This window comes from Eubacterium ventriosum (genome assembly GCF_025150745.1).
In the GTDB taxonomy this organism is placed as follows: domain Bacteria; phylum Bacillota; class Clostridia; order Lachnospirales; family Lachnospiraceae; genus Eubacterium_G; species Eubacterium_G ventriosum.
Window position 1 is genome coordinate 1,199,558 of sequence record NZ_CP102282.1, and the last position, 115,343, is coordinate 1,314,900.

Below are 115,343 nucleotides of genomic sequence, written 5' to 3' on the forward strand. Positions count from 1 at the left end.
ACGGCAGGTGCCGTAAGAATAGGATATATTGGGGGCAAGTTGTTAGGGGAGCCGGTTAAGAAAGCCAAGATTTTATTGTATGGTTCTTTCCTTGCTACAGGTGAAGGCCACGGAACTAAGAAGGCTATAGTTGCAGGTTTGCTTGGCATGGAGCCGGATGATTACCGTATTTCCGACAGCTTCAATATAGCCAAGGAGAAAGATATGAAAATTGAGTTTGGTGAGGCAAAGCTTAATGAAGGTCATCCTAATTCAGTGTTGTTAAGATTAGAAGGAATCAATGGCAACAAAATAGAAGTTTTGGGGCAATCTATAGGTGGATCAAGAATAAATATTGCCCAAATTGATGGTATTGATACTAATTTTTCAGGAGAATGTCCTACCCTTATTGTTCATAATATGGATCAGCCGGGGCACGTGTCGGAGGTTACTTCCATGCTTGCCTACAAGTCGGTAAACATTGCGACTATGCAGCTATACAGGTCGGCAAAAGGTGGCAATGCGGTTATGGTAGTTGAATGCGACCAGCAGATTCCAAAGGAAGGAATCGAATGGTTGAAGCACGTTGAAGGAATACTAAAGGTAACTTATTTTGCAGGAATATAAATTAAGGACGGAGAGTTTATGTTTTATTATCATACATTAAAAGAGTTAGAAGATTTAGTTAATGAAAATAAATTAGAATTGTGGCAGGTTATTGAACAGTCTGATATGGAAGAAAACGGAAGGACTAAAGAGCAGTCCTACGAAAAAATGTTAAATATGTATTTGGCAATGAAAGAGGCTGACAAAAATTATAATGGAAATTTAAAGTCAGCCAGCAAAAGAGCCGGTGGAGATGGAGAAAAAATTCACAGATATAATGTAGCTAACAAAAATATTTGCGGAAAATTTATTGGAAATGTTATGGAAAAAGCAATTAAGATGGGCGAGTCAAATGCCTGTATGCGAAGAATTGTTGCGGCACCTACGGCCGGTGCCTGTGGAGTTTTGCCTGCGGTACTTATTAGTTATCAGGAAGAATATAATTTAAGTGATGATGAAATGGTTAAGGCAATGTACGTTGCTGCCGGAATTGGCAAAGTTATAGCAGAGAATGCTTTTATTGCGGGAGCTGCAGGAGGCTGTCAGGCTGAAATAGGTTCAGCAAGTGCAATGGCAGCCGGAGCTTTAGCTTTTCTCCAGAAAGGAACAGTTAAACAGATTGTAAATGCAGCAGCACTTTCACTTAAAAACATGTTAGGGCTTACTTGTGATCCGGTAAAGGGATTAGTAGAAGTTCCATGTATTAAGAGAAACTCATATGGTGCTGTTAATGCAGTAACATCTGCTCAACTGGCTATGGCGGGTATAGAAAGTGCAATTACACCTGATGATGTAATTGACAGTATGCGTCGTATTGGAAATAGCATGCCGGCATGTTTAAAAGAAACAGGAACAGGTGGACTTGCAGTAACAGAATCAGCCAATAAATATTTGGAAAAATAGTATCATAAATAATTAAACAAGTAATAATTATGTAAATTAATTGATAAATGTACATTGATTTTTATTATAAAATTATATACAAAATTTTTTGAAAAGTAGCATTATAAGGCGGTAAGTGGTATTATATTGGACATAACTGCCCAGGCAGAAATAGCTTAGAACTATTAAGGAGGGACAATGAGAGCTAGTGGAATTTTATTACCTGTTTCAAGTTTACCGGGAAAATATGGAATAGGATGTTTTTCAAAAGAAGCATATGATTTTGTGGATGTTTTGAAAAAAGCAAATCAAAAATACTGGCAGATATTGCCTATAGGGCCAACAAGCTACGGAGATTCACCATATCAGTCATTTTCTACTTTTGCGGGAAATCCTTATTTTATTAGTTTGGAAAAATTAATAGAAGAGGAATTACTTACAGAGGAAGAATGTAATTCTGTTGATTTTGGTGAGAATAATGAATATATTGATTATGAAAAATTATATAACGGCAGATTTAATCTTCTAAAAAAGGCTTACAAGAGAAGTAATCCAGAGGATGAAGGTTTTAAGAAGTTTGTAGAAGAGAACGGATTTTGGATTGAAGATTATGCCATGTTTATGGCTATAAAGGCAGAGCATAATGGGGAAAGCTTTGAATTGTGGGAAGATGAAATTAGAGTAAGAAAGCCAGAAGCAATGGAAAGATATAGGGAAAAGTTTAAGGATGAAATTCTTTTCTATAAATTTATTCAGTTTAAGTTTTATGAGCAATGGTTTAAATTAAAGGAATATGCAAATGATAAGGGAATAAAAATTATTGGAGATATTCCAATTTATGTTGCCTATGACAGTGCGGATGTATGGGCAAATCCTGAATTATTCCAAATGGATGAAGAGGTTAAGCCTATATCTGTTGCAGGTTGCCCACCGGATGCTTTTTCTGAAGATGGACAGCTTTGGGGAAATCCTGTTTACAAGTGGGATTATCATAAGCAGACAGGTTATACATGGTGGATTAAGAGAATTGAAAATAGCACAAAGCTTTATGATGTAATAAGAATAGATCATTTCAGAGGCTTTGATGAATATTATGCAATTCCTGCCGGTTCAAAGAATGCTGTAATCGGTAAATGGGAAAAAGGTCCGGGAATGGATTTGTTTGATGTCGTAAAAGAGAAGCTTGGAGAGATTAGCATTATTGCAGAGGATTTAGGTTATATAACAGATAGCGTACGACAGCTTGTAAAAGACAGCAATTTTCCGAATATGAAAGTATTAGAATTTGCTTTTGATGCAAGAGATTCTTATGAACCTTGCGAATACCTTCCTTTTACTTACTACAATAATTGTGTTGTATATACAGGAACACATGACAACGAAACTTTATTAGGTTGGTTGAAACATGTAAATGATTACACATTAGGATACATAAAAGATTACATAGGTAGAGACATACCTGTTGGTCAGGAAATGGTAGATGAAATAATAAGACTTGCTCATTCATCAGTGGCAGACTTATGTATCATTCCACTTCAGGACTACTTAGGACTTGGAAATGAAGCAAGAATAAACACACCATCAACCTTAGGTGATAACTGGAAATGGCGTGTTACGAAGGATAAGTTGACAGACAAAGTAGCAGATAAGATTAGAAAATATACAAATGTGTATAGAAGGTAAAAATGGAAGTACAGTATGAAGATTACATTAAAGAAAATTTTAATTTTTCCAATTTATTTATGTTACTATGTTATTACCGAATGGATTTTGGCGTTAGGAACAAAAGATCCTTGGGATAAAATGCGGAAATGGGCAGAAAAGTAAATGGTTAAAAACTAATGAAATGTATAAAAAAGCAAGAATACAAGTAGCATTTAGCTTATGGCAGAAGCGGAACCTAGTATTCTTGCTTTTATTATTGGAATTACATCCTTTATTTCTTATTAACTCTCCACTCCAACGGATCTTTTTCAGGTCTTGCAAATGCTTCTTCAGTTGATATTCCATCAGAAGTACCATTAGCCTCAGAACCGTCAGTAATCTGTGTGTCTTCGTTAACTGACAATGTATCAAGAGAAGTCTTTAGCAATATAGAAGCTTCATCTTTTGAAATGTTCATGGCTTTGGCAAGTTCGTCTAATTCAGGTACACGACCAAGTTTCTCACTTAAATTCTTAGTAACTTCGTCAAGTCTGTTAAGTTTGTCAGCAAGATGCTGCCCAATTCTGTCTGAGTTAATCTGAACATTAACAGTATTATTAATTGCATCTTCAATTCTACCTGAAATAAATGAATGAAAATCGCCAACAGATTCTGTGTAATCAGAAACTGCAAGCATTAAACCAACATTACCCTCTTGAATTAAGTCTCCAAAGTTAACGCCTTTTCCACGATGACTTTCAGCAATTTTTGCAACTAAAGAAAGATTAGCTTCAACAATCTTAGATGAAACGGAAGTATCACCGGCTAAAAGCTTGTCAATTAAATCAGCCTCTTCATCTTTTGAAAGATTAGGAAGGGCTTCCATTTCTTCCATATACATCTTAATAAAAGATAATTCTTCTTCTGATTCAACATGGTTAGAAACAGAAACAGTTTCAGAAATAGTTTTATCGGCCGAAGTTTCAGGAGCGTCATCAGCCAAAGGATTATTGGCTGGTGGAGTAAATCCCTCAACCTCAACTTTATTAAGGGCAAGATAGTCGTAAATAAACTGATACTGGCTATCATCATCAATTAAATCTTTAAAATATAATTTTACATCATCCATTGTTACATGGTTAGCATTGGCAGCAGCAAAGTCTACCAATGAAGTAAGAGCTTCATTAAATAATAATTTTTTATCCATTTTACACCTCGTCTATAATAAATAAATGATACATAAAAGCCTTGCAAAAATCAAGGATAATGGGTAACATTTAATATAGTAAAAATTATAGCAGAATAATTAGGGGATTAAAATGGAACAAATATTAAAAAAAATATATAAAAGTAGAATTTTCGGACTTATAAGCATACTGTTTTTTATTGCAGTGTGTATGGGAATAGGAGCTTTTGCAGCCTACGTTAAACACGTTTCCAATCCGACGGAGCAGGCGGTTACATATTTTAGAGCTTTTATGCAACAGGATTATGACACAATGTACAATCTTTTGGACAAGAAAGACGGCTACTATATTAGCAAGGACAGATACAAGGAAATAATGCAGAAAACAAAAGAATCAATGACAATAGATTCTTACAAGATTAACGATCCTAGAAAAGAAGACGGACAATATGTGGTAACAATTGAATGCACAGATGATGATACGGATAGCTCTCAGAATATGAATATTTATTTAAATAAGAAGATGCATCTGCCTAAGTTAAAGCCTGACTACAAGGTAGATATTGAAAAAATGCTAGTTAAAAATCTTACAATAAAGATTCCACAGGGAGACAAGCTTACAATTGCAGGAATTGAAATTACAGATAAAGACGCAAATATTACAACAGAAAATAATATTCAAATATATAATTTTAAGGCTATTTTAAATGGAAATTATAAAATAACATGTGAGAATGAATATTGTGCAAAAAATACACTTGCAAATGTTATAAAAAAAGATATGGAAGTGGATTTGACAAAGAGTTGGTACACAGCAAATGACCGGTACACTTCAAAAATAACAAACAGCGTTACGGATTTTATGAATAAATATTATAGTGCCGCAAGAAACAGAAGCAAAAGCGATAAAAAACTTATGGCATTTATAGATGACAAAAAGCTTCAAAAATCCGTATCAAAAACAGTAGAAGAAACAATGTCAGGTCTTTATTGGTCGGATAAGAAGAACATAGACAAGTACAAGGTATCTGATTTTAAAATTAAGGATTTGAATAGTACAATAAAATACCACAGTAAAAGTAAAGATTTTCAGGTAACATCTACATACAACTATGACTACACATGTACAACTGACATTGCAACATATACAAGTTATGTGTATAAATATTCAGGAAGTTGTAAGGCAACATTGAAGATTACGTACAGCATAGACAATGGAAATCTTAAGATTAAGAATGTTAAATTAAGTGAAAAACAAAAAAGAAAATAATTTGAAGGAAAAATCAAATAAAAATTTAAACAAAAAAATTAAAGACAAAATAAAAAATGATTCAAGGAAATAATGGAGGAAACTATGTCAAAAGAAATTTGGAGACCGGGAAATATGTTATATCCCCTTCCATCTGTTTTGGTTACTGTGGCAGATGATGAGGGAAATGATAATGTGTTGACAGTTGCGTGGACAGGAACGGTATGCTCAGACCCGGCAATGGTTTACGTTTCAGTAAGACCTTCAAGATACTCACATCATATGATAAAAGAAACAGGGGAATTTGTAATCAATCTGACAACAGAAGAATTGGCATATGCCACAGATTATTGTGGAGTAAAGTCAGGTAAGGATGAGGACAAGTTTAAGAATGCATCATTAACAAAAGAACCTGCAAAATATGTTAAGGCACCTTTGATTAAGGAAAGTCCTGTAAACATTGAATGCCAGGTAACAGATGTTGTTCCATGTGGCAGTCACGATATGTTTGTGGCGAAAGTACTTTGCGTACACGCGGACAAAAAATATATGGACGAAAATGGAACATTTAGTTTTGAAAAGGCAAAGCCGATTGTATATTCTCACGGCTGGTATTATGGTCTTGGTAAAAAAATAGGCAAGTTTGGATATTCTGTAATTAAGAAAAAAGCAGCAAAAAAGAGATACAGAAAAAACAAATAAATATTCAAAAATGTCTAAAGATTAGTTTGACAGATAAAGAGAAATTAATTTGCCAAGCAAGAATGAAAAATAATTTAATCAAAATAACTGTTTAAGGATGGCAATATATGGGAATAATATTTCATATTGATGTAAATTCAGCTTATTTAAGTTGGACAGCAGTAAAGTTGCTTAAAGAAGCAACAAAAGATGAAAAGAAAATCGACATACGAAATATTCCTGCCATCATAGGCGGTGACAGGGAAAAGCGACACGGAATAGTTTTGGCAAAATCCATCTCCGCAAAAAAGTTTGGAATAGTTACAGGTGAGCCTATAGCCAATGCGTTGCAAAAGTGCCCTAACATACTGATTGTTCCGCCGGAGCACGGTTATTACAATGAACAAAGCCATAAACTAATGAATTTGCTTAGAACATTTACACCTGACATTGAGCAGGTAAGCGTGGATGAGTGCTATATGGATTTTTCGGGAATACAAAACGAGTATCCATCGCCATTAGCATGTGCGTACAAAATAAAAGACACAGTAAAAGAGAAACTTGGCTTCACCGTAAACGTAGGAATATCCGATGTGAAAGTTTTGGCAAAAATGGCATCAGATTTTACTAAGCCTGACAAAGTTCATACATTATATAGAAGAGAAATAAAAGAAAAAATGTGGCAATTACCTGTTGAAGAACTCTATATGGCAGGTAAATCAAGTGTAAACACGTTACACAAACTTGGAATATACAATATTGGCCAACTGGCAACAAGCCCTGAATATATTTTGGAGGCGCATCTGAAAAAGCATGGAAAAATACTTTGGGAATACGCCAATGGAATAGATAAAAGCGTGGTAAATACCAAGCGTGAAGAACTAAAAGGAGTGGGCAACTCCATCACATTGCCATATGACCTTGATAATATGGAAGAAATAGAAAAAATCCTACTTCAACTGTCAGAAAAAGTAGCTGGTAGACTTCGAAAAGGAAAACAAATGGCAAAAACAGTAGCTGTAGAAGTGAAATATAACGACTTCATAAAAGCATCAAGGCAGACAACACTTGATAGATGCACAGACTCAGGCACAGAAATATACCAGCTCTCAAAAGAACTTTTTAGAGAACTTTGGGAAAAAGACGGAAACAAAAGCGTGCGCCTGCTTGGAATACGAACCGCCAACTTAGAAGAACAGGGAGCATTAGAACAAATGTCCATAATGGACATAATGGCGCAAACTACAAAAAAACAACAAAACGCCACAACCAACATATCCAGAGAAAAAATGAAAAAACTGGACAAGGCACTAGATGCCATCAAAAACAAATACGGCGAGGACAAAATAAAAAGAGCAAGCCTGTTAGCTGAGCAAACAGTAGACATGAAAAACAAAAAATACTATGAAGAATAACAAAAAACAAAAGCAAAAAATTTAAGTAAGATTATAAAATAAAAGATACAAACAGAAAAAACAAACAATTTGGCAATGGAAGATGGTAGCAATTTTGCCAACAAAAGGAGACTGAAATGAAAAAAAACATTGTATTAATAGGTATGCCGGGAGTAGGAAAAAGCACAATAGGAGTAATAATTGCAAAAATACTGGGATATCAGTTTATAGATGCTGACCTTGTAATTCAGGAGCAGTACGGCAAACTTTTGAAAGAAATCATAGCTGAGCGTGGAACAGAGGGTTTTGTTCAGGTAGAAAATGACGTGAACAAGTCATTGAATCCTGAGAAGGCAGTAATTTCCACAGGAGGAAGCGTTGTTTACTGCACAGAGGCAATGGAACATTTATCAGAAATAGCAACAATAGTTTATTTAAAATTAGACCTATACTCTTTAGAGAGAAGATTAGGAAATCTTAAGCAGCGTGGGGTGGTTTTAAAAGAAGGACAGACATTAAAGGACCTTTATGATGAAAGAGGTCCTTTATATGAAAAATATGCTGATATTGTTATTAGCGAAAATCATTGTTCTGTTGAAAAAACAGTTGATAAGGTTGTAACAAAATTACGTCAGAGGGGATTTTAGAACAAATTATATAATTTGCTAAAACAAAAAATACATACGGATATTAGCTAAAAGAATAGAACATTTATTTTTAGGGGGATAAAATAATGTTTATTAATAAAAAATCACATAAAAGCGCTTTCGTCTGCATAGCAGTATTTATGGTGACTATGATTATGATTTTGACTTTTTACCAATTGGCAGTTGAAATATATGCATATGGATTTATTGCAAAAAATAATGACTACCGGGTGAAAGAGAGTACAGCAAAGGTTCTAACATTAAAAGAAAATCATAAAGCCATTAACATAGAAAATATAAATGTTAATAGCAAAACAAAAGTTATTAACAAGAAAAATATAAATGTTAATAATTTCGTTTTGAAAAAACCGGTAAAGGGTGGAATTACCACATCAGGTTTTGGAGATACAATTTCAAGAACTGCAAGTCATAATGGACACGATTGGGCTGTTAATACAGGCACAAAGGTGAGAGCGGCAGCAGAGGGCGTGGTTGAATTGGCTTATTTTAGTGAAAGTTATGGTTATAATATTTTGATTAATCATAATAACGGGTTCAAAACCAGATATGCCCACCTTTCGGAAGTGAAAGTTTCAAAGGGAGAAAAAGTTGAACAAAGTCAGGTCATAGCACTTAGCGGTTCCACAGGGTTTAGCACTGGACCACATCTTCACTTTGAAGTTGTAAAGGATGGAAAAAGGGTTAATCCTATTGAGTATGTTAGTAACAGGTAACACATTTTGAAAATTATCATAATGTAATAATATAGTAAAGCACAATTTATAAAAATTGACCAAAAAAATCGCTGAAATTTATATATATTGTGCTTTTATTATGTTTACAAAGATAGATATTGTGCTATAATTGTGTAGATATACAAAGATAATTATTGGTGGGAGAGGGCTTAATTGTGACCAATCCCTGTTTGATATAAAATATACATATATACCGGGAGTAAAGAATGGAACGTTTTGTAATAAAAGGTGGAGTAGCACTTAATGGCGAAGTTGAAATAGGCGGAGCAAAGAATGCTGCATTAGGATTACTTGCTGCAGCAATAATGACAGATGAAGACGTGACAATAGAGAATTTGCCTGATGTTAGTGATATTAATCAGTTGATAGATGCTATTGCAAACATTGGAGCAACAGTTAATAGAATAGATAGACATACAGTAACAATTAACGGAAAAACAATTAGAACACATGTAGTAGAATATGAGCAAATGAGAAAGATTAGAGCTTCATATTATCTGCTTGGTGCTCTTTTGGGCAAGTTTAACAAGGCAGAGGTTGCTCTTCCGGGTGGATGCGCAATCGGTAGCAGACCTATTGACTTGCATCTTAAGGGATTTAGAGCTTTGGGAGCAGATGTTATTACTGATCATGGTATGGTTAATGCTCAGGCGGAACGTTTAGTTGGAAACCATATCTTTTTTGACACATCTTCTGTTGGAGCAACAATTAATGTTATGCTTGCAGCAGTTAGGGCAGAAGGAAAGACAGTAATTGAGAATGCGGCTAAGGAACCTCATGTAGTAGATATTGCCAATATGCTTAACAGTATGGGAGCTAATGTAAGAGGTGCCGGAACTGACAAGATTAGAATTGAAGGTGTTCGTGAACTTCACGGAACAGTATATTCAACTATTCCTGACCAGATTGAGGCAGGTACATTTATGTGTGCTGCAGCAGCTACAGGTGGGGAAGTTTTGATTAAGAATGTTATTCCTAAACATTTAGAGTGTATTTCAGCTAAGCTTATTGAAATGGGATGCACAGTTATAGAATATGATGACGCAGTACGCGTTAAGGCAGGAGATTTCATTAGAAGTGCAAAGATTAAGACTTTGCCTTATCCGGGATTTCCTACAGATATGCAACCACAGATGGCAGTTGTTCTTACAATGGCCAACGGTAGCAGTACAGTAACAGAAAGTATTTTTGAAAACAGATTTAAATATGTAGATGAATTGACACGTATGGGTGCAATAATGAAGGTAGAAGGCAATACAGCATTTATTACAGGTGTTGGAAGTCTTGCAGGGGCGCAGGTTGCAGCACCAGACCTTAGAGCAGGAGCAGCACTTGTTATTGCAGGCATGGCAGCTAACGGATTTACAGTAGTAGATGACATTGTTTATATCCAGAGAGGTTACGAAAGATTCGAAGAGAAGCTTTCAGGTCTTGGAGCAATTATTGCAAAAGTAGATTCTGAAAAAGAAGAGCGCAAGTTTAAATTAAAGGTTGGATGATTACTTGATTAAAAAAAATCAATAAAACTGATTAAAATTGTCACTATACAAACAAATTTGCGTATGTTAATATTAGACCATCCTAAAAATAAAAAGGCTTTGAAAAGGAATAGTAGTTGTTAAGTGGTTAACAGAGAGCTGTCGGCAGGTGTAAGACAGCAGAAGCGATGCAATGAACTCACCTTGGAGCTGCCGGCTGAATGGTTTGGATAGTAAGACGGACGAAGTAATCTTATTATTTCAAGAGTAGGCTTGGACGGATTCCACCGTTAAAGGGAGCGGATGTCAAAGGCATCCTTAGAGAGCATGTATAACATGAAGCAGAGTGGTACCGCGTAGGTAGAGAATACGTCCCTGCATTTCCTAATTGGAAGTGCAGGGTTTTTTCGTTCTGACTGGCGAGAAAGTTAGCAAGCGAACTATTTAGTATATTAAGAACCTACCAAATCTTGACATAAGGAAACTAAAAATATATTATTTAATTGATTGAAAAGGAGATTTTAAGATGAATTTTGGAAAGTATAAAAGACAGTATTTTATGCCACCTACACCAACATATGATTGGGTTAAGAAAGAATATATAGATAAAGCACCTATTTGGTGTAGTGTAGACTTAAGAGACGGAAACCAGGCACTTATAGAGCCAATGAGTTTAGATGAAAAATTAGAGTTTTTCCAGATGTTAGTTAAGATTGGCTTTAAAGAGATTGAAGTAGGTTTCCCTGCAGCATCAGAAACAGAATATAATTTTATGAGAGCCCTAATTGAACGTGACATGATTCCCGATGATGTTACTGTTCAGGTTTTAACACAGGCAAGAGAACATATTATTAAGAGAACTTTTGAAGCAGTAAAAGGTGCAAAGCACGCAGTTATTCACTTATATAACTCAACATCCGTGGCACAGCGTGAACAGGTATTTAAAAAGAGTAAAGATGAAATAAAGAAGATTGCTGTTGACGGAGCAGAATTATTACAGAAGCTTGCTAATGAAGTAGAAGGAAACTTTTCATTTGAATATAGCCCTGAAAGTTTTTCAGGCACAGAAATGGATTATGCATTGGAAGTTTGTAATGCAGTGCTTGACGTTTGGAAACCAACACAGGATAACAAGGTTATTATTAACTTACCTGCAACAGTTGAAAATGCCATGCCACATGTTTTTGCAACTCAGATTGAATATATGCATAAGAATTTAAAATATCGTGATGCGGTAACTATTTCAGTTCATCCTCACAATGACAGAGGTTGTGGTGTTGCAACTGCAGAATTAAGTGTTTTGGCAGGAGCAGACAGAATTGAAGGTACTTTATTTGGAAATGGTGAAAGAACAGGTAATGTTGATATAGTTACTTTGGCTATGAACATGATTTCACACGGTGTTGATCCACATCTTGATTTTAGCAACATGCCGGAAATCTGTGAAATGTATGAACGTGTTACAAGAATGAAAGTTGGACCACGTCAGCCATATGCAGGCGATTTGGTATTTACAGCATTTTCAGGTTCACATCAGGATGCTATTTCAAAGGGAATGGCTTGCAGAGCAGAAAGCAAAGACGAAACATGGACAGTTCCATATTTACCAATTGATCCTGTAGATGTAGGAAGAACATATGATTCTGACGTTATCAGAATTAATAGCCAGTCAGGAAAAGGTGGCGTAAGCTATATCTTAAAACAGAGCTATGGTTTATCCTTACCTGAAAAGATGAGAGAAGAAGTTGGATATTCAGTTAAAGATGTTTCAGATAAGGAACATAAGGAATTATCACCTGCTTGGGTTTATCAGATTTTTGAAGATAAATATATTAATGATAATAGCGTATTTAGTGTTCCTGAAACACATTATGTTCAGAGGAATGGAATTGTTGCAGAAGTAACAATTGCACAGAATGAAGGAACAAGAGTTGTTAAGAGTACAGGTAATGGTAGACTTGATGCGGTAAGTAATGCATTTAAACAGTATTTTGATATTAGTTATGAATTATCAGTATACGAAGAGCATTCATTATCAAGAGGTTCATCATCTAAGGCTGTTTCTTATGTGGGAATAAGCTGTAATGGTAAGATGTATTGGGGTGTTGGTATAGATGAAGATATAATAAAGTCATCTATTTATGCACTTACAGTTGCTGTTAACCAATTGGTTGCAGCATCAGGTGAAAAAAAGTTTCAGGATGAAAGATTAACTGAGATTTTGAATTATATTAATACTAATTATCTTACAGTAACATTAGATGAGTTAGAAGAACAGTTCCATCTTTCAAAGCCTTATTTGTCAAAATATATAAAGGAAAAATCCGGAAAAACTTTCGGTGAATTAGTTAAGAATGTTCGTATGAAGAAAGCAAGAACTTTATTAAAGGGTGGCAATATGACAGTTGAATCTATTGCTGAAAAGGTTGGATATCAAAATGTGGAACATTTTACAAGATTATTTAAAAAGAAATATGGAATGACACCTGTTCAATTCCGTAATGAAGAAAAATAATCGGTGTAATGTTATTGATGATATACCATCGTATATCGGTGTTTAAAGTGTATTGAGAGCGATGTATTATCGTATAAAAATATTTTAAAGAATATTTTGAATTTTAATGTAATTATATATTAAATGTGATAAAATGGTGTCAGGGTAATAAAACGGACACCATTTTTTCAATTTAAGGAGGATAAAAAGATGAAAACAATTAAAACTAAGGTAGTAGCTATTATGCTTGTTTTAGCATTAGCATTAACAGGGTGTGTCACACAGAAGTCAACAGTAGTTATTAACAGCGATGGAAGTGCTAAGATGACTACAAATATTAAAGTTGACAAACAGGCAGCTATTCAGGCCTACATTCAGATGATGAAGTCACAGGGACAGACTGTATCAGAAGCTGAAGTAACAGCTTTGATTACATTAATGCTACCAAAATTAAAAGATGAAGGTATAGATGTAAAAACTGTTACTGAGAATGGAAAAGATTATTATGTAATTGACTATTCACAGAATATTAAAAAGGGTGATTTACAGAAAGAATTTGGTGTAGAGGGATTTGATACATATGTTACTACAGATACATTCTATATGAACGGTGACATAATGAAATTATTAGATGCAGAAGATGTGGACATTTTTGCTGCATACAAGGAAATGGGAGTTGAACTTAAGGAAGAAGATATTCAGACAAGCATAACAGTACAGTTCCCTAATGCTATTGTAAGCACTAACGGAGCTAAGGATGCTTCAAATCCAAATGCAGCAACATTTAGCATTCCTTTAACAGGAAAGGTTAATATGTTTGCTACAACTAAGGCTGGTGTTACAGAAGCTTCAGTTAAGGCTACAATTAAGAAACTTAACACAGTAAAAGCTACAAAGATTAAATCTTTAAAGGCTAACAAAGTTAAGAAGAATGCTAAGAAAGCTACAGTTACATTAAAGTTCAAGAAAGTAAAAGGCATTAAGAAATATGAAGTTGAATATTCATTAAAGAAGAACTTTAAGAAGAGCACAGTAAAAACTGCAAAGAAGACTACATACACAATTAAGAACCTTAAGAAAGGTAAAAAGTACTATGTAAGAGTTAGAGCTACAAAGACTAACTATGCAGGAAATGCTATTTATAGTAAATGGGTTAAAAAGTCAGTTAAAACTAAGAAATAAACTGTTTTTATGAATTTTGTTTTATTACGTAAGGAACCACGCCGGAAGGTGTGGTTCTTTTACTATCAGAAAATATTATCTATTGACATATATATTGTTTAATGTTATAACTGTCAAGAAAAATAATATTTCTCTTATTAAGAGTTGGCGGAGATACAAGGATCTGTGATGCCACGGCAACCCCCGATTATGATGGAAGGTGCCCACCGGAGCAATGCAATATTGATCAATAAGAGGATTTGAATACCTTGATTTCAAGTCCGCTGTAAAACAGTGGACTTAATTTTTGCTTGTAGTTAACAATAATTTACTTATAGTACTTACGAATGCAATTGATTCGTAAGTTGCAGAAACAAAAGCTTATTTTCAGAGAGGAGAAAAAATGGAGAAGAGATTATTTACTTCAGAATCAGTAACAGAAGGACATCCGGATAAAATCTGTGATCAGATTTCAGATGCGATTTTAGATGAACTTATGAGACAGGATCCAATGAGCCGTGTAGCTTGTGAAACAGCTATTACAACAGGTCTTGTACTTGTAATGGGTGAAATTACAACAAAGGGATATGTTGATATTCAGAAAGTTGTAAGGGAAACAATTAGAGAGATTGGTTATGACAGAGCTAAATATGGTTTTGACTGCGATACATGCGGTGTTATTACAGCTCTTGATGAACAGTCAGCAGATATTGCTTTAGGTGTTGATAAGGCATTAGAAGCAAAAGAAAATAAAATGACAGATGAAGAAATCGATGCTATAGGTGCAGGCGATCAGGGTATGATGTTTGGTTATGCAACTAACGAAACAGAAGAATATATGCCTTACCCTATTTCATTGGCTCATAAGCTTGCAAGAAAGCTTACAGAAGTTAGAAAGAATGGTACATTAAAATATTTAAGACCAGATGGAAAGAGCCAGGTAACAGTAGAATATGATGAAAATGGCAAGCCTGCAAGACTTGATGCTGTTGTTCTTTCAACACAGCATGATCCTGAAGTATCACAGGAACAGATTCATGAAGATATTAAGAAGTATGTATTTGACACTGTATTGCCACAGGATATGATTGACGAAAATACTAAGTTCTTCGTTAACCCAACAGGACGTTTTGTAATCGGAGGACCTCACGGAGACAGCGGTCTTACAGGACGTAAGATTATTGTTGATACTTATGGTGGATATGCCCGTCACGGCGGTGGAGCTTTCTCAGGAAAAGACTGTACAAAGGTTGACCGTTCAGCAGCTTATGCAGCAAGATATGTTGCAAAGAATATAGTAGCAGCCGGTTTAGCTGACAAGTGTGAAATCCAGTTATCATACGCAATCGGTGTTGCACATCCAACATCAGTAATGGTAGACACATTTGGAACAGGAAAACTTAGCGATGAAAAATTAGTAGAAATCATTCGTGAAAACTTTGACCTTAGACCTGCAGGAATCATCAAAATGTTAGACCTTAGAAGACCAATCTACAAGCAGACAGCAGCTTATGGCCACTTTGGAAGAAACGACATCGATGTACCTTGGGAAAAGACAGACAAAGTAGAAATGTTAAAAAAATATATGTAGCTTACAGCGTAGAAAAGTCTTACTGCACCTGTGCTTGCACAAAGGTGCAGAAAAGACTTTGAGACGCGCCCCGAACATGAGCAAAAAAGCGAAGCGAAGCTGAGTGATATGCGAATGTACGGGAAGGATTGTGTGAGTGCGAAGCACGTAGCAATCCGGTAAGCTACAGAATATTATAGCGTGTAAAACAGCTTGGATTACCTTAATGTAAAGGCAGTCCAAGCTGTTTTTGCTTGGGAATATTATAAGATTTGAATTAATTTCTACACCACACCATTACACTTTCCTAATCAGCTTCAACAGATATGGTATTTCACTTTCGAAGTTCACAGCATAGTTAACTGCCTCAGGGTCATTGTAAGTGTTGTTTATACAGGCTTTTGTAAAGTCAGCGGCAATTTTTAAAGAATCCTGAATATTGTAATCATTCATTAACGCTCCGGTAAAGGTGCTGGCAAAAACGTCGCCGGTGCCGTGGGATTTCATTTGGACTTTTGGAGTGTAGTATTCAAAAAACTCTTTTGTTTCTGAATCGTATCCCATAAAGCCGAATTTGTGGTCAGCAGATTCAACCCCTGTAATAACAATTTTTTTAGAACCAAGTTTGGCAAGGCTTAGAAGCAAATCTTTAATACATTCATTAGAAGCATTTTCTCCCGGATATGGCATACCGGTCATAAAAGCAGCTTCTGAAATATTAGGAAGAATAACGTCTGCATACTTGCAAAGCTTTGCCATTTTTAAAGGAAAATCTTTATCGAAACCTGAATAGAGTTTGCCATTGTCTGCCATTGCAGGATCGACGATTATATATTTGCAGGTATTTCCAAAAGTTTTAAAATAATCTTTTACAAGAGTGATTTGTTTTTCACTTCCAAGATAGCCTGTGTAAATAGCATCAAAGGAGAAACCTTCTTTTTGCCAATGCTTCTTAATAGGTTCCATATCGTCAGTTAAATCACGAAATGTAAAATCGTTAAACATAGTATGTGTTGACAAAATGGACGTAGGTAATATGGATGTTTCAATGCCCATTGCCGAAATAATAGGCAGGGCAACGGTAAGTGAACATTTACCTATACATGAAATATCCTGTATGCTTAAAACACGTTTCATAGATAATCTCCGTTCGTTTACATTTTTGTTATAATCAAGTATAATTCCTTATGTGGTATCATACAATCGCTATTTTACCACAAAAATATAATACCAGAAAGATTAGGTTTATTTATGCTTACTTATGACTTTGGAAAAAGAGAAAAAACATCTTTATATGAATATTTGTACAAGTGTATAAAAGAAGATATTTTATCAGGAAAAATTAAAGCCAATGAAAAGCTTCCGTCAAAACGTGAAATGGCAAAAAATCACGACATTAGTGTAATAACAGTAGAAAATGCCTACGCTCAGCTTATAGTGGAAGGCTACATATACACTAAGGAGAAGAAGGGATATTTTGCCAGTGATATTGGAAGTCAATACATTGAGCAGAAGCCCAAAGTCAAATATGAGAAGAAAAAAGAAAAGAAGAAATGGCTTGTGGACTTTAATTCAAACCATATAATGTATGATAGTTTTCCTTTTGCAACATGGTCAAGAATAATGAGGCAGACACTTTTAGACAAAGAAAATTCTTTCCTGTCTGTTCCTGAAAAAAACGGTGTAATGGAATTAAGGGAGGCAATAGCCGATCATCTTCAGCATTTTAGGGGAATGAATGTTAATCCTGATAACATAATAGTAGGTGCAGGAACAGAGTATTTATACAGCATTATTGTGCAACTTCTTGGCAGAGATAAAGTTATAGCAGTGGAGGATCCGGGATATAAGAAGATAGGCAATGTATACGAAAGTAATGGCGTAAAGTGCCTCCACATTAAAATAGATCAAAGAGGCATACAACTTAATGAACTGGTGGAAAGCAAGGCAGATGCAGTGCATATTTCACCATCTCATCAATTTCCGACAGGAAGAGTTATGCCTATTTCAAGAAGAACTCATTTGCTTAAGTGGGCAATAAATAATAAGAAATACATTATAGAAGATGACTACGACAGTGAATTTAGGTTTTCGGGCAAACCAATTCCACCAATAGCAGGAATGGAGGGAAAACGTGTAATTTATATGAACACATTTTCAAAAACACTGGCACCGTCAATTAGAATTGCATATATGGTTTTGCCTGATGAATTAATGGACAAGTTTAATACGAAATTAGGTTTTTATTCCAATACTGTGTCAGGATTTGAGCAGTACACACTGGCTAATTTTATAAGCAAGGGTTACTACGAAAGACACATAAACCGAATGCGTAATTATTATAGAGATTATAGAAATAAAATAATAAGAACCATACAGAATCACCCTATTTACAGCAAGGTTTCAATAGAAGAGGAAAACTCAGGTCTGCATTTTATTTTGAATATTAATAAAAAAATAGACGACGAACAGTTTAAGAAGGAATTGCAGCAAAACAATATTAACATATCAGGTGTGTCAGACTATTGTTACAATAATTTGGATGAGTTTAAACACAAATTTATAATAAACTATTCGGCTGTGTCAGAGGAGAATTTAAAGAAAGCTTTGGATGTAATGAATGAGGCATTATCAGAGTAATGAAGCATTAAATAATAGATATGTTAATGTAGTAAATAAGGCATTATTAAAAGTGTGACATTGGAGAAGAAATATGAGTAAATATAATGGTAATAGAGAATTTAAAATCAATATTCCGGGAAGCGTAAAGCTTATAATAGATGTTTTGGAAAATAATGGATATGAGGCGTTTGCCGTAGGTGGTTGTGTAAGAGATACCATTTTGGACAGAGAGCCTCAGGACTGGGATATAACAACATCAGCTCTTCCGGAACAGGTAAAGGAACTTTTTAACAGAACTTTGGACACAGGAATACAACATGGAACAGTTACAGTAATGATTAAGCATGTGGGCTATGAGGTTACAACTTATAGAATAGATGGGGAATACAATGACAGCAGACATCCTGAATCAGTGGAGTTTACATCTAATCTTATAGAGGACCTTAAACGCAGAGATTTTACAATAAATGCCATGGCATACAATGAAAGAGAAGGTCTTGTGGATGCTTTTGATGGAATTAATGATATAAATAACAAGATTATAAGATGTGTGGGAGAGCCGGAGGAAAGATTTGGTGAAGATGCCCTTAGAATTTTGAGAGCAGTAAGATTTTCTGCCCAGTTAGGTTTTGACATAGATGAAAAAACAATGGAGGCAATTAAGAAACTTGCCCCAACACTTGAAAATATCAGTGCGGAAAGAATTAAAACAGAACTTGAAAAGCTTATAATCTCAAAGAATCCATGTAAGCTTATTACAGCATATAACGCAGGTATTACAAAAGTGATACTCCCTGAATTTGACGCTATGATGGAATGTGAACAGAATACACCATACCATATGTATAACGTAGGTGAGCACACAATAAAAGTAATGGAAAACGTGTCGGCAGACAAGCTTATGCGTTGGACTGCATTGTTCCACGATGTGGCAAAACCATTAGTGAAAACAACAGATGCTAATGGCAGAAATCATTTTAAGGGACACGCATTGGAGGGAAGCAGGTTGGCACCGCAGATAATGCGCAGATTAAAGATGGACAACAAAACCATAAAAACAGCTTCACGTCTTATAGAATGCCATGATGACAGACCTGCATCTAAGGGCTTTAATCCTGAGGCAATAAGACGAAGTGTCCATAAAATAGGCAAGGATATTTATCATAATTATCTTGAATTAGTATATGCTGATTTTATGGGCAAAAGCAAGTATGGAAAAGACGAAGGCTACGATGCCTATGTTTATGTATGCAAGCAGTATGAATATATAATGGAAAACAATATTTGTACAAGTACAAAGGAACTTGCCATAACAGGTAAGGATTTAATAGCCTTAGGTTGTCCTTTAGGAGAAAAAATCGGCAGAGCATTGGATGAATTGCTTGAAATAGTATTGAAAGAACCTGAAAAAAATACAAAAGATAAACTGTATGTGGAAGCAGAAAAGATAATAAAATCACTGTAGTTCTAAACTTGAGCACCTTTTCATATTTTAGAATACAAGCATGACTTGACTAAATAATTTATGGGAGGGTGTGTATGAATGAAAGGGCACTTACGGTTTTTGAACAATATGAATTAGATATTACGGAAACGTTTAAAATCAGAGGAAATTATGGATGTAACACACCTGACGGAAAATACATTTTGCAGGAATATGATAACAGCAACGATAAAATGGTATCAATGAAGTCTCTTTATAATCATTTGGAAAGCAGTGGCATAAAGACAGACTACGTAATTCCAAATAAGGAAGACCGGTATGTTTCAGTAAGTGAGGACGGTTACACCTATATTCTAAAGAAATGGTTTGAAAGTCAGGAGTGTAACATAAATGAGGAAAAGCATATAGTAATGGGGGCTGCAAATCTTGGAAGGTTTCATACTTTGTGCCAAAACAGCCAAAGATTTATGGAGGAGACTAAAGGTTTTCATCCCGGCAAAAATATGCTTGTGATTTATGAAAAGCACAATAAAGAAATAATAAACATAAGAAATTACATAAAAAAGAGAAAAAACAAAAACTATTTTGAACTGGCATTAAAAGAAATGTTGGTGGAATATTATAGTCAGGCAGATGAAGCCTTAAAGGCTTTAAGGCAAACAGGTTATGGGAAAATGTACAACAACGCACTAGAGCATAAGAATCTTAATCATGGCAGTTACAATCATCACAATATAGTTTTACTTAACGGAAAAATTGCAATGATTAATATGTCAAAAATAAACTATGCACCGGCTATTCAGGATGTTTATGATTATTTGAGAAAAGTAATGGAAAAAAACAACTGGAACATAGACCTTGGCAGAAAAGTTTTGGCTGAATATGAATCAAAAAAAATTATAAATCAGGAAGAGCACAATATTTTAAAAATAATGTTTTCTTACCCGGAAAAATTTTGGAAAATTATTAATTATTATTTTAATTCTAACAAGGCGTGGTACTCTGAAAAGAATGAGGAAAAATTGAAACAGCTTCAAAATCAGGAAGAAATACGAAAAAAATTCATAGAAAATATGTGAAAATTCTATATAAAAACATTTTTGGTAGTTTCCTTTCTTTTTACTTTGTATTATAATGGGTTAGAATTGAAAATAGTTCTTGGAGGTACGAAATGGATTACAAGGAGTTATATGAACTGTGGCTTACAAATCCTTATTTTGATGAGGACACAAGAAAAGAACTTGAAGCCATTAAAGATGATAATAAAGAGATTGAAGACAGATTTTATAAAGATTTAGAGTTTGGTACAGCCGGACTTCGTGGAGTTATCGGAGCAGGTACTAACAGAATGAACATTTATACAGTTAGAAGAGCAACACAGGGGCTTGCTAACTATATTATTAAAATGAATGGTCAGGATAAGGGGGTTGCTATCGCGTTTGACTCAAGACATATGTCTCCTGAATTTGCTGATGAAGCAGCTTTATGTCTTAATGCTAACGGAATTAAGGCATACGTGTTTGATTCACTTAGACCTACACCTGAACTTTCTTTCGCAGTTCGTGAATTAAAGTGTATCGCAGGTATTAACGTAACAGCAAGTCATAACCCTGCTGAATATAATGGATACAAAGTATACTGGGAAGATGGTGCTCAGATTACACCACCTCACGATGTTAACATTATGGATGCAGTTCTTGCAATTACAGATTATGCTGATGTAAAGACAATGGATAAGGACGAAGCTGTTAAGGCTGGTCTTTATGTTCAGATTGGAAAAGATGTTGATGACAAATATATTGCAGCGTTAAAGAAACAGGTTAAACACCAGGATGCAATTGATGCTGTACAGAAAGATATTAAGATTGTTTACACACCACTTCATGGTACAGGAAACATCCCTGTTAGAAGAGTGTTAAAAGAATTAGGTTTTGAGAATGTTTATGTTGTAAAGGAACAGGAACTTCCTGATGGGGATTTCCCAACAGTAAGTTATCCTAACCCTGAATCGGAAGAAGCTTTTGAACTTGCTGTGAAATTAGGCAATGAAATCGGAGCTGATATTCTTCTTGCAACAGACCCTGATGCAGACAGACTTGGAGTTTATGTAAGAGGAAAAGAACCTGGTACATATCATGTTTTAACAGGAAATATGTCAGGATGCCTTCTTGCTGAATATGAAATCAGCCAGATGAAGGAAGCCGGAACATTACCTGAAGACGGTGCGTTAATTAAGACTATCGTTACAACTAACCTTGCTAACGATATTGCAAAATATTACAATGTTAACCTTATTGAAGTTCTTACAGGATTTAAATATATTGGAGAACAGATTTTAGGATTCGAAACAACAGGTAAGGGTCATTATTGTTTCGGTTTTGAAGAAAGTTATGGTTGTCTTATTGGAACACATGCAAGAGATAAGGATGCTGTTGTTGCAACAATGGCTCTTTGTGAAGCTGTTGCATATTACAAGACTAAAGGTATGTCACTTTGGGATAAGATGACAGAAATGTATGAAAGATACGGATATTGGTTAGACGGAGTTCAGGCTATTACTCTTAAGGGTAAGGAAGGAATCGAAAAGATTCAGAATACAATTGAGAAGTTAAGACAGCAGGTTCCTACAGAAATCAATGGTTACAAAGTTCTTTCAGCAAGAGATTACAAGCTTAACACAATTAAGAATATGGAAACAGGTGAAGTTACAGAAACAGGACTTCCAAAGTCAAACGTTCTTTATTATGACTTAGAAGGTGGGGCTTGGGTTTGTGTACGTCCTTCAGGAACAGAACCAAAACTTAAATTCTACTACGGAGTTAAGGGTACAGACGCTAAGGATGCAGAAGTTAAAGAAAAAGAATTAGGTCAGTATATGATTAATCTTGTAAATTCAATGTTATAAAATAAAAGATAAAATAAGAATAAAATACAAACACCATAATATATTTAAATAAAGATATATTATGGTGTTTTTTATGCAAAAAAATAGATTATTGACAGGGGCACTTATATTATTTCTAATGATAATAGTTTCCTCCTGTGGAATAGAAAAAATAAGCAGAAAAAAGATAAAAGACATAGATTTTACCGTTGTGGCAGAAATTGAAATGCCTTTAGAGGTAAAGCAAATTGTGGAAAAAAGAAAGGAACAGCCTTTTAAGGTTACATATTCTGATAATCAATATACATATATTATCATTGGATATGGAAGACAAAATCATCAGGGCTACAGCATTAAGGTCAACAACCTGTATGAAACAAAAAACGGCATATATATAAAAACAGAATTTCAGGGACCAAAGGAGTATTCCAATTCTGAGAATGTAACATATCCATATATAGTAGTGAAAATCCAGCAGACGGACAAAAGCGTTATTTTCAGTGAATAACAACAGATAGTGGCGTATATAAGATTATTAAAAAAGTATGATTTTTATAGCATGATAATATAAGCAAATTAGGGTTAATTAAAAGGGGGAGTTTAAATGAGATTAGAAAAGAAAAACATTCATATGAACAAAATTGTAAAAAGTGAAACAGTTATTTTTTTTGTTAGCAGAGAGGAACGAATTATGGATGCTGACAATGAGATTGAGAACATAATCAATCAGAAAGAAATAGTTACAACAGATGGCGTTGTTACAAGAGAAAATCAGATTACGGTAAACGGAACAATTAACTACAATATTCTGTATTATCCAAAGAACTCGGAAATGGTTTGTGGCGAGGAAAAGGAAATAAATTTTGAAGAAAATATAAAGTTAATGGGAATAAATTCAGAAGACAATGCTAATGTAGCAATGGAAGTTTTGTCTTCATCAATAAAGCCTGTTGATGGGAAAAACTACATATACAAGATTCAGTTGAAAGCATACATTATAGTTGAAAAAATCGAGGATTTAGATATTGCAACTGCAATAGATACCGATTCTCAAGGAGAAAATTATGAAAATAATTTTGCGAAAGAGAATTCAGGAAAAAACAATGTTGAAGATATAATGACGAAGAAGAGAAATATTGACAGCCTTGCTATTATAGCAGACAAAACGGATACTTTCAGGGTAAGTGAGCAGATTGAGGTTCCACATGGCAAACCTCCAATTGGGACAATTGTGTGGAGCGATATTAGAATAAAAAATCAAAATATTAAGACAATGGAAGGCAGTATAATTATAAACGGCCAGCTTAGTGTTTTTATTATTTATATACCTGAAATGGAAAATATGCCTGAGCAGTGGCTGGAGCAGACTATTGATTTTAACGGTCAGCTTGAAATGAGCGAGGCAACGGAAGATGTGGTATCTTATATTGAATTGTGGCTTAATAATGTAAACGTACAGCCGGAAATTAATCAGGATAATGAAATGAGAAACCTGTCCGTAAGTGCTTTGCTTAAATTAAATGTAAAACTGTACAAGGAAACAAGTATTAAGGTTATTGAGGATGTTTATAAGCCGGGGGCTAACCTTGTGCCTATTATGGAGTCGAAAACTTACCAGAAACTTCTTGTAAAGAATGCTTCAAGAACAAAAGAAGTGGTAAAAATGAAAATCGACAAAACAAAAGGTCAGCTATTGCAAATCTGCAACAGTCAGGCGGAAATAAAAATCGAAAATATTCTTGTAAGAGATAATAGTTTGAAAGCAATTGGAAAAATTAAAACTTGTATAATTTATATTTCTTCTGATGACAGACATCCAATATGCTGCCAGTGCAGAGAATCTAATTTTGAACACGGAATAGATGCGGAAGGCATTGAAGGAAATGATGAATATTTTCTTAATTGGAAAGTGGAGCAGGTTAACGCAAATATGCTTAATGCTGATGAAGTGGAAATAAAGGCTGTAATAGCTTTGGAAGCCATTGTTTTCAAAAAGGTGGAGCAAAACTTTGTAACGGAAATCAATCAGGAGCCGGTTGATATGGAGGCTTTAAATAGTGCACCTGTTTTAAAAGGATACATTGTTCAAAAAGGAGATACTCTTTGGAAGCTGGCAAAGGAAAATTACACAACAATCGAAAAAATAATGACAGTTAATAATCTGGAAAATGAAACAATCAAAAAAGGCGACAGATTATTGATTATAAAATCTTGTCAGGCATAATGAAAAAAAGTATACTAGGGGGAGAGTATATATAGTAAACTATGTATAAAAAAATATATAGTCTGATTATAGATGATAAAAAGATAATGAATCCATCGGAGGAATACAATGGAGAAAATAGAATTAAAGGCGTACGGTAAGATTAATCTTGGTCTTGATGTAATAAGAAAAAGACCGGACGGTTATCATGACCTTGATATGATAATGCAGATGGTTGATGTGTACGATGACATAGTGATTACAAAAAATAAAACAGGAAAGATAGAAGTAAAGACAGATACGGCAGTTTTGTCTAATGGCAAGGATAATCTTGCATATATGGCGGCAAAAATGTTAATGGATGAGTTTAAAATTAAAGACGGTGTTAATATATATATTAACAAGCGTATTCCAATTGCCGGGGGAATGGCAGGGGGAAGCTCAGACTGCGCAACAACATTAATGGGAATTAACCAGCTTTTTGAACTTGGTCTTTCAAAAGAAGAATTAATGGAAAGAGGAGTAAAACTTGGAGCAGATGTTCCTTATTGTGTTTTAGGTGGAACAGCCATAGCAAGAGGCATTGGAGAGGCTTTAACACCACTTCCTGCACCAGCTGACTGTCACGTAATTATAGCAAAACCACCTGTTTCAGTTTCAACAGCATATGTTTATGGACATATAAAACCTTTGAAAATAACTAAAAGACCGGATATTGAAGCCATGGCACAGTCTATTAAAGATGGTGATTTGAAGAAAATGGCGTCTTTAATTTACAATGTTATGGAAGATGTAACAGTAGGAGAATATCCAATTATAAGTGAGATTAAACAGGTGATGCTTGATAATGGAGCACTTAACTCAATAATGAGTGGAAGTGGTCCTACAGTTTTTGGATTATTTGATGATAAGGAAAAGGCACAGCAGTGTGTTAAGACTTTGGAGGAGAAAGGTCTTACACAGCAGCTATACCTTACAAAATTCCATAACGAATAGAGCTTATGACAAGCAGGTTATTAATTTTGACATAGGTTATTGAAAAATTTCAAATATTTAAATTTGAAATTATATTTTGTTACGGTGTGATACTGGGTATCAGACAGTGAATCACGTAATTTTTTCTTGGAATTGTCAGGTAGGACGCCTGTTGAAACGTCAACAAAACATAGTGGAGGATATAGGACACACCACCAGTTGTGTCCTTTTCCATTGCCGATTTTAATGGTGTATGAAGTATAGGTTCCCTTAGGAAAAATCACGTCACCATATGTTTTTACGGGAAAATCGCTGAAACCGAAAGTTGAACTTACAGTGTAATCATATCCATTATCAGCTATGGCTTTTGTGGCAATTGATTTTATTGTTTTGTCATTATTAAGAATAAAGTTTTTTGCTTCATCAACGGTTTTAAAATCGCCGGTTTTTTCATATATGTAGTTAACAACGGATTCCTTGACACGCATTTTCAGAGCCTGGTCGCTTACAGAGTCACTGTTGGCAAGTATATGAAAACGAATGGCACTGTGAGACAGCACCGAAACAGTTGATTTGGTTTCAAGATTCAGAAAAATGTTCCAGGTTAAAATCCCGGTGGCAAATATGGCAATAACCATACAAAAAGATATTTGTTTTATATATTTCATGGTAATCTCCTTTTTTAAGCTTGTTTTCATAGAAGATTATTGACAATAAAGGCATAAGTTATACAAACATATTGAATTATTTTCAGATAAAAGGTAAAATAAAACGAATAAATAAGTAGGTGTAAAGGTATGAATGATAAAAATGCAGCAATTGGAGTATTTGATTCAGGTGTTGGTGGATTAACAGTGGCACGTGAGATAATAAGACAGCTTCCGGAAGAGAGCATTACATATTTTGGTGATACGGCTAGAGTTCCATACGGTAGCAAGTCTAAGGATACGATTATACGTTACTCCAGACAGATTATTAGATTTTTGAAAACAAAGAACGTAAAGGCAATTGTGGTTGCGTGTAACACGGCAAGTGCTTTTGCCCTTGATACAATAGAGAAAGAAATAGACATTCCAATCATCGGTGTTGTAAAACCGGGAGCAAAGTCGGCAGTTGAAAGTACAAAGAACAAACGTATTGGAATTATTGGTACAGAAGGGACAATAAAAAGTGAGTTGTATACACAGTATATCCACAGCATTGATCCTGAAATTACGGTGGTGGGCAAGGCATGTCCATTGTTTGTTCCGTTGGTGGAAGAAGGAATGCTTCACGATTCCGTAACTGACGAGGTGGCTTCAAGATATTTGGAAAGTATGAAAGAAGAGAATATTGACAGTCTTATTCTTGGCTGTACACATTATCCGCTTTTAAGAAGCACAGTTGGAAAGATTATGGGACCTGAAGTTAATCTTGTTAATCCTGCATATGAAACGGCAATAAGTCTTGATGGACTTTTAAGACAGAATGGCATAAGAGCAGACAAAGATGCAAAGCCGGAATATGAATTTTATGTCAGCGATGCAGAAGAGAAGTTTAAAGAATTTGCCAATTCAATAATGCCTCTTCACATTGAAAAGATTAATCAGATTAATATCGAAGAGTATTAAACAGAATGGAGAATAAATGAATAATAATGTATTGATTAAAATCTCCGGTCTTCAGATGGTAGACGACACAGGTGATAACGTAGAATCAATGTCTGCCGGAAAGTATTATTTAAAAAAGGACAAACATTATGTTCTTTATGAAGATATGGATGACGAAAATGATGAAATAACAAAGAATACAATAAAGTTTAATAGTGAAACAGTAGAAGTCACAAGAAAAGGTCTTGTAACGGGCAAGCTTGTTTTTAAAAAGGGCAAAAACAATCAGTCCCTGTACAGCACACCTTTTGGCGATTTGCTGATGGAAGTTTATACGAAAGATATACTTCTTGAGGAAAAGGAAGACAACATTGACTTAAAGATAGACTATGAACTTTATGCCAATAACAGCAAAGTTTCAGACAGCATAATAAATATAAATATCCGTGAAACGGTATAGGAGTTGAGGAGTTGCATTAAGATGCGACTCCTTATTATTTGGTGCTGTTGTTAAAATAAATAGAGAGTACATCAAACGATGTACTCTCTAGCTTTACGCAGATATTACTTTCTGCCAAATCTCTTCTTTTTCTTAGGTGGTTCATAAATCGGACCACGGATTCTCTTAAATGAAGTAATGTAAAGACCACTTACTGTAGCTTTAATGTCCTGCTTAGGAAGAATCTGTTCGTAAACCTTAGGGTCAGCAATAAGATTCATAACTCTAGGACCTGCCTTCACTTTAACAATAGGAACCTTTGATATTCTTGCATATTTTGGAGACTGTTCCAAAACAATACTTGGAAGACCGGCTTCCTTAAGTTTCAATTTCTTTTTATCAATTACAAAAGCATTGATTGTCTGAGCGTTAGCTTCCATAGTTTTCTGCTGTTCAGCCTGTTTCTTTTCAGCATTACGTCCAAAGAAATAAAGACCGATAAGAGCAGCAACAAGGACTACTAAAATCACAATCAAAACAATGCTCCAAGTAGCAAGTGCTAATACTGGTGTGTTTGTAATCATTGTGTACCTCCATATTAAATTATCATAATCTTGTGATATTTTATCATTTAATAAGTAATTTTACAATAGCTGTTAAAGCTGGTTACTTAATTTTTTTACCTGTTCATAGGCTTTTCCCGGTAAAAGCTTCTGTTCAGCACGGTCCATGTCTGTTGTGTAAATAGGTTTACCAAAGGAAACAATAACCTTACCTGATTTAATAAAAGGAAAATGATTTTCCAAAATATCGTTAGTTCCAGTAATGCCAACAGGAACTACAGGAGCTTTGGACTTAGTTGCTATTTTGAAACCGCCATCCTTAAATTCACCCATTTTCCCTGTTTTTGAACGTGTACCCTCAGGAAAAAGAAAAACGGAAATACCGGATTTAATCATATCAGCAGCTGAAAGTACAGCTTTAAGTCCGTTCCTTGGATCTTTTCTATCCAGAAAAATACAGTTAACAAAACGCATTATCCAACTTAAAAAAGGAACTTTTTCAAGTTCTTTTTTCGCAATATATCCTGTAGGACTGATCATTAAAGGATATGTTACTACAATATCAAAGAAACTGATGTGGTTGGCAACAAAAAGACATGCCTGATTAGGAATGTTCTCTTTTCCGTTAACTTCTAATTTGACACCACTTAAAAATGAAATACATTTTAGACCAAATTGTACAAATTTAAGCGAAGAACGGTTTCGAAGGTCCATATTAAAATGTTGAATGATCCATTCAACTAGCATAACCGGCAGCGAAACTATAAAAAATATTATAAGAAATACTGCAACTAACAAAAGTCTTATCATATAAATTTACCATCCTTAATATAATAATGTATGGGACAAGCACTACATATGTAGATATGATTTGAAAATACAAACATAAATATGTATATTTAAACTTTTTCCCACAGATATATATGTTATCATAAAACAAACAATAATTGAACTGATTGTTTGAAAAAGCATGGCATATAAGTATAAAGAATAATAGAGAGATAATCTGAGAAAATAATTTATGAATGTCAGAGGTATAATCTGTGAAAACATAATCTTGAATGAAAAGTTGGAATTGGTAAAAGTATACAGTTATTTTGCAAAATAATTGTAAAAAGTGTTAAAATAGCGGATAAAAATGTTTTTATTTATTGAATATACTATATGTTCGTGCTATACTCAGCATATGTAGCGAGTAGGATTCGCAAGTAAAGAGGAGGAATAATAATGAAGAGTTTAAAGAAAATAGCAGCAGTTGTAGCTACACTTGCTTTAACAGTAGGAATGACAGCTAACTGTTTTGCAGCAAGCTGGCAGAGTTACTTTGGTGTAAATGAAGCTTGGTTTGAAGGTGCAGAAGGAAAATTAAGTTCACAGTCAGCAACAGGTTGGACAGCAGATATGAAGACAATCGGTTGGGGAGGATGCTGGGGTGCTCAGGTTAAGCAGCCAGTTAAAGTTAAAAAAGGTGAAGAATACACAATCAAATACACATTATCATCATCTAAGTGTGATAAATGGGTATTCGTAAAGATTGCTGATAAGAAAGAAAACTTTGCTTATGGTAAGTGGGTTAAAATTAAAAAAGGTAAATCAGTATCAGTAAACGAAACATTCAAGGCTGCAGCAGATTCAGATACACTTACATTTGGTATCGGTGGTGAATTTGGTGATAGAAAGGGTATTGATAAAGATGCAACAAAGAGATATTCATATGCATCAGGTGGAGCTGCTTCATTAAACGATGGAGATCCTACATATTCAACAACAGTCAAGTGTACAGGATTCTCATTTGAAGCAAAGTCAGCAGCAAGCACAGGAACAAATAGCACAGACACAAACACAAATACAAATACAAATACAAATACAACAGGTTCTACAGGAACAACTAACAATAATACAACAAGCACAACAGTAGCAACTGGTGATTTCTCACCAATGGCATGTGGTGCAGCAGCAATCTTAGCAGGAGTTGCATTAGTAGTATTTGCAAGAAAAAGAGAAGCATAAAATATAAAAGCTTATTTAGAAAGCCGCATTCAGAAATGAATGCGGCTTTTGTTATATTAGGAAAAATTTAAACGATTTTATGAATCACTGAAAATAATTTTTTAAAAAAAATGAAAAATCGTTTTTGTGCCGATTTTATAAAGAAAAATCAAGAATTTATGAGTACAAAAAATGGGACTTAAAAACGATTTTAAAAGCACAACATACGGTATAATGGGCAAAAAACCAACAAAATATAGTTATTGTGAATAACTTAACAAAAACTCATTGTATAAAATAGTCAAAAAAATAGAAGGACTTAAGAAGGAAAATATTTTAAAATGTGAAAAGTATACAAGAAAAAGAAATGAAAAATCGTTTTTAATTGTTGATTTGTACATATTGTTGTGCTAGAATAAGTTTTAAGGAAATCACTATGTGAATTCTAATGTAGGTGAAATGATTTTATCAAAATAGTAAGGAGGAAAAATATGATGAAAAAATTTGGCCGTAAAGCATTAGCTTTATCATTAACAGCCGTTCTTGGAGCATCAATGGTGCTTACAGGATGTGGCGGCAAATCTAAGAACGAAGGAAAGAAAGGTGAAGACTCAACAACAAAGATTGGTCTTACAACTGGTTTGGCTTCAGACACAACAGCAGATATTTCTATTATGACTTGGTCAGGTGATAGCAAATATTACGAAGATATCGGAAGCATGGATTTGTCAACAGACAAGCTTACATCACAGAATGTGGCTCAGGTTTATGCAGTAGCAAAACAGTTTAAGAAATTATATCCTAATATAAAGATTAATCTTTGGGCAAAGACTGGTGACCCTGATCAGCCAGGAACACCAAAGTGGGAACAGGAAATGACATCATTTAAGGCTAAATATGGTAAGTACCCTGATATCTGGGCATCAACTAGCGTAACAAATGACATTAAGAAAGGTCTTGCAGCAGACTTATCAGTATTCTCTGATGATGAAACATATAAGGCATACAATGAAAACCTTATGAGTAACCTTAACTACTACGGTTTCCAGGGTGGATTACCATCATTCTCAATCCCTTGGGGTATTTGGGTAAACAAAGCTTTAGCAGAAAGCAAGAACATTAACGTTCCTGATCCTGACTGGACAATTGATGAATATACAAGATTCTTCACAAAGTCAGACAACACAAGCTTCTGGGGTGACAAGAGCACACCTGTTAATATCATTAATATGGGAACAACAACAATTAATAAGCAGATTAAAGAAAAAGGTACAGTTGATCTTGACAGCGATGAAGTTAAGTCATTGTTAAGCTACATTCCAAAATGGGCTGCTTCAACAATCGACGTTGCTGAAGGTGCAGGAACACTTTCAAAAGATATTAAGATTGAAAGCAAGACTTACTCATGGTATTACTTCTGTAACAACAGATGTTTAACAAACATTACAGATCCTTGGTACTTAACAGCAGGTGCTGATGAATCAGCTAAGGAAAGCGAATCATACATTGATTCAAAGGATTGGGATATTTATCCATTCCCATCAACAGATTACTGTGGAAATACAATCAAGGTAGTTATGGATCCAATTTGTATTCACAACTATGCAGCTGATGACGGAAACAAAGAATGGAACGATGATGAAAAAGCAAAACTTAAAGCTACATATACATTCGCTACATACTGGACAGCAAGTACAGAAGCTAAGCAGGCTATCTTCGATCAGAAGTGGACTGACAACGGTGCTGAAAAATCAGCAGCAGGAGATTCATTCCCTGTAGTAACTGGTGATACATACAAAAAGCAGATGGATATCTGGAACAACCTTCCAGCACATAAGACATACAAAGATAAAGAAGGCTGGAAAGAAATCTTAAAACTTTGGGAAAACAATGAATCATGGGATTACATTGACAAGTGCTGGACAAGTAAGATTACTGAAAAGGGTGAAACAACAGATGTTCTTTATGAATGGAACAATATGTGGAATGAAGAAGTTGCAGGTGCTTGGATGACTGATAAGGACTGGGGAGACAAAGTTAAAGCCAGATTATCAGATTGGAACACAACAATCAACAAACGTATCGAAACAGCTACAAAACAGTTACAGGATAAGTTAGTTGAAAACTACAACTTTGATAAGTCAAAATTCACATCTGACAACAAATAAGATTGAAAATGACTGATTAAATCAAATAATAATTGCGGAACTGCAAAAAGCAGTTCCGCTTTTATAACAAATAGAAAGGACAACAATGAAAAAGAAGATTATCGCAATTGTAATTGGAATACTATGTGTCATTGTTGCAGCTATAGGTCTTTTCCAGTTTGCATTCAAAACAAAAGCAACTTATGTAAAAGATGTAGATAGTGATAAGTTTAATAAAGCATATGATTTATTGGCAAATGCATATCTTGAGGATGGCGAAGAAGCTGACGTATATTATACAGACTTTATAAAAAAGAATACTGAAGCCGGAGAAGGGGAGCATAAGGCTACGTTAACTAACGGAGTGGATTCGGTTAAGTATTATGAAGAAAACAACAATGAAGACAACCAACTACCAGAGGATGTAAAAACATACTCTGATAAAATGATTGAATTAGAATATCAGAAATCAGCTAACTATAAAGTAAATGTAGAAAAAGCAGGATTATATACATTAAATGTAGATTATATTTCTGTTGGTGATTCGCTTTCAGATTATACTGTTAGCGCAAAAGTTAATGGAAAACATCAGTATTCAGAAACTAATACTATAGCATTACCAATTCATTGGACAGATGTTGACCAGGACAAATATATCGGAAGTGATGATCAGAAAGAATTTCCAAAAGACAGCTACGGAGATGAAATGGCTCCTAGCCAGTCAAGAATTCAGAAATGGGTTAATACAAATATTTACAATAATACTTACGTATCAAGCAAACCACTTACTTTCTATTTAAAAGAGGGTGAAAACACAATTTCGCTTGAAAATGTATCTTCAGGAGGATTGGCTTTAGGCAAGCTGACAGTAAAGGCAGCGACGGATGATACAATTTCATATGAAGAATATGCTGCACAGCATAGTGATGCAGAATTAGTAACAGACAAGGAAGAAGCATTACAGATTGATGCTGTTTATTATTCAGAAAAGAATTCTACAGATGCAATATATGGCACAAAGGTCACAACAGCACTTACAAGATTCAACATAGATACAGAAAAACTAAATACTTTGCACTGGAGTGCAGCAGGTAATGAAGTTACATATACATTCAAAGTAAAGAAGTCAGGAAATTACAACTTAGCTTTCCACTATAATAATGGAAAGAAAGAATTCGATACTTTTGAAACAATTAAGATTGACGGTCAGGTTCCATTTAAGGAAATGTATAATTATAAGTTTAATCCGGTTTCATCAGGATATGCTAATGAAACACTTAAGGATTCAAATGGAAACAACTACAATTTCTATTTTGAAGAAGGAACTCACACAATCACAATCAAGCAGGAAAATGAACCAATTATGGAAGCATACAGATATGCATTACTTTTACAGGAACATATCACAAACTTCCAGTTGGAAATCACAAAGATTACAGGTAGCGATGTAGATACTGAAAGAAACTGGAAGATGACAAAATACATTCCTGAAATTCCAAAATATTTAAATGCTTATGAAACAGTAATTCAGCATATCAGATATTTACTTCAGGATTATTCAGAAGGTGGAAACAGTGGTGCAGTTTTAGCTTACTTAGATGAAGCAGAACAGTTTATCAAGAATATGAAGAAGTATCCGGATGACATTGCTCTTCATACAGCAGACTTAACAGGTGCAGAAAACTCAATCCTCGTTTCATTAAGCAACTTCACAACAGAAGTAACATCAAATGATTTTACACTTGATAGAATTTATGTGTACGGAGACAAGAGTGAATTAGAAAGTCCTAATGCATCATGGGCAAGCTCATTATGGACGTCAATTAGAACTTTAACCAATACATTTACATCTTCAAAATACTCAACAGGTGTATCTGACAAAGATAAGGACACAATTACTATCTGGGTTAACAGAGCTATTACTCACGTAGATTTATTACAGAAGATGGCTGATACAGAATTTGTTCCTTATTATAAAGAAAAAACAGGAAAAGATATTAAAGTTCAGGTAGCAACAATGCCTGATGTAAACAAGTTGACATTGGCAATTGCGGCAGATGAAACACCGGACATTGCTTTAGGACTTGCTTCATATGTACCATTTGATTTGTCAAGCCGTGGTGCTTTATATGATTTATCACAGTTTGATGATTTCTGGACAGTAGCAAGAAGATTCCCGACAGGATCATTTGTTTCATATGTATATAATGAAGGAATGTACGCAATTCCTGAAACAACAGACTTTAATGCAGTTGTTTACAGAACAGATATCTTTGATCAGTTAGGACTTAAATGCCCTTCAACATGGAATGAATTGATAGACATTCTTCCAACTCTCCAGAGATATGGTAAGAACTTCTATCATAATATTTCAGCAGGTGTTTCAGGATACAAATGGTTCTACCAGACATCACCAATGATGCTTCAGAATAATGGAGAACTTTATACACAGGATGAAAATGGTCTTGTAACAACAGGTATTGATTCAAAGAACGCAGTTAAAGGACTTCAGCTTTTAGGAGATTTGTTTACAAAATACTCTCTTGATACATCAGTACAGAACTTCTTTAACTCATTTAGATACTCAACATTACCAATTGGTATTGTAGGTATGGAAGATTATACATTAATTAAGAATGGTGCTCAGGAATTGGACGGTAAGTGGAAACTTGCCGAATATCTTGGAACAGAACAGGAAGATGGAACAATTAACAGAAAGTTTGTTGCTAACGGAACAGGTGGAGTTATCTTTAAGAATTCTGAAAAGAAGGAAGCTTCATGGGAATTCCTTAAATGGTGGACAAGCAAAGATGTTCAGACAGAATACACATACACATTACGTTCAACATATGGTAAGACATATTTCTGGTTATCAGCCAATATGGCAGCTCTTCACAACAATCCAATGGCTGAAGCTGACAAGCAGGTTGTATTAAAGCAGATTAATCAGGTAACTGATGTAACAAGAACTCCTGGTCAGTACTTACTTGAAAGAACAATTTCTAATATTTGGACATCGATGGTATTCGACGGTACATCAGCACAGGTAGCAGTTGATGAGGCAAAGAACGATGTTAACAAAGAAATTGTAAGAAAGATGAAAGAATTAGGATTTTACGATGAAAATGGAAAACTTATAAAAGATTTCAAACTTCGTGGATATGATTGGATTAAACAGAATCAGGATAATGCAAAAGCAGATAAAGGAGAGGAGGTAACACAGAGTGGAAGCAACTAAAGACATTGCAACAAAACCGGCTAAGCCGGCAAAGATAAAGAGCAATAAAAAGTTTACAGAAACTGAAGGTTTTCATGCTTTTGTTCTGTTCCTTCCTTACGGATTATTGTTTTTTACATTTATCTTATTACCTATTATTATTGCAATCGGATTATCATTTACATATTTTGATGTAATTAATACTCCAACTTTTGCAGGACTTAACAACTACATCACTTTGATTACAGGCGATGAGGTATTTATGAAATATGTATTACCTAACACTGTGCTTTACGCTATCGTAGTCGGTGTTGGTGGATACGCATTATCATTCCTTATGGCATGGATTCTTGCTCAGGTAACACCTAGAGCAAGAACACTATATGCGTTAGCAATGTACACACCTTCAATGGTAGGTCAGTTAATGATTCAGGTTATTTGGAAGACAATCTTCTCAGGTGACCAGACAGGTTTGGCAAACGCATATTTACAGAAACTGGGATTAATAAATCAGCCTATTCAGTGGTTGATATCATCTGATTACTTTATGCAGATTATGATTTTTATATCGTTGTGGTCATCAATGGGTATTGGTTTCTTATCAATGCTTTCAGGTATTATGAACATCGACCAGGAATTATACGAAGCAGCTTATGTGGATGGTATTAAAAATAGAGCCCAGGAAATTATTTATATTACAGTTCCTTCAATGAAGCCACAGATGTTGTTCGGTGCGGTTATGTCTATTGTAAACGCATTTAACATGGGTTGGATTGGTGTAACATTGGCAGGAGCAAACCCTACACCGGATTATGCAGGTCAGTTAATTGCTAACCACATTGATGATTATGCCTACGTTAGATACGAAATGGGATATGCATCAGCGGTATCAGTTGCATTGCTTTGCTTAGTTTGGATTTGTAGTAAAGTAGCAAACAAGTTATTTACAGAAAAAGATGAATATTAGAAAGGAGGATACATAAATGGCAAATTTTCAAGGTAACAGAATTAACCCAACAAGATTTTCAAGCGGCCAGATTAAGTTTCATATTATAGCATTTCCGCTTTCTATATTTATGATCCTTCCGGTAGTATTCCTTATTGGAAACGCTTTTAAACCACTTGGTGAGTTGTTTAAATTTCCACCAACTATTTTTGCACACAATCCAACATTGGACAACTTTAAGAATCTTATGAACTTAGCAGGTTCTACAGGTATTCCAATGTCAAGATACTTCTTGAACTCAATGATAGTTACTGTGCTTACAGTAGTTCTTAACTTATTGATTACAATTATGGCAGCTTATGTTTTCTCAAAGAAGAAATTCAAGATTAAAGGTGCTTTATGGGAAATCAACCAGATGGCTCTTATGTTCGTAGCCACAGCGGTTTCAATCCCAAGATACTTAATTATAGTAAAAATTGGTGCATACAATACATGGTTTGCACATATCCTTCCACTTATTGCCATGCCTGTAGGTTTATTCCTGGTTAAGCAGTTCGTAGACGGAATACCGGATGCCCTTATTGAAGCAGCGGTAGTTGACGGAGCAGGAGATGCAACAATCTTAAGAAAGATTATCATCCCATTAACAAAACCGGCTCTTGCAACATCAGTCGTTTTAACATTCCAGCAGGTATGGAGCAACGTGGAAACATCAAACAACTATATTACTAACGAAGCATTAAGAACATTGACATATTATGTAAACTCTATTGGCACAAACAATGCAGTGGCAGCATCAGGTATGGTTGCGGCAGCCAACTTGATTATGTTTATACCTAACCTGATTATTTTCATCTGCATGCAGTCAAAGGTTATGAACACAATGGCAAGTTCAGGTATCAAGTAAGGAGAAGGGCACATGAAAAAATTATTGAAAAAATCATTAGTGCTGTTCCTGGCACTGATATTTGTAGTGATGTCTGTTCTTCCTGTAGCAGCTTCTCAGGCAACAAGTTATTCATATACACTTGATGACGAAGGGGAGTTAGTTAGAACACAGGATGCTTACTTACCAGACAGAACTATAACAAACCTCGGATTATCCGATCCGGAAGATATGATTATAGATGATGAAAATAATGCATATATCGTTGACACAGGTAATGCAAGAGTTCTCGTTTATAATTTGGATGATGAAAAAGTAGTAACTCAGATTGATAAAGATACTGTTGGCTCAAAAGATTTTGAAGGTTTTAACTCACCTAAGGGAATTTTTCTTACAAAAAGTGGTGAAGTTTATATAGCTGATACAGGAGCTAAGACAGTATTCAGATTCAAGAAAGTTAACGAGACAAAATATGAATTTGTAAGACGTTATGACAGACCAACAGCACCAATCTTCGCAGATACAAACTACGAACCAAGTAAGGTAGCAGTTGATAGTGGTAACAATCTTTACATAGTTTCAGAAGGTGTTTACGCAGGTATTATTCAGCTTGCTAACTCAGGTGATTTTTTAGGATATTTCGCATCAAATAAATCTAAACTTACACCACAGCAGGTTTTCCTTAAAATTATTTATACAAAGGAACAGGAGAAAAACTCAACTTTGTTAAATACTTTACCATCAACATTCTCAAACGTTTTTGTTGATGCAGAAGGAACAGCTTATTCAACATGTATGGGTAAGGGAACGGACCTTTTAAAGAAACATAGTACAAATGGAACAAACTTATTTAAAAATGTTATTGCTTCATCGGGTGCATTTACAGATGTAACAGCAGATTCAAATGGAATTATTTATGCATCTGACTCAAAGGGATATATATATGTATATACAAGAGACGGAGAGTTGATTTTCAGCCTTGGTGAAAAGGCAGGTAACAATGACGTGTCAGGTTTGTTCTCATCACTTACAACAATTGCTGTTGATAACAATGGAAACATTTGGACAGCAGATGGTAAGAAGGGATTTATCCAGTCGTTTACACCAACAGAATACGCAACAACAATTTATAAAGCATTACAGGAATATGAAAACGGTGATTACACAGATGCTCTTAAAGATTGGAATTACGTATTAAGATTAAACCAGATGTCAGTTTTGGCACATAACGGTGTTGCAAAAGCTTATTATAATGATGAAGAATATGATAAGGCAATGGAACATTTTGAAATTGCCGGAAACAGAAGTGGTTATTCAGATGCTTTCTGGGAAGTTAGAAATAAAGGCATCCAGAAGGACCTGGGAGCTGTATTAACAGTTGTAATTATCTTAATTGTTTTGAGTATAGTTATTAAACTTGTTGATAAGAAGAAAGTTTTAAGAACTAAGAGAAAACAGTTTGGAACTAAACTAAAAGAACTTCCTGTAATTGGAGAAATCGGTTATGCATTTAAGTGTGCTAAACATCCAATTGACAGATATTATGATATAAGAGTTGGAAAGAACGGTTCAATGATTGCAGCAACAATTATTTATGTAGCATTCTTTGCAGTATATATGATTTATCAGACAGGAAAAGGATTTATTTATCAGTATACAAGCGTTGAAGATATGGATATGGGAGCCGTAGTAGTTGGTTTCTTTGCTATCTTAATTCTCTTCATCGTATGTAACTTCCTTGTTACATCAATTACAGATGGTGACGGAACATTAAAGCAGGTATATATGATTCCTGCATATGGTATTATGCCATTAATGATTTGCATGATTGTTACAACAATTATGTCATACCAATTAACATATAACGAATCATTTATCTTGACAGTTATTATGATGATCGGTGGTATTTGGAGTATCGCAGTAATATTTGAAGGACTTTCAACAGTTCATGACTATGACTTTAAACAGACAGTAGTCAGCCTTATTATTACAGCAGTATTTATGTTAATTGCGGCTATAGTTGTTCTTGTAGTAATTATTATGTGGGAACAGTTATACGACTTCTTAATCACAGTAGGAAAGGAGATAATAAGAAATGTTACAGGCAGCTAAAAAGAATAAATTTAAAGCAACAGCAATCATTGTATGTCTCTTATGTGTCCTTTCACTTTGTGTAGCAGTTGGCGCTGCATTCATTAACACTAACAGAGATACAAGACCTGTACCTGATGTTGCAAAATCTTCATTAAAGTATTCAAATGCTTACGAAGAATTATGCACAATAGGAGATTACAAATATCTTTTCTATGAAGACAGAGATATCTTAGCAATCGAAAATACAAAAACAGGATATGTTTGGAAAACAGGCGTAGACGTTCCTTTCTTAAATGAAGCATGGGAAGCAAGAGATATTATTACAGATGCTAAGGAAAGCGGTGATAATACAGAACTTAAAGACTATGCTAAAGAAAAGAATATGACAATAGCAGAAGTAAAAGAAATGGCAAACTGTGTTGATTCATCATTTAACAGTAGCCAGTATACAGCCTTTGCCAATTCTCTTGTAACAGTTGAATATTTTGAAGGCTCAGGAGATTCAATGACAACACAGAGAGCATCATCAGCACCGGAAAAGAAGAGCCAGGGCGAATCACAGCTTACTAAGGGAAGCAGTGAAAACGAATGGGTTTTGGATTGTAAGTTTAACATTGATGATGAAGAATTAGGCGTTAAAGTTCATATGACTTTAGGCGAAAATGGAAAGGTTAACTTTAAAGTTCCTTATGAAGAAATTACAGGTTGTATTAGCAAGATTAAATGTATCGAAATTGCTCCTTTCTTAGGAACAAGCGGTGGTATTCTTAAATACTATGATAAAGATGCAGATGATTTTGTTAAGACAGAAGTGAAAGAACTTACACCTGGTTATGTTTTAGTTCCAGACGGAAGCGGAAGCTTAATCAGATTTAATGAAAACAAGACAAAGTTTAGTGAATACAATAGTAAGGTTTATGGAACAGATCCATCAACAGAATCTAACTACTATTCATCATTAGATGATGTTGTACCACTTAAGAATCCAACAATGCCGGTATTTGGTATTTCACATGGTGATGGTACACAGGCAGCATTTGTAGCTTATGCAGATCAGGGTGATGAGTATATGTCAATTAATGCAGCTCCTGCATCAACAACTGATGGAGAAATTGCTTACACATATGCATATGCATCATTCCAGTACAACGCTGAATACTTCCAGGTTATAAACCAGGCAGGTGATTCATATCGTAAAGTACAGGATAAACCTAATAAGTTTGATATTGACTTAACATATCAGTTTTTAGAGGGTGACGGCAGTAATGGTTACAAAGCTGATTACACAGGTATGGCTAAGGCATACAGACAGCATTTAATTGATGAAGGAATTTTAACTGAAAAGTCAGTTGATGAAAAGAACATTCCTATTAGAATTGACTTCCTTATGTCAGATTCAAAGAAAGGTGTATTCTCAACACAGGAAGTTGAAGTTACTTCAGCATCAGATGTTAAGAATATTTTAAACCAGCTTAACAAAGATGGTATTGAAAATATTAGCACAGGACTTATAGGATGGCAGAGAGGTGGAGAAACATTATCAAAACCTAACAGCACTAAGTTCTCAAGTTCAGTTGGAAAGAAGAATGAATTTAAGAGTTTAATGTCAGAATTCGCTAAAAAGGGAATTGATATTTCATTTTCAAGAGAGTTCTCATCAATAAACGAAACAATGGTTAATTATTATGGAACTGCAGCAAAGCATATTAACTCACAGTATCTCTCAGTAGATAAGTCACAAGTTCTTCCAAAGAACGTTCCTGTTACAGAATACGGATATGCAACACCTGCTAAGACAGCACAGTGGATTACAGATTTGTATGAAGATTTAGGAGACTTAAGCGGTTCATTTACAATTGACGGAGCATCAAACATTCTTTTAAGCCATTATAAGAGTGATGACAATAAGACAACAGTTCAGAATACTGTAAAACTTTATCAGGATGCTATTTCAAAGATTCAGAAGAACGGAACAAAGACAAACCTTGTAAATCCTAACAAGTACTTATGGAAATATACAGACCGTTACTTACAGTCACCTGTAGGAACATCACAGTATGTATATGAAACAGATACAGTTCCTTTCTTACAGATGGTACTTAATGGAACAATGGAAGTTTATGCACCATATGCTAACTTCTCATTCTATGCACAGACAGATATGTTAAGAATGATTGATTACAACATTTCACCATCATTTGTCTTAACACAGAAACCATCATACTTATTAGGTTCAACAACTTCATCAGATTACTATTCAACAGAGTTTGGACAGTATGAGGAATTAGTAAATACTATTTACAATACAGTTAATACACCATTGTCACAGGTTATTAATTATAACTGGGATAGCAGAACAGTTTATAGCTGGGATGGAAAAGAATTAACTTCAGCATCAAAAGATGCTAATGGTAATGAAACAGATGGTGGTATAATTGCAAACCAGTATTCAAAGGATGGAGATGTGAAGACAATTATTATAAACTATACATCTGATGAAATTCAGGTTAATGGTACAAGCGTTGCAGCAAACAGCGCAGCAGTAGTAGAAGGAGGTGTTAAGTAATGGCTGAAAATACAAAAGTAACTTCAGAAGAAGTTAAAGAAGAAAAAGTAGAAACAGCAAAAACTTCCAATACTACAAAGAAAAAGGAAACAAAAGCACCTAAAAAGAAAAAAATGAGAACTTATCAGCAGAGACAGAATAGATCAGGTTACATGTTTATGGCACCTTGGATTTTAGGTTTTTGTGCTTTTACATTGTTCCCGTTCGTATTTACAATTTATTTAAGCTTTACATCTGTAGCTTCAACTAACTGGGGTTACAAGATTGAGTTTATAGGTTTAAGCAATTACATTAATGCATTTGTTGGTAACCAGGAATTCTTACCTGCATTACTTTCATACATTAAGATGATTATACCTTACACATTTATAGTAGTAGTTTTATCATTCATTATTGCTTACTTACTTTGCAAGATTAATGTAGGTAAAGGAATTTTAAGAACTATCTACTTCCTGCCGGTTATTATCATGTCAGGTCCTGTAATGTCACAGTTATTAACTGTACAGAATGCAGGAGATCAGGCAGCAGAAAAAATTGCGGCAGTAACACAGCAGACTAACGCTTATTCAAATATTTTCATAATGCAGATTATTGACAGTTACTCACCTGCATTAGCAAATGGACTTGCAGGAATATTTGATCAGCTTTCAATTATACTTTGGTTTACAGGTATCCCAATTGTATTATTTATCAATGGTTTACAAAAGATTAACCCAAGTATTTATGAAGCAGCAAAGATTGATTCAGCCAATGCATGGCAGATTATGTGGAAGATAACAATTCCAATGATTAAGCAGGTTGGATTAATTATCACAGTATTTACAGTAATTCAGTTAGGTATGTATGATTCAATTAACCCTGTATACAAGTTAATCGAAGAAAAGACAGGTGAAACAAGTTCAGGACTTGGTTTCGCAGCTACATACGCATGGATTTACAGCCTGTTAGCTCTTGTAATGATAGGAATTGTATTCCTCATATTCAGGGATAGAAAACCTAAGGACATTAAGGCAAGACAGAAGCAGGAAAAGAAATTAAAGAAGCTGGAAAAGCAGCAGAAGAAGAGATTAGCTTCACAGGCAAGACATCAGAAGAAGGAGGCAAAGTTATATGGCAAATAAAGATAGCAGTGCAAAGAAAATTGATTTGTCAGCAGTAAAGAAAATCAACTTTGCCAAATTAAAGAGATTAAAGGCAGTAAATATTATTGCAAAAGTGGCAATTTACTTTTTGCTTATCTGTATTGGATTCGTATTTTTACAGCCAATATTTGAGATGATTTCAAAGGCAATTATGACTTCTAAAGACTTAATTGATCCTTCTGTAACATGGATTGCAAAGCATGCTACACTTAGTAACTTTAAAAACGCAATAAAAACTCTTGAAATGCCTGGCTCATTGTTTAACTCAATCTGGTTTTCAGCATTGTTGGCATTAGCTCAGACAGCAGTATCACTTACAACAGGTTTTGCATTATCAAGATATTCATTTAAGGGACGTAATTTCTGGTACATAATGTTAATCTTAGCATTTATTTTACCAATACCACTTCTTACAATCCCAAGAATTATGGTATTTACGGAAATTGAATCTATTGTAGGATTTAAGGTTATTGGAACAATTATTCCACAGTTCCTAATGTCATTATTAGGACAGGGAACATATTCAACAATGTTAATTTTGATTGCGTTTAACTTCTTTAATATGATACCTAAGTCATTAGATGAAGCAGCCATGATTGACGGTGCCGGTTCATTTAGAGTTTTCTATCATATTGCAGTTAGATTATCAATTTCAACAATACTTGTTGTATTCCTGTTTTCATTCGTATTTAACTGGAATGAAACATATACAACAAACACAATGCTTGGTGATGCATTAACTCTTGTACCTGCAAAACTTGCATTATTCGATAATGGTTCAACAGGGGCTACAGGTAACGTAATAAACGAAGCAAACCGAATGGCAGCAACACTTATTTCAATTGCTCCATTGTTGGCATTGTACATGGTAGTACAGAAACAGTTCATTCAGGGTATTGAAAATACAGGTATTACCGGAGAATAAAAAAATTGTGGGACCTGCATTGCAGGTTCCAATATATAAAGAACGTGATGTTTATTAAAAAAGGAGGAAACAATGAAAGAATTTAAGAAATTAGTTTCAGCTTTTCTTGTTGTGGCTATGGTTGTTACTCTTGTAACTATTACGCCGAGTACAGATGCAAATGCAGCTGTTACAATTTACTCAGGAAAGAAGATTACTTTAACAGTTGGTAAGTCTGAAAAGATTTACTTAAAGCAGAAGGGTGCTAAATTTAAAACAAGCAACAAAAAAGTTGCAACTGTTAACAGGAAAGGTGTTGTAAAAGCAAAAGGCATTGGTACATGTAAAATCAAAATCACAGTAGGAAGCAGTTCAAAGAATTCTAAAGTTACAGTAGTACCTAAAAATGTAACAATTAAAGCAGCTACTTTATCAGGAACAACAGCAAAGGTTACTTGGAAAAAGGTAAAAGGCGTAAAAGGATACTATGTATACAAATCAACAAACGCTAACAGCGGATTTAAGAAAGTAGCAACAGTAAAGGGTGCAAAGAAGACTTCAGCAACAATTAAGAATCTTGCATCAGGAACAACATATTTCAAAGTTAAGGCTTTTGGAAAATCAGGAAAGAAAACAATTACTTCAAAGAAATATTCAAAGGCTGTATCAGTTAAGGTTTGGAAATTAGTATGGTCTGATGAATTTAATGGTTCATCACTTGACATGAATAACTGGACTTATGAGACAGGTACAGGCGATGGCGGTTGGGGTAATCAGGAATGGCAGACTTACACAGCAGGAGATAACGCTAAAGTAGAAAACGGTAATCTTGTTATCATTCCAAGAATGGAATGGAAGAATGGTAACAACGCTCCATCAAAGGTAACTTCAACAAGAATTATTACAAAGAATAAGAAAACATTTAAGTATGGTAAGATGGAAATCAGAGCTAAGGCAGCTGGTGGAAAAGGAACATGGTCAGCAGGTTGGATGTTAGGCGATGGTACAGGTGACCAGAGAGGTTGGCCATATGATGGCGAAATCGACATTATGGAAGCTATGTCAGGTGGAGTTCCACAGACTATCCATTGCGAAAGATTCAACAACCAGTCATGGTCACATGGTAATAAAAACTATGCAACAGGTTTAACACAGGCTAAGAGTGCTGAGACATATCATACTTATGGAATTATCTGGACAGACAAATATATTCAGTTTACAGTTGACGGAGTAAACAAGGGATTATATGATCCATCAATGTACGACGCAAGCATTTATGATCAGTGTTGGGCATTTGATCATCCATTCTTCTTTATTTTAAACTGTGCAGTAGGTGGAAATGCTGCAGGTGAGGTTTCAACAGATGGATGGACAAACAAGGGAACTGTAAACGGTGTTACAACATGGGAAGATTACTACTATGTTGATTATGTAAGAGTTTACCAGTAGAAATCTAATAAGAAGGATAGAAAAAATCAGGCAGGTCATCCTGTTGGGTGACCTGCCTAAAAATACTAAATGCTTGAAACGTTTAGCAGAAATTTGAAGGAAAATTGAAAAAAATTTCAAATCAGAAATTGATTTGAGAATAGAATTTAAACAAGATTGAAAAAGGGTTAAGCAACTAGGGAGGAATATTGTATGGTTACAATTAAAGATGTTGCACGAGAAGCAGGTGTAGCAATTTCAACAGTATCAAATGTATTTAACAATGGTGACATTGTTAGTGAAGAAACAAAGCAGAAAGTTTTAGAAGCTGTTGAAAAACTGCATTATATACCTAACATGAATGCCAAATTATTAAAATCTAATAGAAAAAATACTATAGGACTTTTTGTAACAAGTTTACAGGGTGATTTCTATAACGTATTAACACAGGCGATTCATTTACAGTGTAAATTAAATAATTATATGCTTAATATTTACGTAAGCAATGATAATTCACCGGATGAAATTTATAGAATGATTATTGCATCAGGTGTAGCAGGAGCCATTATTTATCATGAAGATTTGACAGGTGATTATGTAAAAAGAATCGCAACAGTCAATATTCCAATGGTATTTATTGACAGAGATAGTAAAGACAAAAACATTTCAGGTGTATTAGTTGATGATAAGCTTGGGGCAACAATGGCAGTTGACCATTTAATCAAACTTGGTCATAAGCGAATCGGATATATTCACGGAAATGAAACAGGAGATGATAAGCACCGTTTCCAGGGATATAAGGAAATGATGGAAAAAAATAATCTTCCAATTGATGAAGACATAATTTTAAGAGGATATTACGAAGAAGCATTAGCATATAGTGAAATGCGTTCAATGTTATCAAGTGGAATCAAACTTCCTGATGCTATGTTTTGTGCCAATGATGAAATGGCATGGGGATGTATTCAGGCATTACAGGACGTTGGAATTAAGGTTCCTGAAGATGTAAGTGTTATCGGATATGATGATAGTACTTTAAGTGCGTATTATGGAGTCCCACTTACAACAGTTCACAGTCCAATTGTCGAAATGGGTAGTGCCAGTGCAAATGAGTTATTCAGATTGTTAAACAGTGAGGGAGACAAAAGTGGTACAGTAACTAAGTTGTCACCAACAATGGTTTACAGAAGCTCATGTGGAAAGCATAAGGAACGCAAATAATAATAAATATTAATAATAAAAAAGGTTAAAATTATTCAGTTGGTAACGCAGTTGTACAACTAAAGGAGGAATATAATGGAAAGTTATAGACTTGAAGGACAGACTTTTGTTATAGATGATTATGACAGAAAGCCGGCTTTTTCCAGTTTTTTACCAGGTCTTGCAGGAGTTAAGGGAATTCCACTTTGGACATTCTACACTAACAGAGGTCAGGGAATGAACAGTTTTGGTATTGACAATAAGGGTAATGCCATTATGGAATTTAATTCAGCTAACACAGCATTTGAAAATACTCAGGTAAAAGGTTTTAGAACATTCTTAAAAATTGACGGAGAATATTATGAGCCATTTTTCACTTATGAAAAAGAAGCAAAACGTCAGATGAGAATGAATAAGAACAGTTTTAAGATAATTGAAACAAACGAAAAGTATGGAATAGAAGTTACAGTTAATTACTATGTTTTACCAAATGAAAGCATAGGAGCACTTGTAAGACAGGTATCTGTAAAGAACATTGGAGACAGTGCTAAAGAAGTTCAGGTAATTGACGGCCTTCCAAAAATTATTACATATGGTATCGCTAACGGCGAGTTTAAAGAAATGTCAAACTTATTTAAGAGTTGGGCAGATATTAGAAATCTTGAAAACAAGGTTCCATATTATACACTTAGAGCATCAACAAAGGATTCAGCAGAAGTATCTGATGTTGAGGGTGGATATTACTATTTAACAGTAAGAGATGGAAAGTTACAGGATGTAATCTATGATGTAGATACAGTATTTGGATATGATTTATCATTAATGACACCTGTTAACTTTATTGATGGTTCAATTGAAGGTGTTCTTTCTAAAGAACAGTGCTTTGCGAACAAGGTTCCATGTGGATTTACTCCATTTAAAGAAGTTGTTGAACCAGGCAAGGAATTAGCTTTTGACACAATGATGGGCTTTGCAGGTTCAACAGAACAGATTAATGCAAAACTTGATACATTCTGTGGAAAGGATTACCTTGCAAATAAATTTGTAGAAGCAGAAGAATTGGTAGACAGTTTTACATCTGATGTTAAGACACATACAGCAGCAGGAAAGTTTGACCAATACATTGAACAGTGTTACTTAGATAACTTCTTAAGAGGTGGTTATCCATATGTACTTAACAAAGATGGAAACAAGTCTATTATACATTTATTTAGCCGTAAACACGGTGATCCTGAAAGAGATTACAACTTCTTCTCAATTGCCGCTGAATATTATTCACAGGGTAATGGTAACTTCCGTGATGTTTCACAGAATAGAAGAAATGACGTATTCTTTAATAAGGACGTTGGAGAATTTAATGTTAAAACATTCTTTAGCTTAATTCAGGCTGACGGATACAACCCATTAGAGGTTCGTCCAAGTCTTTTCAATATAAAAGAAGGAAAAGAAGATGAAGTTAAGGCATATGTAGCTGATAGCATTTCAGGTGATGCTACAGCAATTCAGAACATTGTTGCAGGTAAATTTACACCGGGACAGATTTCTAATACTATTGCAAAACTTCAGTTAGAATTAAAAGTAGATGATGGTGACTTTATCGCAAACATTCTTAATGATTGCGACCAGAACATTGAAGCAGGTTTTGCTGAAGGCTACTGGAGTGACCACTGGGATTACAACATGGATTTAGTAGATAACTACTTATCTATTTTCCCAGACAAATTAGATGAATTAGTATTTAAGGATAATACATACAAGTTCTATGATAGCGTAGCTTATGTTGTTCCTAGATCAGAAAAATATGTAATCAACAAGAAGGGTGCTGTTCGTCAGTATGGTATGGAAGTTGAAGATGAGGCTAAACTTGCAAGACCAGGATTTAACAAGTGGGCGACTAACTGGTTAAAGACTCCTGATGAAAAGATTTATAACACAACTCTTGCAGTTAAAATGATTACATTGGCACTTAGCAAATTCGCACAGTTAGATGTGGATGGTATGGGTGTTGAAATGGAAGGTGGAAAGCCGGGATGGAATGATGCCATGAACGGACTTCCTGGATTATTTGGCTCAGGTACACCTGAAACATTTGAATTAAAGAGATTAATCAAGTTTATTACTGATAACTTTAATGGTAGCGAAACAGTTGTTATGCCTGCCGAAATTGCAAAATACTTAGATGATGTTAAGGCAGTTTTAGACAAGTACAACAACGGACAGGTTTCAGACTTTGAATACTGGGATGAAGTTGCTACTATCAGAGAAAACTACAGAGAAAGCGTTAAGTTATACTTAAGCGGTGAAGAAACAGAAGTTTCAAAAGACTATATCAATGAAGTATTCAGCGCTTTTGCAGCTAAGATTGATAAGGGTATCGAAAAGGCAGTTGAAATGGGAAATGGTCTTGTTCCAACATACTTTACACATGAAGCAGTTGATTTCGAACCTGTAGTTGATGAAAATGGAAATCCTGTAATGAGCCATTATGGATTACAGAAAGCAGTTGTAAAAGAATTTAAGACAGTTGCTCTTCCATATTTCCTTGAAGGACCTGCAAGAATGATGGGAAATGTAAATGAAGAAACAGCTAGAGAAATGTACAACAATGTTAAGAAGACAGGTCTTTATGATGAAAAATTAGCAATGTACAAAACATCAGCATCTATTGAAGGATGTTCAATGGAAGCAGGACGTTGTAGAGCATTTACACCTGGATGGCAGGAAAGAGAAAACGTATTCCTTCATATGGAATATAAGTACATTCTTTCAATGATTAGAGCAGGAATTTGCCCTGAATTCTATGATACAATTACAAGAGCACTTATTCCATTCCTTGATCCAAATATGTATGGAAGAAGTACACTTGAAAATTCGTCATTTATAGCTTCAAGCGTAAATCCAAATCCGGACATTCATGGTAGAGGATTTGTTGCAAGACTTTCAGGTTCAACAACAGAAATGCTTTCAATCTGGATTGAAATGTTTATGGGGGGAAAAGTATTTACATATGAAGATGGCAAGCTTGTTCTTAACTTTACACCAAAGCTTTCAAACTGGTTATTTGATGAAGGAAAGGTAACATTCAGATTACTTTCATCTTGTGACATTACTTATGTAAATGAAACAGGTAAGAATACATTTGGCGACGACGCAGCAGTTGTAGACAGAGTTGAAATTAATGGAGAAACAGTTTCAACAGAAAACAAGATTGTTGGAGAAATGGCTGAAGCAGTTAGAGATGGTAAAATAAATAATATTACAGTTTATTTTAAATAAAAATTGCAACTTTAAAGGAAACTTTTAAAAACAGTTTCAAAAAAAGCCCCGGCTACTATGTAGTCAGGGCTTTTCTTCTGAAAACAAAATACCTGAAACGTTTCAATTTCTTATTGTAACTGAATATATTATCTGCTATTATTGTATTAAAGCAGAGGCTTAACTTAAATTTAGTAAAAGGAAAGTTAGGAGAATTAAATGAGTGAATTAAAGTATTTAGATAAGAGGGGAACATTTACATTAGACAATCCGGATCTTACAAGTTATATGTATTTTCCATTGGCTAATGAAGCAGGAATGATGAGTGCTATTACACCTGACTTAGGTGGAGATATTAAGCTGGACCAGAATACATTTTTATTGGAACCGGTTAGCAGTGAAAACTTACATAATAACAAGTCAACAAGAAATTTTTGGGTTTATGTTGATGGAAAAGGTGCCTGGTCAGCCACAGGACGTTCTGCTAAGCAGCAGGCTAAGCTTTTTGATGATGACAAGGAGCAGGTAAAGCTTACAGCAGGTATTATGTGGCATAAGGTTGAAAGACAGACCGATGAAATGGGATTAAAAGCAGAATTAACTACTTTTGTACCATATACACAGGACAAGGTTGAGCTAACAAAAGTAACAATCACAAATACTGCAGATACAACACAGAAGATTACATCAACAGTTGCAATTCCAATGTATGCACGTTCTGCATCAAATATTAGAGACCACAGGCATGTAACATCATTACTTCACAGAACGTTTACTATTAAAGACGGTATTATGATTTATCCGACTCTTACATTTGATGAAAGAGGACATAACAAGAATACTGTTTTCTATGGTGCCCTTGCAAAGGAAATGATTAACGGAAAAATGGAGTCACCATTTAGCTTCTGTCCTGTAACAGAGGAGTTTATTGGTGAGGGTGGAAATTTTGAAAACCCATATTATGTTGCAAAGAATAAGCCACTTCCATATACAGAGGGACAGGAAGTAGACGGTTACGAAACAGTTGCAGCTATTCGTTTTAATGATTGTGAATTAAAGCCGGGAGAATCAAGAAGTTATGTTATAGCTTTAGAATATGGTACTTCTAAGGAAGAGCTTGAAAGTATTGGAAATAAATATATTGACGTAGATGTTTTTGATAAATATTTAGAAGAAACAAAGAATTACTGGCAGGATAAGATTAACGTAAGTTATAATTCAGCAGACAAGAATTTTGATAACTGGATGCATTGGGTTAACTTCCAGCCAATGCTTAGAAGAATTTACGGATGTTCATTCCTTCCACATCATGATTACGGAAAAGGCGGTCGTGGATGGAGAGACCTTTGGCAAGACTGTCTTGCACTTCTTATTATGGAGCCTGAACAGGTTAGACAGATGCTTATTGATAACTTTGGCGGAGTAAGATTTGATGGAACAAATGCCACAATTATCGGTTCTAAGCAGGGAGAATTTATTGCGGACAGAAATAATATTACAAGAGTTTGGATGGACCACGGTGCTTGGCCATATCTTACAACAGAATTGTATATGCAGCAGACAGGTGATGTTGAATTTTTAGTTGAAGAAAACTCGTATTTTAAAGATCCACAGGTTTGCCGTGGCGAAGAAAAAGATATGATTTGGAACGACGAACAGGGCAACAAACAGCTTGCAGAAAATAATGAAGTATATGCAGGAACAGTTCTTGAACATATGTTAATTCAGCATTTGACAGCATTCTATGATGTTGGTGAACATAATCATATAAGACTTCGTGGTGCTGACTGGAATGACGGACTTGACATGGCAGCTAAGCGTGGCGAAAGTGTTGCATTTACAGCTTTATATGGCGGAAACCTTAAGAATCTTGCAAAAGACATTAAGGCTTATGCAGAAAAGACAGGCAATGAAACAGTACTTCTTGCAAAAGAATTACTTATATTATTAAATGTAGACAAAACAGTATTTGACAGAATAGATGAAAAGAAACAGGTACTTGACGCATATTGCGAAACAGTAAAACATACAATCAGTGGTGAAAAAGTTAATGTAAGATGTGATGAACTTTGCAGTATTCTTGACAGTATGGGTGACTGGATTGGAGAACATATCAGAACTACTGAATGGACAACTGACAAAGATGGAGATGGTTGGTTTAACGGTTACTATGATAATAGTGGGAATGCTGTTGAGGGAGATTTCCCTACAGGTATCAGAATGATGTTGACAGGTCAGGTATTTACAGTAATGGCTGACGTGGCAACAGACGAACAGGTTGTAGCAATTGCAAAATCAGCGGACAAGTATCTTTATGATGAAGCCATTGGTGGATACAGATTAAATACAGATTTTAAGGAAGTAAAAACAGACCTTGGAAGATTATTTGGTTTTGCTTTTGGCCACAAGGAGAACGGAGCAGTGTTCTCACATATGGCAACTATGTATGCTAACTCACTTTATCATAGAGGTTATGCAAAAGAAGGATATAAGGTTATAAACAGCTTATTTAAACATTGCGATAACTATTCAAAGAGTGGTATTTATCCGGGAATCCCTGAATATGTAAGTCAGAGAGGCCGTGGAATGTATCATTATCTTACAGGTGCGGCAAGCTGGATGCTTCTTACAGTTCTTAATGAAATGTACGGTGTAAAAGGTGAATATGGTGCCCTTAAATTAAAACCACAGCTTTTAAAAGAACAGTTTGAAAATGGTAAAGCTTCAGCAACATGTATGTTTAACGGTAAAAACATTACAGTTACATACAAAAATGACAAGGCACTTGATGTAGGACAGTATAGCGTTAAGGAAATCTATATTGACGGTAATAAATATGGCGATTGCGATACTGTATTAAAAGAGGATGTAATGAAGTTAAACGATACTGTAAATATAGTAGCTATACTTGATTAACAAATGTCTGTGGGAGGTTTTCTCCCTTAGATTATAAAATAAAGTTTTGCAAACAAAGGAAAGAGGTAAAATATGTTTGAATGGGGAAGGGCAATATGTTACTCAGGATATAGGCAGGAACAAAGTCCAAAGACAGCCACATATCCTACTTATGAACAGATTAAAGAGGATTTAACATTGTTAAATGAATTAGGTTTCAAATATTTAAGAATGTACGATCCTATAAGATATGCAGAAGAAACATGCAAGGTTATAAGAGATTGTGGTTTTGATATGCAATTAATGTTAGGACCCGGTTTAATATCAGAAGTTAACAATCCGGGATGTCCATGGAACAAGACTAATTATTCAGAAGAAGAATTAAAGCAGCGTGCAGAACGTAATGATAGAAATATTGATGAATTAATCAGAATAGCAAATGAGAACAGCGATGTAATTAATGCAGTTTCAGTTGGGAATGAAAACACACCACAGTGGGGTGAAAACAATGTTCCAATTGAACGTCTTATAAGTTTTGCAAGAAGACTTAAAGAGGGAACAGGCAAGCCTGTAACTTTCAATGAAGGTGTTTACGAATGGGAGCATTTAAAACAGCTAGCAGATGAACTTGACATAATTAGTATTCACTCGTATCCATTGTGGAATGGTAATACTGTAGAAGAAGCCCTTGAAGTAAATAAGACATGGTACAAAAAAGTTAAGGAATGGTATCCTGGCAAGCCTATAGTATTCTCAGAAGTAGGCTGGGCTACGGACTGTGCAGACTTTAAACAGATGAGAGAAGGTCAGGCTAACGAGGAAAATCAGAAGAAGTATTACGAAGAATTTTGGAAATGGAGCGACAGGGAACAGATTATTTCTTATATGTTTGAAGCTTTCGATGAGCCTTGGAAAGGTGGAAACAGACCTAATGAAGCAGAAAAACATTGGGGAATATTAAACGAAGATAGAACTCCAAAGCTAGTATTGAAAAAGTGAAAAATAGAATTGAAATATTTTTATGAAGAAAAGAGCTTTTAAACAGGCTCTTTTTTCTTTTATATATAGAAAAATAATAAAAACGGTTTTTAAAATAAACAATGGTTAAATAGTGTCAAAAATGATAAATAAGTAAAAAAACTAGAGAAAATTGTGGGAAATATATATATTTTGAGATTGAAAATGTAGCATATGTAAAAGTAATGTTATAAAAAAGGAACAAGTCACATATATAGCTTGTCAAAAATGCACAAATAAAAATACTTTTAAACGTTTCAGATTATTGAATTGCATAAGAAGTAATGGTATAATAGCGACGACGTTAGTTTAGGTAAAAGCTAAATGAGTACAAAAAATATTAAAGGAGGGTGACTTAAATGAAACTCAACAAAAAAATGAAGAGGATACTCGCATTTGTGTTAAGTTTGGCAATGGTTGTTTCAACTTTTGGTTTAAACGTTGTTAGCGCAGATGATGAATGGGTATCTACAAATAATGGCTGGATTAATTTTACTGAAGACGGCTATGTAACAGGCGATGGCAACAGATATGCAGTAGAAGGTATTTCAGCAATATATGCCGGTGTATGGGATGACGGAAAGACAGCTAATATTGATGTTTTACGTAATGCAGAAACACCAAATTCTTTAGCAATTGATGTTAAAGACAATACACATGATGATCAGTGGCTTGTACAGGTGGCATGTAATGTTAAAGGCTTAGATTCAACTAAGGTTTACAAGGTTGAACTTAAGTTAGATGGTACAACAGTACTTGATACAGCAAATGTTTCAAGTGCAGAAAAGTACGAGAAAATGGTAGGTATTGGTAATAATGAAGCTTTAACAGTTGGTAAGCATACATTAACACTTGAAACAGAAGAATTAGTTAAGGGTGACACACCAGTTGAAGTTAAGAACATTGAAATTACACCTAACGAAGCTCAGATTGCAGCAACAAGAAAGATTTTTGCCAGCTGGACAAATCCTGAAGGGGCAGCTAAGACATATGCTTATCTTGAAGAAGCAAAAGAAGAAAATGCTGTTTGTACAGATGGTAAGGGATGGGTATTTAATAAATCAGCCGCACAGCCTATGACATCAGTTGATAGTGTATCAAGAACTTACAGTGATACAGATACTATTACAGTAGAACCTGGTAAGACATATAAGTTTATCGTTGAATCATTTAATGCTTTCGGAGATAAGATTGGCAAAGGAAGCGTAGATATTACAATTCCGGCTAAGACACAGGAAGAAATTGATGCGGAAAATGCAATAGCTGAAATAAAGACAAAGCTTTCATCAGACAGCAATATTGCAAAGAACAAAGAAGCTTTTGCATCATCAGGAGTAAAAACTGCCAAGGAAGCTTTTGATGGAAATCTTGGATCAAGATGGATAGCAGAAACAAAAAATGCTGACGAATATGTAGGAGTTAATCTTGGAAAATTATATTCACTTACAAGTGTGGCTATTTCATGGGAAGGTGCATATGCATCAGAATATGAAATACAGGTATCAACAGATGGAGAAGAATATAATACAGTTAAGGCTGTAACAGCAACAAAGGCAGATACAGCAGAATTTGTTTTTGATGAAGCAGTTGATGCACAGTTTGTTAAAATATTATGTAAGAAGGATGGATTCGGTTATCCATATTCAATTTGGGAAGTTGGAGCATTTGGAACAGAAAAAGGTGAAGGTGTAACAACAGTAGCACCAACAACAGTAGCACCTGCACAGGATGAGACAACAACAGCTTCTATAACACCGGACACACCATCAGTACCGGAAGCAGCAGCTAAAGATTGGTCAGCAGAGAAGTTTATTGGCTCAGAAGATGCTACATACAATGATACATATAAAGCAATCAAGGATGGAGCAATTAATGAAATCGTTAATATTCAGAAAGCTGATGATACATTAGGATTATATGTATCATTCGCAGATGCTGATTTTGGAACAATAACAGTAAATGGAAAAGCAGCAGATATTAAAGTTGCTGGAGCCGGAATTTGGTTCAAGTTATCAAACTTTACAGATATGTACAGTGATGTTGTAATTACAAATGGAGCTGGAACAGTTAAGGCTACATTATATGTATACAACAAGAACGGTGTTGATAATTCTAAGAAAGATGATGAAACAACAACAGCAGCTAAACAGGACGAAACAACACCAGCTAAGCAGGACGAAACAACAACACCGGCTAAGCAGGACGAAACAACAACACCGGCTAAGCAGGATGAAACAACAACACCAGCTAAGCAGGATGAAACAACAACACCGGCTAAGCAGGATGAAACAACAACACCAGCTAAGCAGGATGAAACAACAACACCAGCTAAGCAGGACGAAACAACAACACCAGCTAAGCAGGATGTAACAACAACACCAGCTAAGCAGAATGAAACAACAACAGTTACACCAACAACTAAGGCTATTAGTACAACAGCAGCTCCAGCAACAGTTAAGAAAACAACAGTTAAGAAAACAACGGTTAAGGCAACAGCTAAGAAGTTATCTTCTAACAAGGTTAAACTTTCAGTTAAGAAAGTAGCAGGAGCAAGCAAATACGCTGTACAGATTTCAACAACAAAGAACTTCAAGAAAGTTGTTGCTAAGAAGACATCTAAGAAGGCAGTATTTACAGTTAAATCTAAGAAACTTAAAGGTAAGAAGAAACTCTATGTAAGAGTTAAAGTTTACAAGAAAGTTAACGGAAAGACAGTTGCAAGCCAGTGGTCAAAGGCAACTAAGATTAGATTAAAAAAATAAGATTACAGAAGGTAATCATAATTAAGTAAACAGAGGCTATGGATTAGTGCCATTGAAAGGTACTATTTCATGGCTTCTTTTTTGTTAATAAAAGGAAAACATGGAAAATATTTGGAGATTCTAAAAAGTGAAATCTTATTAAATGAAAGAAAGACAGAAATTTTACAAAAAAGTCGAATTTATTACAATAGGAATTTTCTGTATAAATAGCCATAAAAAGTAATATTAATATTTAATAATAAAAATGATTTTACTAATTTTACCTTATTAGGGCAAAGTTAACAAAACAAGGGTAAAAATAATACTTTAAACTCAGATTTTAATGTTATATTTGCCTAATGAATTAGGCATTTTGCTGAAAAGAAACTAAAACTTTTTTTAACATTGAGATAAAAAAAAGGCAATTTATAATATTAAGTATAATATTAGGGAATGGAGGAATATTATGCTAAAAAATATGAAAAAAGCATTGTCTTTAACTTTGGTTACGGCTATGGTAGTCACCATATGTCCTCAAGGACAACTTGTAAACATATCAGCGGCTGATAATACACCATATTGCATATCAGAAGGTAGACCTGTATATGTAAGTTCAGGTAAGAATGAAGACTATGCAGTAGATGGTGACACATCTACAAGATGGGAAAGTGATTACAAGAACAAAATAGAATGGATGTATGTGGACTTGGGAGCAAAAGCAGACCTTGACCATGTTTATCTGAAATGGGAAGCAGCTTATGCTAAGTCATATCAGATTCAGCTTTCTAACGATGAAGAGAACTGGACAACAGTTTACACAAAGGGTAACGGTTCAGGTTCAGAAGAAACTCCTGAAGAAACAGTTAAGCCGGGAGCTATGGCAATCAGTGTTGGAAGAAAGAAAAAAAATGACAATGGTACAGTAAGTTCCAGCTTTTCATGGAGTGCAGTTTCAGGAGCAGTTACTTACAAGATTTTCGTTGAAAACAACGGTCAGGAAGAAGTAGCAACAGCACCTGATGGATTTACTTTTGATAAGGATTCAAGACTTGACCTTAATAATGAAGTTAAATTATTAGAAGGAACTCATAAGTACATTGTAAGAGCTTACAATTTTAAAGGTGAAGTTATTACAAGCGGTGAAGTTACAATCTCAGGTGATGTTACAGTTGAAGAAACAACTGAAGCACCAACTAATTCAGGTGAAACAACACCGGTTGTAGATGATAAGGAACAGACAATTGATTTAACTAAGATTATTGATAACAAAGAAGGCAGACAGGCAAGATACGTTAGAGTATTAATGACAGAAAAGGCTTTACCGGCTTATGGATATTCATTATATGAATTTCAGGTTTATGGTACAAACGGCGTGGTTGAAAGACCTGTTGATTATGGTGAAAACCTTGCTTTAAATAAGCCTGTTAAATCAAAATCAAATATAGTTAAAAGTGGAGACACTGAAAAAGAAGTAAACACTCGTGATGAATGGTGGATGTATGACAGTGATGGAAATCTTAGAGAGGATGCATATAACAATGTAAAACCTGAAAATGCAGTAGACGGAAATACAAAATCATCATTTACGTCATATCAGGGTGATGACCAGTGGATTTATGTAGACCTTCAGAAGGAATACAAAATCGGTAGAGTTGTTGTTAACTTTAACAGTGATGCTGCAAAGATGTATGACATTCAGGTTTCAAGTGATGCTAAGACATGGACAACAGTTCATAGAAATCTTAGAGGATACGCTAATATGATTGATGATGTTACCATGTATCAAAAGAATGTCAGATATGTAAGAATCTTAGGCTATACTAAGGTTGAAAGCGGTAGTGGTGTAGGAATTAACGAATTAAGTGTTTATGAATACAGAGAAGGCGATAGTAAGGAAAACGAAACAATCGCTCCACTTCCAACAAGACAGGTTATTAACAACAAGAATGGTAAAGGTTCATATGTTTCAGGTGAAATGTATAAGGAAAAGAACAAGTTACCAACATTTGTTAATGAAGAAACTATAAAGACACCAATCGATTCAAACAGCTGGTGGTCATCAGCAATGGTTCAGACATTTAGTAACTTACTTTGTTCAACACCATTAAAGGCTAAGTTCTCAACTAAGGGACTTGGAGTTTTGCTTGCAACAGCAGGATGGGTTGGAACAAGAAAGGAAACTGACCTTGGAACAGACCAGTCTACTGAAACAGGAATTGACTTCTATGTATTACCTGAAAAATACAACTCTAAAAAGGGTTATGACAGAGTAGAAAGCTATGGTGATTACTCAGTACAGTTAGGTTTAATGGACAACAGTGGAATGCAGATGAAGTCAACTGTAGTTAAGGGTTCACCTTACATTTTCAGTGAGTTCTGTGATAACACAACATTTTTCATTAACTCATCATCAATTACAGAATTTTTTGATGGCAATGGAAATAGTATTTTAGCTAAAGAAGGGGACACAATTACAACAGACCACATTGGTTTTAAGTCAGTGGATGATGAAAATACTAAGGCTAAAAACGATGGCTCTTATTATTGTATGAACGTACCTGAAGGAACAACATTTAAGGTAATGATTGTAGGTTCAAGATATAACGTTAAGGTGACATTCCCTTCAAAGAATGAAAATTATATGTCACTTGCAGCTATGACAAAGAAAGGTGACATTGACCAGTATTATAAACATGGTTACGCATTTGTAACAAACACACACGTTGGCTACACATTTGATCAGGCTAACAATAAGGTTGTAACAACATATACAGCTACAACTAAGACTATGAGAAAGGGATTCTCAAATGAAACAATGCATTGTTTATTCCCACATCAGTGGAAATATTCATCAGATGCAGATAACCCGGATGCAACATATTACTCAATTCGTGGTGACATGAAATCTATCTGGGCTAATGAATACAAGACAACACAGCAGTTCTCAGGTTTACTTCCAACATTTACAAAGCCTGACAGTAGCATGTTTAATACAACTGAAATGGTTGAATACCTTAACCAGGTAGTAGCATCTAAGATTAACACAGCACCTGTTGCTGATGCTTACTGGGAAGGTAAGAATGTTCACCCACTTGCAATCAGCGCTCTTATGGCTGACCAGTTAGGTGAAACAGAAATTAGAGAAAAATTATTAAAGAAATTAAAGAGCATTATGGTTGATTGGTTCACATATGACGGTGAAGATGATGACTGTTACTTAATCTACAATAAGGATTGGGGAACACTTTATTATCCTGAAAGTTCATTTGGTGCCAACGCAGCAATCTGCGACCACCACTTTACATATGGATACTTTATGTTTGGTGCAGCAGTACTTGCTACATACGACAAGCAGTTCTACAACGATTACAAAGATATGATTGAACTTCTTGTAAGGGATTACGCAGATCCTAAGGAACCTGAAGATGATGGCAATATGTTCTGTAAGTTTAGAGCATTTGACCAGTATTCAGGACACTCATGGGCAGGCGGATATGCAGACAGCGATTCAGGTAACAATCAGGAATCAGCTTCAGAAGCATTGTTCAGTTGGGTAGGGATGTATCTCTGGGGTGAAGTATCACAGAATAGCACTTACATTGATGCCGGAGCTTACGGCTTCACAACAGAAATGGAAGCGATTGAGCAGTACTGGTTCGACTATGATGAAACTAACTGGTTAGGTGATCATCCTGACAGAGCAGCAGATCAGGTTTATGATTATCCGTTCCAGGGAATAGGTCAGATTTATGGCGCTTCAATGGGATATGGAACATATTTTGGTGGACAGCCTGTTTATGTATACGGTATCCAGTGGTTACCTATTTCTGAATACCTTACAAACTATGGCATGAATCAGGAAAAATGTGCCAAGATATATCAGGGATTAGTAGATGATACTAATTATGCAATAAACATAGAAAAGAAATTATTTGATCAGGATTTGGCAAACGGAGTTAGTGCAGATGATTCATGGCACAATCCGGACAAGTATGTAACACCTGATAACGGATGGCAGCATATTACATGGCCATTCCTTTCACAGACTAATGCACAGAGTGCATATGACAAGTTTGAAGCTAACGTAACAAATGTACAGGTTGAAGATAGAGCTAATACATTATGGTTTATTTCAGCAATGGATCAGTTAGGCTACAGAACAAATGACTACATGGTAACAGGCAACATTACAGGTTCTGTATATCGTAAGGATACAAACGGCAAGACAGTATACACAGCAGAAGTTTGGAATGCTACAGACAAGACACAGACAGTAGCAATTAAAGATAAGTTTGGAAAACAGATTGGTAAAGCTAACATTGGTGCAAAGGCATTTGTAAGCTTTAACATTGACACAGAAAAACAGTTTGAATTAACTCAGACAGCAACACCTACAGTTAAGGCTACAGCTTTAGCAACAGGAAAAGTTACAGAAGATGTAACAGGAAAAGTAACATTTGATGATACACAGTTAGTTGAATTATCATGCTCAGATGCAAATGCTAAGATTTACTACACAACAGATGGTACAATTCCAACAACAGAATCAAAAGAATACACAGGAAAGATTTTGATTTCAAGCAACACTACATTAAAGGCAGTTGCAGTTAAGGATGGATATCTTGATTCAGCATATTCAGCAACAGTATTTGAAATTGCCGGGGATACAGTAAGCAGTAGTGCTAATTTAGGACTTAAGAAGAAAGCAACAGCATCTTCATCAAAGGGTGCAAATACAGCCGATATGGCTTTCGATGGTACAACAGACACAAGATGGCAGGCCGACAATGAAGCAGATGATGAATGGATTCAGGTAGATCTTGGTTCAGTACAGGCAGTTAACGCAGTTACAATTAACTGGGAAGCAGCTTATGCGGCAAAATACGAAATTCAGGTATCTACAGACGGAAAAGAATGGACAACAGTTGCTAAGGAAAATGGTATGGTTGGAGAAATCACATCAAGTTTTGCGGCAACAAAGGCAAGATACGTAAAGATGCAGGGTGTTTCAAGAGGAACTCAGTATGGTTACTCAATTTATGAAATGCAGGTATTTGGTGCAGTACAGGCTAAGGCACCAACAATTACACCTGTAAGTGGAACTTATAAGGGAACACAGACAGTAACAATGTCAACAGCAGTAAAGGGTGCTGAAATTAAGTACACAACTGATGGAGCAACTCCAACAGAAGATTCAGATACTTATGAAGGACCAATTACAGTAGACAAATCAGTAACAATTAAGGCTGTAACATATAGAAAGGGAATGTTATTATCAGATCCTGTTCAGTCAGATATTATTATTGAAGGAACAATTTCATTAAATAAGACAGAAGCAACAGTAGCAATTGGAAACAAGTTACAGCTTTCAGCAATAACAGACCAGTCAGTTACATTTAGCAGTGATAATGCAGGTATTGCCAAGGTAGATGCTAACGGTTTAGTTGAAGGTGTTTCAAAGGGAACAGCTACAATTACAGCAAAAGCTGCAAACGGACAGAAAGCAACATGTAAGATTACAGTAACAGATCCTGTACATATTACATCAATTGAAATTGCTCCACAGAATCTTGAAATTAAGAATAAGACTTCAGAAACATTGAAGCTTACAATTAATCCAAGCAACACAACAGATGACACAACAGTTACATGGACATCAAAGGATGAAAAGATTGCAACAGTTAATGATGCAGGAACAGTAACAGCTAAGTCAGAGGGAACAACAACTATTACAGCTAAGATAGGTAAGCTTGAGGCAACATGTGAAGTGACAGTTTTACCTATAACTGTAGAAGAAATGGTTGCAGACGGACAATTTAACATTGGATTAGGTAAGAATGTTGTAGCACTTCCTAATAAGCAGAATGGTGAAGGCGGTAGCGAAAGCGACATTACAGATGGTAACTTTGAAGGCAAACATATTGCTACAGCATTTGCCACAACAGGAACAAGTTATACACTTGATTTAGGAGATGCTTATGACAGCGCAACTATTGATAAGTTAGTTGTAAAATACAAAGAAAACAATGGAGGAGATACTCCTGTTAACGGTTACGAAATCCAGTACTCAACTAACGGAGTTGATTTTGAAACAGTTAAAAAAGTAACAGGAGATTCTGTAAAGGATGCCTGCGAAAACAAGAATTGTGTAGATACTCAGGATATGACAGGAGTAACAGGCGCAGTAAGATACATTAGATTCTATTATCCTGAAGCATACACATGGGGTGTTCAGGTAAGAGAAATTGCAGCATTAAGTACAGATAAGAATGCTAAGAAGGCAGAATTACAGTACTGTGATAATCCTGCAGAAGTAACAGTAAAATCTGATAAGTATTGCCAGATTACATATACAATTAAAGCCGGTGAAAATCAGGATGATTACAAGTATATGGTATACTTAAACAACAACCTTGTAGGTGACAGAGTAACTGCAGGAACATATACAATTGATAACTTAGATGCAGGAACATATACAGTTAAGGTAGTTTCATATTACAACAAGTTAACATCTAAGGGCATCTCAAAGGAAGTTAAAGTAGATGACGGTTCATTAAAGGATTACATTAACACTGTAAGAAATATTTCAAAGGGAGCAAAGATAACTGTTGACAAGGTATACGAAGGTGAAGGAAACCAGGATGTATCATCATTAACAGATGGTATCGTATCAGATAACAACGGTGTTTGTGTTCACACAGAACATGGAGCACAGACGGCAACAATCAATATGGACCTTGGAGAAAATTATCCAATTTCTAATATTGAAGAATTTTTAATAGCATTTAAGGCAGACAATACATATGCTAAGACTTATACAGTTGAGTTTTCAGCAGATGGACAGAACTTCCAGGAAATGATTAATGTTAAGGATGCTAAGTACAAAGATGTTATGGAAAATAAGATTGACCCTTCAACATATAATTACGATACAGTAAGATATGTAAGAGTTAAACTTAACGATGGTAGTTACAGTTGGGGATATCAGATTTCAGAAGTAGCAATTATGGGAACAGACATTTATATGCCTGTTGAACCTGAAGGATTAGTTGTAGAAAGCCCAACTTATAATACTGTTACAGTAACATGGACAGGTGCAGATAACGGACAGACATATTGGGTTTACATTGATGGCAAGGTTAAGGATATGAACTTAGCATCAGCCGGAACATATACATACAACAATATTGATGCCGGAACACATATTGTTAAGGTAACATCAAGATTAAATGGAATTGAATCAAAGGGTGTAACAAAAGAAGTTGTAGTAGCTAATCAGCCAACAACAACACCTGAACTTACAACAACAACTAAACCGACACCAACAACAGCTAAACCTAGTGAAACAACAACTCAGGCACCTACTATAAACCCTAGTGGAACGACTGAGGTAACAACAAAACCTGGAGAAACAACACAGGCAACAACAAAGGCTGACGAAACAACTAAGTCAGGTGAAAATACATCAGACATTGGTAATGGTGGCAACACAACTGTAGCACCAAGTGCTTCAAGTGATATTAATGTAAAAGTTGGCAAGACTAAAGTAACAAAGGCAACAAAGAAGAAGAGAACAACTAAAGCAAAGATTTCATTAAAGAAGGTTGCAGGTGCTAAGGGCTATGAAGTAAGAGTTTCAACAACTAAGAAGTTTAAGGCTAAGAAGACTATTACAAAGGTATTCAAACGTAATAAGCTTACATTTAAGAAACTTAAGAAGAACAAGAAGTACTATGTACAGGCAAGAGCATTCACAGTAATCAATGGAAAAAAGAAGTATGGTCCATGGAGTGCTAAGAAGAAAATGAAACTTACAAAGTAAAATGTAAAATCATTATAAAAGAAAAAGGCTATCCACTAATGTGAGGTGACCCCAAAAAGTTAGACTTTTTACGAGACGACTTCGGTCGTCTCGTTTTTTCTTTTATGCAGTAAGGAGATGGAGCCTGTATGGAACAGGACTCATCCATCCTAACTTTTCTTTTATTCGTTTTTGCTTCGACCTAGCCATAAAAATACCGACCTCCAATCGTTAGATTTTTTAGGTCTAACTTTTTGGGGTCGGTATAATTTATAGCTATCAGGTATGCTTTTAATTTAATTTATTCTCCGAGGAAAATTTTCACATTTCCAATATGTTTCAGCCCTTCTTTGCGACCAATGTCATATAGAGCCTGCAGTTTTTCAGGATCTCTTTCGGTGCGCCCGATTGTAACAGGATTCTCAGGTCTGATAATGTAGACAAGTCCTTTGCGTTCAAGTTCTTTTAGGTCATCTAATGTTTTGTTGTACATAATATGGCGGACTTCCAAGTCGTGCACAAGATTAGGATATTTCTTGCCCAACTTTAATCTGATTAACGGAAGCATTGAATTTTTCTTTTTTCTGTAGCCGTCATGTTGGGTAAGAATGACAATATTTTTCTCGTAGCCCATTTCCATAAACTTGTGAATTGGAATTGAATCTGAAATTCCACCGTCAAGCATTTTAAAACCGTCGATTTCTACAATATTTGAAACCATTGGCATTGAAGCAGAAGCCCTAAACCATTTAATGTCCGTTGCATCGCCGTTAGGACAAAGATGATAAATAGGTTTTCCGGTTTCAACATCTGTAGTTACAACGTAGAAATCCATTGGATTCTTCTGATAAGTTTCCACGTCAAAAATATCAAGGCGGTTAGGAATCTGATTATAACAAAAATCAGCACCGTAAATATCGCCGGTCTTAATTAAAGAACGAAGTCCAACATATCTGGGATCACGACAATATTTGGTATTGTATCGTATTGTTCTGCCAATCTGTTTTGACTTAAGATTACAACCAAAGGCAGCCCCGGCAGAAACGCCAATGGCACCGTCAACAGTAATATCATTTTCCATAAATATATCAAGTACTCCGGCAGTGTACATTCCACGCATGGCACCGCCTTCCAAAATTAATCCTTTTTTCATATAAATACCAATCCTTTTTAAAAAAATTTTTATAATGTGAAACAACTGAACTTTTATTACAGGGGTTGTTACGTGCTTCACGTTTTTTACACTATAATAAATTATACAGCGAATTTGTTAATTTTGTATCAATAAAATAAGTTTTATTTTCAAAAAAATTAAGAACAGTCATAATCATAAAAAAGAAATTAAAGAACAAAAAATATGAAAAAAACTATTTTATTTTCAATATTTGTTTGACATCTCTACGCAATTATGGTATAAATATCCCTGTGCTAAATTGCAGATAGGGGTGTAGTTCATCGGTAGAATAAGAGTCTCCAAAACTCCAGAGGTGGGTTCGATTCCTACCACCCCTGTTATTAAAAAGCCTTTGTTTAAAGGGATTCCTTTAAACAAGGGCTTTTTTGTCGTATAAGAAATTACTGTTTTTTACTTGTTTTTACTAATGAATTCTGATTAAATTGGTGGACTAGAGTAGATAATATTGAACTTGCAAATTTTAAGTATAAATATGAAAAACGATGTTTCAGGTGAAGAGTAAGCCACCGGCTAAGCCGGTGGTATTGGATAATTTAAAAATAATAAGTTGTGTGCTATTGGAGAGTTTTAGGAAGATTGTTAATTTCTGTCTCAAATATATTTTTTTCCCCCACATAAATAGAAATATCAAAAGAAACAAATTCGTCTTGTTGATTATATTCTTTACTTTCTACATACTGAACAGCAGACTTTTTCTTTATGGACAAATAATTGGCATATTTGTCTTCAACTATTCGTGCCATAAATCTTTTTTTTGTATGCATGACTTTTATGTTATAATATTTTTCTAAAATGTAAAACATAGATTCTTTTTCTAAATCATGTTTTTCGATTTCGGGAATATCAGAAGCCCGGTAATATCCATCAACAAAAACAATAGGATCATCGTTTCTGTATCTTAATCGTTGAATTCTAATTAATTCATCTCCAACGTTAAATTCTGATTTCTCAGCAATGTAGTCATTGCAAATAAATTTCTCAATAGAAATAAGTTCCGTCTTGGGTTCAAAACCATACATTTTCATTTCATCATTAAAACTAATAATTTCCTTAAAAAATACATTCTCTTTACTTTGTTGGTTAACAAATGTTCCGCGGCTCTTGTAACGGACAATGTACCCTTCACTCATTAATTCATAAAATGCCTGTCTTGTAACGGTTCTTGACAGATTAAAATGGTTACATATTTCATGTTCAGTTGGAAGTTTATCTCCTGGTTTTAGGATACCATTTTGAATTGCCTCTTTTATTGATTCTTTCAATTGTGAATATAGAGGAACCAGAGAGTATTTGTTAATTGTAATATAATCCATAATAAAAATCTCCTTTAGTAAATAGAGCTATGACTATACATGCTCTTAATAAAATATTAGCAAAAAAATGTTGACATTTCAATAAAAATATTATAATATAACATTGTCATTACAAAGTTACAAAATAAGAAAGGAGAAATAATAAATGTACGAGTACGATGTAAGTAAATCTAATATGTGGAGAGAAGTTCATGAACAACCGGAAATAATAAGACATGTAATTGATGTGAATCTGCCTATAATAGAAAATATATGTAAAGAGGTAGATAATAGGAACATCAGTAAGGTTCTTTTAGTAGGAAGAGGTTCAAGTGAGCATGCATTATTAGTGGGAAAATATGCGTTTGAGATTTATACCGATAAATTAACATCGATGGCTTACCCTTCAATAATAACATTGTCGGATGGAAAAGTAGATTTGTCAGATGTTTTGACAATCGGAGTCTCTCAATGTGGTGAGGCAAAGGACGTTTATACTGTACTGGAAAAATGTCAGAATCAGGGAGGCATTGCAGTATCAGTAACCAATGAACACGAATGTCTTATGAGAAATGTGGGAAATTATTATATTAATTGTGAATGTGGAAAAGAGACAAGTTTCACGGCAGCTAAGTCGTATATGTCTCAAATGGTAATAACACTATTATTTGCAGCAGTGCTTTCACACGATGAAAAAGTGTTGGAACAGATAAAAAAAGCACCGGATATTATAGAACAAAGTTTGTGTAAGAATATAGAAGAACAGGTAAAGAAAAGCATTCCTTTGTTTAGAAATGTTCAGGATATTTTGTTACTGGGAAGAGGATTTGGTTATGCAGTTGCTAATGAAACTGAACTTAAAATAATGGAAGCAAGTTATACAAACGCAAAGGCATATTCATCCTGTGATTATCCACATGGACCAATAGCAACTACAAACAGATTTATACCTGTAATATTCTTTTTGACTGACGAAAAAACAAATGATAGTACAATAAAACTTGTTGAGAAAATAAAAAAGGATTTTTCTGTTAGTACATTAGTTGTTACAAATAATGAAAAATACATTACAATGGCTAACGAAGCAGTTCTTTTGCCGAAAGAAGCGGAAGGCGTTGCAGGAGTGTTCGGAATGGTTGTGTTTTCACAATTATTTGCATGTCTCTTATCTTTGGCAAGGGGATATAATCCGGATGAACCTATTGGCTTATCAAAAACTACGGTAACTTTTTAAATTTTAATAATAATAAGGAGGTGTAATTATGAGTGTTACATTGTTACAGGGACTGATTCTGGCACTGATTGTATTTGCATTTGCGTGGGATGCCAGATGGGAATGCTTCTTTGTATTCCATCCTATTATCGTCTGTTTTGTTACAGGGCTTGTATTGGGAGATTGGAAACTTGGTTTGGAAGCCGGAGCAATAGCAGAATTGTCCTACTTAGGACTTACAACAGTAGGTGGAACGGTACCACCTAATGCATTGATTGCAGGACTTATGACAGTTGTTTTGGCTTACAAGAGCGGAGTATCGGCAGAAACAGCTTTAGGACTTAGTTTACCATTCGCATTGCTTATGCAGTGGATAGTTATCGCGTGTCAGTCATTGTTCTCAGGATTTAACGTAAAAGTAGAGCAGGCAATAAAACAAAATGATATTAAAAAATTTAAGTTTTATGTGTTCCTACCTGAAATTATTTTAACATCACTTTATGCAGTAGTTGCATTCTTAAGTACATATGCATTACAGAATGTATTATCAAAGTTTGTTAATTCATTCCCTGAATTCGTTTCACACGGATTTGAAATAGCAGGAGGACTTTTACCGGGACTTGGACTTGCACTATTGTTAAAGGTAATGGTGAAAAAAGAAAATGTTCCATATCTGATTATCGGATTTTTAGTTATGAGCATTATGAAACCTGACAATGTTTTACCAGTAGCTTTATTTGCAATTGCATTAGTACTGATTGATTTTATGAGAGACAAAGAGGCAAAAACAACATCAGTAGTAACAGGAGGTGAAGATGATGGCGAAGGAATATAATGAGACAACAAATAAACTTACCAATAAAGATTTAAAAAAATTGGGTTTAAGGTCGATGTTCTACCAGACAGGATTTACCTTTGAAAAAATGCAGGGTAATAGTTTCGGCTGGAGCATACTTCCAGGATTAGAGAAAATACATGGAAAAGATAGTGAAGAAGTAAGCAAGGCGTTGGATGAGTACGGCGTTGACTTTATAAATACGGAACAACATGCCGCATCTTTTCTGATGGGATTAGTTCTATCAATGGAAGAAAATAGAGCTGATAGAAAATTAATAAAAAATATGAAAACTGGTCTTTTTGGATCTTTTGCAGGTATCGGTGATGCAATATTTTGGTTTACATTATTACCTATTAGCGGAAGTATAGCAGCATCATTGTGTAAACAGCATTCAATATTAGGACCGATATTCTTCCTGGCATTTTGGATTTTAATGGCAGTTTCAAGAGTATTTTTCCTAAAAGCCGGATACAAACTGGGAAGTGGAGCAATATCTAAATTAACAGAAAATGCCAAAGCATTAACTAAAGGTGCAGGTATTCTTGGTGTAATGGTAGTTGGAGCAATGATTCCAAGTTATGTAACTTTTGCGTTCCCGGAAAAATTAAAATTATTTGGTACTGTTGGAGTACAATCAATCTTCGATTCAGTTATACCTAATTTGCTCCCAGCATTGTTTGTTGGTATACTATATTATATCTTCAAAAAGAAGAAGGTAAGCATAGTAGTACTAATTTTAGCAATAATAGCATTTGCAATATTAATGTCATTATTAGGATGGTTATAGGAGGAAATATGGTATGTCGGATATAAACATTGTTTTTACAAGAGTTGATAATCGTTTGGTGCATGGACAGGTTGGAAATGTCTGGGTTACGGCAAGTGGTGCAAATTTAATTTTAGTTGTTGATGATGAAACATGTAATGATGAGTTATCAAAATCATTAATGAAAATGACTGCAGATGCCGTAGGAGTTCAGATTAGATTTTTCTCAATAAAAAAGACTATTGAGATTATTGGAAAGGCTGCTCCTTCACAAAAGATATTTATTGTCGCAAAAACTCCACAGGTGATTGAACAGTTAGTTGATGGCGGAGTTCCTATTAAACATTGCAATATAGGAAACATGCATAAATCAGAAGGTAAGCATATACTTCATGAAGTCCATGTTTACGTGGATGATCAGGATGAGGCGTGTCTGAAACGGCTGAAAGAAAAAGGAGTAGATGTGTATATCCAGATAACTCCAAATGACAGAAAATACAAGATATAAATTAAAGGGTCCAAAATATTGTATTAATGGTATTTTGGACCTTTACAAAATCATTTGAAACTGTAAAAAATATATTACATATAGTAGATTATGTAATGATAATGACCGTTAATCCAGGGTTTGCAGGTCAATCATATTTAGAATATATTGACGAAAAAATAGAGGAATTTATTCAAAATAGGAAAAAATATCATTATGAAATAGTTGTGGATGGTGGAATTTCTGAAGAGAAAATAAAAAAATTGAATCAAAAAGGTGTAAAAGGTTTTATTCTTGGAACATCTTCGCTTTTTGGAAAGGGTGACTACGTTCACACAATTAAGAAATTAAGAGTTTTATAAATAATTAATAGGCAGGATATATAAATGGTAGGAATTATTATAACAGGACATTGCAATTTCGCTACGGGAATTGCCAGTGCAGTGAAACTGGTTGCAGGACAACAGAAAAATCTGGAAGCAGTAGATTTCCTGGATACTTATTCAACAGAAGAGTTGAAGACAAAGTTAACAGAGGCTTTAGACAAATTAGAAGAATGTAAAAATATTATATTTTTTACTGATATTGTAGGTGGCTCGCCATTTAAAATTTCAGCAGAACTTGCTGCTACGAGTAGTAAAAATATTAAAATAATAAGTGGTACTAATTTAGGAATGCTGATTGAAAATGTTATGATGCGTGATATGGACATAAATTTTGATGAGTTAGTTGAAACTGCCATATCTACAGGAAAACAACAGGTTCTTAAATTTGAAATGTGTAGGGAAACGGAGGCAGACCAGCAAGGAATTTAGGAGGTGGAAATGAAAGCAGTTTTCTTTGATGTGGATGGAACGCTAATTGATTGCGTAGAGAAAAAAATACCGGCTTCTTCTATTAAAGCAATAGAGGAATTGAGAAAAAACGGGTATAAGGTTGCACTAGCTACAGGAAGGGATATTAACAGTATACGTGGTATAAAGGATTTAGATATATCTGTTTTTGATGCATATGTTTTGAATAACGGTGCTGCCATATATGACAACACGTTGCGATGCATAAAGGATTTTCCCTTTTTGAGAGAAGATGTAGAAAAAATATTAGAGTATTGTAATAACAATAATATGTCTTTGATATTTGACACAGTTGAGGGTCCTTATCTGGCTACTGAAATTACTGATTGTCTGGTTGAGGGGAAAAAATATTATAAGGAAGAAATCCCACCATATATAGAATGGAAAGGTGAGGAGATTGTGAAAATTAATATATTCGCTCCTATGGGTTACGATTTTTCTGAACTGGAAAAAGATATTTCAGCGCGAATTGTGCCATGTCCTACAGTTTGCTATGATGTTATGGCAAAGGGAATATCTAAACAAACAGGCATTCGTGAATTGATGAAATACTATGGATTTAATGAAGATGATTATATGGCATTTGGAGATCAGGAGAATGACTTGGAAATGCTTGAAAATGCAAAAATAGGAATAGCAGTTAAAGATATAGATGGTTCTGAAAAATTGCAACATATGGCAGATTATGTATGTGATGCACCAAGGAAAGATGGAATATATACTTTCTTAAAAAACAATGGTTACATTTAGAAAAGTTAATTAATTTATAAAATCCGGAAATTATAACAGTATAAGTTTAGTTTCCGGATTTTTAATTTGAATATTAATTATTTTTAGTTATTTTAAGTATTGATTTCTTCAATATTTAAATCCTCCAATCTCCAAAGTAAAATAAGTCTTACATTCATCTACAGTATTAAGAATAGATGAAACTTTCTGATAAAAATATTCATATTAACATCAAACAAATATTTTAGTATAATAACCATAAAAGTTGAAATTCAAAAATAAAAAGTAATTTACAATAATAAAATATAAAACAATAATTAATATCAGAGGAGAAAGAATATGAGAAACGACAGAAGATTGGTTCTTATGGTTGAAGATGATAACAAGTTAAGAGAAGTTTTAACAAAGTTTTTGTCAAGAAACGATTATGAAGTTTTGGCGGCAGAAAACGGAAAAGTAGGGCTTAAACTTTTTTATGAAAATAGCAAGAATTTAGATATTGTACTTCTTGACGGAATGCTTCCTGACATAGACGGTGTGGATGTTTTGAAAGAAATAAGAGAACATTCGCAGGTGCCGGTTATTATGTTGACAGCAAGGGAATCAGAAGAAGACCAGCTTAACGGATTAAATAACGGTGCGGACAATTATATAACAAAGCCATTTCTTATGAAGGTTTTGCTTGTACATATGGGTAAGTTGATTCAGAGAAATGGCAATGAAGACACGGACGTAATTGAAAAAGGCGCGCTTAAATTAGAAAAGCAGTTTAGAAAAGCATATATTAATGGCGAGTTTGTAGATACAACTCCTAAGGAATTTGATTTGCTTGTATATATGTGCGAAAACGAAAAAGTGGTTTTGAAGCGTGAAAATATATTGGATGCAGTTTGGGGCTTTGATTACGACGGCGATATGCGAACTGTAGACACACTTGTAAAGCAGTTAAGAAAAAAGATGACGGACAAGTATCCTTACATCACGTCAGTTTACGGTGTTGGTTACAAATTTGAGGTAAAATAAATGAAGACTAAGTTAAGAACAACCTATCTTGTAACGGTATTATTCTTTTTGTTTGTTACAGTGGGAAGCATGATTTTATTCTATAATATGTTTTCAGAAGAATTCATTATTGCAAATAATAAGAAAATAATGAACAGTGTTTTTGAGGACGCACAGGGAATGGATTTGTCGTCTTTAACAAAGAGTGATAGGAAGAGATTGAAAGAATTTTCGGACAAAGGTGGAGTTATTGCAATTTATGATGGTGAAAAAATCATATATTTTTCAGGAGATACGCCTGAAAGAAAGAAAAATATAAAAAGAAGAAAGTTCGATGAAAAAATATATGAATATACATATACACCTAAGGCAAATATGTCAGAGGGCAGAAAAGCGATTAGACTTAAGGGCAAAATAGATCAGAATGTAAAAACATATTATTTATATTGTAGTGTAAAGCTTAGAACCTTAGAGAACAGCATAGGACTGATAAGCAGGTTTATGCTGGTTGAAATGATTATTATTTTAATATTAGGTATTCCTTTTTCATTTTATATGGCACAGAGGACAGTTAAGCCTATTGAAAAACTGGGAAAACTGGCAAAGAAAATGGAAAATAATGAGCCAATTAATTTTGAAGAATATGATTTCCCTAACAATGAAATAGGAAATCTGGCAGAGCAGCTGAAAAGTATGTACCTTAAGATTTCCAGTAACCTTAACGAATTAAATAATTATAACTATTTGTTGAAAACTCAGAATAAAGAGTTAATAGAGTTTGATGAAAGACGTAAGAAGTTTATTGGGGCGGCAACTCACGAATTGAAAACGCCACTTGCCATTATTTCTACACAGCTTGAAATGATGAATACGGATAATGACGAGGCAATGAGTGAGTATTACGAGTCAATAATGGAAGAGATACAGAAGATGTCCAACCTGATTCGAGAAATGCTTAATTCATCATTTGAGGGAGATATTATTTTAAGTGGTCCGATGAAAGTTGACAGTCTTTCAGAACTTTTGGACGGAATGAAGGACAAATACATGGGACTATTTTGGTCAAAGAAAGCTAATTGCAGATTTGATATAGAAGACAATATTTATATTAATATGAATAATGAGCAGATTGAACAGGCCATAAACAATTATATAATTAATGCTTACGAGCACATTCCGGAAAAAGGTACAGCAGTAGTCACACTAAAAAGTGTAGGCGATAAAGCAGTAATTTCTGTTTTTAATGATGGTAATAATATAAAAGAAGAAGAATTAAACAAGATTTGGCAGGGCTTCTACCAGACTGACGAGCGAGTGAAAGAATCAAACGTTGGACTTGGCCTTTATATTGTAAGAAACATTGTAAAGAACCACAACGGAGTATGTTATGCCAAGAATCATCACAACGGCGTTGAGTTTGTAATGGAGTTTAACCGCACAGACAAATATTAAAAAGATTTAACTTTATCATAAACAAAACTTAACATTTCTTAATTAGTATAAAAATGTAAAGGAAAAGCATTATCAGAAGGAAAGAAATTTAAAATCCAAAATGGATTATGCAGCATGAAAATTCATAATTGGAAGTCTTTAATTGGGAATCTCTAATTGTTAATTTCCAATAAGGAATTTCTAATTGGAAAGACAGATTTTAGTTGAAAAAACTGAATGAAGATAATGCGATAAACATAGGATTTAATAAAGAAGTGGGAGTGATGAATATGACAGGAATAATCGGCTCAGGAATGATAGTCACAATAAATGTGCTTATAAGTCTTGTGATTGGAGGATGCTTAGCAATAAAGTTGATTGAAAAATAGAATAGAATACTAGAAGTAAGAATATGGGCAGTTCCTTGGCGGGACTGCCTTTTTTGGTGGGGATACTTGAAGTTTAGTTTTTGTACAAAGTCGCATGGGAGGAGTTCATGTTTAGGGGGGAGTATGCTATTTATTTTTTGTACAAAGTTGTTTGGGGAGATGTCCACACCCCGGAGGAGGATACTATTAATTTTTCGTATAAAGTCGTCTAGTGTAGTGTCCACACCCTGGGGTTCAGTATAATTTGTAATTACATCATTGATTACGTGTCGTATAACTTTTCTTTCTGCTGACACGTAATTTTTTACAATATTAAAGTGAATTTTTGGGCAATTACGTGTCATATAAGATTTCCTTCTGCTGACACGTAATTTTTCACAAAATCGTAGTGAATTTGTGGGTGATTACTTGTCACACAGCATTTTCTTTCAGTGACACGTAATTGGAAGCGGTAAGACAAGCTTAGCTTCAATAAATTACTTGTGACACAACGTTTTCGCTTTACGACACGTAATTGGCAGCGATAGAACAAGCTTGGCTTCAATAAATTACGTGTGGGACAGCGTTTCGGTTTTACGACACGTAATTGGCTGTGATAAATATATAAGAAATCATAACAATTTCCTTAATGTATTAGTTTTGTTATTGCATTAACTTGCTATCTCTTCTTTTTTAAAAAATATAATTGCGTAGCCGGAAAATATATAGAGTAAAGTATACATAAATATGTTATGCTATAAATATAAGACAAGGTACGGAAAAATTTATTTTTGTTGTCATATTTTGGCGAGTTTATTCGTTATATTTAATAGAAGGGCTTAACTAACCCAAATGAGCGTGGATAAAAAAACAAAGAGAGGAGTAAAGAGTATAAGAAACTGATTGATTGGTGTTGATACAAGTGTTTTGTATCTGATGAGAGGAGGAAAACCAATGAAAAAGATAATTGCAATTATATTAGTAACAACTATGTTAGCCTGTAATTCTGTGAATGCAGCATCTTTTGTACAGGACAAGAAAGTGGAGTTAAACAATGAACATATGAAGGACTACAATAATTCATCTGTTAAATGGAAATTTGATGAAAAGAGCGGTGTTCTTAGTTTTAGCGGTTGTGAAAAATTAGAAAAGGTAGATGTAGGGCAGATAAAAAATCAGGTTAGGTATATTGTTTTGGCAGATGATATTAAGGAAATATCATCAGGATCATTATCAGGATATTTTAATCTAAGTAAGGTAACAATATTGGGAGATGTTGTGGCTACCGGAAATGCGTTTTACTTAGACACTCCAAGAACACTGGAGTTGGCAGGAAGATGTGAAAATTTGGGAGAGATGATTAGCAGCGACATGGCCCCATTTCCGAAAATAGTTTTAATTAATAACAACAAGTACTATGAAGAAAAAGACAGAATGTTGTTAACAAAAGATGGGAAAGAATTAGTGCTATTTTATGGTGGAGAATCTTTGAAGGTGCCTGACACTGTGGAAAAAATAGACTCTTATGCCTGCTATCAGCTAGGAAATTTGAGTGATGTGAAACTGAATGGCAAGCTGAAAGAAATCGGGGACTATGCTTTCTATCACACAGGAATTAGTACATTAAAGTTAAAAAACAATATTCAAATAATTGGAGAACAGGCTTTTGCCGGTAACAATATTAAAACAGTTAAGTTTAATAAGAAAATAAAACTAATTGGCAAATATTGTTTTGATGACAATCTTTTAAGAAAAGTATATTTGCGTAGCAATCCCAGAATAGAAGAGGGAGCTTTTCCAAAAGATGCAGTTATCCAGTATTCAAAAAAGGCAAAGAACAAGGGTAGCGTAGCAGAGCTTGGATATAAAGTAAAAACAAAAAAGCTATATGTTGTAGCGAATAAAATAAAAAAGGCTAGTGGCTATCAGATTGTGGTTACACAAAAAAGCAATAAACTGAAGAAAAAATTCAATACTAAAAAAGGAGAATTGAATAAGAAGTTAAAACTTAATTTAAAGTACCAAGTTCAGGAAGGCGTAATAAAAGTAAACAGCAGGAACAGTATTTATGTAAAAGTAAGACCATATTTTGGAAAGAAGAACAATAAAAAATACGGTAAGTGGAGCATAAAATACAAAGTTCCGGTTTATCTATAGCACAGAAGAGAGGTGATTAATATGAAGAAGAGATTTACTTTTTTAATCTTACTAGTTGTTAGCATTATTATGAGTACAATGGTAATATATGCTGACACATCAACCGACTATGATGAGTCTGTATATGCAAAACATAAACCTATATTAAAAATAGACGAATCTTCTTTTCCAAATGAAATGGTTAGGCGTGCTGTTTTGAAAAGGTATGATATGAATAGAGATGGATATTTGTCTCAATACGAAATGGAAGATCCAACATCATTTTCTGTTGATGCTGCGGATATACAGGAAACAGATGGATATAAATATGGAAGGCAGGTTTACCAAGATGAAAAATATAGAGTTATAGACTTTAAAGGAATAGAGGTGTTTAAGAATGTAAGTCATATACATTTTGCATGTGCATTGGTAAACGGAGAAAGAGGATACGTAAAAAACTTTAAGTATTTATCAACCTTAAAAATTGATTCTATTGGAATAACATTTAGTGACAGAAACTATAATTTGAATCAGTTAAAGGGATTAAAGTATATAAGTTTTGTAGCGTGTGAAAATTTCAACTTGAAATTTGATAAAAAATCTAAAGTTGAAAGTATTAGTTTATTAGATAGTAAAGGAAAAGTAGATGTTTCAAATTTGAAAACTTTAAAAACATTTAGTTCTTATGAAACTGTATTCAAAAAAATAAAATTTGGAAAGAATGCCAAACTAAAAAAACTGAGTATAGATGGAAGTGCTTATTGCATAAATAAAAAGATAAGAAAATTGGATATTTCAAAAATGAAAAATCTTAGATATCTTTATTTGCAAAGCTGTACGAAACTAAAAGAAATTAAAATGTCTAAGAAAAATAATAAAAAACTTAAAAAAATAGAAATATACGGTTGTGGTAAGTTTAAAAAATCAAGTTTAAATAAATCACAAATTCCTAAAAAAACCAAAGTAAAAGTTTTAACTTGGTAAATAAAATTTAAAACATTCAAGGAGCTGTGTCTTTAGTGGTTGACAAACCATTGGAGTGCAGCTCCTTAACTATTATTCCTAAAAATGTATGATTTTGTTTTATAAGCACAAACTATTTTAGAGAATCCAAGTATATAAATTCATAACCTTAAAATCGTAAAATAAAGCGACTTGAATGAGAAAATGTATAAATAAAGTACTAGTGACTAAAAATGTAACTTGCATATAATTTTTAGATGAATTATTATATTAGCATAATTAGTTAAAAATATACAAAAAGTAATAAAAAACAATAAAAAATCGGACAAAATGCACAATTTTGTATAGGGAAGGAGGTTAGTATGATAAAGGAGACGGTTGATGCGGTTAGGTTAGCAGAGCTTGAAGGGGACAAGGTTATAAGCACTGCGAAAGTTAACGGGCAGGACATGAAGAATCAGATTAAGATTCAGGGGGCTGAATATCGAACTGAAAGGTTAAAGGAAGCCAAGGAAAAAGCAGAAAAGGAAATGGCAGAGACAGTTGCAAAATGCGAAAAGTACAATGAGGAGCAACAGAAAGAGATTGACTTAAAGGTTATGCAATTGAAGAACAAGTCATATGAGAAAATGGATGGCACGGTGAAAGCCATAGTAGAGTATTTATTTTAGGATTACAAAGCAGGTCACAATCCGTGTAATCCTAAGGTAGAGGGGAACATTTAAATCATTTTAAGGCATAACCCGTCATTTAAATGACAGAATGGAGAATTTATGGCAGTTTTGAAAATGTGCAAAATAAATATATGCGCAATGAAGAAAGACCGAAAAAAGATTTTGGAACTTTTGCAATTAAAGGGCTGTCTGGAAGTTCATGAGGAAGTGAAAGAGGATAAGGTGTTTGAAAAAGTGAACACGGCAACCCAGATTTCACTTTACGAGAGACAGGCGGCGTTAACGGACAATGCATTAGAAATTCTTGAAGCTTATATTCCTGAAGAAAAGTCCATGCTTTCAAGCCTTGAAGGAAAGAAAGTTATTAGCTCGGACGATTATTACGAAATAGTAAATAAGCGAAATGAAATTAACGGGCTTGTTAATGACATAATCGAGCAGAAGAAAAGTATGGATGAAAAAGAGTCAGGAAAGCAGAAATGCTTAGACGAAATACAGGCATTGCAACCGTGGCTTGAACTTGATGTCCCAATGAATTTTCAGGGAACCAAAAACACCGGATTTATGGTGGGCGTTATTTCAGGTTCATATACGGAACAGGATTTGATAAGAAAAATAGAAAGCTTAAAAGAATTTCCAAAATCACTGTATATGCAGATAGTTTCGGCGGACAAATATCAGACTTATGTAACTGTATCTTATATGAAACATGATTTGGAGCAGGTTGAAAAAGCCTTAAGGCAACTGGATTTTAGCAAACCGCCTATTATGGTTCATCATATACCAACAGCTTCGGTTACAAAACGAGAGGATAGAATTAAAGAATATAATCTGGACATTGAAAATATAAAAGCTCAAATGGAAAGAGAAACAGATTACAGATTTGAGTTTAAGAAAATAAGAGATTATTACAAAACCAGAGCGGACAAGTACAAGGTGGTAGGAAAGCTTTTACAGTCCAAACATACTTTTTTTGTTACAGGTTATATGCCTGAGAAACAGGTTGAGGCATTAAAAGAAGAACTGGAAATCAAGTTTAATGTGGCAATTGACGTGGAACAGCCAACGGAAAAAGAGGACGTTCCGGTGCTGTTAACTAACGGAAAAGTTCAGGGAGCAGTTGAAGGTGTTGTAACATCATTTGGTTTTCCTAACAAAATGGAAATTGATCCAACGGCAATAACAGCATTCTTCTATTATTTCTTATTTGGAATAATGCTGTCAGACGCAGCTTACGGATTTTTAATGTTTATTGGATGTTTTATAGTTTTAAAAAAATTCCCGAACATGGAAGAAACAATGGCGAAAACACTTAGAATGTTTATGTATTGTGGCATTTCAACATTATTATGGGGAATACTTTTCGGAGGGTATTTCGGAGATGCAATAACAGTTATAGGAAAAACATTCTTTGGAGTAAACATAGGAATACCGGCGCTGTGGTTTGAACCTATTAAACAGCCAATGAAAATGCTTATATATTGCTTATGTTTCGGTATTGTTCATTTGTTTACCGGACTTGGAATTAAGGGATATATGATGCTAAAGCAAAAAGATGTAATGTCATTTGTATGCGATGTTGTTCTTTGGTATGTATTTTTGATTGGATTAATATTAATGCTTATTCCAACAAGTATATTTGCCTCATTGGCAGGAAACACAATAGTCTTCCCGGCGTGGCTTAGTATGCTATCAAAGATAATGACAATAGGTGGCATGGTTGGAATACTTCTTATGGCAGGAAGAAGAGCAAAAAATCCTGTGAAGCGATTATTGCTTGGAGCCTACAGCCTGTATGACACAACAAGCTGGCTAAGTGATTTGCTATCATATTCAAGATTACTTGCCCTTGGACTTGCAACAGGAGTAATAGCCCAGGTAATTAACACAATGGCAGCAATGATGGGAAAATCAATAGTGGGAGTAATTTTCTTTATAGTGGTTTTCCTAATCGGACACACATTCAATATGGCAATAAACCTTTTGGGAGCCTACGTTCATACCAACAGACTACAGTTTGTTGAATTCTTTGGAAAATTTTATGAAGGTGGCGGAAGAGAGTTTAAACCATTTAAGGCGGATACAAAATATGTAAAAGTAAAGGAGAATTAATTATGACTTTAGGAACATTTTTCGATAATTTAGGTTTATTTTATGCATTGCTTGGAGCAGCACTTGCAGTACTTATGGCAGGCGCAGGTTCAGCAATAGGTGTAGGTATTGCAGGACAGGCTGCATCAGGAGTAATGACGGAAGATCCATCAAAATTTGCAAAAGTACTTATTATGCAGTTACTTCCGGGCACACAGGGCTTATATGGACTTCTTATTGGATTCATTACATTATCAAAAATCGGAATCATTGGCAGTGGAGCAGTTGCAGTAACATCATCACAGGGATTACAGATATTGGCAGCATGCCTTCCAATGGCAATAGTTGGTTTAATCTCAGGTAAGTATCAGGGAAAAACATCAGCAGCCAGTATTGGAATTGTAGCAAAAAGACCTGAACAATTCGCAAAGGCGATGTTGTTCCCAGCAATGGTAGAAACATACGCAATTTTAGCTCTTTTGATATCATTCTTATCAGTAAACGGTATTGCACTATAATTTTCTTTCACATCCCTGTGGTAGGATGAAATCTTTATCGAAGGCACGCTCCCGCTACCTTCAGCTCGTAGCGGTACTAAGAAGCCGTGACAGCTTTCGCTGCCCCACCTTCTAAGGACCGACGGCTTCAGAGTACCTTCTTCTAAAGTTTTCATCCCCCACAGGGGCGAAAGTAATTAGAGTGAATAATACTGAAAGAAAAAATAGGTAATGGAAATTACACGTTTTCAACCATTGCAGTGAGAAAAGATTATGTGAGAATTGTTGTTTTGGTTAATGACGTGCAAAAGAAAGGAGGGGCTGCATGAGTGGTTTGGATAACATTGTAGAGGAGATTAGAAATCAGTCTAAGCAGGAAGCAGATGAAATTCTGAAAGAAGCAGATGTTTTTTGCAAGGACTATATGAATAAAATTAAAAAAGACGTAGAAGTAGAAGTTGTTTCGATTGAGAAGAAGGCTTTGGCTGACCGCAAACTTTATGAGGAAAAGACGGTTTCAGGTATGGAGTTTTTGGAACGTAATTCTATTCTTAGGGCTAAGCAGCAGGTTATTGAACAGGCTATTGATAAGGCTAGGGAGAGTATAGCAGGTCTTAATGATGAAGAATATTTTAACGTTTTAGAGAAGCTTTTAAGGAAGAATGTTCAGCAGGGCAAGGGAAAGATTTGTTTTTCTAAGAAGGATTTGGAGAGGATTCCTAATGGTTTTGAAGATAGAGTAAAAGAGATTGTGGCAGAGAATCAGGGAGAGCTTGTAATTGATAAGGAGCCGGCTAATATTAAGGACGGTTTTGTATTAGTTTATGGAGAGATTGAAGAGAATTGTACTTTGAAGGCCTTGTTTGATTCTAATATTGACAGAATAAAAGATATTGCCAATAAGCAGTTGTTTGGATAGGGGGTAATGCCATGGAGCAGGAATATATTTATGGTGTTGCCAGAATCAGAGCACTTGAAGGTAGTTTGTTTACAGATGAAACCATTAATCAGTTGGTGCAGTGCAAGGATTATGACGAGGCTATGGATTTCTTAAGAACCAAGGGCTGGGGGAACGGAAACCCGGACCAGAGTTTGGAGGAAATGCTTGAACAGGAGCGAAGGAGAACGTGGAAGGTTCTGGATGAATTAATTGAAGACAAGGAACAATGTGAGATTCTTACCATTGCCAACGAATACCATAATCTTAAGGCGGCAATTAAGCAGGTTTGTACTGAACTTGAAACTGAAAATGTGTTTTATGGAGATACAAAAACAGACACGGAATTTTTGAAAAATTGTATAAGGCAGGGTAATTACAATCTGCTTCCTAAAGGCATGGAGCAGGCGGCAAAGGATGCAACAACAGTTCTTATGCAGACTGGCGATGGACAGTTGTGCGATGTGATTATTGACAGGGCAACACTGGAGGCAATTAAGCAGGCAGGTCAGGAAGCAACTAATGAAATGATTAAAAAATACGCAGATGACCTGGTTACCATATCAGACATTAAAATAGCAGTAAGATGTGCAGCTACAAATAAGGACACATCTTTTGTTTCAAAAGCACTTGTAAGTTGTGACGGAGTAAGCGTTACGGAATTGATTATAGCTTGCAAGGACGGCTTGGATGGAGTTTGTTCTTATCTTGAAAAGATAGGCTATAGTCAGGCAGTTAGTGCTTTAAAAATATCAAAATCAGTTTTTGAATGCTGGTGTGACAATAAGATTGTGGAAGATATAAAGTCACAGAAATATGACTCTTTTTCAATAGGACCGATTATTGCTTATGTTATTGCAAGAGAGAATGAAATTAAAACAGTAAAAATTATTCTTTCGGGCAAAATTAATGGTTTTGACAATGAGTTTATAAAAGAAAGGGTAAGGGTAATGTATGCATAAAGTAGCAGTTATAGGTGATTATGACAGTATATATGGCTTTAGCGCACTGGGACTTGATACATTTCCGGTTACCGACGTAACAGAGGCAGCACATTTGCTAAGAAAAATAGCTGCAGGTGAATATGCCATTATATACATTACAGAAATGTTAGCAAAACAGCTTTCAGCAGAGATAGAAAAATACAGAGAGCAGATGGTTCCTGCAATTATCCTTATTCCGGGTGTAAAAGGAAACACGGGAGACGGAGTAAAAGGCGTTAAGGATTGTGTAGAGCAGGCTATTGGTTCGGATATTGTATTTGGGAAGGAATAAGACATGGAGTATAGCAAGGGTGTAATTAAGAAAGTAGCAGGACCTCTTGTAATAGCAGAGGGAATGCGTGATGCCAATATGTTTGACGTGGTTAGGGTTAGCGACAAGCATCTTATTGGTGAAATTATAGAAATGCATGAAGATAGAGCATCAATTCAGGTTTATGAGGAGACAGCCGGACTTGGGCCGGGAGAGCCTGTTGTATCAACGGGAGCGCCTATGTCAGTAGAACTTGGACCGGGTCTTATCGGTAGTATTTATGACGGAATTCAAAGACCACTTGATGATATTATGAAGGTATCGGGCAATCTTCTAAAGAGAGGTGTTTCCGTACCTTCTTTGAAAAGAGAATTAAAATGGGAGTTTGTTCCAACAGCTTCAGTTGGGGACATTGTTGAACCGGGAGATGTTATTGGAATAGTAAAAGAGACAGCGGCAGTTACTCAGAAAATAATGGTTCCATATGGAATTAAAGGCGAAATTACAAGCATTAAAGGCGGAACATATGACGTTACTGAAACTGTTGCCACAGTTAAGACAGAAGATGGTGAAAAGGAATTAACTTTAATGCAGAAATGGCCTGTTAGAAAAGGCAGACCTTATAAAGAGAAAAAAGCTCCTTATAAGCCTTTGGTTACAGGACAAAGAGTTATCGATACTTTGTTTCCAATTGCCAGAGGTGGCGTTGCAGCAGTTCCGGGACCTTTCGGAAGTGGAAAAACAGTTATTCAGCATCAGCTTGCAAAATGGGCTGAGGCAGATATTGTAGTATACATTGGTTGTGGTGAGCGTGGAAATGAAATGACAGATGTTCTTAATGAGTTCCCAGAATTAAAGGATCCAAAAACAGGACAGTCATTAATGGAAAGAACAGTTCTTATAGCCAACACATCTGACATGCCTGTTGCAGCAAGAGAAGCTTCAATTTATACAGGAATTACAATAGCAGAATATTTTAGAGACATGGGCTATTCAGTAGCTTTAATGGCAGACTCAACATCACGTTGGGCAGAGGCTTTAAGAGAGATGTCAGGACGTTTGGAAGAGATGCCCGGTGAAGAAGGTTATCCGGCATACCTTGGAAGCCGTCTTGCACAGTTTTATGAACGTGCCGGGGATGTTGTTACCCTTGGAAAAGAAGGCAGGGAAGGAGCTTTGTCAGTTATCGGTGCTGTATCTCCTCCAGGTGGTGATATTTCAGAACCTGTATCTCAGGCAACACTTCGTATTGTAAAAGTATTCTGGGGACTTGATTCAAACCTTGCATACAAGAGACATTTTCCGGCAATTAACTGGCTTACAAGTTATTCACTTTATGTAGACAGAATTGGTGGATGGTTTGAAGAAAATGTTAATAAAGATTGGTTAAAGCTTCGACAGGAGTTAATGAAATTATTGCAGGAAGAAGCAGAGCTTGATGAAATCGTAAAAATGGTAGGCATGGATGCTTTGTCTGCACCTGACAGACTAAAGATGGAAGCAAGCCGTTCAATAAGAGAAGATTATTTGCATCAGAACTCTTTCCATGAAGTTGATACTTATACATCACTTAGAAAGCAGTATATGATGATGGAATTGGTACTTGGTTTCTATAATAAGTCAATGGAAGCCCTTAAACAGGGAGCAAGCGTTGATAAGCTTATTAAGATGCCTGTACGTGAAGCAATCGGACGTTTTAAATATACACACGAAGACCGGCTTGACGAAGCGTTCAATGAAATAATGGACAAGCTTGCCGAAGAGGTGGCAAATACACTGGAAAAGGAGGACTTCTAATATGCCAAAGGAATATAGAACAATTCAGGAAGTAGCAGGACCACTTATGATGGTTAGAAATGTGGAAAATGTTACTTACGATGAATTAGGTGAAATAGAACTTGCAAACGGTGAAGTAAGAAGATGTAAAGTTCTTGAAGTTAATGGAAGTAATGCTCTGGTTCAGCTATTTGAAGATTCTACAGGCATTAATTTGTCTAACAGTAAAGTACGTTTTCTTGGAAGAAGCATGGAACTTGGAGTTTCGCCGGATATGCTTGGAAGAGTTTTTGACGGCTTGGGAAATCCAATAGATGGAGGTCCTGACATTCTTCCGGAGGAAAGGCGAGATATTAACGGTGTGGCGATGAATCCGGCAGCGAGAAATTATCCTTCTGAATTTATCCAGACAGGAATTTCGGCAATTGACGGACTTAACACTCTTGTAAGAGGACAAAAACTACCAATCTTTTCAGCTTCAGGTTTGCCACATGCCAACCTTGCAGCCCAGATTGCAAAACAGGCAAAGGTTATTGGAACTGACGAACCTTTTGCAGTTGTTTTTGCGGCAGTTGGTATTACTTTTGAAGAATCAAACTTTTTTATCAATAGTTTTAAGGAAACAGGGGCAATTGACAGAACGGTATTGTTTATCAATCTTGCCAATGATCCGGCGGTAGAACGTATTGCAACGCCTAGAATGGCACTTACTGCAGCAGAATATCTTGCCTTCGAAAAAGGAATGCACGTACTTGTAATTATAACTGATATTACAAACTACGCAGACGCATTAAGAGAAGTTTCTGCAGCAAGAAAGGAAGTTCCGGGCAGACGTGGTTATCCGGGATATATGTATACTGACCTTGCAACAATGTATGAGCGTGCAGGTCGTCAGCGTGGCAAAGACGGTAGTATTACAATGATTCCGATTCTTACAATGCCTGAAGATGACAAGACTCATCCTATCCCTGACCTTACAGGTTATATTACAGAGGGACAGATTATCTTAAGCCGTGACCTTTACAGAAAAGGAATTACACCACCAATAGATGTACTTCCATCTCTTTCAAGACTTAAGGACAAAGGTATTGGCGAAGGAAAAACAAGAGCTGACCACAGTAACGTAATGAATCAGCTTTTCTCAGCCTACGCAAGAGGCAAGGAAGCCAAAGAACTTATGACAATTCTTGGTGAGGCTGCACTGTCAGACATTGATCTTATTTATGCTAAGTTTGCAGACGAGTTTGAGAAGGAATATGTTTCACAGGGCTATGACGCAAACCGTTCCATTGAGGAGACGATGGATATTGGCTGGAAACTTTTGTCAATGCTTCCTAAGTCGGAGTTAAAGAGAATTGATGATAAGTTCCTTGAAAAATATTATAAGCAGCAGGATTAGAATTAATATTGGTTGTATTGATTTTTTAGATAGTTTTTAGAAATGAGGGAAAATTATGGCAGGAACAAGAGTAAATCCAACCCGAATGGAATTAACGAAACAGAAGAAAAAGCTGCTTTCTGCTACTAGAGGTCACAAGCTTTTAAAGGATAAAAGAGATGAGCTGGTAAGACAGTTTATGGATCTTATAAAAGAAAATATGGAATTAAGACTTAAAGTTGAAAAAGGCATAAAAAATGCCAACATGGAGTTTGCCATTGCAAGGGCAGGAATGAGCGAACAGGTTTTGAACACTGCACTTATGGCATCAAAGAAAAGCCTGAATATTAATCAAGGTGTTAAGAATGTAATGAGTGTTGACATACCTACTTTTTCAACTAATGACGAAATAAGTGGAAATGACATATACTCTTATGGCTATGCTTTTACAGCAGGAGATTTGGATGACGCAGTATACTCCTTAAGTACTGTTTTTGAAGATATGCTTAAACTGGCAGAGGTAGAAAAATCCTGTCAGCTTATGGCAACTGAAATTGAAAAAACAAGAAGAAGAGTAAATGCTTTAGAACATGTAATAATTCCTGAAGCAATGGAAAACATAAAGTATATAACAATGAAGTTGGATGAAAATGAGCGTAGCACACAGATTCGTCTAATGAAGGTTAAAGATATGATGGTTCAGCAGGCAGTGGAAGAGAGACGAGTGCAGGATGGATTATAATAAATTGACTGAAAACAAAAATTGACATATTACGATTAAAACTATATAACTAAGTTAATCCATATGGAAATTTAAATGTTAGGAAGGTGTAGGTATGAAAATTTTATTTTATGATACAAAGAAATATGACAAGGAATCTTTTGATAAGGTTTTGCCAAAGTATGAGGACATTGAAATCGAATACGTTGATAGTGATATTTCCGTAAGAAACGCAGTGTATGCCAAAGGCTTTGAGGCTGTATGTGGTTTTGTAAGTTCAGATTTCAGTGCTAAGGTTATAGATGTTTTGGCAGACAATGGTGTAAAGATTATTCTTTTAAGATGTGCCGGTTTTAATAATGTTGACATTAAAAGAGCTAAGGAAAGAGGAGTTTTAGTTCTGAGAGTTCCGGGATACTCACCGGAGGCAGTGGCAGAACACGCTATGGCACTTGCCCTTGCAAGTAACAGACACATTCATAAGGGATACATTAAGGTTAGAGAAAACAACTTTAGCCTTGTGGGTCTTACAGGACTTAATTTCTTTAAGAAAACAGCAGGAATAATCGGCACCGGAAAAATCGGCGCAGCAATGTGTAGAATTTGTAAAGGTTTTGGAATGAGAGTTATTGCATATGACATATATCAAAATCCTGATTTGGATTTTGTTGAATATGTTGATCTTGACACATTGTTGGCAGAAAGTGATTTGATTTCACTTCATTGCCCATTAACAGATGATTCTTATCATATGATAAATTCAGAATCAATAAATAAGATGAAAGACAATGTAGTTCTTGTAAACACATCAAGAGGTGCATTAATTGACACAGAAGACTTGATTAAGGGAATACGTCAGCACAAATTCCACAGCGTAGGTCTTGATGTTTACGAGGAAGAAACAGCCAACGTATTCGAAAACCGTGAAGACGATATAATGGAAACATCCATTACATCAAGACTTCTATCATTCCCAAATGTAATCGTAACATCCCATCAGGCATTCTTAACAGAAGAAGCCTTGGAGGCAATCAGCTATACAACACTTGAAAATGCCCAAAGCTATATTGAAGGACATATAATCAAGCAGAATTTAGTATTGCCACGGGAATAGGGGAAAAGACTGAAGAAAAAAGGACACTTTAAAAATCAAGTGCCCTAGTGTATAAACCAGTTAGAAAGTGAATCGGATGCAACTCCGATTTGCCCTCAGTGAATTAAAAACAAATAAAAATACCATAAAAACTATACAAATTGGCGATAAATCCTTGAAAATTCACCACTTTATTGTATAATAATGTCAATAGCAGAAAATAAAAACGTTTTCGGATGATTCAATAAGAATATTGAATTATTGACAATAACACATTTAAATCAGGAAAACATGAATTGAAAAGGAGATTTTGTATGAGAAAGGTATTAGCTTTTGCAGTGGTAGCTACAGCTACATTAGGTATTGGTTTTGCAGGAACTACAGTTAAAGCAGCAGAACCAGCACAGAATATTGATATTTCAAAGATGAAAGTTAACTGGAGTGATGAATTTAATGGAACAGAACTTAACAGTGACCATTGGACTCCGGAGATTGGAAATGGAAACTGGGGCTGGGGAAACAATGAGAAAGAATACTATAAAGCAAACAACATATCTGTATCAGATGGAACAATGAAGATTAAAGCCCAGACAGAAAAAGTTGGTAGTTACAATTGGACATCTGGAAGAATCAAAAGTGCAGGAAAGGTTAACATTGGATATGGATATGTTGAAGCAAGAATAAAGATTCCTTCATCACAGGGAATTTGGCCAGCATTCTGGATGCTTGGAACTAACGGAAAGACTTGGCCTGCATGTGGTGAGATTGATATTATGGAAGCTTTCAACACAAGATCAGATATCCAGAGCACAATCCATTATCCAAAATGGAATGGAGCAGATCAGTATGTTTACACTAACCGTAATATACGTAATAAGACAGAATGGCATACATATGGATGTTACAGAGATGGAAGCATATGTGCATTCTACATAGATGGTAAGCTTTTAACATCATACGGAACATGGACAAATAAGTTTGTAAGAATAACTGATTTCGCAGAAACATATTCAACAGCAGATTTAACAACAGGAAATTATGCAGGACAGCGTAGTGTATTAAATGATGATTACTATCTTTTGTTTAATGTGGCATGTGGCGGAAACTTAGCACAGGGCAACCCTCCAACAAACAGTGATTGGAGTGCTACAATGGAAGTTGACTATGTAAGATACTACGTACCAAAAACAGCAGAAGAACTCGAACAGGACAAAAAAAATGAAGTTAACAAAAAAGACTACGACAAGAACACAACAATTGTCACAGCACCTGCAAGAGCAAAAATCAAAACTCTTAAAAATGTAAAGAAGAGAAAAATGCAGATTAAACTTGCTAAAGTAAGTGGTGCAAAAGGCTACCAGATTCGTTACTGCGATAACAAGAAATTCCAGGGCTACAGTGTTAAGAACATTAAGAAGACAAAAGTTACAATTAAGAAGCTTGACAAAAAAGAAACCTATTGGGTTAAGGCAAGAGCTTACAAAGTAGTAAACGGTTCAAAGAAATACGGCGCATGGTCAAAAGTTAAAAAAGTAAAAATCAAAAAATAAAAAATAGCAATAACAAAAATAATTGAACAAATAGTGGAATGAGAGATGTTTCTGATTAGTGAAACACTATCGGAAACGAAAGAGAATCTAAAAAAGCATACTTTGGGGTAAAATACCTCCGAAGTATGCTTTTGTGCGTTGTGGGAGAAAGTTGTGAACGGTGCAGAAGGTTTGTTGTGAGTTGAAAAGTAGCTAGTCGTGTGGTTATGAAAAGATTAGTGATTAAACACCACAACAAAATATAAAAGTTGTGGTGATTCACTAAAGAGAAACTCAGTTTACAGGAAATTCACAGAATATCCTTTTTTATCCATTTATTAATGGGTGTTCTTTTTTCTAAAAATATGTTAAAATGGAATTTGTGAAATTGTATATCAAAACGAAATGAAAAATATAATTTGGGAGATAACAATGGAAGAAAAAAACAACAAAGAAAAAATCGCTGAAGAAAGCGTACAGAGTAATGAAAATACTGTAGCAGAAGAAGCAAACAATAAAGAATTAGAAATAAATAAAGAAGAAACTACAGTAGAGCAGGAAAGTGCAGAAGCAGAAAAAATTGTAGAAACTGCTGAACAGAAAGAAACAGCAGAGTCAACAAAAGAGGTTGCAACACAGGAAGATTCAGAGCAGAAGCAAACTGCAAAAAAGAAAGATTCAAAGAGTGAAGAATCTGAACCGGAAGAAAAAGAAAATGGCAGATACAAGGTTATTGCCAAGTTAGAGCCAAATCTTTGGACATACGGAAGCCCTGTTTTGTTTGAAAAAGGAACTCTTGAGAGAGACCAGGTAAGTAACATTAACAGACTTTCACTTACATTTACAAATATCTATGAAGAGAAGGAGATAAGAGATCTCTACATTACAATCTATGCAGATGACGGTGAAGGCAATGTTGAACAGATTAACCACAGCTATCTTGCAATGGGACAGGAATACCTTGCATCAAAAGGCAAGGCTGCAAAGATTACAATAAAGAATGAGAATGCAGTCAAGTTTATCATAAAGATAGACAGGGTAGTTTTTGTAGACGGTTCAGTTTGGACTAAGAAAGACGCTGTACTTGAAAGCGCAGGAGAGATGGAAGATGTAGAAGTTTTTGCACAGGCAAAGACTAAAGACTACGAAGACAACTACGTCTCAGGAATGGAAGAAGTACAGAAAGACGATTCTGCAAGCATTGGAAATGGAATTGAAATTCTTAAACGAATTGCGTGGTACAAGAATAGCAAGGAATTAATAAAGACAGCACATAAGAAATACGATATTGCCGTAAAGAATGAAGAAAGAAAACAGGCAAGCGAAAACATACGTGCTAACAGACAGAAAGATGTAAAGAAGAAATATATGACAGCTTTGGTAGCAGTTGGTGTAATTATTGCAATTGTAGCCATAGTCACAGTAGCGTTCTTTATTCCAAACAAGAAATATAAGAATGCAGAAAAATTGCTTAAGAACCAGAAGTACACACAGGCAGTAACAGAGTTTAAGGACCTTGGAGGATTTAGAAAGAGCAAGGGGTTCTTGGCAGAAGCATATTACAACATTGGTTTACAGGCACTTAATGAAAACGATGAAGACAAGGCTTCAGACTATTTTAAGAAGAGTAACGATGCTGACAAGAGCTCAGAATATGGCAAGCAGGCAGGTGCTTTCCTTGATTATTACGCAGCAACAGATGCATTAGACAAGAAAGATTACGACAAGGCACAGCAGTTATTTACATCAAGTGCCCAGGCAGCATCTGATTTTAATTTAATTAATAAGGCAAGTGCAGGAATGGCCCAGGTTTCATATATTAAGGCAGATTACAGCACAGCATGGCAGACAATCAAGAACGTATATGCAAAGGACAACAAGACTTTCCAGACACAGTATGCGGAATATGGCTATGCCTACGCAAAACAGTTAATTGACAAAGGCTCAATTAAAGAGGGAATGGAAGTTTACTCAAAAGTAGAAAAACTTTCAAAGTCAGCAAACTTAAGCGAAAGTGTTTATAATCAGGCAGTTAAACTTGGCGAGGCAGGAAAGATTCAGGAAAGCTTGAATCTTTTGAATCAGATTAAAGGTAACTACGCAAAAGCAAAAACACTTTATGACTCAATGAACTCATTCCATAAGAAAGTGTCACTATGGTTAGGAACTTGGAAGCATAGAGGAACTGTAAATGGTGAGAAAACAACTTACTACATCACTTTCTCAGAAGTGTTGTATAAGGGTGAACCATGCATCAAAATTAAGGACATGAACAACAAGTCATTAGGTTATAATGTGGAAATCAGTAGCAAGAACCATATAACACAGATTGAAGTTGGAAAATATATGATTCACTTCAAGCTTAAGAATAATCACAATCAGAAATTAACATACACACTTCTTGAAGGAAAGAAGATGTTAAGAGAGCTTAAGTACGAAGGTGTAACATACAAGACAAAATACAAAAAGAAATAATAACAAATTGGCAGAATTAAAAAGTACAACAGTACATTAATTCTGCCTTTGAACTATATGTAGTCCCTAAACGTTTTTATCGGAAAGATTTAAGAGGTTATATATGAAAAAAATAATATCAATAATTATGGCATTGGCAATGCTGGTGACTCCCGTAAATATAACTAGTGTAAAGGCTGACCAAATTTATAATATAGAAAAAAGTAGTCAAAGTCAGATTACAGAAAATAAAATAGAAAAGCTTATAAGCAGTCAAAAAGCTGATATAAGAACCGGAACAGTAAAAATCGAGAACAAAAAACTTGAATCGATAAGTCTTCCGAGAGCCAATTATGGAACAATAAATCAGGCAGCAACCACATTGAAAAAGGCTATGTTGGCGCACCAAAGCACGCTTTATGTTTTGGTAAAGTCAAAGAGTTCTGCAGCAGACCAAATTTACTACGATATAGAAGATAAGGCAGCAAGTGTAACAGACAACCCTATTGAGGGAGACTATATGTTTTGGGATATTAGTAGCAGAGATGTTTCTTATAGGGCTCAGAAGAGCAACGGATACTATTTGTATCAGTTTCTTATAAAGATAAAATATTTTACAACATTGGAACAGAGAAGCCTGGTAGATGATAAAGTGAATCAAATCATAGAAGAGCTAGGTTTTACATCAGAAACGACAGATTATGAGAAGGTAAAAGCAGTTTACGATTATGTATGCAAACATGTTACATATGCTCAAAGTCTTGACGATGAAATAGTTTTTACAGCATATTCAGCATTATATAATGGAGAAGCGGTTTGTCAGGGATATGCCCAACTTATCTATAGAATATTGAAACAACTTGGAATATCTGTAAGAGTAATCCCCGGGTATGGAAAAGACAAAACAGTGCGTCACGGTTGGAATATAGTAAAGCTTGGAGATTATTATTATAATCTGGATGCAACATGGGATTCACAACTTTCACAGGCAGGAATCAGATATAGATACTTCTTAAAGGGCGACAATTTCAAAGATCATACAAGAGATGACCAATACAAAAATTCAGATTTTTATAGAAATTATCCAATGGCGGCATCAGATTACGTATCAGATTTACAAAATGAACAATCTGAGAAAACTAAAAACAGTTTTTTTGAAAATCAAAAAACAAAGATAAAAAACATTTCAAAAAACAAAATAAAGTTAAAAAAGATAGAAAATGCCACAGGGTACAAGATACAATACTCAACAAATAAGAAATTTAAGAAGAAAGTAAGAACAATCAAAACAAAGAAAACGACTTACAAAATTAAGAAACTAAAAAAGGGAAAAACCTACTATATACGCTATAAAGCGTACAGAAAAAGCTCAGAAGGACAGGTTAGTACAGACTGGTCAAAGACAAAAAAAATAAAATTGAAAAAATAAAAACAATAAAGAGGACTAAGAAATAATAAGGAAGTCCTCTTTTTTTACATAAAAACGAAAATCAATAAAAACATTTCAAACACTTGTGAAAATGCACAAAATAAAAACAATTTCACCCTTATAATGTTTGAAAATGCACAAAAAAGGTGCTAAACTGTCATTAGTACATTTATTCGGGCTTTCTAAGATAAATCGTAATTATATTCAAAAGGGAAGGGAGATAAGAAGAAATATGAAAAGAATGAAAAAAGTACTATCTATTGTATTATCGCTTGCAATGATTTTGACTTCAATTACTGTATACAATACGAAAACAGCAAAAGCGGATGATGCAGACTCAGCTACTCCAGTGGGAGTAGAGGTTACAGCTTCCGTAGTAAATAATATGATTAACGCAAGTTGGTCACAGCCTGACGTTGAATTTGCATCACTTGCATATTTTATTAATTATGCAGACGACAATATTAAGTTAGACAGTGCTAATTGGGCAAAAGCAGCAAATGGATGGTGCTGGACAGCGGTAAATCCAACAGAAAAAAGAACAGAGATATCATCTGTTACAAAATCGAATGATAATTCGATTAAAGTTTTAGAGGGTGGTACATTTGTTATTACAGTTCAGTATTTAGATGCTGAGGGAAATGTAGTAGCAACTGGTACTTCAAATGCCGTAACAACAGAGAAACTTACAAACACAGACTTAAACTTAAAAGTTGAGCGTTACGAAACGGGTAAGGCATATTTGGGTTGGTCTATCATTGGTGGAGCAGAAAAATATGAAGTATACAATGCAGACACAAATGAATTAATGAAGACCGCTAATAATGGCACAGACAAATGGACTGACGTTGCTATTAAACAGGGCGTTACATACAATCTCGTAGTAAAAGCTATTGATGAAAATGGCGAAGAGATCGCAATTACAAACAACACAACAACAGCATATCAGGCAAACACAAATATGAGTTTGGCAGTTTCATACAATGGTAATGTTGCAACACTTACATGGACAGAAATTACAAACGTTTCTAAATATAAAGTTTATGATGGCGATGATGAAATCGCTGAATTAGATGCAAATGTAAAAGAATATGTTATGAGTGATCTTGTTGAAAATGTTGAACATAACATTACTATAAAAGCATTTGATGAAGCTGGAAATGAAATTACAATTACTAACAATACAAAAACAGTTGTATATTCTACAACATCAAAAGCTCCTGCAGAACATACAAAAGCAGATTTTAGCAATTCTTTATGGACAACACTTTCAACAAAAGCAGGAACTGTTGACAATACATACTCAATCAATTCAGATAATACATTAAGCACAGGAGTATGGTATGGTATTTATGCACCACATAGTAAGGCAGCTTACCATGGAGAACGTACAGCTTGTATTCTTTAAGATGATGCAGCTTCATTTACATTCCAGCAGAGAAATGTAACAAGTGCATGGATTAATGGAAATGAATATGCAAATCCATCAAATGCACTTAACTGTCAGGGTGACTGTACTGAAATTTCAACAGAATATTTAAATGCAGGAATAAATGTTATTACTCTTGTTTTAAGCGATGGAACGTATATTACTTTTGGTATTAAAGTTGCTGAACCTTTAGGTGTAGATGCAACTGCTGAAGCAACACAGGATACAATCGATCCTTCAACAGTTACAGAATGGAAAAAGATGAATGGAACAACAGCAAATGGTTCTAAAGTATATAAAGATTCATCAGTAACAACATCTACAAATGGTAGTTTGGATGGATGCTATGAAGCTGGAAAGATGCCTAACTGGAATCTTACAGAAATTATAAAAGCAAAAGATGTATTTGGTGTAGTTCGCGGAGGCACAGATACCGTTATAATTGATGGTGTTGAATACATTAATGCAAAGGATGCTAGAAGCACAAAAGTATATATTGGTAAGGACTGTATTTATGTGGATTCAACATTATTAGATGCACCTGCCGGTGAAACACAGTATCATATGATTACACTTACAGGTGGTACAGCACTTACATTTATATTAAAAGTTGTTGGACCTGAAAAGAAAAATGAATATACAGTAACAGTTGATAATAAAGCAACAACAGTTGAAGAAGGTGAAAATAATTATACATTCGGTTCTGCTGAACATGGTTATTTTGACGTAAATAATAACGTTATCTATAAATCTGGAACAACTATAACAGTTACAGAAAATATGGAATTTACATCAATTAACACATTGTCAATCGAAGCTACAAAAGGTGTTGGTATTAGATTTGCAGATCCTAGTGGTTTAAGATTTAAAGCAACAATAACTACCGATAATAAAACTGCTCTTAATTCTGATGCTATCACAGAAGGATTCTTAATTACTACAAATGATATTTACACTGAAAATAGATTCAATGGCAAAGTTTTAAAAGTAGAGAATAAACCTGAAGATGGTAAAAAATGGTTTAACGATGAAGAAGGAACATATTGCGGTTCTGTTGTAAACATCGTTGATTATACAAGAAAATTCGTTGCTAAAGCTTATGTTACTATTAACTATGTAAATGCTGATGCTGAAACATTAGAATCTGATGTAGTTGGATACAAGTCAATATCAGGTGTAGCTAACTATATTATAGATAATGGTTTTATTGGTAACTATGATGAAAAGGCTCAGGCACTTATTAATAAGTTTGCAGGTAAATAAGGAGATAGATATGAAAAAGAATTATTTAAGTCCAGTAATAGACATAGTTGAAATTAACGCTGTTGATATAATAACAGCAAGTGGTACAGGTTTATCAGATAATAGTTTAGATCCTTCAGTATGGTCAGATTTTTATGATTTTGATGAACAATAATATTGTAAATACAAAAATCCCAGACGAAAATCGTCTGGGATTTTTTATATAAATTTCTAATTATTACTGATTTAATCCATTTAACATAATATCTTCTGACCAACCGTCATCGCCGAACACTGCCTGACCTGTGCTTGTTGTTATTATGTTATTAAAATTCCTTCCTTTATTGCGTTAGAATTAATAGCTTCATTGTTATCAAATACAATAGTAGATTTATATCTTAAACCTGTTTCAACAGTTACCAATCTAATAGATACGCCGTTTGTTATTTCTAAATCAAGTTTATTTACAGATGTAAATGCCATATTTCCTTCAAGTTTAACGGATGCTCCAGCTTTATACATTTTTCCTTCACAGTAGTAACCGTATGTTGCAGTTTTTGGAATTGGCAATGGTTTAAGTAATCTTAAATTGTGTTTTGTAATGTGTTCATTTGTATTCTCCTTTTTCTTTAAAATATAGATAAAATTGTAATACAAAGACGAAAAAAGTATTAATTTTGTGTAAAGTCTGATATAATGAAAACACCAAGATTGAGCGGAATTTAAACGGGAATTATGTTGAGGGAACGAGAGAAAATAGATATAAAAGCTTAATAGATTTACAGTTTTTAGAAGTTCATTTTGAGTACGAAACTGAAATGATTATGTAATTAAAACAGTGAAAAGTGTTTGCTATAATGAAAAAAATAGGGAATAGTTTGTTAATGAAAAAAGAAAGTCAAAAAATAAGAGGAAAGGAGAAAATGTAATAGAAGTATTCTTAAAAGTAGTGAAAGCAAATAGAAGTTTTAGATGGTACAGTAATGGAATTTTTATGCAAAATATTTTTGAATCAAATTATGAAAGAGTATGTAGCAAAGTGTTATAAAAATAAGTAAATTGGAGGAATGAAGGTGAAAAAAGCAAAAGTTAAATTTATTATTATGTTAACAATGATGATATTGAGCTCAGGTATAACTTTTAAGGTAATGGCATTGCAATCACCTAATTTAATGTTATCAGGAAGTGAGAATGTTATAACCGATAACAATGCAATTTTGCACGCAACTCTTTATAATGCACAGGCAGAGGAAATAAATGTTAAGGCATTTAAATGGACTATATATAAAGGTAAGATTAGTAACAATGTTGTAGTGAAAAGCATTGAAAAAGTTAATACAGCAGCTGGTAATAAGATTGAGATTGAATGCAATGTCAATAAGGATATGGGAATAAAGCTGGAGCCTAATACTGAATATTGGTACCAGATTGTTACAATAGCGGATAAGAATTTGAATATGCAATTGTTTAGCCAGTCACATTATTTTACAACTTTGGCAGAAGGTCAGGGACCTAAAGAAAGTACTAGCGTTGCAGAAACATCAACTGTTCAGATAACAACTCCTCAGGAAACTAGTACAACAAAAATCAAGGCAAGTAAGATTACTTCAGTTAAGGTTAAGAAAGCTAAGGGAACAAGTAAGAAGTCAGTATTAATTAAGTTTAAAAAAGTTAATGGAGCAAAGAAATACAAACTTCAATATGCTAATAATAAGAAGTTTAAAAAGGCTAAGACTAAGGTTGTTAAGAATAATACATACTTAATTAAAAAGCTTAAGTCAGGCAAGGCATACTATTTGAGAGTACGTGTTAATGGTGCGGATGACAATTGGAGTAAATGGTCTAATGTTAAACGTGTTTTCATAAAGAAGTAGTAAAAACCAAGGTTCACCATATACTATACCAACATATTGTGCAAGCGAGGCGATTTTATGAAGATTAAACAGGCGGCAAGTTATCAGGATCAGGTTAGAATTTTAAAATCTAAAGGGCTTATTATTGAAGATAAGAATGATTGTATGCAGTTTTTGAAGCATACTAATTATTATAGATTTTCTGCTTATTGTGAGTCTTTCAGATATGAGGGCAAGGGCAGGTTCATTGAGGGAACTACTTTTGACCAGATTAGAAATGTGTATATGTTTGACCAGAAGCTTAGAGCGTGGCTTTTTGAGGTGGTTGAGGAGATTGAGTTTGCTTTGCGTACACAGATTTCCTATCACCACGGTACTAAGTATGGTCCGGACGGATATCTTGATCCAAATAATTTCAGCAGGTATCACGATGGCAGAAATTTTCAACACCATCTTAGAACCATTTTGCGTGAGAATAAGGATTCACCTGTTGTAAAACATCATAATGATAAATACGATGGCAAGTATCCTTTGTGGGTTATTATTGAGTTTTTTTCTATGGGTATGCTTTCAAGGTTTTTTAAGGATATGTACAATGAGGATAAGAATATTATTGCTAATCTTTATTCTACTACGGGAGCCTGTCTGGAGAATTGGATTCAGTGTGTGACAACTATTAGAAACAGATGTGCCCATTATTCCAGGTTTTATGATTGGGAGTTTGCGGATTATCCGGTTTTTACCGAGAAGGCTTTGCCAAGGGAGAATACCAAGGTTTGGGGACATTTGCTTGTGCTGAGAAATATGTATCCTAATGAATATGAGTGGAATACTGAATTAGTTCCGCGATTAGAGGATATAATTAATAGATATAAGGACGATATTAAGTTTGAGCACCTAGGATTGCCACAAAATTGGAATGAATGGTTGATAAAATGATGTGACTAATTTGCAGTGGCAGTGTAAATTAGTTGCAAATTAAATAGGTGGTGTTATTTTGGATTTATTCGTGGTATAATCTGAAACGAATAGATATCATAAGGAGGTAGCATTATGGACGATAAGGAAAAGATGATAGATGATATTGTTGCCATGCTTGACAATAGTGTTAAGAAAGGCGACGGACATATTAACGTTGTTATAGATGAAAATCAGAAGGATTCAAAGGAAGTTACAAGAGGTTGTGCAGATTGTTCTGTTAACCCCATGGCCTGTAGTGTTCCAACTATAGAACTTCCGGGCGATGAAGATTTTGAAAGATAGAAGCCGAAAGAGGTTTTGTGATTGATCAGGTATTTATTTTTGCATTACTTGGTTAATTGAATAGTTGAGCACTACAATTAAGGAGCTGTCGCACTATGCTTATAGGGTGGCAGCCCTTGTTTTTCTGTGAAATTATTTTGAAAAAGATTATTTTTTGAAAATATTGTTTGTAAGTTACAGCTATTGTTACTAGAAAATGAATTTTCATAAAAATAGGAAATTTAGGAACTCTAATAATATGGAATTTTTGATTAGTATTTAGGTTGTTTTTTTACAACATAATTAAAAATATAATGATATTTAACGAAAGTTGAGGGAGATTAAGTGGATAAGAAGAGAACAGTTTTACAGTTTATTTTGCAATACATTGGGATTACCATTGCTTCAATTATGTATGCAATGGCGTTGGCATGGTTCCTTAATCCTAATCAGCTGGCACCGGGAGGCGTGTCAGGTATTGCCATTGTTTTGAAGGAGATTTTTCCATTTTTGCCGGGAATCGGTGCACTTATTTTGATTTTTAATATTCCAATTCTTCTTCTTGGAGTTTGGAAGTTTGGCGTGAAGTTTACTATTTCAACTATTTATACGGTTGTTTTTTCGTCTATTGTCATTGACCTGATTCCAAGTATTACAGGCATTAAGGCCATTACTATGGATCCTATGCTTGCAGCGGTTATCGGTGGTGCTTTGCATGGTATTGCCATTGGTATTTTGTTTAGACTTGAAACTACAACAGGCGGAACTGACGTTATTATTAAAATTATCAGACAGAAGAAACCTCATCTTAAAACAGGTCAGCTTTATATTATTTTGGACCTTGTAATTCTTGCAGCGTCTGCTGTGGCGTTTAGAAATATCGAGGTTGCTCTTTATGCGGGAATTACTATTTATATTACTTCAGCGGTTATGGATAAGGCGTTGTACAACGGCGACCAGCAGACTATGGTTTATATTGTAAGTGCTAAGCGTAAAATTATTGCAGACAGAATGCTTCAGGAACTTGATCTTGGGGTGACTATGCTTCAGGCAGTTGGTGCTTATAAGAATAACGAAACTGAGGTTATTATGTGCGTTATGAGAAAAGCAACTTTGGTTAAGGTTAGAAATCTGTTGAAGGAAGTTGATCCGGATGCATTTATGATTGTTAGCACAGCTAATGAAGTTTTCGGTGAAGGATTTAAGAACCAGTACGAAACTGAGATTTAAGTAAAGAATTTAGAAAAAATTATGAAATTGAAAAATTGGAATTAATATAAATTGAATTTGATTGAAATATAAATCAAGCGTTTTGAACATTTTTATACAAAATTAGCGCTGGTTTAGTTTACAAATGAATATACTTGTTTTAAAATAAAAATGTTTATGACGTAAAGTTATTAAGGTACCTAAATGGATTGAATAAAAGACGGGAGAAATTATGGCAACATTAAAAGACGTAAAGAGAATTGTAATTAAAGTAGGAACATCAACATTGACTCACCATACGGGAAAGAGCAATATCAGACAGATTAAGAAGCTGGTTGCAGTTATTTCAGATATTGTTAATTCAGGTGTTGAAGTGGCACTTGTTACTTCGGGTGCTATTGGAGTTGGTGTTGGTAAGTTGGGACTTCGCGATAGACCGACTAATACGGCAGGCAAGCAGGCAGCGGCAACTATCGGTCAGTGCGAGTTAATGTTTATGTATGACAAGATGTTTGCAGAATTTGGTCACACAGTTGGACAGTTTCTTATAACTAAGAGAGACGTTGATAATGACGAGTGCAGAGAGAATCTTATAAATGCGTTTGAGAAAACTTTTGAATACGGAGCAATTCCGATTATTAATGAAAATGATGCAGTGGCAGTTGAGGAAATTGTTTTTGGTGACAACGACAGTCTTTCAGCCATTGTTGCAAAATTAATTAAGGCTGATGCGTTGTTGATTCTTACAGATATTGACGGACTTTATGATAAGGATCCACATAAGGATGAAGATGCCAGAATTATTCCTGTTGTTGAAGAAATAACAGAGCATTTGTTTGAAATTGCAGGTGGTAAGGGCTCAAAATTCGGAACCGGTGGAATGATTACAAAGCTTCAGGCAGCACAGATTGCTACAGAAGTTGGAATTCCTACAATTGTTATGAATGGTGGAGATTCTGATAATATCTATAGAGTGTTGGAGGGACATCAGGTAGGAACATTTTTTACTGCAAAGTAGATAGAATATAATAGGTATTCATACAATGAAAAAATATAATAATGCATATATAATTACAAAGGACTGAAAAAGGAGGGCATATGTTAGAAAGATTAGGTATAAATGCCAAAGAAGCTGAAAAAACATTAATGGTTGCTTCAAGTGAAAAGAAGAATCAGGCTTTAAAGAAGATTGCAGAAGGTCTTATTGAAAATACAGATAAGATTATTGAAGCTAACAAGGTTGATTTGGAAAATGGTGAAAAAAACGGAATGGCAAAGTCCATGCTTGACCGTCTTAAATTAGATAAAGAAAGAATCGAAGGAATGGCTAAGGGAGTTCTTGATGTGGCAACTCTTCCTGAACCTGTAGGAAGAATTCTTTCAGCCACAGAAAGACCTAATGGTCTTAGAATAGAAAAAGTGTCTACTCCAATTGGAGTTATTGCAGTTATTTTTGAGGCAAGACCGAATGTTACTTCTGATGCAGCAGCCCTTTGTCTGAAATCAGGAAATACTGTTATTTTGAGAGGTGGCAAGGAAGCAATTAATTCTAACAAAACAATTGCCAAAGTAATGCGCCAGGCTGTGAAAGAAGCAGGAATGCCGGAAGATGTAATACAGTTAGTTGAAGATACATCAAGGGAAAGTGCTAACGAATTAATGAAGATGAATGAGTATGTTGATGTGCTTATTCCACGAGGCGGTGCCGGATTAATTCAGGCAGTTGTAAAGAATGCTACAGTTCCTGTTATTGAAACAGGTGTTGGTAATTGTCATATTTATATTGACAAGAATGCAGACCTTAAAAAAGCAGTTGATATTGTATTTAATGCAAAAACATCAAGACCTTCAGTATGCAATGCGGCTGAAAGTTTGTTAATACATAAAGATATTGCAAAAGAAGCCCTTGTTGCAATAAAAAACAAATTAGACGAAAAAGATGTAACTTTGGTAGGGGACAGTAAAGCAAGAGAGATAATTCCGGATATGGAAAAAGCAACAGACGCAGATTGGGCAACAGAATATCTTGATTATAAGATGTCTGTTAAGATTGTAGATTCAGTAGAAGAAGCAATAGACCATATTTATAAATATAGTACGGGGCACAGTGAATGTATTGTTACTGAAAATGCAGGAACTGCAGAAAAGTTTATGAATCAGGTTGATTCAGCAGCGGTTTATTTGAATGCAAGCACAAGATTTACAGATGGTGGAGAGTTTGGTTTCGGTGCAGAAATCGGAATTTCCACACAGAAACTTCATGCAAGAGGACCAATCGGTTTGCCTGAGTTGCAGTCATTTAAGTATAAGATATACGGTGATGGACAGATAAGATAGTAGTTTAGGTAATATAAAAATCGGAGGAGATATGTGGAAAATATAATCCTTCGATTTTTTTATTCTATAGAAAATTTCTCTGAAATTCCTATAGAATAAAATGCTTTGCAGGATTGCAGATTATTGTTAGTTCATAATTTTTTAATTTATAATTAATGGACTAAATGTGAAAAATTTGATATATTAATAGTTAAAATGAAAATAAAAATATTTAGATATGAAATATGAGGGAAAAGGGAAAATAAATACAAAGGAGTATAATAATAGTTATGAAAAAATTATTATTCATTATTAATCCTAAAGCGGGGGTAAAAAAGAACAAACATTTTGTAGATGATGCCCTTGAGATTTTTGAAAAAGCGGGATATAAGGTTGGAGTTAAGTATACAAAGAAGAGAGCAGATGGAACACGCATAGCAAGAGATTATGGCGCTAAGGCAGACTTGATTGTGTGTATGGGTGGAGACGGAACACTCAACGAGGTTATGCAGGGAATGCTGGAAGGTGAAATTTCAACACCTTTAGGATATATTCCGGCAGGCTCAACTAATGATTTCGCTAATAGTTTAGGATTAAGAACCAACCCTAAGGATCAGGCAGAGTTTATTATGGAAACAGAAGCAAAATCACTTGATCTGGGATGGTTTAATGGAAGATATTTCGTTTATACTGCATCTGCAGGTATTTTTACGGAAACATCTTACTCAACACCACAGGAATTAAAAAATAGATTAGGACATTTTGCTTATGTACTTCATGGAATTAGAGAAGTGTTCAAAATCAGAAGGTTAAAACTTAGAATTGAGACAGAAGATGAGGTGTATGAGAATAAATATATATTCGTAGCCATAAACAATGCAAAAAAAGTTGGCGGAATAATGAGATTGGACAAGGCTCATGTAGAGTTTAATGATGGCGAGTTTGAACTTATGCTTGTTGAATTTCCAAAGGATTTTATTCAGTTAATGAAGACTGTTGGAAAGATATTTATGCAGGATTTTTCAGGCAATATAACATTTAAACAGATTAAAAGTGCAAAGATTACAAACTGTTCAGATGTTAACTGGTCATTAGACGGTGAAAAAGAGAAAGCCCATGATTTTGTTGAATTTAAAGTTATTCACAATGCCATAAACTTTATATATTAAAAAATCAAATTGCAAAAGATAAATCTAATATACCTCAGTAGTATATTTGACAATAAAAACAAGACTGGATGTAAGAGAGGTTTATATGACTGTAACTAAGGAAAATATTAAGGACTTTACTGAAAAATATGCACAGATTTGTCGTAAAAATGACACAGTTGAGAAGGAACTTTTTACTGAGTATGGAGTAAAAAGAGGACTTAGAGATTTAAACGGAAAAGGTGTACTTACAGGTATAACTAACATTTCAAGAGTTGAATCTTCTAAGATAGTTGATGGAAAGAGTGTGCCTTGCGAAGGACGACTTTATTTCAGAGGTTATAAAATTCAGGATTTAGTTAACGGATTTATGTCCGAGAACAGATTTGGTTTTGAAGAAGTAGCATATTTATTGCTTTTTGGAGAATTACCAAGTGAAGATAATCTGACTGAATTTAAGAAAATGATGGCTGTATCAAGACGATTGCCAACTAACTTTGTGCGTGACGTAATTATGAAAGCGCCAAGTGAAGATATTATGAACACATTGTCTAAGTGTGTTTTGACTTTGGCATCATATGACAAGAATATGTCAGATACATCAGTGGAAAATGTTATTAGACAGAGCATTAATTTAATCAGTACATTCCCTATGATTTCTGTATATGGTTACCATGCATATAACCATTATAAGAGAAACAAAAGTTTATATATTCACAGACCTAAGCCGGAGCTTTCAACAAGTGAAAACATTCTTAGAATGTTAAGACCGGATAAGAAATACACAGAATTAGAAGCCAAGGTTTTAGACTTAGCATTGGTTCTTCATATGGAACATGGTGGTGGTAATAACTCTACTTTTACAACAAGAGTTGTAACTTCATCAGGTTCAGATACTTATGCTACAATTTCAGCAGCACTTTCTTCATTGAAAGGACCACGTCATGGTGGTGCGAATATTAAAGTTGTAGAAATGTTTAAGGACATTAAACATAATGTTCATGATATAACGGATAGGGATGAAGTTAAGGAGTATTTAAGAAAGATACTTAATAAAGAAGTTTTTAACAGACAGGGACTTATTTATGGTATGGGTCATGCAGTATATTCAATTTCTGACCCAAGAGCTGAGATTTTCAAAAGCTTCGTAGAGAAGTTAGCTACTGAAAAGGGCAGAACTAAAGATTTTAACTTGTATAGTATGATTGAAACTTTGGCTCCGCAGGTTATTGCAGAGGAAAGACAGATTTACAAGGGTGTTAGTGCCAACGTAGACTTTTACAGTGGTTTGGTTTATAGTATGCTTGATATTCCTGAAGAGCTATTTACACCTATGTTTGCAATAGCACGTATTGTAGGATGGAGTGCTCATCGTATCGAGGAAATCATTACAGCAGATAAGATTATGCGTCCGGCATATGTAAGCAACTGCGACTACTATGATTATACAAACATTGAAGAAAGATAAGAATTTTGGATAATAATCCATAGTAAAAAAATGCAATTTTGCAATATAAAAATGCATTGACGAATGTAATAAAAAACACATCAATAAATGTAATAAAAAAGTATAAAAAATCGGTTACAAAAAGATTAAGACATAAACACTAAACGAAAATATTAAAACGTAAATATTAAGGTGTAAACGCCAATATGTAGATATTAAAATATAAATGTTGAAGTGTAATGTTAAAGCTTGATAAAGTTGTAACCGATTTTTTTTAGTGTTATAATAAAATGATTAGAGAAAGTACAAGATTTTAATAAAAACAGGAGGCATTATGAAGCTTACACAGAGTGATGTTGAAAAAATAAAAGAAGAAATTGAACATAGAAAATTAGTCGTAAGGCCTGAGGCTATCGAAGCTGTAAAAGAGGCAAGAGCCCAGGGAGATTTAAGTGAAAATTTTGAATATTATGCAGCAAAGAAAGACAAGAACAAAAACGAGGGACGTATCAGATACCTTGAAAGAGTATTGAAGACAGCTACAATTATAAGTGACGAATCAGCAGATGATGAAGTGGGATTAAATAACACTGTTCAGGTTTATTTTGAAGACGATGACGAAACAGAAACTTTCAAGATTGTAAGTACAATGCGTGGAGATTCAATTAGTGGTAGAATAAGCGGCGACTCTCCTATGGGAGCAGCCCTTATGGGACACAAGGTTGGAGACAGAGTTGAAGTAAAGGTAAACGAAAAAGTAAGTTATTATGTTGTGATTAAATCTATTGAAAATACAGGTGAAGAGGAAACAGACACAATTAGGACTTTTTAATATGAAAAATAATATAAAAAAGGGCAGATTAACTATTTATACAAGTTATAGTCCCGGAGCTGGAAAGACCCATATAATGTTAAGGGATGCTTTACAAAATTATGGGGAGAAGGTTGTTATAGGCTTTTTAAATGGCAAGGAAAGAAAAATCAAAGGCTCTAAAATAAAACCGGTTCATCATTATTCATTAGAGAAAATAGTTTCAAAATACAATTTTGAGAATGTTGTGATTATGGACGAAATGGGAATGGGCGGAAAATGTGAGGATGATAAATCTTTTATTTATGAAGATATTGAAAAAATACTGAATGCAGGAATAAATGTATATACAAGTACTAATTTAAAGAGATTTCAGAATGTAAATAGCAGTTTTAAAGAAATATCAGGAATAGGTGTAAAGAAAACCATTCCGATAAGGTTTCTTGAAATGGCTGATAGAATTGTTTTTGTAGATAGAAAACCGGAGCTTTTGGAAAATGATTACAAAACCGGAGAACTTTTTTGTAATAAAAATCAAAATTCACGGATTATGCAGAAAAATTTTAACCCGGAAATTCTTAAAAAATATAGAGTTATAAGTTTGGAAATATTGAAGGAATATAGAAACAAAATTGAAATTATAGAAAATAATGATAAAAATATATAAAAACAGTGTTTTTTATAATTAGAAAGTATTTGTAAAAGTATAATCCCGTGATAAAATATAGTGTAAGAATATACGAAACGGGAATGAAAATAATTGAAAAATGGAGGAAGAAAGCATGAATATTATGCATGATATTTCACCGGAAAGAATTAGACCGGCTGATTTCATTGCGACAATCGAAATAACTAAAGGAAGCAAGAAGAAATATGAATTAGATAAAGAAACCGGATTATTGATTTTAGACAGAGTTTTGTATTCTTCAGTTCACTATCCGGCTAATTATGGATTTATTCCAAGAACTATTGATGAAGATGGAGATCCATTAGATGTTTTGGTTTTGTGTTCAGAACCTATAGAACCTATGTCTTTAGTAAGATGCTATCCTATAGGTGTTATGTATATGGTTGACAGTGGTGATAATGATGATAAGATTATTGCTATTCCATATGGAGATCCAACCTATAATTGCTACACAGATATTAATCAGTTACCATCACATATTTTTGAAGAAATAAAGAATTTCTTTAATATTTACAAGAATCTGGAAGGAAAACAGACTAAAGTTGACGAGTTTGGCGGACCTGTAGATGCGGCAAAGATTATATATAAGTGTATAGATATTTATAATAAAAAATACAATAATTCAACAGAAAAGTAATACATAATCTTAGAGGAGCAGGATGATGACAGTTAATGAAAAGATTAAGGCTCTAAGAGATAGAATGAGTAGGCACAATATAGATATTTATATTGTGCCTACTTGCGATTTTCACGGGTCGGAATATGTAGGGGATTATTTTAAAACAAGAGAATTTATTTCAGGATTTACAGGATCGGCAGGAACCGTTGTTGTTACTTTGAAAGAAGCAGCGCTGTGGACTGATGGAAGATATTTTCTTCAGGCAGAAAGCCAGCTTAAGAACACAGAGATTAAGCTTATGAAAAGTGGTCAGTGTAATGTTCCAACTATTAGGGAATATTTGCAAAAAAATGCAACAGAATCTTTGGTGGTAGGTTTTGATGGAAGAATGATGACAGCCACAATGGCAGAAGAAATAGAATCCATAAAAAATATATCAGTTATAAGTGATGTAGATCTTGTTGGAGAAATTTGGGAGAACAGACCTTTAATGTGCTGTAAGCCTGTATGGAATCTTTCGTTAGAATATTGCGGAAAAACAAGGGCTCATAAGCTTGGTGATATAAGGGAAGAAATGAAAAACAAAGAGGTGGATGTTTTAGTTTTGACTTCTTTAGAAGAAACAGCCTGGACGTTAAATCTTCGTGGTGATGATGTGGAATGTACACCTGTATTTCTCTCTTTTATGTTAATAACTTCTTTAGATGCCACATTATATGTTCAGAAAGCATCCATACAAGATGAGATAGTTAAAGAATTAGAGAATGACGGAATAGTAGTTGAAGATTATTTTAAAATATATGACGCATTAGAAAATACAAAAAACAAAAAAGTATGGATTGATAAGAATAGTGCTAATTATAATATTGTCAAAAAAATAAAGACCCATAATGAAGTTATAAACTGTTTTACACCTGCACTGAATCAGAAAGCTATTAAGAATCCAACGGAAATTTCCAATATGAAAAAAGCTCATTTGTTAGATGGTATTGCAATGACCAAATTTATTTATTGGCTTAAGACTAATGTTGGAAAAGAAAAAATTACGGAACTTTCTTTAGGAGAAAAATTAGAAGAATTTAGAACTGTGGCAAAAAGCTATATTGAGCCAAGCTTTACGCCTATAGTTGGCTATAATGATCATGGAGCCATTGTTCATTATAGTGCAAATAAAGAATCAGATTATGAAATTAAAGATGAAGGTATGGTATTAATAGATTCAGGGGGACATTACCTTGAAGGAACAACAGATATAACAAGAACAATAAGTCTCGGAAAAGTTACACCTAAAATGAAAAAGATGTATACGGCTGTACTTAAGGGCCATTTGAATTTGGCAGCGTCAGTATTTAAGGAAGGCTGTTCAGGAGTTGCCATAGACTATAATGCCAGACAACCATTATGGGACTTAGGACTTGATTACAATCATGGTACGGGACATGGAGTGGGCTATTTGCTTAGTGTTCATGAACCACCTAATGCCATAAGGTACAGAATTCTTCCGGATAATCAATTTAATCCAGTATTTAAAGAAGGAATGATAACTAGCAATGAACCGGGAGTTTATTTAGAGGGAGAGTTTGGAATAAGAATTGAAAACTTAGTTTTATGTGAGAAAAAAGAGCAGAACCAATGGGGAACATTTTTATGTTTTAAACCATTAACATTGGTTCCGTATGATAGGGAACTTATATCTTTTGAGGACATGGCAGATAAAGAAATTGAATTACTTGATAATTATCACAAAATGGTATATGAAATGATTTCTCCATATTTAACATTAGAAGAAAAAATATGGTTAAAAGATACTGTTAATTGAAGATTTGCTTGAAAAGAATCATAGAAATGGTATGGAAGAAATTTTAAATAATATGGATACTATGCAGAAGCTAATGTCATCAATAGCAGTAACATATGATACATCAGACGAATCTCCGGAAAGCCAATGGAGTAAACTGTATTTTGAAGATTTAGAGGATTTGGAAAATGTATCAGGTGTGAAATATTATTCTGTAGAGCAACTTCAGGATAAGAATGTAGTTGAACAGCAAATGCATTTAAGTGAGACTAAAATTAATGCGTTAATTAATTCGGGAGCTATGGCTATTTCTGATGTGTTTAATTCAGGAAAATATAATGGTATTAATACATTTTGTATGGCGATGCCTGTTAGACAGAAAGTTTATTCAATAAGGCTGACGAGGCTATGTATTATTCTAAAACGCATGGTAAAGGTCAGGCACATATATCATAAAAATAGAGAATATTAAAAAAGTCCTCTGCGTACATTATATAAAGAATGTATGCAGGGGATTTTTTTGAGAGAATATATTGAAGAAAGGGCAATGGAAAGTGCAAGATACATTGTAAAAAATAAGGCTACGGTAAGACAGGCCGCAAAGGTTTTTGGGATAAGTAAAAGTACAGTACATAAAGATGTAACGGAAAGGCTTGAAGTTATTAATCCGGGATTGGCAGGGGAAATAAGAAAAGTGCTAGATGTGAATAAAGCTGAACGGCATTTACGAGGTGGTATGGCGACAAGAGAGAAGTATAGTCATATGAGAAAATAAAAAAGACCTTAGCTTTTGCTAAGGTCATCATTTGCGGGGGACCTAGAGGGAATCTCACCCTCTAGGTTGAGTATGAAAAACTTAAAATACGCCATTATAGGGTATGACGTATACAAACTATGTGCACCACCTAATCGGTAGTACATTGACAATATAATAGGGAAATGTTACAAAAATATGAATAAAATGTAAAAAAGTAGAAAAATGTAATATTTTATACATAAAAGTTGTAATAATTGTAAAATAACAGAATGTTCAAAATTTGTAGCAAATATTTACTTTTATTTTCTTTTTAAATTGTATATAATGATTACAGTGTCAAGATTTGAAAGCCTTGATATCTAAATTAATATAACAAAAAATAGTTTAGGGAAAAGATTATTACATATACTATAATTACTGTTTGAAAACTTAAAGGAGTAACAAATGTTTAATACAGATATTGGAATAGATTTAGGAACGGCAAGTGTGCTTGTTTTTATAAAAGGAAAAGGTGTGGTTTTAAAGGAACCTTCAGTTGTTGCAGTTGATAGAGATACTGAAAAGATTAAGGCTGTAGGAGAAGAAGCGAGACTTATGATTGGAAGAACTCCTGAAAATATTGTGGCTGTAAGACCACTTAAACAGGGAGTTATTTCAGATTATTCAATTACCGAACAGATGATAAGATATTTTATACAGAAGGCAATCGGAAAGCGCTCATTTAAGAAACCACGTATTTGCGTATGTGTACCTAGTGGTGCAACAGAAGTTGAAATTAAGGCAGTTCAGGATGCAGCTTTTCAGGCTGGCGCAAGAGAGGTCTTTATTGTAGAAGAACCTGTTGCAGCAGCCATTGGTGCAGGAATTGACATAAGTAAGCCTTGTGGAAATATGATAGTTGACATTGGCGGAGGAACTACAGATGTGGCAGTTATTTCTCTTGGAGGAACAGTTGTAAGCACATCTATTAAGGTTGCCGGAGATGATTTTGATGATGCCATTGTAAGATATATGAGAAAGAAACATAATCTTCTTATAGGAGATAGAACTGCCGAGGAGATTAAGATTGGAATAGGAACATGTTTCAATAAATCTGATAATAAGAAGATGGAAGTACGTGGAAGAAATCTTGTAACAGGATTACCTAAAACTATTGAAATTACTTCAGAAGAGACTGAGGAAGCCCTTAAGGATGTTTCTGCAAGTATAGTTGAAGCAGTTCACAGAGTACTTGAACAGACACCACCGGAATTGGCAGCAGATATTGCAGTGCGTGGTATAGTGTTAACAGGTGGCGGATGTTTGCTTCATGGATTAGATCAGTTAATTGAATCTAAGACAGGTATTAATACTATGACAGCTGAAGATCCAATGACTGTTGTTGCCATTGGAACAGGTCAGTATTTGGATTATATTGATGAAGCGGCAAAAGAAAAGATTAATTAAAAACAACCAATAAATATTTATATAAAATGCTGTCCCAATGTGTATCTTTTAACTGTAGTTAAGAGATGCTTAAAAAGGATGGCATTTTTATTCCATAAAGATTTGGATATTTTGACATTCAAATCAGGTAAAAGATATATTTAAAAGCAACTAATAAGTATTTGAATGATGCAATTTAAAAAAGAGAGTAACTAGAAGGCAGTTATTAAGGAAAGAGAAAATATACCAGATGAAAACAGTTAGCGGATATGTTGAAAATATAACATTTAGAAATGAAGATAATGGTTTTACTGTGTTAACATTATCCAGTGGAAAAGAAGATATAACATGTACAGGTAATTTTGGATATATTGGTCAGGGAGAATATGTAGAAATAGAAGGTGAGGAAGTTTTCCATGAGATTTATGGAAAACAAATAAAGGCAACAAACTATAAAATTGTTCCTGCAACAGATGAATTATCGTTAAAAAAATATTTAGGTTCTGGAGCTATAAAGGGTCTTGGCGCAGTGCTTGCAGATAGAATAGTAGACAAGTTTGGTGAGGATACTTTTAGAATTATAGAAGAGGAGCCGGAGCGCCTTGCAGAAATCAGAGGAATTACTACAAGAAAGGCTATGGACATTAGTACTCAGCTTGAAGAAAAAAAGGATATGCGTGATGTTATGATTTTTCTTCAGGGATATGGAATTTCTCCTACATTAAGTACGAAAATATTTAATAATTATGGAACAAGGGTTTATGACATAATTAAAACTAATCCGTATCAGCTTGCAGATGATGTGACAGGTATTGGCTTTAAGACGGCAGATGAAATTGCCAGAAGAGCCGGTGTGGAAGTTAATGCGTCTGTAAGAATAAAAAGTGGAATGTGCTATGCTTTAACAGAAGCGTCTTTATCAGGACATACATATCTTCCTAAGGAAAAAATGGTGGAAACTACCATTAATTTGCTTGGACTAAGGGATCAGTACTTAAATGCTGACGGAACATACAATATGGAATTGCTTGATAACTGTTTTACGGAACTTGTGCTTGAAAAGAAGTTAATTTTAAAAGAAATTGATGACAATCAGGCAGTGTTTTTGTCTACTTTTTATTATACAGAATTAAATATTGCAAGAATGTTGCTTGAATTAAATATTTCAACACCGGAAGATGATTATATTCTTGGGGTGAAAATGGATACAGTTGAGGATATGTCAGGAATTCATTTAGATGACCTTCAAAGACAGGCAGTTGTGGCAACACAGAATAACGGTGTATCTATTATAACCGGTGGCCCGGGAACAGGAAAGACCACAACAATTAATGCTATAATTCAGCTGTTTGAATCTGACGGATTAGAAGTAAGTCTTGCGGCTCCAACGGGACGTGCCGCAAAGCGTATGACTGAGGCTACAGGCCATGAGGCAAAGACTATTCACAGAATGCTTGAAATATCAGGTGGGCAAAGTGATGATCCTGAACTTGATGCGAAGTTTGGAAGAAACGAACAAAATCCATTGGAAACAGATGTTGTTATTGTAGATGAAATGTCTATGGTAGACACTTTTTTGATGCATGCGTTTTTGAAAGCTGTAACTGTTGGAACAAGATTGGTTTTTGTTGGAGACGTTAATCAGCTTGCAAGTGTTGGCCCGGGAAATGTTTTGAAGGATATTATTGAATCTGAATGCTTTAAAGTTGTACGTCTTACAAAAGTTTTTCGTCAGGCAGGGGAAAGTGGAATAGTAACTAATGCTCATAAGATTAATGAAGGAAAAGAAGTTAAACTTGACAATAGTTTTGGAGATTTTTTATATATAGAAAGAGAAAATGCTCAGATGGCATTAAATGCAACAATAGGTCTGATAAAAACAAAACTTCCAGCATACGTAGGAGCAAATGAAATGGACATACAGGTTCTTACACCTATGCGTAATGGAATTTTAGGCGTCAACTCTCTTAATCCGGGATTACAGATGTATATGAATCCGCCTGACAAAAATAAGAACGAAAAAGAGATAGCCGGTGTCGTTTTCCGAGAAGGCGACAAGGTTATGCAGATTAAAAATAATTATCAGCTTGAATGGGAGCAGAGAACAGATAAAGGTTTTCTTGTGGATTCCGGCTCCGGAATTTTTAACGGAGATATGGGAATTATTACAAAAATAAATAATCTTACTAATTATATAGAAGTAAAGTTTGATGATGACAGATATGTTACATATGATTCTAAACAGGCAGAAGAGTTGGAACTGGCTTACGCTGTTACAATTCATAAATCTCAAGGTAGCGAATATCCGGCAGTTGTAATGCCTTTGGTTTCGGGAGCTTCGATGCTTATGACAAGGAATCTTTTGTATACGGGAGTTACAAGAGCAAAGAAATGTGTGTGCATAGTCGGCAGAAAAGAAACTTTTAACGCAATGGTTAAAAATGAAGATCAACATAAGAGATATTCAGGATTGAAATGGCAACTTATTAATTATTATCAATAAGAAAAGGTGGGGGAATGTTAGGTAGAGTAATTGAGTGGATGTATCCAACAGTTTGCCCGGTTTGTCAAAAAGTTCTTGGCAAGGGAAAGATTATATGTGATACATGTAAAGATGAGTTACATATCATTAATGAGCCAAGGTGTGCTAAGTGTGGCAAACCATTAACAGACAGTGGTAAAACATATTGTAATGATTGCAAAAAGATGAAACATTACTATGACAGGGCAAGGTCTGTTTTTGAATACACAGGGGAAATGAAACTTGTTTTATACAGATTTAAATATGGAAATTCCAGGGATTATGGGAAATTTTTTGCAAAAGTGGCAAAAGATGTATTGGAAAATAAATTGAAAGAATGGAATGTTCAGGCAATAATTCCGGTTCCAATGTATAAAGATAAGGAAATAAAGAGAGGTTATAATCAGGCGGAAGTTTTTGGCAGAGCGCTAAGTAAGGAGACGGGAATTGCTTTAGACGATAAATGTATTATTAGAAAGAAGTCTACGGTTCCCCAGAAAAAGCTTAGCAATGAAATGCGGAAAATTAATTTGCAGAAAGCCTTTGGCGTGGACAGGAAAATATGCTCCGAATATAAAACAGTACTTTTAGTTGATGACATATATACAACAGGTAGTACTTTTGATGCCTGTGCAAAGGTGTTAAAGGTGGCAGGAGTTGAGAAAGTGTATTGTCTTTCCGTGGCAGTTGGAAGGGATGGATAGAATAATAAAAAAGACTATAGTTTATGAATTAATCCAGGTTCAAAATATAAATCGTAAATATTAATAAAAAAATGTTGACGCATTTGTATTTACGTGTTATATTTATGAGGCGAGCAACTAGGTCTTTTTTTTTTTTTGCAAAAAAATTTAGACTTTAAACATATAAAAAATGCGGAGGTGAAACTCATGAGAACAAGAATTACATTAGAATGTACTGAATGTAAACAGCGTAATTACAATACAACAAAGGATAAGAAGACTCATCCAGACAGAGTTGAAACAAAGAAGTATTGTAAATTCTGCCAGAAACATACATTACACAAAGAAACTAAATAGTTTGAGTTAATGGAGGGT

91 protein-coding genes, 1 tRNA gene, 1 riboswitch and 1 other annotated feature (1 of these 94 cut by a window edge) are annotated in these 115,343 nt (G+C 34.7%); of the genes, 84 read left to right on the forward strand and 8 right to left on the reverse strand.

What is annotated here, in order from left to right; all coding sequences use genetic code 11:
• From sdaAB to NQ558_RS05495, 4 genes are all read left to right on the forward strand, one after another.
• Window positions 1-606 carry the 3' portion of an L-serine ammonia-lyase, iron-sulfur-dependent subunit beta gene (gene sdaAB / locus NQ558_RS05480; RefSeq protein ID WP_005358869.1) on the forward strand. It extends 54 nt beyond the left edge of the window, so the window shows 606 of its 660 coding nt (coding positions 55-660); its start codon lies off the left edge, out of view; its stop codon occupies window positions 604-606.
• Window positions 607-624: 18 nt separating this feature from the next.
• The gene (gene sdaAA / locus NQ558_RS05485; protein WP_005358867.1) at window positions 625-1,488 is read left to right on the forward strand and encodes an L-serine ammonia-lyase, iron-sulfur-dependent, subunit alpha; all 864 of its coding nucleotides are present in this window, start codon (window positions 625-627) and stop codon (window positions 1,486-1,488) included.
• Between the two features lie 177 nt (window positions 1,489-1,665).
• A complete protein-coding gene (gene malQ, locus NQ558_RS05490; protein ID WP_005358865.1) occupies window positions 1,666-3,150 on the forward strand; it encodes a 4-alpha-glucanotransferase in 1,485 nt (494 codons plus the stop codon).
• A 15-nt stretch (window positions 3,151-3,165) separates the two neighbouring features.
• Window positions 3,166-3,294 carry a hypothetical protein gene (locus NQ558_RS05495; RefSeq protein WP_005358864.1) on the forward strand — a complete coding sequence of 43 codons (129 nt, stop codon included), beginning with the start codon at window positions 3,166-3,168 and terminating at the stop codon, window positions 3,292-3,294.
• Between the two features lie 109 nt (window positions 3,295-3,403).
• Here NQ558_RS05495 and NQ558_RS05500 read toward each other — a convergent pair whose 3' ends face one another.
• A complete protein-coding gene (locus NQ558_RS05500; protein WP_005358862.1) occupies window positions 3,404-4,318 on the reverse strand; it encodes a sigma factor in 915 nt (304 codons plus the stop codon).
• Window positions 4,319-4,430: 112 nt separating this feature from the next.
• On the opposite strand from NQ558_RS05500, the gene NQ558_RS05505 reads away from it, so the two are divergent.
• The 9 genes from NQ558_RS05505 to metK all read left to right on the forward strand — a co-directional run bounded on the left by NQ558_RS05505 (window position 4,431) and on the right by metK (window position 15,747).
• Window positions 4,431-5,567, forward strand: a complete 1,137-nt coding sequence (locus NQ558_RS05505; RefSeq protein ID WP_005358861.1) for an NTF2-like N-terminal transpeptidase domain-containing protein — start codon at window positions 4,431-4,433, stop codon at window positions 5,565-5,567.
• 84 nt (window positions 5,568-5,651) lie between these two features.
• Complete coding sequence (locus NQ558_RS05510) at window positions 5,652-6,248, forward strand: flavin reductase family protein (RefSeq protein WP_040445838.1); 597 nt, start codon at window positions 5,652-5,654, stop codon at window positions 6,246-6,248.
• A 107-nt stretch (window positions 6,249-6,355) separates the two neighbouring features.
• A complete protein-coding gene (locus NQ558_RS05515; protein ID WP_005358849.1) occupies window positions 6,356-7,642 on the forward strand; it encodes a DNA polymerase Y family protein in 1,287 nt (428 codons plus the stop codon).
• 116 nt (window positions 7,643-7,758) lie between these two features.
• Window positions 7,759-8,268, forward strand: coding sequence for a shikimate kinase (locus NQ558_RS05520; RefSeq protein ID WP_005358846.1), 510 nt, complete (start codon window positions 7,759-7,761; stop codon window positions 8,266-8,268).
• Window positions 8,269-8,354: 86 nt separating this feature from the next.
• Window positions 8,355-9,002 carry a M23 family metallopeptidase gene (locus NQ558_RS05525; RefSeq protein WP_005358845.1) on the forward strand — a complete coding sequence of 216 codons (648 nt, stop codon included), beginning with the start codon at window positions 8,355-8,357 and terminating at the stop codon, window positions 9,000-9,002.
• 227 nt (window positions 9,003-9,229) lie between these two features.
• On the forward strand, window positions 9,230-10,522 hold the full coding sequence (locus NQ558_RS05530) for a UDP-N-acetylglucosamine 1-carboxyvinyltransferase (protein WP_005358843.1): 1,293 nt from the start codon (window positions 9,230-9,232) through the stop codon (window positions 10,520-10,522).
• A 90-nt stretch (window positions 10,523-10,612) separates the two neighbouring features.
• Window positions 10,613-10,881 (forward strand) — a binding site (T-box leader).
• Between the two features lie 146 nt (window positions 10,882-11,027).
• Entirely contained in the window at window positions 11,028-13,016 is a 1,989-nt protein-coding gene (locus tag NQ558_RS05535) for a 2-isopropylmalate synthase (RefSeq protein ID WP_005358841.1), read from the forward strand.
• Window positions 13,017-13,205: 189 nt separating this feature from the next.
• Window positions 13,206-14,177 carry a fibronectin type III domain-containing protein gene (locus tag NQ558_RS05540; protein ID WP_005358839.1) on the forward strand — a complete coding sequence of 324 codons (972 nt, stop codon included), beginning with the start codon at window positions 13,206-13,208 and terminating at the stop codon, window positions 14,175-14,177.
• A 131-nt stretch (window positions 14,178-14,308) separates the two neighbouring features.
• Window positions 14,309-14,413, forward strand: a riboswitch (SAM riboswitch).
• A 146-nt stretch (window positions 14,414-14,559) separates the two neighbouring features.
• On the forward strand, window positions 14,560-15,747 hold the full coding sequence (metK, locus tag NQ558_RS05545) for a methionine adenosyltransferase (RefSeq protein WP_005358835.1): 1,188 nt from the start codon (window positions 14,560-14,562) through the stop codon (window positions 15,745-15,747).
• A gap of 276 nt (window positions 15,748-16,023) precedes the next feature.
• On the opposite strand, the gene NQ558_RS05550 is transcribed toward metK, so the two are convergent.
• Entirely contained in the window at window positions 16,024-16,863 is an 840-nt protein-coding gene (locus tag NQ558_RS05550) for a pyridoxamine kinase (protein WP_005358829.1), read from the reverse strand.
• A 114-nt stretch (window positions 16,864-16,977) separates the two neighbouring features.
• On the opposite strand from NQ558_RS05550, the gene pdxR reads away from it, so the two are divergent.
• The 7 genes from pdxR to ispE all read left to right on the forward strand — a co-directional run bounded on the left by pdxR (window position 16,978) and on the right by ispE (window position 25,875).
• A complete protein-coding gene (gene pdxR / locus NQ558_RS05555; RefSeq protein WP_005358827.1) occupies window positions 16,978-18,366 on the forward strand; it encodes a MocR-like pyridoxine biosynthesis transcription factor PdxR in 1,389 nt (462 codons plus the stop codon).
• 73 nt (window positions 18,367-18,439) lie between these two features.
• The gene (locus NQ558_RS05560; RefSeq protein ID WP_005358823.1) at window positions 18,440-19,813 is read left to right on the forward strand and encodes a CCA tRNA nucleotidyltransferase; all 1,374 of its coding nucleotides are present in this window, start codon (window positions 18,440-18,442) and stop codon (window positions 19,811-19,813) included.
• 74 nt (window positions 19,814-19,887) lie between these two features.
• Window positions 19,888-20,871, forward strand: a complete 984-nt coding sequence (locus tag NQ558_RS05565) for a protein kinase family protein (protein WP_005358821.1) — start codon at window positions 19,888-19,890, stop codon at window positions 20,869-20,871.
• A gap of 92 nt (window positions 20,872-20,963) precedes the next feature.
• Window positions 20,964-22,697: a phospho-sugar mutase gene (locus tag NQ558_RS05570; RefSeq protein WP_005358818.1), complete on the forward strand. Its 1,734-nt coding sequence runs from the start codon at window positions 20,964-20,966 to the stop codon at window positions 22,695-22,697.
• Window positions 22,698-22,770: 73 nt separating this feature from the next.
• Entirely contained in the window at window positions 22,771-23,184 is a 414-nt protein-coding gene (locus NQ558_RS05575) for a protease complex subunit PrcB family protein (RefSeq protein WP_040445835.1), read from the forward strand.
• A 96-nt stretch (window positions 23,185-23,280) separates the two neighbouring features.
• Window positions 23,281-24,900 (forward strand): DUF3794 and LysM peptidoglycan-binding domain-containing protein, encoded by a 1,620-nt coding sequence (locus tag NQ558_RS05580; protein ID WP_005358813.1) that lies wholly within the window; start codon window positions 23,281-23,283, stop codon window positions 24,898-24,900.
• A 108-nt stretch (window positions 24,901-25,008) separates the two neighbouring features.
• On the forward strand, window positions 25,009-25,875 hold the full coding sequence (gene ispE, locus NQ558_RS05585) for a 4-(cytidine 5'-diphospho)-2-C-methyl-D-erythritol kinase (protein WP_005358809.1): 867 nt from the start codon (window positions 25,009-25,011) through the stop codon (window positions 25,873-25,875).
• A 20-nt stretch (window positions 25,876-25,895) separates the two neighbouring features.
• On the opposite strand, the gene spoIIR is transcribed toward ispE, so the two are convergent.
• Window positions 25,896-26,522 (reverse strand): stage II sporulation protein R, encoded by a 627-nt coding sequence (gene spoIIR / locus NQ558_RS05590; RefSeq protein ID WP_040445833.1) that lies wholly within the window; start codon window positions 26,520-26,522, stop codon window positions 25,896-25,898.
• A gap of 129 nt (window positions 26,523-26,651) precedes the next feature.
• Here spoIIR and murI point away from each other — a divergent pair, with 129 nt between their 5' ends.
• Window positions 26,652-27,464 (forward strand): glutamate racemase, encoded by an 813-nt coding sequence (gene murI, locus NQ558_RS05595; protein WP_005358803.1) that lies wholly within the window; start codon window positions 26,652-26,654, stop codon window positions 27,462-27,464.
• 16 nt (window positions 27,465-27,480) lie between these two features.
• Window positions 27,481-27,903 (forward strand): YwiB family protein, encoded by a 423-nt coding sequence (locus tag NQ558_RS05600; protein WP_005358800.1) that lies wholly within the window; start codon window positions 27,481-27,483, stop codon window positions 27,901-27,903.
• Between the two features lie 104 nt (window positions 27,904-28,007).
• Here the strand turns inward: NQ558_RS05600 and NQ558_RS05605 are convergent, their stop codons facing one another.
• Window positions 28,008-28,466 carry a hypothetical protein gene (locus NQ558_RS05605; RefSeq protein ID WP_005358798.1) on the reverse strand — a complete coding sequence of 153 codons (459 nt, stop codon included), beginning with the start codon at window positions 28,464-28,466 and terminating at the stop codon, window positions 28,008-28,010.
• A gap of 72 nt (window positions 28,467-28,538) precedes the next feature.
• Entirely contained in the window at window positions 28,539-29,255 is a 717-nt protein-coding gene (locus NQ558_RS05610; protein ID WP_005358795.1) for a lysophospholipid acyltransferase family protein, read from the reverse strand.
• A gap of 417 nt (window positions 29,256-29,672) precedes the next feature.
• Here NQ558_RS05610 and NQ558_RS05615 point away from each other — a divergent pair, with 417 nt between their 5' ends.
• From NQ558_RS05615 to NQ558_RS05690, 16 genes are all read left to right on the forward strand, one after another.
• Window positions 29,673-30,455, forward strand: a complete 783-nt coding sequence (locus NQ558_RS05615; RefSeq protein WP_005358789.1) for a hypothetical protein — start codon at window positions 29,673-29,675, stop codon at window positions 30,453-30,455.
• Between the two features lie 470 nt (window positions 30,456-30,925).
• Window positions 30,926-32,602 (forward strand): type 2 periplasmic-binding domain-containing protein, encoded by a 1,677-nt coding sequence (locus NQ558_RS05620; RefSeq protein WP_005358787.1) that lies wholly within the window; start codon window positions 30,926-30,928, stop codon window positions 32,600-32,602.
• 85 nt (window positions 32,603-32,687) lie between these two features.
• Window positions 32,688-35,819 (forward strand): extracellular solute-binding protein, encoded by a 3,132-nt coding sequence (locus tag NQ558_RS05625; protein WP_005358783.1) that lies wholly within the window; start codon window positions 32,688-32,690, stop codon window positions 35,817-35,819.
• On the forward strand, window positions 35,806-36,765 hold the full coding sequence (locus NQ558_RS05630; RefSeq protein ID WP_242652073.1) for a carbohydrate ABC transporter permease: 960 nt from the start codon (window positions 35,806-35,808) through the stop codon (window positions 36,763-36,765). Before NQ558_RS05625 ends, NQ558_RS05630 begins: the two co-directional genes overlap by 14 nt.
• A 16-nt stretch (window positions 36,766-36,781) precedes the next feature.
• The gene (locus NQ558_RS05635; protein WP_005358776.1) at window positions 36,782-37,651 is read left to right on the forward strand and encodes a carbohydrate ABC transporter permease; all 870 of its coding nucleotides are present in this window, start codon (window positions 36,782-36,784) and stop codon (window positions 37,649-37,651) included.
• Window positions 37,652-37,663: 12 nt separating this feature from the next.
• Entirely contained in the window at window positions 37,664-39,742 is a 2,079-nt protein-coding gene (locus tag NQ558_RS05640; RefSeq protein WP_005358773.1) for a YIP1 family protein, read from the forward strand.
• Entirely contained in the window at window positions 39,726-42,290 is a 2,565-nt protein-coding gene (locus NQ558_RS05645) for a DUF5696 domain-containing protein (protein ID WP_005358771.1), read from the forward strand. Before NQ558_RS05640 ends, NQ558_RS05645 begins: the two co-directional genes overlap by 17 nt.
• A complete protein-coding gene (locus NQ558_RS05650) occupies window positions 42,290-43,411 on the forward strand; it encodes a carbohydrate ABC transporter permease (protein ID WP_005358769.1) in 1,122 nt (373 codons plus the stop codon). Before NQ558_RS05645 ends, NQ558_RS05650 begins: the two co-directional genes overlap by 1 nt.
• Window positions 43,401-44,357 (forward strand): carbohydrate ABC transporter permease, encoded by a 957-nt coding sequence (locus NQ558_RS05655; protein WP_005358768.1) that lies wholly within the window; start codon window positions 43,401-43,403, stop codon window positions 44,355-44,357. The genes NQ558_RS05650 and NQ558_RS05655 overlap by 11 nt, the downstream gene beginning before the upstream one ends.
• A 72-nt stretch (window positions 44,358-44,429) precedes the next feature.
• Entirely contained in the window at window positions 44,430-45,785 is a 1,356-nt protein-coding gene (locus tag NQ558_RS05660; RefSeq protein WP_005358767.1) for a family 16 glycosylhydrolase, read from the forward strand.
• A gap of 192 nt (window positions 45,786-45,977) precedes the next feature.
• A complete protein-coding gene (locus tag NQ558_RS05665; protein WP_005358766.1) occupies window positions 45,978-46,985 on the forward strand; it encodes a LacI family DNA-binding transcriptional regulator in 1,008 nt (335 codons plus the stop codon).
• Between the two features lie 75 nt (window positions 46,986-47,060).
• Window positions 47,061-50,240, forward strand: coding sequence for a hypothetical protein (locus NQ558_RS05670; protein ID WP_005358765.1), 3,180 nt, complete (start codon window positions 47,061-47,063; stop codon window positions 50,238-50,240).
• Window positions 50,241-50,438: 198 nt separating this feature from the next.
• A complete protein-coding gene (locus NQ558_RS05675; RefSeq protein ID WP_005358764.1) occupies window positions 50,439-53,135 on the forward strand; it encodes a GH36-type glycosyl hydrolase domain-containing protein in 2,697 nt (898 codons plus the stop codon).
• A gap of 72 nt (window positions 53,136-53,207) precedes the next feature.
• Window positions 53,208-54,113, forward strand: a complete 906-nt coding sequence (locus NQ558_RS05680; RefSeq protein ID WP_005358763.1) for a glycosyl hydrolase family 17 protein — start codon at window positions 53,208-53,210, stop codon at window positions 54,111-54,113.
• Window positions 54,114-54,490: 377 nt separating this feature from the next.
• On the forward strand, window positions 54,491-56,893 hold the full coding sequence (locus tag NQ558_RS05685; protein WP_005358762.1) for a discoidin domain-containing protein: 2,403 nt from the start codon (window positions 54,491-54,493) through the stop codon (window positions 56,891-56,893).
• 445 nt (window positions 56,894-57,338) lie between these two features.
• On the forward strand, window positions 57,339-64,694 hold the full coding sequence (locus NQ558_RS05690; RefSeq protein ID WP_050750926.1) for a discoidin domain-containing protein: 7,356 nt from the start codon (window positions 57,339-57,341) through the stop codon (window positions 64,692-64,694).
• Window positions 64,695-64,974: 280 nt separating this feature from the next.
• Here the strand turns inward: NQ558_RS05690 and NQ558_RS05695 are convergent, their stop codons facing one another.
• On the reverse strand, window positions 64,975-65,826 hold the full coding sequence (locus NQ558_RS05695) for a patatin-like phospholipase family protein (RefSeq protein ID WP_005358758.1): 852 nt from the start codon (window positions 65,824-65,826) through the stop codon (window positions 64,975-64,977).
• 288 nt (window positions 65,827-66,114) lie between these two features.
• Here NQ558_RS05695 and NQ558_RS05700 point away from each other — a divergent pair.
• A tRNA-Trp gene (locus tag NQ558_RS05700) sits at window positions 66,115-66,185 on the forward strand.
• Window positions 66,186-66,422: 237 nt separating this feature from the next.
• Here the strand turns inward: NQ558_RS05700 and NQ558_RS05705 are convergent.
• Window positions 66,423-67,181, reverse strand: a complete 759-nt coding sequence (locus NQ558_RS05705; RefSeq protein ID WP_005358757.1) for a GntR family transcriptional regulator — start codon at window positions 67,179-67,181, stop codon at window positions 66,423-66,425.
• Between the two features lie 145 nt (window positions 67,182-67,326).
• Here NQ558_RS05705 and NQ558_RS05710 point away from each other — a divergent pair, with 145 nt between their 5' ends.
• The 27 genes from NQ558_RS05710 (at window position 67,327) to NQ558_RS05840 (ending at window position 96,626) form a co-directional block, all read left to right on the forward strand.
• Window positions 67,327-68,394, forward strand: a complete 1,068-nt coding sequence (locus NQ558_RS05710; protein ID WP_005358756.1) for an SIS domain-containing protein — start codon at window positions 67,327-67,329, stop codon at window positions 68,392-68,394.
• Window positions 68,395-68,422: 28 nt separating this feature from the next.
• Complete coding sequence (locus NQ558_RS05715; RefSeq protein WP_005358754.1) at window positions 68,423-69,208, forward strand: PTS sugar transporter subunit IIC; 786 nt, start codon at window positions 68,423-68,425, stop codon at window positions 69,206-69,208.
• On the forward strand, window positions 69,189-69,998 hold the full coding sequence (locus NQ558_RS05720) for a PTS system mannose/fructose/sorbose family transporter subunit IID (protein WP_005358752.1): 810 nt from the start codon (window positions 69,189-69,191) through the stop codon (window positions 69,996-69,998). The genes NQ558_RS05715 and NQ558_RS05720 overlap by 20 nt, the downstream gene beginning before the upstream one ends.
• A gap of 13 nt (window positions 69,999-70,011) precedes the next feature.
• Complete coding sequence (gene agaB / locus NQ558_RS05725; protein ID WP_005358750.1) at window positions 70,012-70,485, forward strand: PTS galactosamine transporter subunit IIB; 474 nt, start codon at window positions 70,012-70,014, stop codon at window positions 70,483-70,485.
• Window positions 70,486-70,511: 26 nt separating this feature from the next.
• A complete protein-coding gene (locus tag NQ558_RS05730; protein WP_005358748.1) occupies window positions 70,512-70,826 on the forward strand; it encodes a beta/alpha barrel domain-containing protein in 315 nt (104 codons plus the stop codon).
• 24 nt (window positions 70,827-70,850) lie between these two features.
• A complete protein-coding gene (agaF, locus tag NQ558_RS05735; RefSeq protein WP_005358747.1) occupies window positions 70,851-71,279 on the forward strand; it encodes a PTS galactosamine/N-acetylgalactosamine transporter subunit IIA in 429 nt (142 codons plus the stop codon).
• A 9-nt stretch (window positions 71,280-71,288) separates the two neighbouring features.
• Window positions 71,289-72,068, forward strand: a complete 780-nt coding sequence (locus NQ558_RS05740; RefSeq protein ID WP_005358745.1) for a Cof-type HAD-IIB family hydrolase — start codon at window positions 71,289-71,291, stop codon at window positions 72,066-72,068.
• Window positions 72,069-72,386: 318 nt separating this feature from the next.
• Window positions 72,387-73,070: a response regulator transcription factor gene (locus NQ558_RS05745; RefSeq protein ID WP_005358743.1), complete on the forward strand. Its 684-nt coding sequence runs from the start codon at window positions 72,387-72,389 to the stop codon at window positions 73,068-73,070.
• The gene (locus NQ558_RS05750; RefSeq protein WP_005358740.1) at window positions 73,071-74,501 is read left to right on the forward strand and encodes a sensor histidine kinase; all 1,431 of its coding nucleotides are present in this window, start codon (window positions 73,071-73,073) and stop codon (window positions 74,499-74,501) included.
• A 1,301-nt stretch (window positions 74,502-75,802) separates the two neighbouring features.
• Window positions 75,803-77,005: a leucine-rich repeat domain-containing protein gene (locus tag NQ558_RS05755; protein ID WP_040445830.1), complete on the forward strand. Its 1,203-nt coding sequence runs from the start codon at window positions 75,803-75,805 to the stop codon at window positions 77,003-77,005.
• 21 nt (window positions 77,006-77,026) lie between these two features.
• Window positions 77,027-77,968, forward strand: a complete 942-nt coding sequence (locus NQ558_RS05760; RefSeq protein WP_005358735.1) for a hypothetical protein — start codon at window positions 77,027-77,029, stop codon at window positions 77,966-77,968.
• 341 nt (window positions 77,969-78,309) lie between these two features.
• Window positions 78,310-78,618, forward strand: a complete 309-nt coding sequence (locus NQ558_RS05765; RefSeq protein WP_005358733.1) for a hypothetical protein — start codon at window positions 78,310-78,312, stop codon at window positions 78,616-78,618.
• A 102-nt stretch (window positions 78,619-78,720) separates the two neighbouring features.
• On the forward strand, window positions 78,721-80,733 hold the full coding sequence (locus tag NQ558_RS05770; protein ID WP_005358732.1) for a V-type ATP synthase subunit I: 2,013 nt from the start codon (window positions 78,721-78,723) through the stop codon (window positions 80,731-80,733).
• 2 nt (window positions 80,734-80,735) lie between these two features.
• Window positions 80,736-81,230 carry a V-type ATP synthase subunit K gene (locus NQ558_RS05775; protein ID WP_005358730.1) on the forward strand — a complete coding sequence of 165 codons (495 nt, stop codon included), beginning with the start codon at window positions 80,736-80,738 and terminating at the stop codon, window positions 81,228-81,230.
• 304 nt (window positions 81,231-81,534) lie between these two features.
• Window positions 81,535-82,128: a V-type ATP synthase subunit E gene (locus NQ558_RS05780; protein ID WP_005358728.1), complete on the forward strand. Its 594-nt coding sequence runs from the start codon at window positions 81,535-81,537 to the stop codon at window positions 82,126-82,128.
• Between the two features lie 11 nt (window positions 82,129-82,139).
• A complete protein-coding gene (locus tag NQ558_RS05785) occupies window positions 82,140-83,108 on the forward strand; it encodes a V0D/AC39 family V-type ATPase subunit (RefSeq protein WP_005358727.1) in 969 nt (322 codons plus the stop codon).
• Window positions 83,101-83,421 (forward strand): V-type ATP synthase subunit F, encoded by a 321-nt coding sequence (locus NQ558_RS05790; RefSeq protein ID WP_005358726.1) that lies wholly within the window; start codon window positions 83,101-83,103, stop codon window positions 83,419-83,421. The genes NQ558_RS05785 and NQ558_RS05790 overlap by 8 nt, the downstream gene beginning before the upstream one ends.
• Before the next feature lie 3 nt (window positions 83,422-83,424).
• Complete coding sequence (locus NQ558_RS05795) at window positions 83,425-85,197, forward strand: V-type ATP synthase subunit A (RefSeq protein WP_005358725.1); 1,773 nt, start codon at window positions 83,425-83,427, stop codon at window positions 85,195-85,197.
• A 1-nt stretch (window position 85,198) separates the two neighbouring features.
• Complete coding sequence (locus NQ558_RS05800; RefSeq protein ID WP_005358720.1) at window positions 85,199-86,575, forward strand: V-type ATP synthase subunit B; 1,377 nt, start codon at window positions 85,199-85,201, stop codon at window positions 86,573-86,575.
• A 55-nt stretch (window positions 86,576-86,630) separates the two neighbouring features.
• Window positions 86,631-87,296: a V-type ATP synthase subunit D gene (locus tag NQ558_RS05805; protein WP_005358718.1), complete on the forward strand. Its 666-nt coding sequence runs from the start codon at window positions 86,631-86,633 to the stop codon at window positions 87,294-87,296.
• 94 nt (window positions 87,297-87,390) lie between these two features.
• Complete coding sequence (locus NQ558_RS05810; RefSeq protein WP_005358716.1) at window positions 87,391-88,389, forward strand: 2-hydroxyacid dehydrogenase; 999 nt, start codon at window positions 87,391-87,393, stop codon at window positions 88,387-88,389.
• Window positions 88,390-88,682: 293 nt separating this feature from the next.
• A complete protein-coding gene (locus tag NQ558_RS05815; protein ID WP_005358714.1) occupies window positions 88,683-89,918 on the forward strand; it encodes a glycoside hydrolase family 16 protein in 1,236 nt (411 codons plus the stop codon).
• Between the two features lie 384 nt (window positions 89,919-90,302).
• A complete protein-coding gene (locus NQ558_RS05820) occupies window positions 90,303-92,372 on the forward strand; it encodes a tetratricopeptide repeat protein (RefSeq protein WP_005358713.1) in 2,070 nt (689 codons plus the stop codon).
• Between the two features lie 103 nt (window positions 92,373-92,475).
• The gene (locus tag NQ558_RS05825) at window positions 92,476-93,780 is read left to right on the forward strand and encodes a transglutaminase domain-containing protein (RefSeq protein WP_005358710.1); all 1,305 of its coding nucleotides are present in this window, start codon (window positions 92,476-92,478) and stop codon (window positions 93,778-93,780) included.
• Between the two features lie 232 nt (window positions 93,781-94,012).
• Window positions 94,013-95,188, forward strand: coding sequence for a hypothetical protein (locus NQ558_RS05830; protein ID WP_040445825.1), 1,176 nt, complete (start codon window positions 94,013-94,015; stop codon window positions 95,186-95,188).
• A gap of 282 nt (window positions 95,189-95,470) precedes the next feature.
• Window positions 95,471-96,472, forward strand: a complete 1,002-nt coding sequence (locus NQ558_RS05835; protein WP_005358706.1) for a hypothetical protein — start codon at window positions 95,471-95,473, stop codon at window positions 96,470-96,472.
• Between the two features lie 10 nt (window positions 96,473-96,482).
• Complete coding sequence (locus NQ558_RS05840; protein WP_005358704.1) at window positions 96,483-96,626, forward strand: hypothetical protein; 144 nt, start codon at window positions 96,483-96,485, stop codon at window positions 96,624-96,626.
• 143 nt (window positions 96,627-96,769) lie between these two features.
• Here the strand turns inward: NQ558_RS05840 and NQ558_RS05845 are convergent, their stop codons facing one another.
• Window positions 96,770-97,108: a hypothetical protein gene (locus tag NQ558_RS05845; RefSeq protein ID WP_040445823.1), complete on the reverse strand. Its 339-nt coding sequence runs from the start codon at window positions 97,106-97,108 to the stop codon at window positions 96,770-96,772.
• A gap of 416 nt (window positions 97,109-97,524) precedes the next feature.
• On the opposite strand from NQ558_RS05845, the gene NQ558_RS05850 reads away from it, so the two are divergent.
• From NQ558_RS05850 to rpmG, 18 genes are all read left to right on the forward strand, one after another.
• On the forward strand, window positions 97,525-98,325 hold the full coding sequence (locus tag NQ558_RS05850) for a glycoside hydrolase family 78 protein (RefSeq protein WP_040445821.1): 801 nt from the start codon (window positions 97,525-97,527) through the stop codon (window positions 98,323-98,325).
• Between the two features lie 57 nt (window positions 98,326-98,382).
• Window positions 98,383-99,243, forward strand: a complete 861-nt coding sequence (locus NQ558_RS05855) for an Abi family protein (RefSeq protein ID WP_005358698.1) — start codon at window positions 98,383-98,385, stop codon at window positions 99,241-99,243.
• Between the two features lie 114 nt (window positions 99,244-99,357).
• Window positions 99,358-99,567, forward strand: coding sequence for a hypothetical protein (locus tag NQ558_RS05860; RefSeq protein WP_005358694.1), 210 nt, complete (start codon window positions 99,358-99,360; stop codon window positions 99,565-99,567).
• 324 nt (window positions 99,568-99,891) lie between these two features.
• Window positions 99,892-100,776, forward strand: a complete 885-nt coding sequence (locus NQ558_RS05865; RefSeq protein WP_040445817.1) for a YitT family protein — start codon at window positions 99,892-99,894, stop codon at window positions 100,774-100,776.
• 211 nt (window positions 100,777-100,987) lie between these two features.
• Entirely contained in the window at window positions 100,988-101,773 is a 786-nt protein-coding gene (proB, locus tag NQ558_RS05870; protein ID WP_005358690.1) for a glutamate 5-kinase, read from the forward strand.
• 80 nt (window positions 101,774-101,853) lie between these two features.
• Window positions 101,854-103,092: a glutamate-5-semialdehyde dehydrogenase gene (locus NQ558_RS05875; protein WP_005358688.1), complete on the forward strand. Its 1,239-nt coding sequence runs from the start codon at window positions 101,854-101,856 to the stop codon at window positions 103,090-103,092.
• 269 nt (window positions 103,093-103,361) lie between these two features.
• A complete protein-coding gene (locus NQ558_RS05880; RefSeq protein WP_005358686.1) occupies window positions 103,362-104,240 on the forward strand; it encodes a diacylglycerol/lipid kinase family protein in 879 nt (292 codons plus the stop codon).
• An 85-nt stretch (window positions 104,241-104,325) separates the two neighbouring features.
• Window positions 104,326-105,687 (forward strand): citrate/2-methylcitrate synthase, encoded by a 1,362-nt coding sequence (locus tag NQ558_RS05885; RefSeq protein ID WP_005358683.1) that lies wholly within the window; start codon window positions 104,326-104,328, stop codon window positions 105,685-105,687.
• 313 nt (window positions 105,688-106,000) lie between these two features.
• Window positions 106,001-106,498, forward strand: coding sequence for a transcription elongation factor GreA (greA, locus tag NQ558_RS05890; RefSeq protein ID WP_005358679.1), 498 nt, complete (start codon window positions 106,001-106,003; stop codon window positions 106,496-106,498).
• A gap of 1 nt (window position 106,499) precedes the next feature.
• Entirely contained in the window at window positions 106,500-107,144 is a 645-nt protein-coding gene (locus NQ558_RS05895; RefSeq protein WP_005358677.1) for a hypothetical protein, read from the forward strand.
• Between the two features lie 115 nt (window positions 107,145-107,259).
• On the forward strand, window positions 107,260-107,802 hold the full coding sequence (locus tag NQ558_RS05900; RefSeq protein ID WP_040445815.1) for an inorganic diphosphatase: 543 nt from the start codon (window positions 107,260-107,262) through the stop codon (window positions 107,800-107,802).
• A 22-nt stretch (window positions 107,803-107,824) separates the two neighbouring features.
• Window positions 107,825-109,603 (forward strand): aminopeptidase P family protein, encoded by a 1,779-nt coding sequence (locus NQ558_RS05905; RefSeq protein ID WP_005358672.1) that lies wholly within the window; start codon window positions 107,825-107,827, stop codon window positions 109,601-109,603.
• A gap of 31 nt (window positions 109,604-109,634) precedes the next feature.
• Complete coding sequence (locus NQ558_RS05910) at window positions 109,635-110,054, forward strand: hypothetical protein (RefSeq protein ID WP_005358669.1); 420 nt, start codon at window positions 109,635-109,637, stop codon at window positions 110,052-110,054.
• A gap of 48 nt (window positions 110,055-110,102) precedes the next feature.
• On the forward strand, window positions 110,103-110,357 hold the full coding sequence (gene spoIIID, locus NQ558_RS05915) for a sporulation transcriptional regulator SpoIIID (protein ID WP_040445811.1): 255 nt from the start codon (window positions 110,103-110,105) through the stop codon (window positions 110,355-110,357).
• 426 nt (window positions 110,358-110,783) lie between these two features.
• Window positions 110,784-111,785, forward strand: a complete 1,002-nt coding sequence (mreB, locus tag NQ558_RS05920) for a rod shape-determining protein (protein WP_005358660.1) — start codon at window positions 110,784-110,786, stop codon at window positions 111,783-111,785.
• A gap of 229 nt (window positions 111,786-112,014) precedes the next feature.
• On the forward strand, window positions 112,015-114,267 hold the full coding sequence (recD2, locus tag NQ558_RS05925) for an SF1B family DNA helicase RecD2 (protein WP_005358657.1): 2,253 nt from the start codon (window positions 112,015-112,017) through the stop codon (window positions 114,265-114,267).
• 14 nt (window positions 114,268-114,281) lie between these two features.
• Window positions 114,282-114,989 carry a ComF family protein gene (locus NQ558_RS05930; RefSeq protein ID WP_005358654.1) on the forward strand — a complete coding sequence of 236 codons (708 nt, stop codon included), beginning with the start codon at window positions 114,282-114,284 and terminating at the stop codon, window positions 114,987-114,989.
• Window positions 114,990-115,175: 186 nt separating this feature from the next.
• On the forward strand, window positions 115,176-115,325 hold the full coding sequence (gene rpmG / locus NQ558_RS05935) for a 50S ribosomal protein L33 (RefSeq protein WP_021952244.1): 150 nt from the start codon (window positions 115,176-115,178) through the stop codon (window positions 115,323-115,325).
• The last annotated feature ends 18 nt before the right edge of the window (window positions 115,326-115,343 follow it).

Excerpts from the sequence above, each read along its gene's own strand:
- recD2 (WP_005358657.1), top strand. The coding sequence starts at position 112,015 with ATGAAAACAGTTAGCGGATATGTTGAAAATATAACATTTAGAAATGAA.
- NQ558_RS05750 (WP_005358740.1), top strand. The coding sequence starts at position 73,071 with ATGAAGACTAAGTTAAGAACAACCTATCTTGTAACGGTATTATTCTTT.
- NQ558_RS05550 (WP_005358829.1), bottom strand. The coding sequence starts at position 16,863 with ATGAAACGTGTTTTAAGCATACAGGATATTTCATGTATAGGTAAATGT.
- NQ558_RS05760 (WP_005358735.1), top strand. The coding sequence starts at position 77,027 with ATGAAGAAGAGATTTACTTTTTTAATCTTACTAGTTGTTAGCATTATT.
- NQ558_RS05770 (WP_005358732.1), top strand. The coding sequence starts at position 78,721 with ATGGCAGTTTTGAAAATGTGCAAAATAAATATATGCGCAATGAAGAAA.
- NQ558_RS05645 (WP_005358771.1), top strand. The coding sequence starts at position 39,726 with ATGTTACAGGCAGCTAAAAAGAATAAATTTAAAGCAACAGCAATCATT.
- NQ558_RS05875 (WP_005358688.1), top strand. The coding sequence starts at position 101,854 with ATGTTAGAAAGATTAGGTATAAATGCCAAAGAAGCTGAAAAAACATTA.
- NQ558_RS05895 (WP_005358677.1), top strand. The coding sequence starts at position 106,500 with ATGAAAAATAATATAAAAAAGGGCAGATTAACTATTTATACAAGTTAT.
- NQ558_RS05670 (WP_005358765.1), top strand. The coding sequence starts at position 47,061 with ATGGAAAGTTATAGACTTGAAGGACAGACTTTTGTTATAGATGATTAT.
- NQ558_RS05580 (WP_005358813.1), top strand. The coding sequence starts at position 23,281 with ATGAGATTAGAAAAGAAAAACATTCATATGAACAAAATTGTAAAAAGT.
- NQ558_RS05800 (WP_005358720.1), top strand. The coding sequence starts at position 85,199 with ATGCCAAAGGAATATAGAACAATTCAGGAAGTAGCAGGACCACTTATG.
- NQ558_RS05775 (WP_005358730.1), top strand. The coding sequence starts at position 80,736 with ATGACTTTAGGAACATTTTTCGATAATTTAGGTTTATTTTATGCATTG.
- NQ558_RS05710 (WP_005358756.1), top strand. The coding sequence starts at position 67,327 with ATGTACGAGTACGATGTAAGTAAATCTAATATGTGGAGAGAAGTTCAT.
- NQ558_RS05745 (WP_005358743.1), top strand. The coding sequence starts at position 72,387 with ATGAGAAACGACAGAAGATTGGTTCTTATGGTTGAAGATGATAACAAG.
- NQ558_RS05690 (WP_050750926.1), top strand. The coding sequence starts at position 57,339 with ATGCTAAAAAATATGAAAAAAGCATTGTCTTTAACTTTGGTTACGGCT.
- NQ558_RS05820 (WP_005358713.1), top strand. The coding sequence starts at position 90,303 with ATGAAAAATATAATTTGGGAGATAACAATGGAAGAAAAAAACAACAAA.
- metK (WP_005358835.1), top strand. The coding sequence starts at position 14,560 with ATGGAGAAGAGATTATTTACTTCAGAATCAGTAACAGAAGGACATCCG.
- NQ558_RS05810 (WP_005358716.1), top strand. The coding sequence starts at position 87,391 with ATGAAAATTTTATTTTATGATACAAAGAAATATGACAAGGAATCTTTT.
- agaB (WP_005358750.1), top strand. The coding sequence starts at position 70,012 with ATGTCGGATATAAACATTGTTTTTACAAGAGTTGATAATCGTTTGGTG.
- NQ558_RS05500 (WP_005358862.1), bottom strand. The coding sequence starts at position 4,318 with ATGGATAAAAAATTATTATTTAATGAAGCTCTTACTTCATTGGTAGAC.
- NQ558_RS05695 (WP_005358758.1), bottom strand. The coding sequence starts at position 65,826 with ATGAAAAAAGGATTAATTTTGGAAGGCGGTGCCATGCGTGGAATGTAC.
- NQ558_RS05625 (WP_005358783.1), top strand. The coding sequence starts at position 32,688 with ATGAAAAAGAAGATTATCGCAATTGTAATTGGAATACTATGTGTCATT.
- NQ558_RS05495 (WP_005358864.1), top strand. The coding sequence starts at position 3,166 with ATGAAGATTACATTAAAGAAAATTTTAATTTTTCCAATTTATTTATGT.
- NQ558_RS05655 (WP_005358768.1), top strand. The coding sequence starts at position 43,401 with ATGGCAAATAAAGATAGCAGTGCAAAGAAAATTGATTTGTCAGCAGTA.
- NQ558_RS05575 (WP_040445835.1), top strand. The coding sequence starts at position 22,771 with ATGCAAAAAAATAGATTATTGACAGGGGCACTTATATTATTTCTAATG.
- agaF (WP_005358747.1), top strand. The coding sequence starts at position 70,851 with ATGGTAGGAATTATTATAACAGGACATTGCAATTTCGCTACGGGAATT.
- NQ558_RS05905 (WP_005358672.1), top strand. The coding sequence starts at position 107,825 with ATGATGACAGTTAATGAAAAGATTAAGGCTCTAAGAGATAGAATGAGT.
- NQ558_RS05825 (WP_005358710.1), top strand. The coding sequence starts at position 92,476 with ATGAAAAAAATAATATCAATAATTATGGCATTGGCAATGCTGGTGACT.
- NQ558_RS05910 (WP_005358669.1), top strand. The coding sequence starts at position 109,635 with ATGGAAGAAATTTTAAATAATATGGATACTATGCAGAAGCTAATGTCA.
- NQ558_RS05675 (WP_005358764.1), top strand. The coding sequence starts at position 50,439 with ATGAGTGAATTAAAGTATTTAGATAAGAGGGGAACATTTACATTAGAC.
- NQ558_RS05610 (WP_005358795.1), bottom strand. The coding sequence starts at position 29,255 with ATGATAAGACTTTTGTTAGTTGCAGTATTTCTTATAATATTTTTTATA.
- NQ558_RS05640 (WP_005358773.1), top strand. The coding sequence starts at position 37,664 with ATGAAAAAATTATTGAAAAAATCATTAGTGCTGTTCCTGGCACTGATA.
- NQ558_RS05520 (WP_005358846.1), top strand. The coding sequence starts at position 7,759 with ATGAAAAAAAACATTGTATTAATAGGTATGCCGGGAGTAGGAAAAAGC.
- NQ558_RS05720 (WP_005358752.1), top strand. The coding sequence starts at position 69,189 with ATGATGGCGAAGGAATATAATGAGACAACAAATAAACTTACCAATAAA.
- NQ558_RS05525 (WP_005358845.1), top strand. The coding sequence starts at position 8,355 with ATGTTTATTAATAAAAAATCACATAAAAGCGCTTTCGTCTGCATAGCA.
- NQ558_RS05805 (WP_005358718.1), top strand. The coding sequence starts at position 86,631 with ATGGCAGGAACAAGAGTAAATCCAACCCGAATGGAATTAACGAAACAG.
- murI (WP_005358803.1), top strand. The coding sequence starts at position 26,652 with ATGAATGATAAAAATGCAGCAATTGGAGTATTTGATTCAGGTGTTGGT.
- NQ558_RS05780 (WP_005358728.1), top strand. The coding sequence starts at position 81,535 with ATGAGTGGTTTGGATAACATTGTAGAGGAGATTAGAAATCAGTCTAAG.
- NQ558_RS05535 (WP_005358841.1), top strand. The coding sequence starts at position 11,028 with ATGAATTTTGGAAAGTATAAAAGACAGTATTTTATGCCACCTACACCA.
- NQ558_RS05680 (WP_005358763.1), top strand. The coding sequence starts at position 53,208 with ATGTTTGAATGGGGAAGGGCAATATGTTACTCAGGATATAGGCAGGAA.
- NQ558_RS05615 (WP_005358789.1), top strand. The coding sequence starts at position 29,673 with ATGAAGAGTTTAAAGAAAATAGCAGCAGTTGTAGCTACACTTGCTTTA.
- NQ558_RS05730 (WP_005358748.1), top strand. The coding sequence starts at position 70,512 with ATGGTATTTTGGACCTTTACAAAATCATTTGAAACTGTAAAAAATATA.
- mreB (WP_005358660.1), top strand. The coding sequence starts at position 110,784 with ATGTTTAATACAGATATTGGAATAGATTTAGGAACGGCAAGTGTGCTT.
- NQ558_RS05885 (WP_005358683.1), top strand. The coding sequence starts at position 104,326 with ATGACTGTAACTAAGGAAAATATTAAGGACTTTACTGAAAAATATGCA.
- NQ558_RS05900 (WP_040445815.1), top strand. The coding sequence starts at position 107,260 with ATGAATATTATGCATGATATTTCACCGGAAAGAATTAGACCGGCTGAT.
- NQ558_RS05665 (WP_005358766.1), top strand. The coding sequence starts at position 45,978 with ATGGTTACAATTAAAGATGTTGCACGAGAAGCAGGTGTAGCAATTTCA.
- NQ558_RS05685 (WP_005358762.1), top strand. The coding sequence starts at position 54,491 with ATGAAACTCAACAAAAAAATGAAGAGGATACTCGCATTTGTGTTAAGT.
- NQ558_RS05635 (WP_005358776.1), top strand. The coding sequence starts at position 36,782 with ATGGCAAATTTTCAAGGTAACAGAATTAACCCAACAAGATTTTCAAGC.
- pdxR (WP_005358827.1), top strand. The coding sequence starts at position 16,978 with ATGCTTACTTATGACTTTGGAAAAAGAGAAAAAACATCTTTATATGAA.
- NQ558_RS05650 (WP_005358769.1), top strand. The coding sequence starts at position 42,290 with ATGGCTGAAAATACAAAAGTAACTTCAGAAGAAGTTAAAGAAGAAAAA.
- NQ558_RS05540 (WP_005358839.1), top strand. The coding sequence starts at position 13,206 with ATGAAAACAATTAAAACTAAGGTAGTAGCTATTATGCTTGTTTTAGCA.
- greA (WP_005358679.1), top strand. The coding sequence starts at position 106,001 with ATGAAGCTTACACAGAGTGATGTTGAAAAAATAAAAGAAGAAATTGAA.
- NQ558_RS05840 (WP_005358704.1), top strand. The coding sequence starts at position 96,483 with ATGAAAAAGAATTATTTAAGTCCAGTAATAGACATAGTTGAAATTAAC.
- NQ558_RS05930 (WP_005358654.1), top strand. The coding sequence starts at position 114,282 with ATGTTAGGTAGAGTAATTGAGTGGATGTATCCAACAGTTTGCCCGGTT.
- NQ558_RS05660 (WP_005358767.1), top strand. The coding sequence starts at position 44,430 with ATGAAAGAATTTAAGAAATTAGTTTCAGCTTTTCTTGTTGTGGCTATG.
- NQ558_RS05765 (WP_005358733.1), top strand. The coding sequence starts at position 78,310 with ATGATAAAGGAGACGGTTGATGCGGTTAGGTTAGCAGAGCTTGAAGGG.
- NQ558_RS05565 (WP_005358821.1), top strand. The coding sequence starts at position 19,888 with ATGAATGAAAGGGCACTTACGGTTTTTGAACAATATGAATTAGATATT.
- NQ558_RS05530 (WP_005358843.1), top strand. The coding sequence starts at position 9,230 with ATGGAACGTTTTGTAATAAAAGGTGGAGTAGCACTTAATGGCGAAGTT.
- NQ558_RS05855 (WP_005358698.1), top strand. The coding sequence starts at position 98,383 with ATGAAGATTAAACAGGCGGCAAGTTATCAGGATCAGGTTAGAATTTTA.
- rpmG (WP_021952244.1), top strand. The coding sequence starts at position 115,176 with ATGAGAACAAGAATTACATTAGAATGTACTGAATGTAAACAGCGTAAT.
- NQ558_RS05605 (WP_005358798.1), bottom strand. The coding sequence starts at position 28,466 with ATGATTACAAACACACCAGTATTAGCACTTGCTACTTGGAGCATTGTT.
- NQ558_RS05880 (WP_005358686.1), top strand. The coding sequence starts at position 103,362 with ATGAAAAAATTATTATTCATTATTAATCCTAAAGCGGGGGTAAAAAAG.
- NQ558_RS05560 (WP_005358823.1), top strand. The coding sequence starts at position 18,440 with ATGAGTAAATATAATGGTAATAGAGAATTTAAAATCAATATTCCGGGA.
- ispE (WP_005358809.1), top strand. The coding sequence starts at position 25,009 with ATGGAGAAAATAGAATTAAAGGCGTACGGTAAGATTAATCTTGGTCTT.
- NQ558_RS05795 (WP_005358725.1), top strand. The coding sequence starts at position 83,425 with ATGGAGTATAGCAAGGGTGTAATTAAGAAAGTAGCAGGACCTCTTGTA.
- NQ558_RS05740 (WP_005358745.1), top strand. The coding sequence starts at position 71,289 with ATGAAAGCAGTTTTCTTTGATGTGGATGGAACGCTAATTGATTGCGTA.
- malQ (WP_005358865.1), top strand. The coding sequence starts at position 1,666 with ATGAGAGCTAGTGGAATTTTATTACCTGTTTCAAGTTTACCGGGAAAA.
- NQ558_RS05715 (WP_005358754.1), top strand. The coding sequence starts at position 68,423 with ATGAGTGTTACATTGTTACAGGGACTGATTCTGGCACTGATTGTATTT.
- NQ558_RS05510 (WP_040445838.1), top strand. The coding sequence starts at position 5,652 with ATGTCAAAAGAAATTTGGAGACCGGGAAATATGTTATATCCCCTTCCA.
- NQ558_RS05860 (WP_005358694.1), top strand. The coding sequence starts at position 99,358 with ATGGACGATAAGGAAAAGATGATAGATGATATTGTTGCCATGCTTGAC.
- sdaAA (WP_005358867.1), top strand. The coding sequence starts at position 625 with ATGTTTTATTATCATACATTAAAAGAGTTAGAAGATTTAGTTAATGAA.
- NQ558_RS05835 (WP_005358706.1), top strand. The coding sequence starts at position 95,471 with ATGAATGGAACAACAGCAAATGGTTCTAAAGTATATAAAGATTCATCA.
- NQ558_RS05515 (WP_005358849.1), top strand. The coding sequence starts at position 6,356 with ATGGGAATAATATTTCATATTGATGTAAATTCAGCTTATTTAAGTTGG.
- NQ558_RS05505 (WP_005358861.1), top strand. The coding sequence starts at position 4,431 with ATGGAACAAATATTAAAAAAAATATATAAAAGTAGAATTTTCGGACTT.
- NQ558_RS05705 (WP_005358757.1), bottom strand. The coding sequence starts at position 67,181 with ATGGATTATATTACAATTAACAAATACTCTCTGGTTCCTCTATATTCA.
- NQ558_RS05785 (WP_005358727.1), top strand. The coding sequence starts at position 82,140 with ATGGAGCAGGAATATATTTATGGTGTTGCCAGAATCAGAGCACTTGAA.
- NQ558_RS05600 (WP_005358800.1), top strand. The coding sequence starts at position 27,481 with ATGAATAATAATGTATTGATTAAAATCTCCGGTCTTCAGATGGTAGAC.
- NQ558_RS05815 (WP_005358714.1), top strand. The coding sequence starts at position 88,683 with ATGAGAAAGGTATTAGCTTTTGCAGTGGTAGCTACAGCTACATTAGGT.
- NQ558_RS05790 (WP_005358726.1), top strand. The coding sequence starts at position 83,101 with ATGCATAAAGTAGCAGTTATAGGTGATTATGACAGTATATATGGCTTT.
- proB (WP_005358690.1), top strand. The coding sequence starts at position 100,988 with ATGGCAACATTAAAAGACGTAAAGAGAATTGTAATTAAAGTAGGAACA.
- NQ558_RS05620 (WP_005358787.1), top strand. The coding sequence starts at position 30,926 with ATGATGAAAAAATTTGGCCGTAAAGCATTAGCTTTATCATTAACAGCC.
- NQ558_RS05755 (WP_040445830.1), top strand. The coding sequence starts at position 75,803 with ATGAAAAAGATAATTGCAATTATATTAGTAACAACTATGTTAGCCTGT.
- NQ558_RS05830 (WP_040445825.1), top strand. The coding sequence starts at position 94,013 with ATGAAAAGAATGAAAAAAGTACTATCTATTGTATTATCGCTTGCAATG.
- spoIIR (WP_040445833.1), bottom strand. The coding sequence starts at position 26,522 with ATGAAATATATAAAACAAATATCTTTTTGTATGGTTATTGCCATATTT.
- NQ558_RS05570 (WP_005358818.1), top strand. The coding sequence starts at position 20,964 with ATGGATTACAAGGAGTTATATGAACTGTGGCTTACAAATCCTTATTTT.